Raw genomic sequence first — 109,149 nt, forward strand, 5'->3', positions numbered from 1 at the left:
CTCCGCCTCAACGAGCCGCGCTACGCCTCGCTGCCCAACATCATGAAGGCGAAGTCCAAGCCGCTCGCGCAGAAGACGCCCGAGGATTATGGCGTCGATACGACGCCGCGGCTCAAGACGCTGCACGTCGCCGAGCCGCCGAAGCGGAGCGCGGGCGTGAAGGTGGCCGATGTCGACGAACTGGTCGGCAAGCTCAAGGCGATGGGAGTTGCGGCATGAAGACGCTGGTTTGGGTCGAGCATGAAGGCGGCGCGGTCAAGGACGCGACGCTTTCCACCGTCACCGCCGCGGCGAAGCTGGGCGAAGTCCATCTGCTGGTCGCCGGCGAAGGCGTCGGCGGCGTCGCGGAAGCCGCGGCGCAGATCGCCGGCGTCGGCAAGGTCCATGTCGCCGACGATGCGGCCTATGCGCATGCGCTGGCCGAGAATGTCGCGCCGTTGATCGTCCAGTTGATGGCCGATCATGACGCGTTCGTGGCCCCCGCCACCTCGATCGGCAAGAATGTCGCGCCGCGCGTGGCAGCTTTGCTCGACGTGATGCAGATCTCGGACATCCTCTCGGTCGAGAGCGAGGACACCTTCACCCGGCCGATCTACGCCGGCAACGCGATCGCCAAGGTGCAGTCGTCGGATGCCAAGAAGGTGATCACCGTGCGTGGCACAGCCTTCGAGAAGGCGTCGCGCGAGGGTGGCAGCGGTGCGATCGAGGCGGTTTCGGGGGCGGGCGATGCCGGTCTCTCGAGCTTCGTCGGCGCCGAGATCTCCAAGTCGGAGCGTCCGGAACTGACCTCGGCGAAGATCATCGTCTCGGGTGGCCGTGCGCTGCAGAACAGCGAGAACTTCCACGAGATCATCGAGCCGCTCGCCGACAAGCTCGGCGCCGCGGTCGGTGCCAGCCGCGCCGCGGTCGACGCGGGCTATGTGCCCAACGACTATCAGGTCGGCCAGACCGGCAAGATCGTCGCCCCGGAAGTCTATATCGCCGTCGGCATCTCCGGCGCGATCCAGCATCTCGCCGGCATGAAGGACAGCAAGACGATCATCGCGATCAACAAGGATGAGGACGCGCCGATCTTCCAGGTCGCCGACATCGGCCTCGTCGGTGACCTCTTCAAGGTCGTGCCCGAACTGACCTCCAAGCTCTGATCCGGGAACCGGCGCGGTGGCCAAAAGCAAGGTGCAACGCAAGAAGCAGCCTGCGGCCCCCACCGCGCCGGCCGGTGACGATTCTCTGCGGATCGCGATCGCGACCGCATTGCTGGACGGCGAGGGCCCCGCGGCGCTCGCCGACCGGCTGATCGCCGAGGGGCATCCCGCCTCCGCCGCCCGCTATGAGGTAGAGCGTGCGGTCAAGAGCCCCTATCTCAAGGCCGCGACCCGGCTGAACGCCCGCCTCGCCAAGCGCGACTGGACGTTGGGCGTCTTCTCCCGCCTCGCGCAGCTCGACCCCGATCGGGCGAGCATTCCGACGATCGACAAGATCGATCCGGATCGTTTCTACCGCGATTTCTACCTGACCAACCGGCCGGTGAAGCTCACCGGGCTGGTCGATCATTGGCCCGCGCTTGAGCGCTGGTCGCTCGACCACTTCGATGCGACCCTCGGCGACACGATCGTCGAGCTGCAGGGCAATCGCGAGGCCGACCCCGATTTCGAGATCGCCAAGGATCCGCACCAGATGCGCGCACGGCTGCGCGACGTCACCCAGCGGCTGCGCACCGAGACCGGCAATGATTTCTATCTGACCGCCTATAACAGCGGCATCAACAAGCAGGCGCTGGCGCCGCTGTGGGCGGACGTCGCCCCGATCTCGATCCTCGCGCAGCGTGAGCCGCGCGACGGTTTCTTCTGGATGGGGCCGAAGGGCACGATCACGCCCTATCATCATGATCTCACCAACAATTTGCTGCTGCAGATCGCCGGCCGCAAACGGATCAGGATGGTCGCCGCGCATGACGGTCCGTTGATGCGCAATATATTGCACTGCTTCTCAGGCTGGGACGGCGCGGATCTCGATGCCGGCGATGCGGCGCCGGGACGTCCGCGGGTGCTGGACTGCACGATCGGGCCGGGCGAGGCCTTGTTCCTGCCGATCGGCTGGTGGCACCATGTCGAAGGGCTGGACATGACGATCGGCATGTCCTTCACCAACTTCCGCCTCTTCAACGATTTCCAGACCGGCTACACCAGCTACGGCGCGATGTAATTTTCCTCCCCGAGCTTGCCCGGGGAGGAAAAGAGAAATCGTCACCGCACCTTGCGGTCGAGGAAGTCGCGGATCAGCGGCGCCATCTCGTCCAGCTTGTCCTCCAGCGCGAAGTGGCCGGTGTCGAGGATGTGGATCTCGGCGTCGGGCAGGTCGCGCAGATAGGGGTGGGCGCCGGGCTCGGGGAAGATCTTGTCGTTCTTGCCCCACACGATCAGCGTCGGCGGCTTGCGTTCCCGGAAGAAGCTCTGGAACTGCGGATAAAGCGGCACATTGGTGCGATAGTCGTAGAGCATGTCGAGCTGGATATCCTTGTTGCCCGGCCGGTCGAGCAAAGCCTGGTCATGCACCCAATTGTCAGGGCTGATCCGCGACACATCCTTCACGCCATCGGTGTATTGGAACTTGGTTATATCGAGCGTGACCAGGTTCGATAGCGCGGCACGATCCTTGGCGGCGCCGCTTTTCCAATAGGTCTTGATCGGATCCCAGAACGCGGCGAGCCCCTCTTCATAGGCATTGCCGTTCTGGACGATCAGCCCGCTCACCCGCTCCGGATGCTTGAGCGCGAGCCGGTAGCCGACGGGCGCGCCATAATCCATGACGTACATCGTGTAGCGCTGCGCGCCGAGCTGGCCGAGCAGCGTATCGACCATGTCGGTGAAGTGGGCGAAGCTGTAGTTGAACTTGGTGTGATCGGGCGCGCCGCTCTGGCCATAGCCGGGATAGTCCGGCGCGATGACATGATATTTGTCGGCGAGCTGGGGGATCAGGTTGCGGAACATGTGCGACGATGTCGGGAAGCCGTGCAGAAGCAGCACGACGGGGGCATCGGCGGGGCCGGCCTCGCGATAGAACATCGGCACGCCGTCGATCATCTTCTGCCGGTAGTGGACGGTGACGGGCGCGGCTGCGGTGACCGCAGGGGCCTGAGCCGCGGCCGGGGTGAGCGGGGCGAGTGCGGCGGTAGCGAGCAACGCTGACAGTACCAGATGCTTCATGATTTCCTCCATCCCTTAAGGCCACTTAGCGTCGCGCTTCGGCCTTGGGATCGGAAGTAATTTGTCCGTGAAGAATGGTTAATTGCGGTAGTGTTGAACTCATTGTTCCACATGAAGAAACAATAGGCGGCAACCGTCAGTTGAACAGCCGGTTGGCGCGGAGCAGGTCCGCTGCCAGATCGACGAAGGCGCGCACCTTGGCGGCTGCGCGTCGTCCCTCGGCATGGACGACGTGGATCGGCATCGGCGCTTCCTCATGCTCGGTGAGCACGGTCTGCAGCCGTCCATCCAGCAAAGCGGGGCCGATCTGGTAGGAGAGGGCGCGGGTGAGGCCCCAGCCTTGCTCGGCAGCGGCGATCGCTGCGTCGATGGTGTTGCACTGCAGGCGCGGCCGCACGGTGACACTGGTCTTTTTCGTCGTGCCGAACTGCCATTCAGGGGAGGTCCAGGCGCCGGTGGGGGCGATGATGCGATGCCGGGCGAGATCGGCGGGCGTCTGCGGGATGCCGTGGGTTTCGAGATAGGCTGGCGCCGCGCAGATCACGCGCCGGATCGTGCCGACCTTGATCGCGCTGAGCCCGGAGGCGGGCAGATGGCCGATGCGCACCGCGACATCGATGCCTTCCTCGACGATGTTGACGATGCGATCGACGAACAGGCTGCGTCCCGTCACCGCCGGGTGGCGATCGAGATAGTCGAGCAGCACCGGCAGCACATAGATGCGCCCGAACATCGTCGATGCGGTGACGGTCAAGGTGCCGGTGGGGTTGGCGTGCGAACCCGCCGCCGAGGCCTCGGCATCGACGATATCGGCGAGGATGCGGCGGCAATCCTCGAAATAGCGGGCGCCGGCCTCGGTCATCTTGACCGATCGCGTGGTGCGGGTGAGCAGGCGGACCCCGATCAGATCCTCAAGGGTCGCGATCGCGCGGGTCACGGCGGGCGGGCTCATGTGCAACTGGCGCCCGGCTTCGGCGAAACTGCCGGTTTCGGCCACCTTCACATAGACCCGCATGGCCTGCCAGCGATCCATCCAACCTCCACCATCCGCGCGGCCCGGCGGTCAGCGCCGGGCGGTCCGGATCGGGGTTGCCGGTTCGGCGGCCGCGGCGCAAGTCGTGGGGACGGTAGGCCCGCTCGCCGCGTCGCGGATCGTGCGCTGCGCGACCGGGCCGAGCCCGGCCTGCGCGGCACGGCGGGTGGCGGCCCCGATCACCCCATCGTCACCGGAGCGGCAGGCGAGCGCCAGCGCAATCGCCGCCGCTGCGCGGGCATCGAAGCTGCGCCCGGCGCGCGCCGCATCAACCTCGGCGCCGGTCAGCCCACGGCGCGCCGCCTCCGCCTCCTGCCGGCGGCGGCACACGGGATCCGTCTCGCTGGCCGTGAGCGCGAGTTCGACCTCGCACATCAGCCGCCGGCAGGGCGGGGCGTCATCGTCCATGGCGTCAGAAACCGAAATCGCTAAGCCCCGGATGATCGTCGGGACGGCGGCCGAGCGGCCAGTGGAACTTGCGGTCGGCCGCGGCGATCGGATGCTCGTTGATGCTGGCATGGCGGTGACGCATCAGCCCGTCCTCGCCGAATTCCCAATTCTCATTGCCATAGGCGCGGAACCAGGTGCCGCTGTCGTCGCGATATTCATAGGCGAAGCGCACCGCGATGCGGTTGCCGTCATGCGCCCACAACTCCTTGATCAGGCGATAGTCGAGTTCCTTCGCCCATTTGCGCGCGAGGAAGGCCTCGATCGCCTCGCGGCCGGTGACGAATTCCGCGCGGTTCCGCCACCGGCTATCGACCGTATAGGCCTGCGCCACCTGCTGCGGGTTGCGGCTGTTCCAGCCATCCTCGGCCAGTCGGACCTTCTGGATGGCGCTGTCATGCGAAAACGGGGGCAGGGGTGGACGGGACATGATCGATCTCCTTCTCTGATGTCAGGCTTCGGGGGCGGGGGGTGCCGACCCCGACAAGCGGGCGACTTCGGCTTCCAGCGCGCGGATCCGCGCGTCGCGTTCGCCGACGAGCGCGGCGACCTCCTCGGCGTCGAAGCGGATCGGGATGTGCTGCGGGCAATTGGCATCCCAGGCGTGGACGGTGAACAACAGCACCTGCTCGGGCCGCGCGCGATAGTCCGCGGGCATCAGTGATTCGACCAGCGCGTCATCGCCCTCGACGATCCGCGCCTCGCCCCAGATCTTCACGCGGCGGCGATGGCGATAATCCATCAGGAACATGTGCGCCTTGGCATTGTCCGCCAGATTGCCCTGGCTGACGAACTGCCGGTTGCCCGTGAAATCGACGAAAGCGATGGTCTTTTCATCGACCACGCGCAGGAAGCCCGGCGGGCCGCCGCGATGCTGAATATAGGGCTGGCCGTCGGCGGTGGCGGTCGCGAGGAAGATGCTGCGCTGTTCGCCGATGAACTGCGCGAGATCGGGAGTGATTTCGGTCTCCCAGCCACCGCGCCGCTCCATTTGCGCATAGCCCGCGCGCGATCCCTTGCGCGCCTGGATCGCCTTCACCGTCGGCGTGAAAGCGACATCGCTGGAAAATTGATGGCACATATCCATGGCATCCGCCCTTCGTGGTGCGCGGCGGTCGACGACCGCTGCCGCCTGAGGGATTTACGTGGTCGCGTGATCCGGCGGTATCGGGCGGATCCGGCATTCACTGTTGCACCGGGCGGAACAATATCTGCTCGACAAGTCGAAATGGCGATGGACACTTAAGGTCTAGCATGCATATGCATCATGCATATGCATCACGACTCTCGATCGGCAACCGGCTTGCCCTGCATGTGCACCGCGCTGCGCCAGGCATCGCGCGCGGTGACCCGCGCCTATGACGAGGCGATGGAGGGCACGGGCATGACGATCGTGCAATTCTCGGTTCTCCGGCAGCTTGCCCGTCATGGCGACACGCCGCTCAGCCGCCTCGCCGACCTGCTGGTGATGGACCGCACCACGCTCTACCGCGCGCTGGGGCCGATCGAGCGCCATGGCTGGGTGACGATCGGGCAGGGCGCAGGCCGCGCCAAGATCGCGGCGCTCGCCGCGGCCGGGCGGCAGGCCATGGCCGATGCCACCGGCGCCTGGGAACGCGCGCAGACCGCGCTGGTCGAGCGCTTCGGCGTGCCGCAATGGCAGGCGATGGAGCAGGAGTTGCGGGGGCTGGTCGCTGCCAGCCGGGAGGATGCGGCGTGAGCCGGATGCTCCACCGCACCGGTCTGGTCCCGCCACGCATCCACATCCTGCTGGTGGTGGCCGCCACCTTCGTGGCGCTGCTCGTCTCCGCAGGGCTGCGCGCGACGCCGGGCGTGATCATGCAGCCGCTAGAACTGCATTTCGGCTGGGACCGCGCGACCATCTCGCTCGCCGCCGCGATTGGGATCTTTCTCTACGGGCTGGTCGGGCCGTTCGCGGCGGCGCTGATGGTGTCGTTCGGTATCCGCCGCACGATGCTGGCGGGGCTCGCGCTGATGGCCGGCGCCACCTTCGCCAGCCTGTGGATGACCGAACCCTGGCATTATGTGCTGAGCTGGGGCGTGCTTTCGGGCATTGGCAGCGGCGCGGTCGCCTCGGTGCTGGGCGCCGCGATCGTCAATCGCTGGTTCGCGACGCGGCAGGGGCTGGTGATGGGGCTGCTGAGCGCCAGCACCGCGACCGGTGCGCTCATTTTCCTGCCCTTGCTTGCCTGGCTGTCGAGCACGGGTGCGTGGCGGCCGGTGGTGCTCGCGGTCAGCCTCGCCTGCATGGCGCTGATCCCGATCGTGGCGCTGCTGGTGCCCGAACGGCCGGGCGACATCGGCACCCGGCGCTTCGGCGAGGCGGAGGATGCCGCGCCCGCGCCGGCGATGAAGCAGGCGGGCACCGCCGGGCTCGCCATCCAGGTGCTGCTGCGTGCCGGCCGCCGGCCCATCTTCTGGGTGCTGTTCGGCACCTTCTTCGTCTGCGGCCTGACCACCAATGGCCTTGTTGGCACGCACATGATCGCCTTTTGCGGCGATCATGGCATCGCTCCCGTCGCCGCGGCCGGCCTGCTCTCGATGATGGGGCTGTTCGATCTGGTCGGCACCACCGCCTCCGGCTGGCTCACCGACCGCTATGATCCGCGCAAGCTGCTGGTCGTCTATTATGGTCTGCGCGGGCTCTCGCTGATCGCGCTGCCCTTCATCAGCTTCGATGCAACCAGCCTCGCGATCTTCGCCATCTTCTATGGGCTGGACTGGATCGCGACGGTGCCGCCGACGGTAAAGCTCGCCAACGAGGCGTTCGGCCAGCAGGAGGCGCCGATTGTGTTCGGCTGGATCCAGACCGGCCACCAGATCGGTGCTGCGGTCGCGGCGCTCGGCGCCGGCGTGCTGCGCGAGACGACCGGAAGTTACACCCCCGCCTTCATGATGGCAGGGATGACCGGGGTGCTGGCGGCGGTGCTGCTGGTCGGCTGGATGGCACGCGGCGCGGCGGCGGCGGCGGGCCGGCCGGCCTGACTTCCCGGCGGGGCCGCGCCTCGATAAGGGGCGGGTCATGAGGATGAGGATCGATATCCGGCCCTCGCGCCCCGGCGAGGGGGCGCGTGCCATCGAGATCTGGCGCGGCGCGGTGGATGCTACGCATGATTTCCTGTCGCCCGAAGATCGTATCGCGATCGACGAGATGTTGTGCGATTTCCTGCCGCAGGCGCCGCTGTGGTTCGCGGTAGACGGCGACGATCGGCCGCTGGCCTTCATGCTGATCGACGACGGCCATATGGAGGCGCTGTTCGTCGATCCGGCCTGTCGCGGAACCGGCATCGGCGCCGCGCTCGTCCGCCATGGCCTCGCGCTTCATCCGGGCATGACGACCGACGTCAACGAGCAGAATGAACAGGCCGTCGGCTTCTATAAGCGGATGGGCTTCGAACGCACCGGGCGCTCGCCGCTCGATGGGCAGGGCAGGCCCTATCCGCTGATCCATCTGGCGTATCCGGAAGGTGCGAAGAGGGGCTGATCACGGGACGGCACGGGCGGCTTGCGAATGGATTCAGAAGAGCCACCTGCTATCGCCCGGCCATCGCTTCGAAGGATATGGGCCGATGACCATGGACGTCCTGCTGTTTTCTTACGGTACGCTGCGCCAGCCCGAGGTTCAGCAGGCGCTGTTCGGCCGCCTGCTGGATGGCGAGCCGGATGCGATGATCGGATGGCGCAGCCGCATGATCGAGATCAGCGATGCCGACGTGATCGCCAAGAGCGGTTCGCGTTGGCACCCGATGGTGGAACAGACCGGCCACGCCGGGGATGAGGTGGAAGGCATGGTATTCCGGATCACGACCGTCGAGCTCGCCAGCGCCGATGCCTATGAGGTGGACTATGTCCGGCGCGAGGTCGCGCTGCGTTCGGGGCGGATCGCCTTCGTTTATGGTGATCCCACGGAATGACTGTCCGCCCCGGGCCCATTCAGTAGCGCGCGCGCAGCGTCAGCAGGGCGCTGCGCGGCTCGCCGTAGAAGTTGTAGGTGTTGATCGAGCCGACCCGCTGATAATAGATTTTGTCGAACAGGTTGTTCACGCTGACGAAGGCACGCAGCCGGTCACTGAAGCGCCAGCCCAATTGGGCGCTGGCCACGACGAATGCGTCCTGCTCACGGATGCCGGCCACACCACCGCCGACAACCCCGCTTTGCCCGTTGAGACTGACCGAGGCGAAAGCGCCGGCCAGTGCTTCGGGTTCATAGCGGGCATAGGCCTTGTACTGGTGCCGCGGCGTAAAGACGTCGAAGATCGCACCCGTCTGGCTGTCGGTGCCGACCTCATATTCGGTTTTGACGTTGGTATAGCTCGCCACCAGATCGAGCCCGGGAAGGGGGCTGCCGGTGACCTCGAACTCGAAGCCTTCGATCGTCACCACGCCGGCTGCAACGAAGAACCCCGGCGCCGCCGTGTCGGCCAGCGCCCGGTTCTTGTCCTTGCTGCGGAAGGCGGCGGCGCTGGCATTGAGCCTGCCATCGAGGAAGCGGCCCTTGAGACCCGCCTCATATTGCGCGCCGATGCGCGGATCGAGCACGGTGCCGTCGCTCCGCTGCGCGGTCTGCGGATTGAAGATGTCCGAATAGCTTCCGTACAGCGTCACGTTCTCGGCAAGGTGCAGCACCGCGCCGACGCTGGGTGTGAACTGCCCGCGTTCACGCGCGGTGACGCGGAATGCGCTGGGCGCTGACGGCGGGATGTTGCGGCTCTTGTTGGTATAATCGCTGATCCGTCCGCCGACGATGATGGTCAGCGGGTCCAACGGACGCAGCCGGAGCTGGGCATGAAAGCCGCTCTGCCTCAGATCGGTTTCCGAGCCGGACGTATATTGCACCGGCGGCAGCGGGATCGCATCCGCATCTTGGATCGAGAAGCGCCCCACCGAGGTCTGCGTGCGCGCGAGGAACGAGGTGGTCCGCTTGTCGAAGCTGTAGCCGATCGCAAGTTCATGCTCGCGCCCGAACAGCGTGAACGGGCCGGTCGCATAGGCGTCGACAGCGCTCTTGCCATTCTCGCCGCGGCTGCGCCGGTTCACATATTCGGCGGTGAGCGTGGCAGGGTCGACGCCGGTTCCCGGCCGAACGAACGCATCTTCCCATGCCCGCGGAATGTCGCGGTGGAGCGCACGAACGACCAGCGACCAGTCGCCGATCTTCTGCTGCACCTCGCCCGCATATTCGGTGGTCGATTCGGTGAACCGGTTCCAGTCGGGGAGATGCTGGAAGCTGCGGCGGAAGTTCAGGAAGCTCTGGTCGGTGAAGGCCGGCTGCCCGTTCATCGGCGTGTCGGCATCGGTATCCTGATAGCTCAGCGATGCGCCGACCGTCGTCGTCGGCGTTAGATCGTAGTCAAGCGCCGCATAGGAGGTCAGCTTGCGGGTGTGCGACTTGTCCTGGAAGAAGTCGCGGTCGTGAAGCGCCGCCACGGCGCGGACGCGCAGCCTGCCCGCCCGGTCTACGGGGCCGCCAATGTCGAACTCGCCGCGATAATTGTTCCAGGAACCGGCGGAAAGCGCGGTCGAGACGGCGAATTGCGCCAAGCCGCGCTTGCGGATCAGGTTGATCGTGCCGCCCGGCGAGCCTGACCCGCGAAACAGGCCGGTCGGCCCGCGTTGCACCTCCAGTCGCTCGTAGATGACCAGATCGAATTCGGGAACACCGGACGAGAATGTCGACGGTATGCCGTCATAGGCATAGTCCAGCACGAAGCCCCGGGCGCGATAGTCGGGATTGGTGCCATCGAACGGCATAACAGTGACGCCCGCCACCGTTTGCACCGCTTCGCCGATCGTGAAGAGGTTGCGATCCTCGATCTGCTGCCGCGTCACGACGCTTACGGATTGCGGCGTCTCGAGCAGCGGCGCGGGGCTCTTGCCCGCCACGGCCGCAGCCTCCGGCGCATAGCTATCATCCTGCGCCAGCCCCGTCACGACGATATCGGAACGGCGCGACCGCTCCTCATCTTCTGCGGATTCCGCCAGCGCGGGCATGGCAAAGAGCGGCAGGCCGAGCGCAAGCGCGGCCCGTAACGAGATCATGGATGTCACTGGTCCCCCATCTTTTCGATGTGATATGCTATATCATATCTATCCGCTGCGACGGCAAAAGATGCAAGGGGGAACGCAAGGGACTGTGGGATAATGGAACGATGGGGTGGGCGAGCACAGTGAACGCGTGCCAGATAGGCCGCCAACGTCGGAATTGCCGCGCGCAATCAGCGCTGAACATCTGCTGATACGGGGCAGTGCGCTGGCGGAGACGGAGAGCGTCGAAGGCATGACCCTGAACCTTGATTTTATTGGGGGTTTGTTGAGGGGGTAGGGGGCAGTGCCCCCTTGAGTGCCCCCTAATTGTCGGGGTGTGAGAGGGGGCGGTCGTTTAGCCAGGCGTCGATGTCGGCTTCGCGCCAGCCGACGCAGCGGGTGGAGAGGCGGCGCTGGGGTGGGAAGTCGCCCGATTCGATCTTGCGGTAGATGGTTGCCCGGCTGAGGCCCGTCTTGTTCCGGACCTCGGGCATGCGGAGGATGCGCATGCTCATGTTCTGGATCCTTTCCGGCTGATGGTTCGGCGTGGTGGGGGTGGTGGTGCTCATTCAGGCCTCCTTTGCCGTGGCGATGACGAGCAGGCCGGCGGCGGGGATGATGGGGAGATCGTTGGCGCAGGCGTGGGCGAGCGAGATCTCTGCGACGAGATCGCGGCGGCGATCGTGGGTGGCGGTGAAGGTGACCGGTTCGGCCCTGACCGCGACGGCCTGGGAACCGCGGAAGCCAACTTCGTGCAGCGCGATGTGGCTGCCGTGGTCGACGAGCGAGTAGTTGAAGCGGAGATCGGACATGTCAGGCGCCTTCGGTTGGGGCGGCGGCCGCGATCGTGGTGGCGATGGTGGGGCCGGTGCCGGGGTGGCGGCGGGTGCGGCGCAGGCCGATGTCGCGGGCGCGGCGCATGATCTGGTGGGTGGAGAGGTGGGGCAGGAGGGCGGCGCAGGCCGCGGAGCCGCCGGCGGGGAAGTGGGTGCGCAGGATCTGATGCTCCCGATTCGTCCAGCGCCGGTTGGGGCGGCTAACCGCGAGCTGATGCGCCTTGATCTTGATCGCGGTGATGCTGCGGCCGGGGAGCAGGGCGGCGAGCCCGCTGGCGCCGAGGCGGGCATATTCGCGGCGGACCAGCGCCAGCTCCGCGCCGCGCCACTGGGGGCGGGTGGGCGCGCTCATTCGCTTTCCTCCAGGCCGGCATCCCCAAGGCTGGCATCGATCGCCTGCAGGTCGCGGATAAGCGCCTGCAGGCCCTGCCGCGAGAGATTGCAGAGCAGGCCATCGGTTTCGTACCGGGGATCATCCTCGATGCCGCCGAGGACGTGGATCGCGACGCCGCACGCTTCGGGCATCACCCAGTGGGCGAGGCGGAGGCCCTGATAGAAGTTCCAGCCGTGCGCGGTGGCGCCGTCTGCGGTCGCGACCCAGCCGAGATTGTCCTTGTCCACCAGGAGAGGCGGATCGCCGGCGGCGATCGCGACATAGTCGCGCAGGGGATTGGGAGCGGACATCACGCCAGACCCAGCGCGGTCTTGTAGGTTTCGAGCAGCGCCTCCGCCTCGTCGCGGGCGTTCTTCTCCATCTTCCGGAGGCGGACGATGGCGCGCATCGTCTTGACGTCGAATCCGGTGGACTTGGCCTCGGCGTAGACGTCACGGACATCGTCGGCGATGCCCTTCTTCTCTTCCTCAAGGCGCTCGATGCGTTCGATGAACAGCTGGAGCTGCTCGGCGGCGACGATATCGGACATAGGTGATGGTCTCCCGGTTCAGCCCTGAAGGCCGAGGAAAGTGAGGATCGGGCGCCACCAGGTGGCGACGATGAGGACGACGCAGATCAGCGTGCCGAGGGCGCCGCCGAGGATCAGCGCGGCGACATCGCCCCGGACCTCCTCACGCCAGAGCGCATCGCAGCGACCGCAGCGGCAACTGATAGTGTGGATGGAATCATGCATCATGCCGCGGGCGCCTCCGCGCGGGCCGCGGCGCAGGTGGTGCAGAGATCGGGCTCCGCCCAGGCGCAGGTGGCGCCGTGAACGTCGACGCACGGATCCGTCCAGCTGCAGGCGCAGACGCGGCAGAGCTGGGGCACGGGTAGGTCCGGATTGGCGGGATCGCGCTCCGCCAGCTGGCGGGCGACCTCCAGATCGAAAGGGAAGGCGCCGCGGAGGCCGTGGATCCACGTGTGATAGTTTTGGGGCGGGGCCGCCGCTTCCTCCAGCGAGCGGAGCTGTTCGGCGCACCATTCGCGCGCGCTGGTGAGCAGCGTGAACATGGTGGCGATATCCTCGATCGAGAGGCCCGCGCTTTCGCGCCGGCGCTTGAGATAGGCGCCCAGGGTGGCCGGCGATTGCGGCTCAACGGGGCGGCAGCACGCATCAGTCATCTCAGTTCCTCAGACAAAGAGAGGGCGTTCCCGCCGGGAGGCTCGGCGGGGGCGGCGTCGTGAAAGCGGGGAGGTTGCCGGCGGGCGGGGCGATCAGCCCGTCTGCTTCAGATCCTCATCGTTGGCGGGCTTGGCCGTGGGGCAGGGCGGGGCGCCCGGCCCGCAGGCGAGCCGCCTGTCCGTATCATTAGCGGGGACCGGCGGAGCCGGCCGGCGGCGGGTAGCCGCCTGGCGCAGGTGGACGGTGGGATCCGGCCGTGCGCTGGGCGAAAGGGCATGGGTGATGGTGATCTCGGCGCCGAAGGTGGCGCCGCAGGTCTCATCCGAGCAGACGAGGTGCATCTGCCGATAGGTTGGCGTGATCGGCCGGCTGGACCGCACGCGAACCGTGGAGCGGCAGTGCGGGCAGGTGAGTCCGTAATGCATCAGCTAGGGTTCCCCCCCGGGACGGACGCTTCCCCGCCCTGCCGCAATGCCCGCAGCTGGGAGAGGGTTCGCGTCAAGGCGGCGATCGATTCTTCCGTCTCGCGCTCGGCGAGGATCAGGTCTGCCTGGCTGGCGCCGGCGGATGCGGCGGCGAGGCTGGCGGCGGTTGCCTCCCCGGTTTCCTTTGCGGCGCGGCCGATGGCTTGCAGCAGTTGCTGCCGGCAGGCTTCGGCGCCGGCACGTTCGACCTGCAGCTTGAGCGCATACCATTCGAAGAGCGGGAAGCCCTCGCCGCCGGCGGCGTGATATTCGAGATCGAGAAGGATGGCGGCATCGAGCGAGGTGCCGGCGCTGGTATCGGGATCGCTCCAGTCCAACACGGTGCGAGCGGATCTGCCGGTGACTTCACCACAGCGTTCCCAGGAGAGGGCGCCGGCGATACGGGTGAGAGCCAGTTGGGCGGTGAGCGGGGCGCGCAGCTTCGTCATGCTGCAAGCGCCTGAATTTCCGCTCTCCGGGCTCGGTCGCCATTAGACCCGGAGAGCGCGGCCGTGTGGGGGGCGGCCGTCGACCGGCGGAGGGCAACCGCCAGCGCGATACGAAATTGCGGAAAGGTTGCGGGATCGCAAAGGACGACAACACCCCGGCGGCGTAGACCGATGGGGGTAGTGGATTTGGCGATGGGCGGATCAATCATTGTCGGCGATCACATTCAGCGGCGCGGTTTTCAGTCCCAGCTTCGTCGCGATCGCATGCGATTTTCCACGTAGGCATGCGCGTCTACCGGTCAGGATATCCCGCAATAGGCTCTCGTCGCCGACATGACCGATTTCCCTTGCCAGATCAGCATACGACATGCCCGTCCTAACCATCCGTTGCCGCTGGGCGGTCACTGCTCGCGGATCGAGCGTGCGTCGCATGCGACCACTTCCATTTTGGAGGCTTATCGACTCGCTTGGCATATGCGATTGACCAGAATTGCGACAAAGTGCGACTTGAATGATCGGAATTGTGCTCAGTGTCAAGCCAAGTGATCGGAATACCGGTCATGCCTTCGCCGTGGGCTGACCGCATCCGCTCTGAAAGGGCGCGTTGTGGCCTGAATCAGGCGGATTTCGCTCGCGCTGGCGGTGTGGCGCGCACAAGCCAAGTCGCCTATGAAAACGGCGGAACGCCACCGACGATCGCATATCTCCTGAAGTTAGGAGAGATTGGTGTGGACCCGGTATATATCCTTACCGGCCGCCGCATGGATTTCGCTTCGGATCGCTTGGACGGAGAGTTGGCGGCATCATTCAACGCTCTCGATGAAGAGCAGAAGGCAATCCTGCTTCGGCTTGCCCAAATGTTAGCAGCGGCAGGCCACGCCGCCTCTGAGCCAGACACGCGCCTCTCTGATCAGGAAGGCCAGCAGATAAAGCGTCGTTAAGACTGCGCGCCGGCGTTGGCAGCCGCCGGCGTGGCGCACGCACCCGCAGTTCTCCGCCCAACCACCCAGTCGGGACGGTTGACCGCGCGTGAACCACAGGGGAAACGCGCCCCGCGTATTCCCTTTCGGTATTTTATTCAGCAGGCCGCCCGACCTGATTAGGCCGAGATGCCTATGGTTCACCGCGCGATTGCGGGCCGAGCCTCACGGTCAAGATCGGGTCGGCGAGACGGGTGTAAGCGGAGCGCCGTAGCTTGTCCACCGGAGAGCGGTTTAATCCAAATCGGATCGGAATGGTGCTGGTGCGACGGCAGCGGACGCGCGAAGTCGACTTCGGGTAGAAGCTGCGCAGGCGGCCTACAAAGATCTGGGGGGATCATGACTGACCAATCCGACGCGGACGCTCGCGGCTCACTTTGGCGCAAATGGGACTTTCAGGTTCATACGCCCGCGTCTCACCTGAATAACCAGTTCGGGTCAGATTGGGACGGCTATGTGCAGAAGCTGTTCCGAACGGCAATCGCCAAGGACATCTCGGCGATCGCGCTGACCGACTACTTCACCATCGACGGCTATAAGCGCGTGCGCCTAGATTACCTCGACAAGCCGGACAAGCTCGCGGATCTGTTCACTCCCGAAGAGATCGTCGCGATCCGCAATATCCGCGTCTTCCCGAACGTAGAGTTCCGGCTCAACAAGATCATCGACAACAGCAATCGCGTGAACGCTCACGTCCTGCTTTCGGACCAGTTGGCGATCCGCGACATCGAGGAGCATTTCCTCCACGACCTCGAATTTACCAATGAGGCCGAGCCTCAAGCCACCGCTCAGAAGCGCAAACTCAAGATCGACAATCTGACGGCGCTCGGCTCCCGTCTAATGGAGGAGCATACGAGCTTTCGTACGGACGGCGACGCCCTGTTCGTCGGAATGAAGAACGCTGTGGTGGACGACGACGCCATTCTCAAGGCGCTCGCTGACCGCCGGTTCAAGGATAAGTTCCTATTTTGCGTCGTCTCAGACGAAGATCTGCCCAAGCTCAAGTGGGACTCGCAGTCGCATCACACTCGAAAGGTACTGATACAGAGGTCGGACGCCCTCTTCTCGGGCAATCCAAAGACGCGATCGTGGGCGCTTGCCCAATCTCCGTATGCGGAAAGCGAAACGCACTTCATCAAGGAGTTCATGAGCCTCAAGGCCTGCCTGCACGGCTCAGATGCTCATGGGCCCGACGAGATCGGTCATCCGTGCGCCCAGCGCGGCAAGCAGACCCACACCTGCGACCCTCAGGTTCCCGAGGCATGCGAGCTTCGCTATTGCTGGATTAAGGCGGACGCGACGTTCGAGGGCCTTCGGCAGATCCTCCACGAACCCGCAGCCCGCGCCTTCATCGGCCCGAGCACGCCCGACTATCACGATGAAGCTAGGACGCTGTCGTCGGTCAGCCTATCGAATGGCCAAGGCTGGTTCGCCGACGCGGAGATACCGCTCAATCCCGGGATGGTTTCGATCATCGGTCAGAAGGGATCGGGGAAGTCCGCGCTGGCAGACCTGATCGCCTATGCCGCCGGGTCTTGGATCAATGACGACGACGGTTGCTTCCTGCGGCGGGCCGATCCGCATCTCGACGGGCTGACCGTCACACTCAACTGGGCGGACGGAGCGACGACGACGGAGACTGTCGGTGAACCGCCGTCAGATGCGAAATTGGTCCGCTACTTGTCCCAGAACTACGTCGAACGGATCTGTGCCCGCGACGGAGTGACCCGCGAGCTCGTGCGAGAGATCGAACAGGTCATCTTCAGCTATCTCGATCCCGTCGACACGCTGAACGCCTCAAACTTCGCAGAACTGCGGGCGCTAAAGACCATGACCGTCGCCGCCGAAAGCGAGCGACTTAAAACCGAAATCGACACCATCATTCGCGACGAGTTTATCATCCGCGACCTGCAGGCCAAGCTCCCGGAAAAACGCACGCGTTTGCAGACGCTCAAAACCGAGCGGGACGGCCTGACCAAGCAGATTCCGGCTCCCGCCTCGGAGGCCGAGCGAAAACTGTTGGCCGACCTGCAAGCTAAGCGGGAAGCGCTCACCGCTGTCCAGCAGAAGGCCGGCGCCGAGAAGCAGGCGATCCAGCGGTTGGCCGATTTGGAGACCCGTGTGGACGCATTCGGTCTTGTCATGGAACGGTTCTACGATGAGCTAAAGGTGGCGTTGAAGGAGGCCGGCATCCCTGAAGCGGAGTGGGCGGCGTTCAAACCCGGCTTCGCCCACGACTATCGCAAGCCGCTGCGCGAACGAGATGCGGTGATCCGGCACAACCTTTTGGCGCTCGAGGGCGGCGATCCGCCGGCCGACGGTACGATCCGGAAGATCACGGCCGAGATAGCGGACCTTTCCAAGCAAGAGCTGACGGACAAGGCGCGGCAAGAGCGAACACGCCAGATCCAGGTCCGGATCGCCAATATCAATCTGGAGATCGGCCGGCTCGAAGCCGAGATCGCAACGACAGAAACCGAAGAAGCGCCGCGACTTGAGGGCGTCCAGACACGCCGTCTGGATGCCTACCAAGCCTACTTCAGCAACCTAGCTAAGGAACAGGCCGTTCTGCAGGCGCTCTACGAGCCAATACGCGACCAGCTCGACGAACGCGCCCTGCTCAAGGGCAAGGATCTGGAGTTCGCGATCCGGTGGACGGCTAATGTCGACGGCTGGCTGTCCCGCGGTGAGGTCCTATTCGACCAGCGTAAGACCATTCCATATGGGTCCATCGACGCTTTGGCGAAGGCCGCTCGCAAGGTGCTCCTGCCCGCTTGGACCTCAGGCGATGACAAGAAGGTCCGCGACGCTCTAGACAGTTTCCTCCAGCCTTTTCGCGACGGTCGCGCGCCGCAGACTTACCTGCGGACCAACGTCACGACAAAGGATCTGATGTCTTGGATCTTCGAGGTAGACCATATCACGCTCGACTACGGTCTAAAGTTCAACAATTCCGAGCTCGAAAGCCTTTCGCCCGGTACCAAAGGCATCGTGTTGCTGATCCTTTATCTCGGCTTGGACGTGAACGACACGCGGCCACTGATTGTCGATCAGCCGGACGAGAACCTCGACAACGAGTCGATCTATGCATTGCTAACGCCATATTTCCGGACGGCGAAGATCCGGCGCCAGATCATCGTAATCACGCATAATCCGAACCTGGTCGTGAACTCGGACACCGAGCAGGTGGTGATCGCGACGGGCGAGAAGCAGGAATCGGGCTTCCCCTTAATTCACTACGTAAGCGGGGCGTTGGAGAACCCGGCAGTACGGCAGCAGGTCTGTAACATCCTCGAGGGCGGCAACGAGGCCTTCCTTAAGCGCGATCGGCGCTACGCCATCCCGCGGCGCTGAACGTGCGAACGTCCGACGAACAGAAGTCGGGTTTCAGTGCCATCGCGATAAGACCTCGCTCGCTTCGGGCGGCCTTGCAGCCGCTATGCCAGACGTCATCTACAATTCAGGAGAAAATCTTCGCGTGCCCTGCTCCCTTGCCAGGCCATAGGCGTCCAGGATCGGAAGGGCCGGAGGTCTGCAATGAGTCAGGTTGAGAATAGACCCACGGAACCGGATTTATGGCTTCTTCGCTCCGTCTCGCCCAGAGCAGCCATGCCGGTTTCGGCCCAATCCTCATCATTCCCCGATCAACGTCTGACGCAACTCTCTTGTCCGCTTCAGCCGAAAGCCGACGTTCGCCGCCGGACCTGCGAACGACGGCTTCGCCTCATTGCAAGACGTTCCGGCCTTATCGTTTCTCGCGAGTTACTTAACCAGCAGTTTCCAATCTCAGCTCGGAGGTGAAGCCGCCTTGTCCATCGAGCCGGTGCGTCACTTCACTGATGAGCCATTTCGTGCCGTCGATCTCCGGCTTGAAGCCGGCGACGGCGACACCGCGATCGGGGTAAAGATCGGCTTGGCCAAGCGCCAGTTTGAGCGACAGCTCGGCGCCCTTGCGGGCGATGCGCTTATTCTCCGCCTCGGCCGCGGCTTTCGCATCGGCCTCGTTGGCATAGACCTTCTTCAGCCGCTTGCGCTTGCCTTCGCCGCCGGCGCCCACCGTCTTGCGCTCGGCCGCGTCCTGGTCGTGATAGCGCGCTTCCGCGCCGTCATATTTGTCGCGCTCGGCGAGGCGCCAGGAATAGCCGTCGCCCAGGCTGCGACGGATGGTGGCAGTTGGGATTGGCTTGCCGGTGCTGGTGGTGGCCTTGCCGGTGGGCGAGAAGATCAATTTACCGTTTTTAACCGTGGCGATCGCGTCATGCTTGCGGCCGAGGGCGCGGACGAGCGCCATGTCGCTGCGGCCGTCCTGGGCGAGCACCGGCACGGCGATCGACGCCAGTTCGGGCGCGATCATCGGCTGCAGGTCGTTGCGGCCGGCGATCTCGGTGACGATCGCGCCGACGGTGGTGTCCTTCCAGCTCTTCTCCTTGCGGATCCGATAGTCCGAGGTGAAGTCGGCCGAGCGCGCGCGGATGGTGATGATGTCGGGCGGGCCCGACCATTCGGCCTCGTCGACCTTGAAGCTGCCCTTGTTGACGACGCCGACGCGGACATCGCGGCCCTGCGCCCAGCCGATCGCCACCGAGATTCGCGCGCCGGTCTTCGGGATCGCCATGGCGCCGTCATGGTCATGAACGACCAGCTCGAGCGTGTCGGCCTCGCCGCCGCGCTTCTCCGATAGCGAGAGCGACAGCAGGCGCGGGGCGATGCGATCGGTGAGATCGCGGCCATCAAGCGTCACGCTGAAGGCGGCGATGTTGTTGATCGCCTCGGGCGGCGGCGCACTGGCCATCAGTCGACGCGCCGCAGGGAGATGGTGAAGTCGAGCAGCTTGGGCACGCCGCCGGCGATGAAATGGCTTTTGCGCTCGTCGATGTCCTCAATGATGAAATCGCCATGCACCACGCCGACGCCGTCGACCAGCGGCCAGGCTTCGCCGGTGGCGGCCATGTCCTTCAGCTCGACGACCGAATCGAGGTTGCCGGCGACCTCCATCGGGATCGTGCCGGAAAGCGTGATGGTCTCGTCACCGGGGCCGAGGAACTGGTTGGCATCGCGCGCGCCGAAGCGCGGCGATCGGCCGTGGCGATAGGAGGTGCGCTGCTGCTGCTCGTTGAAGGGAAGGGTCGGCAGCTCGAAAACGAACATGCCCAGGCTCATCAGCATCGATCAATCCTCATCGTCATAGCGCGACCGCTGCGCAGCCGCCTGCTGCGCCATCAGCTTTTCGAACTCGGCACGCACTGCGGCGGCGAAGCTGTTCGGATCCTGCCCGGGCTGGGTGGCAATACTGATCGCCACGGTGCCGATGGTCACGCCAGCACCACCGCCACCGCCCGCGCCGGCGCCGGCGCCGCCGGCGGCTGCAGCCCCGCCGGCGGCGAACGGCTTCGATCCGGCGGCCACCGCGGACTGCAGCTCGCCGGACAGCCTGGTCATGCGCTGGACGGGCGCGACGGCGCCGCGATCGAGGCCGATCGCCAGGCCATCGGTGATATGGCCGCCATGCGCCATGAAGACGCGGCTGGGCGACTTGATGCCAAGCGAGGCCGCAAAGCTGGCCCCGACCTTCTCGGCGACGCCGGCGACGGTTTTCAGCAGCGTGCCGACCATCGAGAAGATGCCCCGGATCAGCCCGCCGACGATGTCCACGCCGAACTGGAAGAATTTGCCGACCAGGCCGGCGAGGAACGCCTGCACCGCCAGCCAGGGCTGGATGATCGGCTGCAGGATGCCCGACATGTAGGTGACCACTGACATGACGGCGCCCTTGATGCGCCCCCAATTGTCGATGATCTTCTTCACCACCCACATGATCACCGCCACGAACGGCATGAAGATGACCACGGCGCCGAGCAGGATGTTGCGGATCCGCTCCCAGTTCGACGTGATCGCCAGTTTGATCTGGTCCCAATATTTCCAGATGAAATAGGCGGCGACCGCGATCGCGGCGACGATCGCCACGATGATCAGGATGACGGGGTTGGCGAGCATCATCGCGCCGGCGGACATCAGCGACCGGCCGAGCAGGAGGAAGCCGTTGCCGAGCAGCGGCAGCAGCCTGGTCGCCAGCGTCCGAATGGCGGGCCCCAGCTTGCGAAGCTGCGGCCCCAGCCAGGTCAGGAAGGCCTGAAATCGAGGGCTGTTGCGAAGGAAGGTGGAAACCGCGCTGAAGCCCTTGCCGAGGCTTCCCAACGCGCTGATCGCGGGGCCGAGCACGGTGCCGATCGCACCAGCGGCGATAGCAAAGGCGACGAAGCCGGCGACGACGTGCATGATCGTCGAAGCCAGCTCGGGATTGGCATCCATCCAGGCGGCAAGCGACGTCGTCCAGCGTTCCGCCGCATCGAGCAGGTCGTTGAGCGTGGGCAGCAGCACGGTGCCGGCGATAACCTGCAGGCGCTCGAAGGTTGCCGCCCATTTCGCGGTGGCCAGTTCCCCGGATCCAGCGCGGCGCGCGAAGTCCTGGTCGACGGTGCCGCTCGCCTGCTCGGCCGCCGCGCGGATCTTCCGATACTCGTTCAGGTTGGCGATCAGCGGGCGAAGCGCGGCCTGGACCTGGGCGTCGCCGAACAGATAGCTCAGCTTCGACATGTCGCCCTTGGTGGCCTGGTTGGTCAGCTCGGTGATCGCCTCGAGCGGCGTCTTGCCTTCCTTGTAGGCCTTCTTCAGCTGCTTCGGCAGGTCGATGCCGAACTTCTTGAAGTTGTCGACGGTGTCCTTCGCGTTGATCTTGTTCAGCAGGTTCTGGACGTTGTTCGCCGCGGTCGCGGAATCGCCGGCGCCCTTGCGCGCAATCTGCAGCGCGGCCGCCAGATCCGCGACCGCGGGCACGCCCTTTTGCCCCAGGCTCGCCGCGGAGGCGGTCAGCGCCGGGAAGTATTGCGCCATGTCCTTCAGCTCGAACGCGCCCGACTTTCCGGCGGCCGTCATGACATCGAGCATGCGGGCGGTCTCGCCGACCGGCACCTTCAGATTGTCGATGCCGGCATAGCTGGCGTTGGCGAGATCCTCGATCGAGGCGCGGGTCGCGGTGGCCGCCTTGCCGATCGGCTCGATGATCTTCACCGCGGCCTGCGGGTCCAGGCCGGCGCCGGCGAGCTGGTCGACGCCCTGGCGAAGATCCGAGGGCAGCTGCGCGACCTTGGGCCCGATCGCGGCGATCGCCTTGCCCAGGCGCACCGTCTCATGCTCCGACAGGTTCGTCTTGAGCGCGATATCGGTCATCGTCGCGCGATACTCGGCCGCCTTGTCGACGGCGTCCTTCAGCGGAACGCCCACCGCCAGGCCGGCGCCGAGGGCGCCGACACCGAGGCCGGTCACGGTGCTGCCGGCGTTCTGGACGTTGGAGAGGGTCTGCTGCGTGCGCTGGTTGCGCGCCATCTCCTCGCGCTGGCGCTGCAGCGAACGGGTGGTGTCGGTGATGCGGCGCTCGAGCAGCTGCTCGCTGCGGCCGAGATCCGTGACATCTACGCCCGTCGCTTCAAGGCGACGCGAGAGCTGCTGCAGTGCTCGGCCTTCCTCCTCGAATTGGCGCTCGAGCGCGACCGCCGTCTTGCGGGCATTCTCCATTGCCCGCGCCAGCTTCTTGCTACCGGCGTCGGCGCCCTCCTCGGCCGCAGTCAGCCGCTCGAGGCGCTTGCGGACATCCTCGAGCTTGGCGCCCGTCGAGCGCAGCTTCGCTTCCTGGTCGCGGAAGCCCTTGAGGTTGGATTGGGCGCGCTGGAGCTGCTGCAGCTCCTGGCGGGTGCCGGCGATATCCTTGCCGGTGCGGCGGGCGCCGGCACCCATGGCGCGCATCGGCGCCGTCAGCTTGTCGAGCGCCGCAAACTTGACCAGGAGGGCGAGGCGGCGATCCATGTCACTTCTTCTCCGCTCGCGCCCTCGCGCGTTCGTGCCACGCCATCAGCTCGGCGAGCCCCATGGCGTTCATTTCGGTCAGGCTGAGTCCGGGAAGGATGGCGAAGATGTTCGCCATCGCATCCTCTATTGAAGCTGGGAGCTTGCCTCCGTTCTGCGCCGCTTCGTCAGCAAAAAATCCGCCATCTCGCCGGCGATCTCGAAAAGGTCGGCGGGGCTCAGCTTGTCGACATCGGCGACGGTGAGGGTCGGCATGGTGATGCGCGGCAGCAGCTTGCGGATCTCGTCCACGTCGAGCTGGCCGAGGCGGGCGAGCGACAGGCCGCGCAGCTCGCCGGCACCGGGCTTGCGCAGCTGCAGGAGGCCGATGACGGTCTCGCCCTGCTTGATCGGTTCGTCCAGCTCGACGGTGCGGATGCCGGGGGTATCGTTGGGAGTGTCCATGTGGCTTTCCTTCGAAGGGTCGTGCTTTTGGGTGCGCCGGCGTCGGCTCAGATTCCGAGCGCCTCACGCTGCAGGGCGAGGATGTCGACGCCGTCGACGATGAAGATCATGTTGAGGAGATCGATCTCGATCTCGACCACGCCGTTGACGCGCAGCGCGTAATAGACGCAGCGGGTGGTGACGTTGAACTCGGTATCCTCGCCCCCGGTGGCCTCGCCGGGCTCGATCTCGCTATGACGGCCGCGGATGACGATCTCGACCGCGTCGACGGCGCCAGTGTCGTCGCGCTGGTAGGCGCCGGCGAAGCGCAGGCCGACCGTGCCGACACCGACCGCGCCATATTGGCGCAGGATCGGCAGCATGAAGCCGCCATAGGTGTGTTCCAGCTCGATCGGCTCCTGGCCGAGATCGACGCCGACCGCGCCGTCCATGCCGCCGCCGCGCCAATCCTCCATGGTGCGCGACAATGTGGGCAGGGTGACGGTCTTCACTTCGCCCAGGAAGCTGGTGCCGTTCTGGAAGACGTTGAGGTTCTTGAGCTTGCGGGGAAGCGCCATGGCTTAGGCTCCGGACGATGGAAGGGGGGAAGGGGGCGGGGCTTGGGGGAGGGCGGGGCGCTCAGACCTCAGTGAGGCTGGAATAATAGCGGTCGGTGATGCGCTGGTTCAGGCCGATGTCTTCCGCCGGCGCGCAGGGCGTGAAGTCGTAGTCGATCACGATCTTGCCCGCGGCCAGGTTGCCGGCCGGGTTGAGCGTCGGATCCAGCCAGGCCTTCGCGCCGATCAGGCGGCCCTGCGCCTGCAGGCTGCGGAACTCGGCGTTGATCGTGTCGAGCATGTCGGTCGCCAGGCCCTTGGTGATCGGCTTGTCGACCGCCCAGATCAGCCCGCTCGCGATCGAGTCGCGCAGCACCTGCGACGTGCGCACCGCGGATTCGAAGGCGAACTTGGGCTCGTCGCTGCAGGTGCGGTTGCCCCAGAAGCGATAGCCGTTGTGGCGGATCATCGTGGTGACCGGGGCATTGTTGAGGACGCCGGCGTCGGTGGTGGCATCCTGCAGATCGAAGAAGACATCCTTCGACATGCCGCTGACGCCCTTCACCGCGACATTGGAGAGCGTCTTGTGCCAGCCGGTCTCCTCATCGATACGCGCGCGGGTGCCGAGCGCGACGGCGACGGCCTGGCCGGCGAAGCCGCTGAAGTCGGGATAGAGCAGCATCAGCTCGCGATCGCCGAACTCGCCGCGATAGGTCACCGCCTCGGTGACGGTGTCGGCATCGTCGCAGCCGGCATAGACGAAGCCGCGCAGGCGCTTGGCCGCGATCGTCATCGCTTCGGTCACCGCCTGGACGTCGAGCCCGGGGGCACCGAGGATCCGCGGGCGCACGCCGATCTGCGCCTCGGCCGCCAGCAGCGCCTGGATGCCGGTGTAATCGCCGCCGGTGGTGGCGCCGATCACGTTGGTGGTGGTGGCGGCGGCATCCACGCCCTCGGCCACGCGGATCACGACGATGATCGGGCTCGCCTGGTTGGCGATCGCCTCGAGCGCATCGCCGAGGGTGCCGGCAGCGCCGGCCTCGCCCAGCGCCGCGCGCACGTCGGTGATCAGCACCGGCTTGTTGAGCGGGAAGAGGGTGGCATCGGCATCGCTGCCGGTTGCGACCAGGCCGATGACGCCGCTCGCCACCTGGACGATCTCGCGGGCGCCCTCGACGGGCTCATTGACGAAAATGCCGTGACGGACGGGCATGAGGCAAACTCCTAGAAGCGCAGCGGGACGGTGAGGGTGGCGAAGCGGTTGGGGGCGGCGACGTCGGTGCGCTCGCCCTCGAGGGTGAGCTTGATCTGCCCGGGCGCGACCTGGTCGACCGCAACCCGGGTGAGGCGCAGCCGCGGCTCCCAGCGCTTCAGCGCGATCGCGGTGGCCGCGTACATCCGCAGCCTGGTCGCGGCGTTGAAGGGCGCGTCGATCAGCTCGAACAGCAGCGAGCCATAGTCGCGACGCATGACGCGCGTGCCGATCGGCGTGGTGAGGATGTCCCTGATCGACTGGACCAGGTGCTCGATGCCGTCGAGGGCTGCGCCGGTGGCGGCGTTCATGCCGCGCATCAGACCGCGGCTCCCGTCTGCGCGGCGCCGGCGGTGACGCCGCTATGCCTGTGCTGCTTGAGGCTGGTGCCGTCCGCGACGACGTCGCCGGTGGCGGTGATGTCGCCCTCGACCGACAGGTTGCCCTTGATCGTGACATCGGCCTCGATGGTGACGCCACCCGGGGCGACGATCTTCACCGTCGCGCCGGCGGGCAGCACCGCCTCGAGCGCGTGCGCCTCCGGATCATAGGCGATCACGGCACCGTCGCCGAACTGGATCAGCTCGCGCAGGCTATTGCCCGCCTCGGGATAGGCGGCGCAGCTCACGCCGAGCAGCGCGACGCCGGCGGCGACCTCGCCCTCGGGGCAGAGCAGCATGACCTGCTCGCCGGCAGTCGGAGGCGACCAGGTCTTGGTTGCGCCGGCGCGACCCGCCGCCCAGCGAATGGGGCCGGTGGTGACGTCGCCGGCTTCGACGGTGATACGGCCGGCCGCAAGATCGACGGAGGCGACGCGGCCGAACCGGATCATTTCACCGGTTTCGCGATCGTTGCTGTCGGGATCCTCGCGGCCGCGCATGGTGCCTGATGTCACTCCTCATCGTCCGCCCACCGCGGGCGTAGGGATGGAGCATCGTGGCGAGATGAGAGCAGGAAGGCGCGGGGATGATGTTGTTTCGATTAGCGATACAACAGCGTGTCTGCGGCCGCCGTTTCCGGCGCCGGCCTCTTGGCTAGATACTGGATGGGATTTTAGGCGATGGGTTGGGAATTCGAAATCCTGAAAGTCTGCGTACAGGGCGGCGTTGGGGTGCTCGTCGCCTGGTTCACAGTTCGAATCGCTCTTTCCCGATACAAAAGGGAGAGAACTTGGGATCGCCAATTAACGGTCTTTGCGGACGCAATATCCGCTCTTAACGATATGCAGACTGTAACCAATCTCTGGATCGAGAACATAGAAAATGGTCACCAATTTTCTGATGAATATATGAGGTTGCAAGGGGAGAGGTACATGGCGGCGAAACGACGGCTCAGCGAGTCGTTCGGAATCGCCTCTGTTATGCTTTCTAATGATGTTGGAGAAATGCTTCGAAAAGTATATATAGATATTGAAAGAATTAATTGTCCCGATGCGTACCATGCTCACAGGATGGAATACGATATCGTTCAACCTGTTCTTGATCAGATGATTGTGAAGGCCCGCGTGTCGCTGAAATGAGCAGGGCTGGCATATCTTTGCCGTCGAAAAGCAATCAACCCGCGACCGGATAGGCCGTCATCGACGGCTGCACGCAGATCCCCGGCGCACCGGTGATCGCCTCGGGGAGATCCTCGTAGAGCATCTTGTTGAGGCAGGCGTCGTTGGCGGCCGCCCAGTCGGCGCCCGACCAGGCAAAGGGGCCGCCGGCGAGCACGCGCGCCTTGAGGCCGGCAACCCGCCACGCCGGATCGGTGATCGTCACCTCGACCATGTCTGCCGGCAATGCGCCGCCGCCCGTTGGATTGACGATAGCGCTGTGCTTGCTGCGCGACCAGGTCACCCCGTCGCGTGACAGCTCGATACAGGGGGTGACGTTGCCGGTGCCGTCGCCCGAGCGCAGCCGGCCCATGTTGGGCAGGCTGACGCTGAAGCGGAACTTCGCGCGCGTGCCATCCGTGAAGGCGAAGTCGTTGCGCACTGCGGGTTCGCCGAAGGACGCCAGGCCCTGGCACTTGGCGAGCGACAGCGCGATCTGGCGACCGAAGCGGACCTTGCCCTGCAGGCTCTCATCGGGGTGGTAGGTGTCCGGCAGCGCCAGGTCGATCGCATCGACGCCGATCGGATAGCCGCGATCGCGTGCCCACTTCTTGCCGCTCTCGCGCGCGGCGCCGACGCCGCCCTGCTTCACGCCCTCGACATAGCCGGCGCCGACGGTGCCGTCATAGTCGAACGGCCCGCCGGCGCTGGTGGAGTTGTGGCGGGTCGGCGGCATGTAGAAGATCGGGGTGCCGCCGCCGAAGATGCTCATCAGGCTGCCGATCGTTTTGGTGGCGCCGCGGATCGCCTTCATCGCAACCGGCGCGCCGGCGGTGCCGACGCCGGCGGCGGTCTTCGACAGGATGTAGGTGCCGGTGCCGCCGGTACCGGTGCCGAGGATCTTCACATACATGCTGGCATCGCCCTGGGCGCCGCCGGTAATGATGATGCGATCGCCGATCTGCAGCTGCCCCTGGCTGATCGCGGTGACGGTGAGCGTCGCGGCACTGCCGGCGCTGATATAGCCGGTGAAGACGGGATCCACGCCCGGCTGCTCGACCATGCCGATGACCGAGACCTCGCCGGTCGGGTCGCTCGGCGCCACGCCGGCGGAAAGAGTGTAGGTGCCGGCGCCGCCGGCGCCGGAGCCAAGCGCGGTGATCTTCGTGTCGAGAGGCGTCTGCCGGCCGCCATTCTCGTAGAGGATCCGGATCGTCGAGCCGAGCTGCAACGTGCCGCGGACAACATCCGTCACCGTCATCGTCGTGCCGGCGAAGGTGGCACGGCCGAAGAAGTGCTGTGGCACCGCATAGGCATAGGGACCGCGGCCGAGGAACATGCCCTCGAGCATGGTCGCACCGAAGCGGCCGCCCTCGTCGGTCAGATCGGTGTGCCAGCCCATCAGCACGCCGGAATAGTCCGGTGTGCCGCCCATCTCGATCAGCGCCTTGTACTGCGCCCACATGCCGGTGGCGTAGTTGTTGGGATAGAAATCCTCGAGCAGGTCGACGGGGCCGGTGCCGCCCTGGGCGGCGACCACAAGCTCGAAGGGCGCGTCCACCCATTTGTTAAGCTCGTTGGCGAGCGCCTTGTACTGGTCGGCACCGAGGCGCTGGCCGAGCGGCTCGACCGTGACATAGGGTGCCAGGTTGAAGCTGTAGTAGGAGGTGCCGTTGACGACGAGGTTGGCGGGCAGGCCGGTATATTGCACCTTCTGCGCGACCGCGCTGATGCCGTTGGCAATCTGCGACTGGCCAAGGATCGCCCATTTATAGCCGGCGGCCCAAAGCCCAGCCTCGAGGAAGCTGGTGCTCGTCTCGCCCTGCTTCGTGCGCAGGCGCACCTCGGCGAGCGTCCAGTCGGTATGCTTGGGGGCGGTGATCCAACCCGCCCAGCTCGTATTGTCGAGCGGCATCAGCACCGGCACAGCGCTGGCGCCGGTTAGGCCGGGGCAGTTGGAGAAATCGAGGTTGATCGCCGAATAGCCCGAGCCCGGCGCATCGACATAGATCGCGGACACCGCGCCATTGTTGACGACGAAGCGGCCCGCGGCGCCGGTGCCGTTGCCGGTGATGATCAGGTTGTAGGTGCCGGTGGCGCCGCCGGTGCCGCCGACGCGCGAGGAATAGCCCTGCCAGGATCCGCTGACCTCGACCGAGGTGACCGGCGTCCAGTCCTTCACGATCGTGCCGTTGCGATCGATCAGGCGGACATCGACGAAGCTCGCCTCGGTCGGCCAGCACCGCCCCGAGATCGGCCGGCGATAGACGCGCTGGCCGGGGCGCAGGCCGTAGATGTAGCGGGCGCGCGGCGCCGGATTGATCGTGGCGGTGCCGCTGCCCTTGCTGAAGAGATCGCCGCCGGGGCTGTAATGACCATGCGGCACGCAGGGCTGCGAGGTGTCGGCGGTGCACAGCGGATCCTTCGCGAAGGACGCGGCCGAGGTGGTGAGCTTGCGCAGCCATTTGATCGCGGCCACGCTGATGACGGTGGTCGGGTGCGCGCCGGTCTCGATCGCCTGCAGATCGGCGTTGGTGACCGCCTCCTCGGCATAGAAGGTCAGGCCATGGCTCATCATGGAATAGCTCATGGTGAGCGGCTGGGCGACATTGGCGGCGGTGGCGTCGTTGACGATCAGCGCGCCGATGCCGAACATGCTGGGCGTGGTGCCGCTGGTCGCATGCTGGGTGATCGAGGCGTCGGCGTTGGTGACGCTCAACTCAGACGAGAAAGCGGCATTGTCGGTGCCGGTGCCGACGAGGATCTCGCCGGTGACCAGGTTGCGGACATCCAGCCGCCACACGCCCGCGACCTTGTGGAGCGCGACGCCGATGCGGCGCCAGGTGATCGGCACCTGCCGGCTCCAGACGTCGACAACCTTGCCGCTGCCGCCGTTCAGATACCAGCGGAAGCGGCGCTGCTGGCGCCGAAGCGCCTCGTTGGAGCCGGAGGTTGCGGTGTAGTAGCGCAGGCTCCAGCCGAGGCCGGTGGTGGCGCAGCCCTCAAGATACATCTCGACCGGCGGATAGAGGCGATCGTCCTTTTCAAGCGCGCGATACATGCAGCCATCGCCGATGAAGCGGATGATCGGCGTCGAGCGGTTTCCGAAGCTCTGGGTCAGGAAGCCGCGCGCGCCGACGTCGGTGACGTTGATGTCGCCTTCCTGCTGCGGGAATTGCGACGCGTTGTCATAGGGCCAACGGATGCTGCCGCCGGTGACGCGGGTGGCGGAGAGCACCTGCTGCGCGGCGGCGGCCGCGGCTTCCGCCCACGCCTGGCTGGCGCTGACCTTGCCGTCGAGCGTGACATTGGCCGCGGCGATCGCGCCGTCGAGGACGCCGACCGAGGCACCGAGCAGCAGCGCCCAGGGCGCCTTTTTCAGCAGGCCGTCCTGCAGGATGGTGAGCAGGTCGCCGGCGCCGATCGCCTCGGCGGAAAGCAGTTCGGAAATTTTCGCCATGGTGTCAGCCCTTCGGCCAGTGGTGGTCTGCCGCGATCTCCAGCGCAGAGATCTGGCGCGCGCTCATGACGGCGATCGCCGCCTCGAGGCGGTTGGAAGCGGCGCGGATCGCGTCGATCTGCAGCCGGCGGACGAGCGCCTCCTGGACGTCGACCGCGTCGCTATCGCCACCGGTCAGGACGGTGACGGCCATCAACGCATTGTCGTTGCTCTGGCGCTCGAGCGAGGCGACGGCGAGGATCCGCTTGCTGGCCTCGGTCGCAATCGCGCGGCTGGCCGCGGTGCGGCGCTCCTCGAGCGTCGGCGCCCTGGGCGCGATCGCATAGGGGCGACCGTCGCGCGCAGCCGCGATCGTGCGGCCGCCGGCCTGCAGCTCGAGCAGCTGGGCATGGCGGCGCGCGCTGACCGTCACCGCATCGCCGGGGAGGCTGGCCGGCGGATGCAAGGCGGCGTCGTAAAAGAGGCCAGTGGAGGGGCTGAAGCGGATCGTCATCGTCACATCCCCAGCGCGATGAAGTAGCAGGAATCGGGCGAGTTGTTGGCGCTCTGCACCTGGAACTGCCCGTTGTTGGGCGGCGGCATGACCGGCGCTGGCCAATTGTCCTGCGCGTTGGTGTTGTTGTCGCTGGTGCCGTTCGCCACCACGGCGAAGAAGGCGTTGGGAAAGGTGATCGGCAGGTTGACGGTGGTGCGGCCGTTCGCCTGGGCGGTGAAGCGCCCCCACTGGATGATAAGCCCGCCGCCGCCGGGGATCCGGTGATAGCCGTTCTGCGACATCTGGCGCGAAAAGGAGGCGAGGCTGACAGGGGTCACCGCACGATCATCACCCCAACCATTCTCGGTATCCCAGCCGCTCGCCTTGTTGACATTGATGGCGCGATGGTTGGTCAGGTCGCCGCCGCCGGTCGCGAGGCCGCTGCCGGTGATCGTGATGTGCCGATAGGCGCGCGCGACGATCTCGTTGAGCACCGACGACAGCGCGGCCGGCGTCACCGCGCGATCGTCGAACTGGCCGGCAAGCGCCTCGGCCGCGCTCGCCTTCAGCACCTGCAGCTGGCGATCGGCCGCGAGGTTGCCGCCGCCGGTGACCAGGCCGCCGCCGGTAATGTTGCGCGTCGTCGGTACCGCGCCGAGATCCGCGGGCGTGAGGGTGACGGCGCCCGTCTTGTTGTTGACGGAGAGCACCGGCGCGCCTGGCGACAGGAACTCCACCCAATTCGCCAGCGTCGTCGCCGGCAGCGCGGTCAGGATGTAGGTTTTCGAGATGTCCGTCCGAATCGCGAAGTCGGCGACCGAGGCGGCCAGGCCGAGCATCGCCGCCTGGTCGGCGACGACGAAGACATCGATCGCATCGAAGGCGGGGAGCTGCGACGGCGACACCTTGCCGTCACCGCCGAGCGTGGCAACGCCATTGGCCACCGCGCGCTGGGCGAGGGGGATGAACTGGGCGAGCAGGGGCGCGAGCTGTGCCGGCGTGATGATGGACTCGTCATCGGTACCGGCGGCCGCCTCGGCGGGTGTCGCCAGGCGCGCGACGCCGGCGCGAATCCGCGTCGCCGGCGGGTTGAGGAAATTGGCATTGCCGAACTGGATCAGCTCGGCCTGCCCGGGAAGCAGCTTGATATCGGTGGCGAGCAGGAAGGTGGCGACCGCGGCCTTTTCGAAGATCGGCTCCGCCTGGGCGTAGGTCGCGAACAGCGTGCCATCGGCCAGGTAGAGGCCGAAGCCGCGCACGGTGTAGGTTCCGGCGCTGCCGTCGCGGGTGACGATGTGCACCGTCGAATCGTCGACCGCTTCGCCCGACACCGAATCGAGCCGGCCGAACTCGCCGGGCAGCTCGGTCAGCGTCGGCGACGCGATGAACGCCTCGGCGGTGAGGCCGACCTCGGCGATGGTGATGGCGGCGGTACCGCCATTCTCGGCGTCGACGATCGCCGACAAGCCGTCCTGGGTGAGGGTGAGGGTCAGCGGCATCAGGTGTCGTTCTCGATGAAGGAGCCATCGTCGAGCTGCAGGGGCTCGCCGGTCTCGGTCTGCAGGAGATCTTCCCAGGGGACGGCCGGGTCACCGGTGAAGAGGTTGGCGCGGATCCGCGTCTCGCCGGCGACGCGGCCGGCGCCGACCAGGAACATGCTGGCCTCGGCGCGCAGCTCCTGGACGAACTCCATGTGCGAGCGCAGCGGCTTGATGCGGTTGATGTCGCGCACGATCGCCGAGGCGAAGGCCGCGGTCGCGCGATCGCCGCCGGCGGCATCGAGCGGCAAGGTGACGTTGAAGCTGTGGATCGGCGCCGGCGGCGACTGCTCGAACCATTCGGTGAGGGTCAGCAGCGCGTCGAAACTCTCGAGCACCTGGTCAATCGAGCGCGGCGTGCCCTTGTGGCGCTGCATCTCGATCGAGCGCGCGACTTCGTGCCGTTTCTCGGCCGTCGTCCAGTCGGGCGACCAGCGATCGATGGAAAGCGCCCAGGCAAGCCAGGGCAGCAGCTCGGGCGGGCAGGTGGCGGGGTTCCACAGCGTCTGCAGCGGGATCGGCACGTCGCCGGCGCGCGCGATCGCGGCGTCGACGGCGCGCTCGTAGCGCGTGGCATTGGGTGGCAGGAGATCAGGCAAGGATCGCCACCGTGAGCGCGATGTTGGTGCACCAGGCCGCCTGCGTTTCGTCGGCGACGACGTCGGCCGCCGGCTGCAGGATCTCGACGCGCTGGACGCCCTCGACATGGAGCGCCGCGTAGATGCCGCTCAGCGTCGGCGGGCGGCCGAGGAAATGGCAGAAGTCGACATAGGCCTGCAGCTTCACCGCCGCGGCGTCCTGGACGATCGTTGGATCGGGCCCGGCGAAAATGTGGATCGTCGCGTCGATCTCGTAATCGACGATCGTCGCCGACTGGACCTTCACATAGTCGGTCAGCGGGCGGACGGGGCGGCCGTTGACGACGGCTTCGACGGTTTCGAGCAGCTCGGGCGCCGCCGTGCCGTCCTCGTCGCGCGAAAGGACGGTGATGATGACCTCGCCAGGCCAGGTCGCGGCCGACATCGCCGCATCGATCGCGGCGATCTGCTCAGGCGTTCCGCCGGCGCCGGCGAGCGCATCGATCGCGATCGCCTTGATATCGTCGGGCTTGGGGCTGGTGGCGGTGGCGTCCAGGACGTCGCCGGATGCCGACTTGGCGTGGAAGACATAGGCCAGCTCGGGGCCGGCGACGCTGAAGCTTTCCGGCGCCAGCACAACCCGGGCGCGCAGCGCATCGTCCGATTCCATCACCGCCGCGGCGCCCGTTAGCGGATCCGCTTCCTCGAGGACCAGGCGCGTGACGCCAACCAGGACGGCGAGCTGATCGAGATCCGCGCCGCGCGCGAAGGCAAGCATCAGGCCGCGCGCGCGATCGTTGAAATTCTGGCGGACCAGCAGCTCGCGATAGGCGGCCACCTGCAGCAGCTTGTAGACTGGGTCCGATTCGACGTTGGCGGAAAAGGTGATGTCGCGCGCGCCGAGCTCCGCGATCATCGCGGACAGGATCTCCTCATAGCTCAGCTGCTCCACCACCGTGGGCGGTGGCAGGCGAGAGAGATCTACCGCGGTCGAACTGGTGGACATGGGGCGGCATGTCGCCGCGTGATGCAGGAGCTAGCTATGACGCGCTGTTGTGTCGGCGCACGATACAACAGCCGCCGGCCGCGCAGGCGTTAAGTGCGTGCGCACGTTCCATACGACAGCAGCGATCGGGTGCCGACTAAAGGCCCGCTGCTGGATGCGACATCGAAGTTAGATCGTCCTTCCGAGGAGTGTGTTAGAAGGCGCGGATGACAGGGGATGAGTTTGTTGCGCGGGAACGTCCCGAGCCCGAGTATCATGGTCGGTGGGGGCTGATCTCACTCAAGGATGGGACTTGGGTGCCGATAATATATCGCAACGAGCGGGACGCGTTGCGCGCTGCGGCAATAATGAACGGGCGTGCCGCCCCCGATTTCCCGTCCTAAGCCGCCGGGGATTTCATTCATCGTCTCGTTTGGTCGCGGCAGCGCGCAATTCGGTTGCACCCGTAGTCATGCCGGCGCGGGAATTGGGGTGGCAGAATTACCAGGCCGCTGACCGTATTACCCTTTTGTCATTTGACATGAATGTGAGCAGCGTTACGGGTCGGGGCTCATCGGAGATGGGGGTCGCCGAGTGTCGCTCAGATGCAAGCTTTTCGGCCACAAGGCCGACCGTGGCGGTGCGCGCCATGACAATCAGGATTATTGGACCAGGTGCGTCCGATGCAATGCCCGGCTGATCCGGGATATCGACGACTGGCGAGAGCCCACCAACCGCGAGGTACTCGATCACGAGTTCAACATCGCGTCGCAAAGGGCCGACCGCGGGCAGCGTGACGCTGAAACAACCTGACGTTGCCCGGCGGGCATCTGTCACCCGCCGGGCACCGCTTGCTGCCCCACGCAGCATAATGATGTTGCGACTGTAACTACCGTTTCACCATTCCGGATTTCTTGTGGAGTTTGTTCGATGGCTTCCGGTGTCAATCCGCAAGTGTTGGACCCGCTTGATCCGCTTCCCGATGGGCCGCTATCTCATCGGGAGCTGCTGTTGTTGGCGAGCGCGGTGGTGCAGCGGCGCGACTGCAACCAGTTTATCGAGCAGCGAGTGCGTTTCCTTGTCGTGACCGGCGATCCTGCAGGGGTAATGGCCTGGAAAGCGATCGCCGCCAAAGTGGTTGAGATCCGGAACGCGCCCGCGGCGTGACCTCTTGCGGGCACTTCGCGCCGTGCCGCTGGCGGCGCTAGGCTGTTTCGAGCTGATCCAGGATGAGCTTCATTACCGCATCGATATCCTCCTGCGGCAGGCCGAGCACCCGGCGTTCCGGGTAGGTTACCTCGGGCGCACCGGCTTCAGGCGAGACGCGGCCGCGCAGGCCGTAATGATGCACGGCCATGATCCGGCCGGCCGATCCGAGGAAGCCAATCTCGACCTGGTCGGCGCCGACCTTCACCTTCAGGTGCTTGGTGCCGGCGGCGCGCAGGAACATCTTGCGCCGGCGCGACGCGGCCTTGCGGACGCCCTTGCCCTGCAGCTGGCGCAGCTTCCGCGGCTCGAAAGGCTTGCCGTCCGGATCGACCTGGTCGCGGATCCGCTGGGCGTTGCGCTTGCGCAGCTCGGTGCCGACGCGGCGGGCGAGCTGGCGGCGCTGAGCGGGGGCGAGCTGCTCGGTGAGGTTGGCGATCAGCTCCTCGAGCTTGGCGAGATCCTCGGCCATGGTCAGGCCGACGGCGGATCGAGCGGCACCGGCGGCAGCACCTGCTCATCCTGGACGAAGATCTGCGATAGCGGGACCGGGGGCTCGACGCCGAGGAAGCCGGGATCCTGGACGGGTGGCTCGGCCGACACGACCAGGTCGTAGCCGCCGGCCTGCCGCGGCGTGCAGCGGATCGCCTCGGTCAACTCCAGCTCGAGGAGGATATCGACGCAATCGGCGTCCAGGACGTCGACGCGAAACTTCACCGCCTCATTGCCGGTATCGTGGTTCTGCAGCAGCTCGGGCTGCTCGACGCGCAGCCAATTGACGATCGCCAGCATCAGCCGGTTGGGATCGTCGGCGAAGTCGAGCAGCAGGACGCTCAGTTGATAGCGATATTCCCAGCTTGGCAGCACCGCGAAGCGCGCCGCGATCGAGCCATTGTCGATCCACACGCGCAGCTTGTCGGGATCCCGCCCGAGTTTGGGAAAGGCCGCGGCGATCGCCGCGCGCAGCAGGGCAGGCTTGCGCATCAGTTCGCCGGCGAGCAGCTGCCCGGGGCGTGCCAGTCAGCCAGGCGATCGAGGCGCGCGGCATTGGCGGCGAAGGCGGTGGCGAAGCGGATCATCGCGGCGCGGATCGGCGCCGGCACGACCGCCCAGGCCGCCTCGTCGGCGGGAAAGCCTTCGGGGCGTTCGGCGCAGGCGAGCAGCTCCGCCGGCGGCCGATTTTCGACCTTCACCGCGACGACGGGCGCGGGGCCGGCATCAAGGGTTGTTGCGGCGCAGCCCGGCAAGATCATTGAGAGCGTCAAACCAATCAGCCCCAACGCGATCATCCGCGGAAATCTGTGCATCGGCCTTCTCCATTCGTTCGGTGGCAGCGCGCGCGGCCGCGGCGTCTCGGCGCGCGGCGGCGGCATCGGTGGCGAGCTTGGCGTCACGCGACTGCATCGCCTCGGCGAGGGTGGCCGCGGTGGCGGCGTCGCTGTCGCGTCGGAAGGCGGCGAGCGCGCCGATCGCGCGGTTGCATTCCGCCCCCGGGGCAACCTTCACCGTCACCGGCTCGCCGTTGCGGACGCCGGCGGCGAGGACGTCGTCATAGCCCTTGCCGGCGCTGGCGCAGGCAACATCGATCCAGCGGCGATAAGCATCGCGCTCGCCGGCGACGTGCTGCCAGGCGACGTACATGGCGCCGCCGATCGAGGCGAGCAGCAGCAAGGTGATCAGCCCGCGATGGACGCCGAGCCAGCGGGCGACGGTGGAGATGACGGTCATGGACGTGCCTCGCGCGCGGGAGCCGGCTCAGGCTTCGTTGGTGGACACCACGCCCTTGGGCATGGTCGGCAAGGGCTGGTTGAGCTGCGGCACGCCGGCGGGCCAGCGGATCGCAAACGCATCGGACTTCGCGATATCCATGATGTTCACCGCGTTCGACTGATTGCCGCCGAGCGCCTTGTAGAAGCGCTTGCATGGCGTCTCGCCGACGATGAAGAACACATGGTTGCCGCCCTTGCGCTTCTTCACGCCGATCGCGCCCACCTGCGCCTTGCATTCGACGCCATAGTCCGCCCAGGCCGCGGCCGAGGCGAAGCGGCCGCCCTTGGGATAGGGCAGGCCGGCGGCGTCCATGCAGTGCGCCACGAAGAAGCCGCACCACGGCGTCTCATCGTTATTGTACCAGCCGGCGCCGAGACGGGCCCAGCCCTTGGCGATCCAGCTGTTATGCTTCGGCCCGGGGATCTCGCGCTGCCCGACCAGCGAAAGCGCGACGACGATCCATGCTGATTGGGTGGCGAGGGTGGCCTTGCTGGTCATTCGGGATCTCCCTTGCGGCGAAACCAGCGGTCGCGGAGATCCGCCGGCAGGTTGCCCACGACGCCGGATGCGCCCTGGATGAATTTGGGGGTGGCCTCGAAAGCGATCATGCCGAGGACGAAGCCCACGGCCTGGATGACGAACGGATCGAAGCGGAACAGCGCGGCGAGCGCGGCCGTCACATAGTGGCTGACGCAGATGCCGATGCCCCACTGCATGAGGCGCTGGCTCCACGACAGGCCGGTTTTCCACGCCTGGGCGACCGCGGCGCCGAACGCCGCCGGCGCCAGCGCCTGCAGGAAGGATCCGACGGCCGTGGCCGCGTCGCGCGCGAGATGGTCAAGGTCCATGTCAGTCCCAGAGCTGGATGAGCGCCGTTTCGGGCGCCGGGTTGTCGATTGCCGGGATCGCGACCAGGTGCCCTTCGGGCAGGGCCTGGGCGAGCGGCGCGAGATCTCGGTTTGCCTCGAGCACGCGCTCGACCGCGTCGGCGCCCATGCCGATCGCGCGCCAGACCAGCGCGTCGAGCGATTCGCCGGCGAAGGCGGCAACGGTGGTGGCAGGCGTGGCGGCCGCCATCAGATCAGCTCGACGGACGTGCGGCCGACCGAGAGGATGTCGCGGATCGCATGGGTGGCGTTGCGGCGGTGTTCGTCGGCGGGGACGGCGCGCTCTTCATTGCGCTCACGGCCCTCGTTGGTGGCGGAGATGTCGCCATGCGTTTCGGCCAGGTCGGCCGCGGCATAGGCGCAGACGGCGCGGCGGTAGAGCAGCTCAAGCGCGCTTTCGCCGTCGATGGTTTCGTCGTCAACGTCGACCAGGCCGGCGACGCCGGCGGCGATCCAGCGGCGCTTCCACGCGGCCAGCTCGCGGCGCACCGAGATCATCGCCCCGCGCACGCTGTCGCGCAGGCGCTGGTCGGTAACGGTGGTGGGGATCCGCACCGCGTCGCGGACAACGGTCAGGGTGATTCCGGGATACCAGTCATCGCCGGCGACCAGGTCGAACGGCGGTTGCTCGGGCGCTTGCGGATCCGCCTCGGTGGGCGGCGGGGAGGCGACGAAGCCGGTCACGCGATGTCACTCCCTTGGTTGGTTCGCCCCGCGGCTAGCGGGGGGTGGAGAGCGAGCCGGGAAAGCCGCCGTTGGCGTGAGGCTTCCCGCTCGTTCTGCCCCCCGAGCGCCGCGGGGCGAGCTTGGACAGCCGGCGAACCGGCTGAATTCAGCAGAGGCCCGCGCGACGGGTCTCGAAGATCGAGCGCGGCGTCACCTGGCGCCACAGCACGCGATCGGCGGCAGGGGCGATGACGAACAGCGCGAGGGCAGCGAAGGCGACCACGCCGAGCGCGGCCTCCTGGGTGGCGATCGCCACGGAAACCGCTGCGGCGGCAAGGCATGCGAATGCGAAGATGAGGTGACGTCGGATCATTGAGCTTCTCCCTGTTGTTCAGCGGCCTGGGCGGTGGTGAGCTTGCGCAGCTCGCGCTCGAGGCGATCGATGTCCTTCTTCACGCCGGCGGTGCTGCTCAGCCCGTAGCCGCGGCGCAGATATTCCAGCGCGCGCTCCACGCCGGCGCGGCGGCCGCCGGCGGGCAGCTGCTCCTCGGGCCGGCCTTCGACGATGCGAACGATCTGCAGGCCGATCGCCTTGAACAGCTTCGCCTTCACCTGGTCGGGCATGTCATGCTCGGCCGCGATCCATTCGATCCGCTGCAGCGCTTCGATGTCTGCGTCCTGGTGGGCGCCGAGCTTCTTGAGGGCGGCATCGGCAATTTCCTCGACGATAAGCGTCGCGGCGGTGCGGTTGAATCGCTCGGGCAGCTTCAGGTCGTGGCGCAGGACATAGTCGGCCAGCGGCATCGCCCGCGCGAAGGCGCCGATATCGATCAACCAGATCATCACCTGGACGAGGATGTCATCATGGCCGCCGGTGTCGGCCTGCAGCACGCCGGCGATCCACGGTTCGTACTTCTCGACCAGCTCCGGCTTCAGCTCGATCTTGCGCTCGACCGACTGGATGTCGCGCAGGCGGCGGACATCGAGGCCCAGTGCCGCGCGAAGCAGCTCATACTCGGTGGCCTCGGCGCCGGCGGGCACCTCGACCCCCGCCGCCGCCGCGACCGCGTGAGCGGCCGAGACGACGACGGCGGACTTCCTCCGAAATGCGCGCTTCGCGGGCGACATCAGGCGTCTTCTTCGATCAGGACGATGTCCTCGATCAGGCAGGCCAGGTCGTAATCCTCGACGACATAGCCTTCGTTCGAAGACTGGAAGTCCTCGACCCGATCGGCGTCGGGCGCCTCGCGGATGTGGCGGCGGCGCTTGCCGTCCTGGTAGTAGATCGAGAGGTTGCGCAGCGGCGTGATCAGGATCGCGCCATCCGGGAAATAGGCCGGCTGCGCGCCCTGCAGGCCGCCAATGCGGCGTGACGACATCAGGATGTCCAGCGCCACCTTCTCGGTCGGCTTCTCGTCCTGGTTGACGAGCTGGAAATATTTGTCGTGGATCAGGTCAGCGGCGCAGAGCGCAACCAGGTCGTTGCGGTTGCGCGCCCAGGTCGGCAGCAACTCGTGCTTTGCGTCCATCACCAGCGCATCGAGATTGCGATAGTCGCCACCGGGACCGACGCGGATCTGCGTGCCGTTCGCGCCGTCCGTGCCGTCCATGACGCGCGCAGCGCTATCAACGCGGATATGCTCGAGCCAGCCGATGTTGACGTCCTGCAGCAGCGGGTTGGCGACCGGATCGGTGGTGGCCGCGGCCGACGTGCCGTTGAAGCCGATCATGATGCGATCAAGCGCGCAGCGCTCCATGATCGCGGCCTGGATGCGCGTCTGGAAATCCGGGAACTTCGCCCAGGCGTCGAGCTTGGCATAGCGCAGGTGGGTGTCGAAGTTGGTCTGCTTCAACTCATAGCCGCGGTTGACCAGGCCGGTCGGATCGCGCGTGGTGCGACGTCCTGCACCGCTGGTGTCGGTACGGCGGGCGACGGTGCCGCCGACCTCGATGCCAACCGTCTCGCCCTTCAGCTCGGGCACGCCGATCAGGTTGATCTGGCCGAGGAAGGCGCTCGATTCCTGCACCTTGGTTTCCAGCACCTGCTGGACGGAAGGATCGACGGCGAAGGTCTTCTCGACGTCGCGCGTGCCGTTCAGCTCGGCAATGCGCTGGGTGTAAAGCTCCCAGGCTTCGCGGGTGTTTCTCAGCATGGTCGGGTGGGCTCCTGGGTGAGGGGGCGGTTGCGAGGATCAGAAGTCGGCGAGTGCGTAGCTGGTGCCGCCGGCGGCGGGCTTGCGCGTCTGCGAGCCGCCACGTTCCGGAGTGTCGTCGATCGACGACTCGAGCGCCGTCAGCTTGGTGGAAAGCCCGTCGAACTTGCCGGCGATCTCGATGCTGAAGGCGTTGAAGCCCTCAACCACCTTTTCCATGGCCTGGCCGAGCGCGGCGAAGCGCGCGTCGTTGTCGTTGGCCGGCACCTGCGGAGCGACCGGCACCGGCGGCGTGACCACCTCCGGCGCCTTTCCGCCGGTGAACTGCTTGAAGAACTCGGTCGCGGCCGCGAACAGGCCTGCGCTCTCCGAAGGCGTGACCGCAGGCGCATCCTCGAACACCAGCTCGATCTCCTCGGCGACCGAGAAGTGATTGCCGGGGTTCTGCTTGCGCGCGGCGAGCGGGGACTTGTCGCCCTGGCTGGCAGCGAATTCCAGCATCTCGGTGCCGAGCGAGGCGGGGCTGTCGGTGATCGCGAGGCCGACCAGGCCGGCCTTGCCGGTGCCGGCGAAGTCGGGCTGGATCTCGATCGACGTGTAGAGCTTCTGTTTCTTGCCGTTGAGCTGGACGAGCGCATCGGTCGGCTCGATCTGCGCGAACAGCGCCAGCTTCTTTTCCTTCTTGCCGGCCAGCTCCAGCTCGATCTCCTCGGCCTTCACGGCCAGGACGTCGCCATAGGCGTTGAACGGCGGATCCGCGCTGAAGCCGCGGATATGCTCCATGTTTACGCGGGCGGCATAGGTGGCGCGGTTGTAGGTCGCGGCCATGTCGGAGATCCAGCTGCGCTCGATCTTGCGGCCATCGACGGTCGCACCTTCAACGGCGACGCGGAAGAACTTGGACTGCTTTGCCATGGTCGGGCGGGCTCCGGTTGCTTCTGTGGCGCGCGGGCGCCGATCGCCGGGCAGAAGGGACCGAGAGGGGGCAAAGTCGCAACGCGGGCTTGTTGTGTCGGCGGCGGATACAACAGCGACGGGGGATGGCTGTTAGCGGCGCGGTTTCAGCTCGATGATGTCTGCGCTCTCGGGAGGCCACTCGGAAGGCGGGGGCGGTGGCTCGCCCTTCGACCATTCGGCCAAGTCCCTTTGGACCCATTCGCTGACAGCACGAACGTGGGCCGCGTCAGCGAAGATGGCCAGCTCAGACAGCACCGCCTCGGCGCCTTCAATAAAGGCCTGTCGTTCATGTTCAGACCAAGACGGCATTGATGAAAGCTATTCGGGTACGCGAAGCGCTCCCATCACATAGGTGGGATTTTTTGCGAAACTCAGCACGATAGGAGACAACAGCGGCTTGTTGTGTGCCAGCTTGATACAACAGCGGAATCCGCCGCACAGGGCGAAGCAGACTAGCGTCAGCTCCTATGCTCCGGAGCCCCGACGACAATGTGACCTTCTTCGACGCGCGCCGCGAGGCGCGCAGTCTCTATTGGCGCGGCTGGGCGATCACGCAGATCGCGGAGGAGCTGAAGCTCAAGCGCGCCACCGTCGAATCCTGGAAGCAGCGCGACAAATGGGACCAGGCGCCATCGGTGCGCCGGTGCGAGGATATCGTTGAGGTTCGCTACCAGATGCTGGTGGCGAAAGAGAAGAAGACGCCGCACGACTTCAAGGAGATCGACCTCCTCGGCCGCCAGCTCGAGCGGCTGCACCGGTGCCAGAAATATCGCGAGACCGGCAACGAGGCCGACCTCAACCCCAATATCGAGGCGCGCAATTCGGGGCCGAAGAAGAAGCCACGCAAGAACCACCTGACGCCAGAACAGATCGACGCGCTGCGCGAAGATTTCGAGGCCGGCATGTTCGGCTATCAGCGCACCTGGTGGGGGGCGCGCGACGAGCGGACGCGCTTCATCCTCAAGAGCCGGCAGATCGGCGCGACCTATTATTTCGCCCGCGAAGCCCTGCTCGACGCGCTCGAGACCGGGCGCAACCAGATCTTCCTCTCGGCGTCGCGCAACCAGGCGAACCTGTTCCGCGGCTATATCGTCGAGTGGGTCTACAAGATCACCGGCGTGCAGCTGACCGGCGAGAGCCTGGTGCTCGACCGCGGGGAGGGCGAGGAACAGCCGACGATCTATTTCCTCGGCACCAACTATCGCACCGCCCAGGGCTATCACGGCAATTTCTATTTCGACGAGTGCTTCTGGGTCCACGGCTTCAGGAAGATCGACAGCGTCGCCAGCGCCGTCGCCAGCCAGAAGCGGTACCGCGAAACCTATTTCTCGACACCGTCGACCGTGGCGCACGAGGCGCACAAGAAATGGTCGGGCGAGGAATTCAACGAAGGCCGGCCGAAGGCGGACTGGACGAAGATCGAGACCTATCACGCCGCGCTGAAGGATGGTCGGCGGGGCGGGGACGGGATCTGGCGGCAGATCGTCACGATCGAGGATGCGCTGGCGAGCGGATGCGACCTGTTTGACCTTGAGCAGCTGCGCCGGCGCAACGCGCCCGCCGTGTTCGACAATCTCTACATGTGCAATTTCGTCGACGACGCCACGTCGATGTTTCCCTTCTCGATCATGCGCCCCTGCGCGGTCGACGCCTTCGACAAATGGCGGGATTATGACGGGTTCGCACTGCGGCCGTTCGGCGAGCGCGAGGTGTGGATCGGTTATGATCCGGACGAGAGCGCCGCCGGCGACAGCGCGGCGCTGGCGATCCTCGCGCCGCCGGCGAAAGCGGGCGATCCGTTCCGGGTGCTCGAGAAGATCCGGATCAAGGGGCTCGGCTTCGACGGCCAGGCCGCGCTGATCCTGAAACAGCTCGAGCGCTACAACGTCACCTTCATCGGCATCGACACCACCGGCGTCGGCAAGGCGGTGTGGGATATCGTGGTGAAGCGGTTCCCGACCGCGAAGCGCATCGACTACAACGTCCACGTCAAGACGCGCATGGTGCTGAAGGCCAAGCAGGTCATCATGGCGCGGCGCTTCCAGTTCGACGCCGGCGACAAGGATATCCTTGCCAGCTTCATGAGCATCCGCGCCGAGCTGACGCCCAGCCAGCGCCAGCTGACCTATACCGCCAGCCGTGCCGGCGACACCGGCCATGCCGACGTGGCCTGGGCGATCATGCACGCGATCGACAACGAGCCGCTCGAGGGCGGCGATCCTTCCGACAACCGCGCCACCGTGGAGATGTATTGATGTCCGTCCGCCTCATGTCGGCCGCGCCAGAGGCGCCGAGCAGTGCGATCCAGGCCTTCGCCTTCGGTGACGCGGAGCCGGTGATCAACCGGCGGGAAATGCTCTACCACATCGAGTGCCACCACAACGGGCGCTGGTATGAGCCGCCGATCGCGCCGGTGAACCTCGCCAGAGCCTATCGGGTGTCGCCGCATCATTCGAGCGCGATCATCTACAAACGCAACCAGCTGCTGCGCCACTTCCGGCCCAGCCGGTGGCTCGATCGTCGCAATTTCGGCGAATGGGTGCTGAACTTCCTCACCATGGGCAACGGCTATCTCGAGCGCCGCGACAACCTGGCGCAGCGGCCGTTGAACCTGGTCAACGCGCCGGCGCTGTACGTGCGCCGCGGCATCGAGGCGGGGCGCTACTGGTGGGTGCCTGGCTATAAGCAGGAGCAGGAATTCAAGCCCGACCGCGTGTTCCACCTGTGGGAGCCGGATCTCGCCCAGGAGATCTATGGCCTGCCGGAATATCTGGCCTGCCTGCAGAGCGCCTTCCTCAACGAGAATGCCACGCTGTTCCGGCGCCGCTATTATCTCAACGGCAGCCATGCCGGTTTTGTGTTCTACCTCAACGAACCGACGATGAATAACGAGGATGCGGACGCGATCCGGCAGGCGCTGAAGGACAGCAAGGGGCCGGGCAATTTCCGCAACCTCTTCATCCATGCGCCCAACGGGAAGGCCGAGGGCGTGAAGATCATCCCGATCGCCGAGGTGGCGGCCAAGGACGAATTCCTCGGCATCAAGAATGTGACGCGCGATGACATCCTCGCCGCCCACCGCGTGCCGCCCCAGCTGCTCGGCGTGGTGCCGCAGAACAGCGGCGGCTTCGGCGACGTCGGCAAGGCGGCGGACGTGTTCTTCGTGAGCGAGATCGCGCCGTTGATGGCGCGTTGCCTTGAACTCAATGATTGGCTGGGCGTGGAGGCGGTGGCCTTCGATCCGTATCAGCCGATCGCCAGCCCTTCACCCGCCCGCGGATAGCGGAGCGGGGGAAGCCGGGCGGCCACCCGGCAAACCGACGAGCTGCCACTCGCCACGACCTAGCCCGGCCGCATCGGCCGCCCCGCTCCCGCAACCGGGCGGGGCTCATCGTGAGTGAGATCGAAACATGATTACGTCAACCGTTCCCGTCGCGCCGGTGGCGCCTGCTGCCGGCTATCAGGGCGGCAAGCGCAACCTCGCGCGCCGGATTTGCGCGATCATCGACGGGTTGGAGCATGACGGCTATGCCGAACCGTTCGTCGGCATGGGCGGAATTTTCTTCCGCCGGCGCCGGCGGCCGCGGGTGGAGGTGATCAACGATATCTCCGGAGACGTCGCCACCTTCTTCCGCGTGCTGCAGGAGCATTATCCCTACCTGCTCGACATGCTGCGGTTTCGGGTGGCGAGCCGGGCGGAATTCCAGCGGCTGCTCGGACAGGATCCGACGCGGCTCACTGACCTGCAGCGCGCGGCGCGGTTCCTCTACCTGCAGCGCCTCGCGTTCGGGGGGCGCATCGAGGGGCGCACCTATGGCGTCGATAACTCGTCGCCGGCGAGGTTCAATGTGACGAAGCTCGAGCCTGTGCTGGCTGACATCCATGATCGCCTCGCCGGCGTGACGATCGAGCAGCTTCCCTTCGACAGCTTCATCGCCCGGTACGATCGCGCCGGCATGCTGTTCTACCTCGATCCGCCCTATTGGGGGTGCGAGACCGATTACGGCCAGGACGTCTTTAGCCGTGACGACTTCGAACGGATGGCCGGGCAGCTGGCGGGGATCCGCGGCCGCTTCCTGCTGTCACTGAACGACGTCGCCGGCGTGCGGGAGACGTTCGAACGGTTTCACATGCGGGAGCTGGAGACGAGCTACAGCATTGCCACGGTGAACGGGGCCGGCGCGAAGCGGGTGGGCGAGTTGCTAATTTCGAACTTTGCTTTGTGAAGTTGGGAGGGGGCTGTGCGGCCCCCTTCCATCTGCAGGCGGTGTGGAGAAATCGCGCTCTGCGGATGGCGGAGCATCAATCTGCATTTGGCGGCTTTATCTCAAGGGTGGAAATGGATTCGTCCTGCGCTGGCGCGATCAGCGAATTCAGGTAGCCCGTGATCAGCAACTCGCAATGCGCGGCGATGTGGGCGTAGCCGCCGGACAGGGCAGGATCATCACAATCGGCGGTCAGTTGCCGAATGAGGGCGAGCTCGGCACTGACCTCGTCAATCACCTGCCGAATGCTGCTAATCGCTTCCTCATCCGCGACGGTTTCGTCGTGTGGGGAATCTGGCACCAATATCCTAGCTGGTCGCGCCCCAGCATGAGTGACGCCAAAAGGGGCATAAGGCCGAACCCGTGCAGCGCCAATGCCTTTGTCGGTGTGTCGCGCGGCGATCGTCCACCTGCTCCGCGCGCGGCCGGCCCAAATCCCTGGTGGCCTGCTGCACAAATTGTCCTAAAAGCGGGCATTGTCGGCGCGTATCCAGCAAGCTGCTGACGACTGAGAGACTGACTGGTGCTCCCGCTTGCAACGGGAGCATCGCGCAATGAGTACCCCATACGACGTCTCAGATCATATTTTGCGTACATGGCATGAGTGGGAGATCAACGGTCGGGACCGCACCGTGATCCTGGTGATCGAGACCGACGCCGAAATGTGCGCGGGCGAGCCGGGATTTGATCCGCTGCTGTTGGAAAGGTTGCGCAGTTCCGCAGTCGCGCGACTGAATGCAAGTGCCACCGCGATCGACCGGATTCGCATCGTGCCGGTGCGATATTGACTTGATCAGACAGGAGGGTCGGCGCGCGCCGCCTGCCGGACCTCGTAAAGTCCCAGCGTGTTCCTATATGTCAGCTATCGCGCCCCTCCTGTCAGCGTAGGCGCGGCTGAGAGATGCGTTGTGCTCCCGCTGAAAGTAGGAGACGTCCATTGATCAGCCTTCTGAAAACCAGCGACGATAGATCGGCGAAAGTGATCGAGGCGTCAGATCCGGATCTCAATCGGCTGCTGTTCGAGGAGCAGAGCGCGATAATGAGGGCGGAAGCAGCCGGCGACAGCATTTTGAGACACGCTCATGAGGACGAGGCGCGTGATGTTCGCTCCCTCATTGACGAAACGGAGTTTCCGAAACGTGCGGCGCACGACTTCGAAGCCCGGAGGCGGGTACGAGGGCGCGAGCAGGACGTTTCACATCGAAGCACATCACTGTCAGGGGATGCCCGTGCCGAGTGCACCGATGCTGACCTTGCCTTGCTCCAAGCGCACTGTTTGCGCATGGAATTGGAACTCAGCGATCTGGTCGCCAGCGGCCGGATTGGCCGGCATCATAACACCTATGAGCACAGATCCCGGATCGTGCGACAGCAGAGGCAGCGGATCAGAGCCCTTTGCGATGATGGTCCAAGCGATGACCTCAACGCGACTTAGCAGCGAGCGCTGTAAACTCCTGGCGCGGTGAGCAACAGGCGTTGCGCCTCTGGCCTACGAGTTGCTCATCAGCGGAGTGAGGATGAGGTCGCGTGCGGAGCCTTGCGCCATTTCATCCTGAGCGCCGCGCTTGCCCCCGCGCCTCGCCAGCCCGCTTTTCGTGTCGGTTTTGATGCAGATAGCCGAGGCTTCACGCAGCTGAGAGCGATAAGCCCGCATGCATTTTGATGCACGTTGATGCGCCAACGTTGCACCGCTGATGGATTGATCGTGCAGCGACCACTGCGTTGGGAAAAGCTATCGATCACGTGCTCCAGTTGCGGACATTGGCTGGCGGATGCACTGTCTCACCATGAGCGACGCACGATTTGAAAAATGGTTCAAGCGACATGCCAGCCTGACGATCTGGCTGACAGTCATCGGCGCCAGCATAATGTTTGCAGCGACACTCGTCGACGTAGCGTTCGGCTTAGGTTGGGGCTGGGATCGGGAAATTCTCTTAGGAGCACCACTTATCGTAGTTGGCGCGTTGATAATCCGGCTTTGGCACCGTGCCATGGAGCGCCTTGTGAATTGGCTCTCTGGTTAAGCCATCGGATGCCGAGGCGAGCTGACTGCCTCATAACTGCGGTTACGGATTACCAAGCGGTGCTGAAGGTTGACGTTTCGCGCTTCGGCAACCCGCATGCTCCCGCCGGGGAGCACTCGCGCCGCGTGAGCGGCGTGCCCCTGGGGCCACCATCCAAGCTTTGGATGATGTTGCGGCCTGTGAGCGAGGCTCTGTCGATCAGATCTGCGCCGGCCGTAGGCCGTCCTTTTATGTTTTAGACTTCAGGCAGGATTCTGACCGTTTAGTGAACTCGCGTTCGTGCCAAGTGATTGGCCCAGGCGGATAAGGGCCTCCGCGAGGGACGGATCAGAGATGGTCGCGCGCAGCCGCTCCGCCTCGGGTAGCCTGGCGATCATCTCTGCCAGCTCGGCCGCCTCCGATTCGCGGCGATGTGCAAAGTCGTCAGGCACGGGACCGCGGTGGACCAGCCGGGCGACCAGCTGCGCGGCCACCTTCGGCAGACCGAATCGATAGGCGTTGGAGATCTGGCGGACCTGCGGCCCGCGACCTTCATTGTCGGTCGGCTCGGTTCGTCGGATCCACTCGAGGAAGCCATGCTCCTTCAACGCGGCCAGCGCGCGTACGACAGCGGCGCGCGATCGTTTGATCCGCGTCATCAACGTCTCAATCGACGGGTCCAGGCGCCCGGTCTTGTAACAGACCAGCCGATAGAGCTCCCGCAGCACCTCAAGGCCGATGTGGCCTAACGGCCCGTTGCGCTTGCCGGCCTTCTTGCCGCTCAGGTTGAACTGCTCGGCCGCGCGCATGCGCGCGGCGATCTCGCGCGGGTTGACCGGCCGCCAGAAGCGTCCTTCGCGTTCGCCGACATTATAGCTGTTGCGCCGAACCGGTTGATGGGTTCGGCGCTGTTTCTGCAACCTGCCGGTCAGGATCTCGCCGAAGGAGCGGGCGCCGTCGCGCATGGTGGAGGCGTCGGTCACGACCGAGCCTCCTGCACAGCGGCGCGCCCTAGCGGCGCGGCCCTTCCAACAGGTCGCTCGCCGGCGGAAAGCCGTCGAGCAGCATGTCCGCCCATTCCTGGGCGAGCTCGCGCCGGCGCGGCAGATAGGCGGCGCGATTGTACAGGCCCTCGACGCCAGGCGGCACGTGCGCGAGCATCAGATCGATGACGGCGCGATCGCCGGCGTTCTGCTGCTCGATCGCCCGTTCGTTCATGATCGTGGAGAAAGTCGCGCGCCACCCATGGGGCACGTGCCTGCCGCGGACGTCGGGCAGGCGGTTGTACATGTAGCCGATGGCATTCTCGCTCATCGGTCGATGGGCATGCCGCGTGTTCGGGAAGACATAGGGGCAGCGACCGTTGAGATCGCGCGCCGCCTCGATCACCTCCAGTGCCTGTCGCGACAGCGGGACGAGGAAATCGAAAGCCGCGTCCGACTTCCGTTCGACCACCAGCTTCATCCGTTCGGCAGGGATCTGCCAGACCGGCTCCGAGGCTTTCGGATTCGGCATTTCGTGCCAGGGGGTGCTGCGGAGCACGCCCGGCCGAACGGCGGTCAGCGCCAGAAGGCGCGAAGCAAGTTTGGTCGTTGGATGTGCCGGGGCCGATTCGACGGCCTCGAGCAATGCCCTCGCCTGATCCAGGCTGCGGAGCGCCGGTTGTCGCCGCTTGATTAGCGGAGCCATCGCCCCGCGGATCGGCGCCGCGGGATCCGCCACAGCAATCCCGTTGGCGATCGCGAACGAAAAGATGGCCGAAATCCGTTGGCGAACGCGTCGCGCTGTCTCGATCGCGGGCCGCGCCTCGATAGTCCGCACGATCTTGAGCACCATTGGCGCGGTGATCGCGGTGATGGGCAACCGCCCGATCTCCGGGAAGACGTGCTGCTCGAGGCTCTCGATCACGTCGGCCGCATGCACCGGAACCCAGCGCGGCAACTGCGTGGAATGCCAGCGCCGCGCGATCAACTCGAAGGAGTTCGCCTCGGCCAGCACCGAAGCTGCCGCCCGCTGCTTCCGCACAAGGCCCGGATCCAGCCCGTCGCGAAGTTGCGCCCGCGCCTCGTCCCGCCGGCGCCGAGCCTCGGCCAGCGAAACCTCTGGATATGGTCCGAAGACCAGTCTGCGCTCCTTGAGCGCAAAACGGTACTTCATGCGCCAGGAACGATAGCCTTGCGCGGTCACGAAGAGGTATAGCCCTCCACCGTCCGAGAGCTTGTAATCCCGGTCCTGCGAGCGGGCCTTTCGGCACTGTGCATCGGTTAACATCGAATGCCCCCAAATGCCCGAAATGATGCCCCGGAAATGCCCCCTGATGGGGGGCGCTTCCGTGAGATTCCGGGCGACGTTGTGGCCCATTCGATCGCCAGAAAATGGCGGTAAAACAAGGGTTAGGGAGACCGCGTGAGACCAGAAGCGATGTGGTGCTGGCGGAGACGGAGGGATTCGAACCCTCGGTAGGAGTAATCCCCCTACGGCGGTTTAGCAAACCGCTGGTTTCAGCCACTCACCCACGTCTCCGGATGCGGCGCGAAGGGGGCCTATAGCGGGGGTGTTCGCGCTGATCAATCCGCTGTGAGCGTCTTTTGCGGATTCGCTCCGGCGCGATGCGGACTCGGCTGGTCGCGCCGTTCATTGTCAGCTAAGGTTTACGCGTGTTAACCAGTTCCGCCCGAATTGTCGGAGCCAGATTTTTGGGGGTTGCCATGCTGTCGCGCATATCGGGGATGACTGCGGTCGTGGCGGCCGCTTCGCTGCTGGTTGGCGCGGTACCGGCCGCAGCACAGATTCGCGAAGTCGATCCCGATGCCGGCATCGACGCGGACCTTGTGCCCGGCGCCCCGGCATCGCGCGCGGCGGAGCCGGATACGCGGGTGTCGCGCGCGCCGGCCAGTTCTTCCTATCCGCAAAGCAGCGCCGACGGCGCCGATATCGATGGCGATCTCGCGGACGGCAGCGCCGATAGCGCGCCGGTCGACGATAGTGGACTGCCGCCGGCGGATGGCCAGCGCGCGCCGGTCTCCACCGCGTCCACCGGGCCGCAGACCAATGCGCCGACCTACAAGAAGGACGATCTGATCGGCGCCGCCGAGGGCGTTTTCGGCAAGGGCGCCAAGGGCCTCGCCGAACTGATCGAAAAGGTGCTGAAGGATCAGGGCGAACCCAACGCCTATATCGCCGGCCGCGAGGCTTCGGGCGCGTTCGTCGTCGGACTGCGCTATGGTTCGGGCACGCTGTTCCACAAGGTCGAGGGCGAGCGCGCGGCCTATTGGACCGGCCCGTCACTGGGCTTCGACGTCGGTGGCAACGCCTCGAAGACCTTCGTGCTGGTCTACAACCTCTATGACAGCCAGGAACTCTACAAGCGCTTCCCGGCGGGTGAGGGTAATGCCTATTTCGTCGGCGGCTTCACCGCATCCTATCTGCGTTCGGGCGATACCGTGCTGATCCCGATCCGCCTCGGCGTCGGCTATCGGCTGGGGGTCAGCGCCGGTTACATGAAGTTCAGCGAAAAGCAGAAGTGGCTGCCCTTCTGAGCCGTTCCCACCGATTCGGTTATCCGTTGCATAGGCCTTAGGGGGCTTGCTTTTCCCGGCGCTTCGGCGCCAGGGCAGACGGCCATTTGGTTGCATCGGAAACATCATGGTCGCCAGCACATTCGACCTGTTCAAGATCGGCGTCGGCCCTTCCAGTTCACATACGATGGGGCCGATGACCGCCGCCGCCGACTTCGCGCGGCGGCTGGGGGAGGATCTGCCGCGCGTCGCGCGCGTCGATGCGGCGCTATTCGGGTCGCTGGCGCTGACCGGCAAGGGCCATGCCAGCGATCGCGCGGTGCTGCTCGGCCTGTCCGGCCAGACCCCCGATGGCATCGATCCCGACGCGGCGGATGCGATCGTCGCGCATGTGCGAACCACCGCCAGCCTCGACCTCAACGGCACCCACCGCATCGCGTTCGACGAGGCGCGCGACCTGCGGCTGCTTCAGCGTGAACGACTGCCCTTCCACAGCAATGCGATGACCTTTACCGCCTTCGATGCCGATGGCGGGGCGCTGCTCACTCGTACCTACTATTCGATCGGCGGCGGCGCGATCCTCGATGAGGATCAGGCGACGGCGCGCGAAGCGACGACGACTGCGTCACTCGGCACCAATCAGGGGCCGCCGCTGGCGCGCGACGACGCCAATGTTCCCTATCCTTTCTCGTCGGGTGCCGAACTGGTGGCGCATGCCCATGAATCCGGGCTGACGATCGCGCAGATGATGCGCGCCAATGAGGAAGCGGCGATGAGCGCGGAGGATGTCTCCGCCCGGCTCGCCGCGATCCGCGCGGCGATGAGCGCGTGCATCGATCGCGGCATCGCCGCGGGCGGCATCCTTCCCGGCGGCCTCAGCGTGAAACGCCGCGCCCCCGGTATCTATGCGCAGCTCATCGCCCGGCAGGAACGCGCGCTGGTCGATCCGCTCTCGGTGATCGACTGGATCAACCTGTGGGCGCTCGCGGTGAACGAGGAGAATGCGGCGGGCGGCCGCGTCGTCACTGCACCGACCAACGGCGCTGCCGGCATCGTCCCCGCGGTGCTGCGCTATTATGAGCGCTTTGCGCCGCGGCCGACGGTGGAGGGCGCCGAGGATTTTCTGCTCACCGCCGCGGCGGTGGGATCGTTGTTCAAGGAAAACGCCTCGATCTCGGGCGCCGAGGTCGGCTGTCAGGGCGAGGTCGGCGTGGCCTGCTCGATGGCCGCGGCCGGGCTTGCCGCGGCGCTGGGCGCCACCCCCGGTCAGGTCGAGAACGCAGCCGAGATCGGCATGGAGCATAATCTCGGGCTCACCTGCGATCCGGTCGGCGGGCTTGTGCAGGTGCCCTGCATCGAGCGCAACGCGGTCGGCTCGGTCAAGGCGGTGGAGGCGGCGCGGCTGGCGATGCTGGGCGACGGTACCCATCGCGTCAGCCTGGACCAGGTGATCGAAACGATGCGCCGCACCGGGCTCGACATGTCCGAACGCTACAAGGAAACCTCGCTCGGCGGACTCGCGGTCAACGTGGTCGAGTGCTGAGCCGCGCTTGCAACCGCGCCGGTCAGCGGCCATTTGCGGCGGCATGACCGAATCCCAGCCGCCGATGCGCCTTGCGCTGTTGCCCGTTTCGCGCTTGCAGCAGAACTGCACGCTTCTGTGGTGCACCAAGACGATGCGCGGCGCCTTTACCGACCCGGGCGACGAACTGCCCAAGCTGAAGGCCGCGGCGGAAAAGCTGGGGGTGACGGTGGAGAAGATCCTCCTCACCCATGGTCATATCGACCATTGTGGGCGCGCCGGCGTGCTGGCGAAGGAACTCGGTGTGCCGATCGAAGGCCCGCATGAGGATGATCGCTACTGGATTGCTCGGCTTGAGGATGATGGCCGCGCCTATGGCATCGATGGCCACAGCTTCGAACCTGATCGCTGGTTGCAGGATGGCGATACGGTCACGGTAGGCGAACTGGTGCTCGACGTGATCCACTGCCCCGGCCACACGCCTGGCCACGTCGTGTTCCACCATGCGCCGTCGAAGGCGGCGATCGTCGGCGATGTGCTGTTCCAGGGCTCCATCGGCCGCACCGATTTCCCGCTCGGCAACCATCAGGATCTGCTGGACGCGATCACGCAGAAGCTGTGGCCGCTGGGGGACGAGACCGCGTTCGTGCCGGGTCATGGCCCGACCTCGACCTTCGGTTATGAGCGACAGACCAATCCGTTCGTGGCGGATCGCGTGCTCGCCGGAAACTGATCGCAGCGGTTGCAATCCCCGCATCTTAGCGCTTCCACCCGGCCGGCTTCAGTCCTAACAGGAACGATCCATGTGGTTGATGTTCCAATTTCCGCTGTGCCCGTTTTCGCGCAAGGTCCGCCTGCTTCTCGGTGAGAAGGGGGTGGGTTACGAACTCGTGCGCGAGTCGCCATGGCAGCGCCGCGACGAGTTCGTCGACATGAACCCGGCCGGGCAGACCCCCGTGATGGCGGACGATGCCCGCAACCTCGTGCTGATCGACAGCCAGGCGATCTGCGAATATTTCGAGGAGACCGAGGAAAAGTCGCCGATGATCAGCGGCACCGCGCAGAATCGCGCGGAAATCCGCCGGCTGACCACCTGGTTCGATCAGCAATTCTATGGCGATGTCGTGGCGCCGCTGATGCATGAGAAGATGCGCAAGCGCCTCGTCGATCGCACCTCGCCCGACGCGAAGATGTTGCGTGAGGCGATGAAGAACGCGGTCAGCCATCTCGACTATACCGATTATCTGCTCGATCATCGCAACTGGCTGGCGGGCGCGACACTGAGTCTCGCGGACCTGACCGCGGCGGCGCACATCTCGGTCGCGGATTATCTCGGCGGCATCGACTGGCGCGGTCATGATCTCACCAGCCGCTGGTATGCGGGGCTTAAATCCCGGCCCAGCTTCCGCCCCCTGCTGGGCGAACGGATGGAAGTGATCGTGCCGCCTGCGCACTACGACAAGGTCGACTTCCTCTAATCCCTGGCCTCGCGGCGTTTCAGTCTGCGAGCGACAGGTCGGCCGGTTCGTGCAGTACGCTGCCGAAATGATGCTGCCACAGCCGGGCGCCCAGATCGGCGGAGGGATCGAGCGAGGAGCCGACGCTGAGCCATTTGAGCAAGGTCGGGTGCAGCCCCGCATCAAAAAGCATGAAGCCGGCGGCAAGGCAGCATGTATCGGCCTGGATGCCGCAGACGAGGACGCGCTCCACCGCGCGGGATCGCAGATGGTCGATCAGCGCGGCCGGCGGCAGATAGCCATGCTTGATGAACAGCCGGTCCGTCGGAACGAGGCTGTCATCGTCGGGCGCGGGCTTCCAGCCGAGTTGCCGTTCGAACGGTGTCACCGCCTCGTCATGGCGCTCGATCGTCGCGACGGTGTAAAGCTGCCGGCTCAGCGCGCGGATGCCGTTGACGATCGGCTCGGGCAGCGCGAAGCTGGGCTGGACGTCAATGACGAGCAGCGCCAGCGAGCGCGCGGACAGGCCCGTGGCCATCAGGCGCCGATGGCAGCCAGGAAATAATCCATGCTGAGGTCGTCGGAGAGGATGAAGCCCCGGGTCGGCGCCAGCGAGAGACCGCGGCGGTCGATCTCGGTCAGCCCTGCCGCCGCAACATGCGCGGCAAGTTCGTCCGGCGTCAGGAACTTGCTCCAGTCGTGCGTGCCCCTGGGGATCTTGCCCAGTCCTTCGCCGATCGTGATCAGCGCCAGCCGCGACAGCGCGGTGCGGTTGGGGGTGGAAAGGATCATCAGCCCGCCGGGCGCGAGCCGCGCGGCGAGGCCGGCGACGAACACCGCCGGATCGGTCACATGCTCCACCACCTCCATCGAGACGACGAGGTCGAAGGCCGCATCGTCCAGCTGGTCGAGCTCGCCCGCACGATAGTCGATCGCCAGCCCCTGGCCGGCGGCATGCGCGCGCGCTGCGCCGATATTTTCCGCGGCGGCATCGATGCCGGTCACCGCCGCGCCCAGCCGCGCGAGCGGCTCGCTGAGCAGCCCCGCGCCGCAGCCGACATCCAGCGCACGCTTGCCGGCGAGCGGCTTGAGCCCGGCCGAATCGAGATCCCAGTGGCGGTTCACCTGCTCGCGCAGATAGGCGAGGCGGACGGGGTTGAGGCGGTGGAGCATCGCGGAAGAACCCTTTGGATTCCACCAGTCTGCCGCCATGGCCCCGAAGTGCGCGGCCTCGCGCGGGTCGATCGTCGCAGTTGCGTTCATGATGATGCCTCCCTATCAGGGCGCCGCCGTCACCGGAACGGCCAATATTTGAAGGAAAAGCGTCTTTCCGATGGCCCGTATCGTCATGAAGTTCGGCGGCACCTCGATGGCCGGCATCGAGCGGATCCGCAACGTTGCCCAGCGCGTCAAGCGCGAGGTGGAAGAAGGCAACCAGGTCGCAGTGGTGGTTTCGGCCATGGCGGGCGAGACCGACCGGCTGGTCGGCTTCTGCCGCGAGGCCTCAGCGCTCTATGATCCGCGCGAATATGATGTCGTCGTCGCCTCGGGCGAGCAGGTGACGAGCGGTCTGCTCGCCATCGCGCTGCAGGCGATCGGTGTGCCCGGGCGCAGCTGGCTCGGCTGGCAGTTGCCGATCCACACCAACGATGCCCACGCCTCCGCGCGCATCGGCACGATCGACACGCAGGCGCTGGACGCCGCGCTGGCGACCGGCGAGGTCGCGGTGATCCCGGGCTTCCAGGGCGTGGCTGACGATGGTCGGGTGACGACGCTTGGCCGCGGCGGCTCCGATACGTCGGCGGTCGCGGTGGCGGCGGCGATGAAGGCGGATCGCTGCGATATCTATACCGACGTCGACGGCGTCTATACCACCGACCCGCGCATCGTGCCGCGCGCGCGCAAGCTCAGCCGGGTCACCTATGAGGAAATGCTGGAACTGGCGAGCGTCGGGGCGAAGGTGCTCCAGACCCGCTCGGTGGGTCTGGCGATGAAGGAGAAGGTGCGCGTGCGCGTGCTTTCCTCCTTCGACGATAGCAAGGACGATGGCGGCCACCGCGGCACGCTGATCGTCGGCGAAGAAGAGATCGGGGATACCAACGTGGAACGCCAGCTCATCACCGGCATCGCGCACGACAAGAATGAAGCGAAGATCACGCTGACCAGCGTGCCGGATCGCCCCGGCGCGGTCGCGAACATCTTCAGCCCGCTCGCCGACGCGAACATCAATGTCGACATGATCATCCAGAACATCGCGCATGATACCGGCTCGACCGACGTCACCTTCACGGTGCCGGGTGCCGAGCTGGCGCGCACGCTGGACACGCTCAACAAGTCGCAGGACGCGATCGGCTTCCAGAAGCTGATCCACGACACCAAGGTCTGCAAGATCTCGGTCGTCGGCGTCGGCATGCGCAGCCATGCCGGTGTCGCCTCGATGATGTTCAAGGCGCTGGCCGATCGCGGCATCAACATCCTCGCGATCACCACCTCGGAGATCAAGGTCAGCGTGCTGATCGAGGAGGATTATACCGAACTCGCGGTGCGCGTGCTGCACACCGCCTACGGCCTCGACGCCGAAGAGGAGCCGGCCGCTTGAGCGGATCCGCCCGGCTCTCTGCGCTGATGGCGCGGGGGGCGGCGTTCCTCGGCTCCGAGGTTGCGATCATGGCGGGTGCCATGTCGTGGATCAGCGAGCGCAACCTCGTTTCGGCGATGTCCAATGCGGGCGGCTTTGGTGTGATCGCGTGCGGCGCGATGACGCCGGCGCTGCTCGATGCCGAGATTGCGGCGACGAAGGCGCTGACGGACAAGCCGTTCGGCGTGAATCTGATCACGATGCATCCAGACCTGATGGAACTGATCGCGGTCTGCGCAAAGCATCAGCTCGGCCACGTCGTGCTCGCCGGCGGGCTGCCGCCGGCCGGCAGCCTCGATGCGATCAAGGCGTCGGGTGCGAAGCTGATCTGCTTCGCACCGGCGCTCGCGCTCGCCAAGAAGCTGATCCGTTCGGGCGTCGATGCGCTGGTGATCGAGGGTATGGAAGCCGGCGGCCATATCGGCCCGGTCTCCACCAGCGTGCTCGCGCAGGAAATGCTGCCGGAGATCGCGGAACAGCTTCCGGTCTTCGTCGCCGGCGGCATCGGCCGCGGCGAGGCGATCGCAGGCTATCTCGAAATGGGCGCCGCCGGCGTCCAGCTCGGCACCCGCTTCGTCTGCGCCAACGAGTGCATCGCCCACCCCGCGTTCAAGAAGGCGTTCATCCGGGCATCTGCGCGCGAGGCGATCGCCAGCGTGCAGATCGATCCGCGCCTGCCGGTGATCCCGGTGCGCGCGCTGAAGAATGCCGGCACCGAAAGCTTCACCGCCAAGCAGCGCGAGGTCGCCAACCTGCTCGACGCCGGCACGATCGAGATGGGCGAGGCGCAGCTCCAGATCGAGCATTACTGGGCCGGTGCGCTGCGCCGCGCGGTGATCGACGGCGATGTCGAGGGCGGCTCGCTTATGGCCGGCCAGTCGGTCGGCATGGTCCGCAAGGAAGAGCCGCTTGCGGATATCATCGCGACCCTGATCGACGAGGCTTCGACCGCGCTGGAGCGTCGTTCCGCGGCGCACTGATCGCTTATATGCCAACGTGGACGGTTCCACATTGGCAGCGGCGCTTGCAATCTGTTAGCGCCGGTTCATGCCCGTCAGTTCGTCCTCCGTCGCTGCCCGCGAGATCCTGACCCGCCTACACGACGTGATGGCGGCACGCACCAACGCGCAGACCAAGCTCAATCAGGTCGTCAACATCATCGGTGAGGCGCTGACCAGCGAGGTCTGCTCGATCTACCTGCTGCGTGACGGCGTGCTCGAACTGTTCGCGACGCGCGGGCTCAACCAGGCGGCGGTGCACGTCACCAAGCTGGCGCTGGGCGAGGGGCTGGTCGGCACGATCGCCGAGGATGTCGCGACGCTGAACCTCGACGAGGCGACCAGCCATCCGGATTTCGCCTATCGGCCCGAAACCGGCGAGGAACTGTATCACAGCTTCGCCGGGGTCCCGATCGTGCGGCGCGAGGAGGCGGTGGGCGTGCTCGCCGTGCAGCATGCCGATCCCCGGCCCTATGACGATCTCGAGATCGAGGCGCTGCAGACTGTGGCGATGGTGCTCGCCGAACTGATCCACAATTCCGGGCTGATCGACGAGACCGTCACGCAGCGCGGCGCCACCCACAGCACCGCGGCGGTGCGGCTGAGCGGGCAGAAGCTGGTCGAGGGCATGGCGCGCGGCAACGCGGTCTACCACCAGCCGCGGGTCACCATCGAACATACCGTGGCGGACGATACCGAGGCGGAGCGGCATCGCGTCTATGCCGCGTTCGACAAGATGCGCGAACAGATCGAGCGCATGACCTCTCAGTCGGAATTCGGCAAGGGCGGGGAGCATGAGGAGGTCCTCGAGACCTACAAGATGTTTGCCTATGACGAGGGCTGGGCGCGGCGGATCAACGAGGCGATCGACAGTGGGCTGACCGCGGAAGCGGCGATCGAGCGCGTGCAGCAGCGCACCCGCATGCGGATGCGGCAGATCGACGATCCGCTGCTCGCGGATCGCATGCACGATCTGGAGGATCTGGCAAACCGGCTGCTCCGCATCGTTTCCGGCCAGCTTGGCACCGCGGCGCAGATGGGCCTGCGGCACGACACGATCCTGATCGCCCGTAACCTTGGGCCGGCCGAGCTGCTCGAATATGATCGCCGCCGTCTGAAGGGCGTGGTGCTGGAGGAAGGATCGCTCACCGCGCACGTCACCATCGTCGCGCGCGCAATGGGCGTACCGGTGCTGGGGCGCGTCCGCGACGTTCGTCGAATGATCGCCGAAGGCGACAAGCTGCTGCTCGACGTGTCCGAGGGGGCGGCGTTCGTGCGTCCGACCGGGGCGATGGAGGAAGCGTTCGAGGCGAAGCTGGAAACCACGCAGAAGCGCCGCGCCGCGTTCGCGGCGGCGAAGCAGGATCCCGCCATGACGCAGGATGGCGTGCGGATCGCGCTGATGATCAATGCGGGCCTGCGGGACGATCTCGCCGCGCTCGACATGACCGGGGCGGACGGGATTGGCCTGTTCCGCACCGAGTTTCAGTTCCTCGTCTCCGCCACCTTGCCGCAGCGTGAGCGCCAGCAGCGCCTGTATCGCGAGGTGCTGGAAGGTGCGGGCAATCGGCCGGTGGTGTTCCGCACCGTCGACATCGGTGGCGACAAGGCGTTGCCCTATATGCGCCCGCATGATGCCGAGGAGGAAAATCCAGCGATGGGCTGGCGCGCGATCCGTGTCGCGCTGGAGCGTGACGGGCTGATGAAGGCGCAGGCGCGCGCGCTGATCGAGGCGGCGGCGGGCCGCACGCTCAACGTGATGTTCCCGATGGTCTCGGAACCATGGGAGTTCGACGAGGCCAAGGCCCTGTTCGAGGCGCAGCGCGGCTGGATCGCCTCGCGCGGGCGGCAGCTTCCGCATGCGATCCGCTATGGTACGATGCTGGAGGTGCCGGCGCTGGCGGAAATGCTCGACCTGCTGCTGCCCCGACTCGATTTCCTGTCGATCGGCACCAATGATCTGACGCAATTTCTGTTTGCCGCCGACCGCGCCAATCCCAAGCTGGCGGAGCGCTACGATTGGCTGAGCCCGGCGATCCTGCGCTTCCTGAAACGCGTCACCGCACAGTCGCACGCCGCCGACGTGCCGGTTGCGGTGTGTGGCGAAATGGGTGGGCGGACGCTGGAGGCTATGGCGCTGATCGGGCTCGGAATCGAGCGGTTGTCGATCACGCCGGCTGCGGTCGGCCCGGTCAAGGCGATGATCCGCTCGCTTGATGTGAACAAGCTCAGGACGGACATGGCGGCACTGCTCGCCGCCCCGCCACACCCCTTCCGCGACGCGCTTTCCGACTGGGCCGCCGCGCATGGAGTCGAATTGGTCTGAAGCGGGCGAAAAGCCGAGATTTCCGAGTGTTGCGCGATTGACACAGAGCAAGGCGATAGGCGAGAAGGCCGCGCATCGGGCACCGCACAAATCCAAGCCCAGAGACGGGGCGCAGCAGCATGACTGATCGCGAGAATGAGGACGGTAACCTCTTCCCGAGGCGCGTGGGCGAAAGGCTCCGCGCGGCGCGTGAGGCAGCGGGGCTGGAACTGACGGACATCGCGTCGCGCACCCGCGTCCAGCTTCGTCATCTCGAGGCGATGGAGACCGGCGATTTCTCGGCGTTGCCGTCGATCACCTACACGCTGGGGTTCGGCAAGGCCTATGCACGCGCGGTCGGCGTCGACGAGGTCGAGACCGCGCGGTCGCTGCGGCAGGAAATGGAAGTCGCCGGTACCTCTGTGCCCAAGCGCGTCGAACTGCAGCCCTATGAACCCGCTGATCCCGCGCGCGTGCCGACCCGCCTGCTGACTTGGACGGCGGTGGCGATCGCGCTTCTCGTTCTCGTCGGTTATGGCATCTGGCGGTCGGAAGTGTTCGTCGGTGGATCGGGGCGCAGCGAAGCGGAGCAGGCCGCCGATGCCGTGATATCAGGCCAGGAAACGCCGGCACCCGCGCCGGCCGCGACTCCGGCGGCGCCCCCCGTGCCGACCGGTCCGGTGGTGCTGACCGCGGTCGATACGGTGTGGCTGCGCATCACCGATGGTGAGGGCAAGCGGCTGCTCGAAAAGGAATTGGCGACCGGCGAGCGCTATGAAGTGCCCCCCGACGCGATCACCCCGACATTGACGACCGGCCGCGCCGAGGCGCTGACCGTCAGCGTCGGCGGGGTGGCCGTGCCCGGTCTGGGCGAAGGCCGTGTCGAGGGCATTGGCATCGGTGCCGCGGCACTGGCCGCGCGCGGTGCGGCGCCTCCGGCGGCGGCCACGCCGGCGGGCGGCGCGCAACCATCGCCCACGCCATCGTCCGCCACCGCCCGCCCGCGGCCCACGGCGACGCCAACGACCGAACCCGCGCTGGACCCGGCGGCGCCGGGCGCCGTGCCGTCCGCCGAGCCCGGTACGCCTTAAGCTGGGCGACAGGGTGGATCGGCCATATTAGGAAGGCATGATCCACCATCTTCAGACCGTAGGGGCCTAACTGCATGCGCAAGACGCTGATCGCCACCTTGTTGCTCGTCGCCGGCACCGCGATGCCGGCCTTCGCGCAGAGCGATGCGCTGCCGCGCCGGGTCGACAAGCTGGAGCGCGAGATGCGCGCCGTCCAGCGCAAGGTGTTTCCCGGGGGCTCCGGGCAGACCGTCGAACCGGACATCGTCGTTCCGCAGGCGCCACCGCCGGAGATCGGCAGCCCCGCGACCGCGCCGCTTGCCGACCTGACCGCGCGGGTCGACGCGCTTGAATCGCAGCTGGCCTCGCTGACCGGCCAGGCCGAACAGAATGCCAACGAAATCCGGCTGCTTCAGGAGGCCTTCACCAAGGCGCAGGCCGATTTCGATGCGCGGATCAAGGCGCTGGAGCCGACCGCGCCGCCTGTAGCGCCGACGCTGGATGAAGGCGGCGGTGCCGTCCCGCCTCCGGCGGCGGACGCCGCGCCGGTTGCGGGCGATACCGCAGTGCAGATCGCGCGCCCCTCTACCGGCGATGCCGGGGAAGATGCCTATCTCTATGGCTATCGACTGTGGGAAGCGAAGCGCTATGCCGAGGCGCAGGCGCAGTTGAAGACGGCAGCCAGCAAATATCCCTCGCACAAGCGGATCAGCTTCACCCGCAACCTGCTGGGCCGCGCCTATCTGGATGGTGGCAAGCCCGAATTGGCCGCCAGCGCCTTCCTGCAGAATTATCAGCAGAACCCGCGCGGCGAGCGCGCGCCCGACAGCCTCTATTATCTGGGGCAGAGCTTCATCCAGCTCAAGCAGCCCGCCAAGGCCTGCCAGGTGTATGACGAGTTCAACGAGGTCTATGGCGGCACGGCGACCGCGGCGCTGAAGGCGCAGGTTGCCAAGGGTCGCACCAGCGCCAAGTGCCGGGCGGCCTAAGCCGCCGCTTCGCCGAGGATCTCGGCCGGCTGATCGGCACCGTTGCGAAGGCGCGGATCGGTATCGCGGTTTCGGGTGGAGCCGACAGCCTCGCGCTGCTGCTGCTGGCGCGCGACGTGGGGGCGGACGAGGTCGCGGCGGCAACCGTCGATCATGGCTTGCGCCCCGCTGCCGCGATCGAGGCGGCGATGGTCGCGACCGTCGCGGCGCAGCTCCGCATCCCCCACGCGACACTGCGCCCATCAGCGCCGATCGCCGGATCTGTCCAGGCTAACGCACGCGCGGCGCGCTACGAATTGCTGGAAGAGTGGCGCCGACATGAGGCGCTCGACTGGGTGCTGACCGCGCACCATGCCGACGATCAGGCCGAAACCTTGCTGATGCGGCTCAACCGCGGATCGGGGGTCGGCGGCCTCGCGGGCATCCGCGCGGTCAACGGCCATGTGGTTCGGCCACTGCTCGGCTGGCGGCGTGACGAACTGGCGGCGGTGGTCGCGGCGGCGGGCGTCGAGCCGGTCGACGACCCCTCCAACCGCGATCCGCGCTTCGACCGCACGCGGATGCGCGCCGCGCTTGCCGAGGCCGACTGGATCGACGTGCCTGCGGTCGCCGCCAGCGCATCGCATCTCGCCGATGCCGAGGTCGCGCTCGACTGGAGCGTTGTGCAGCTCGAACCTGCGCGGCTTCGCGCCGAGGGGGACGGGGTGCTGCTCGATGCCGCCGGCCTGCCTGCGGAGTTGCTGCGCAGGCTGCTGCGCCGCGCGTTGGCGCGGCTGCAACCGGGGCTCGAGCCGAGTGGACCCGAGATCGACCGGCTCGTCACTGCGCTGGCAGCGGGCGGCAAGGCGAGCATCGGCGCGCTGCTCGCCGCGGGCAATGGCGGGCAATGGCGGATCAGCCCGGCACCGCCGCGCCGCGCGGGCTGATCCGTCTCATACCACCGGCGGGTTGAGTCGCCGAAAGCCCTCCTGCGTTCGATAAGGATAATAGGGATAGGCCGGCATCACATCGCTGGCCGCGTCGAGCCGGGCGATCTGTTCGGGCGTCAAGGTCCAGCCAACCGCGCCGAGATTGTCGCGCAATTGCGCCTCGTTGCGCGCGCCGATGATCACCGACGAGACGGTGGGGCGGGCGAGCAGCCAGGCGATCGCGACCTGCGGCACGCTGCGACCAGTCTCGTGCGCCACCACATCGAGCGCGTCGACCACGGCATAGAGCCGTTCCGCATCGACCGGCGGACCCCATTGCGCGGTGTCGTGCAGGCGGCTGCCTTCGGGGAGCGGCTGGCCGCGGCGGATCCTGCCGGTCAGCCTGCCCCAGCCGAGCGGGCTCCACACCAGCGCGCCGACCTTCTGGTCGATCCCCAGCGGCATCAGTTCCCACTCATAGTCGCGGCCGACGAGCGAGTAATAGACCTGGTGCGCCACATAACGCGGCCAGCCATGGCGATCGGCGGCGGCGAGCGCCTTCATCAGTTGCCAGCCGGCGAAGTTGGAGGCGCCAATGAAGCGGATCTTGCCCGCCCGGATCAGCGTGTCGAGCGTGTGCAGCACTTCCTCGACCGGCGTCGCGGCATCGAAGGCGTGGAGCTGGAGCAGGTCGATATGGTCGGTGCCAAGCCGCTTGAGCGCGGCATCCACCGCAGTGACCAGCCGGTGGCGGCCGGTGCCGGCATCATCGGGGCCATCGCCCATCGGCAGGCCGGTCTTGGTGGAGATCAGCAGCCTGTCCCGCTTGCCCTTGATCGCCGCGCCGAGCACTTCCTCGGACGCGCCCGCGGAATAGACGTCGGCCGTGTCGAACAGCGTGACCCCGGCATCCAGGCAGATGTCGATCAGCCGCCGTGCTTCGGCGACGTCGCTATTGCCCCAGGCGGAGAAGAGGGGGCCTTGTCCGCCGAAGGTACCGGTGCCGAAGCTGAGCGCGGGCACCTTGAGCCCTGAGGCGCCGAGCGTGCGATAATCCATGGGCGATCTCCCTTGCCGTTCGTCGGCAATATGGCGGGAGGATCGCGTGAAAATTAGCAGGGTGTTTGGCGGAGCAGCTGTGAGTGGCGGGCAAAGGTAGTGTGGCCCCCCTTTGCGCCTTGATCACCATGTCCCACAGCGGCTCGAACTTCTTCCAGCGGGCGGCGTAGAAGAAATGCTTCAAGCTGGGCTTCAGGCTGTCATGCGCGCGGTGCATGGCTGCCCAAAGCTCAGCGCAGCTTGGCGATGGAGAGCCCGTCGAGCTTGGCGCGGTCTTTGGTCGATTCCTCGCTGCGGGTGAGGGCCTTGGCGATAGCTTTCAATGCCATGCCTTTCTTGGCGAGGGTGTGGAGCTTCTGGATTTCGTCCGGGGTCCAGGGCTGGCGATGGCGTTCGAAACGGTCTGACATGCGCATAGTCTAGCCGATCGGCGCCGCGCCGTCATGCACCGCTGCGCAATTGTGCGGGGGATCACAAACAGGCCAGGATCAACGGCTTAGGAGGAGAGCGATGAAGATACGCAACCTGACCCGTCGCTCGCTCGCCCTGCTTGTCGCCCTTGGTGCGCTGGCGCTCGGCCCCGCCTTGCCCGCGGAGGTCCGCACGATCGACGACGATCGGCCCGGCGGGTTCGAGCCGCTGATCGCTGCTGCGAAGGATGCGCGCTTCTGCACCGCCGATCATGCGTGGTGCATCGCCGGCGCAGCCGAGGACGGCGAGGCGCTGGTGGTCACCGCGAAGGGTAGTGAGCTGGCGCGGCTTGTCGCCGAGGCGGAAGCAGATCGTGAGACGCCCAAGTTGGCGCCGATGCCGGCGCTGCTGCGGTTGAAGGACGGCAGCGTGCTGATCGGCGTTCTCGCCACCTGGACGGCAGGCTATTCGGGCGGTGGCGGTGCCTATACCGAGCAGCGGTTGGTGCATCTCGTGCCCGGCCGTGCGCCGGTGACGGTGCTTGAGGCGCCGCTGCGTGGCGACCTGCTGATCCGCGCCTGCTTCAGCGAAGCGGATGTCGAGAAGCGCCGCGCCGCCTGTCATGATGAATATCGCCTCGAGGCCCGCCTCGAAACGGCAGGCGCCGGAGACGCGCCGCCGCCACTGCGGCTGACCGTCAAGGCCGGCAATTTTCCGCGCGGGGTGGGGCGTGACAAGGATTCGTCCGAAAACCCGCCGCTGACGAACGCGGATCTGGTGTGGGAGCAGGATGCGGGCTGCAGCTATGAGCGCCGCTTCCGTTTCGATGCCGCCGCCGGCCGCTATGTGGCCGACGCCGCGCTGCCGCCCTGCGAGCAATACACAGTGCCCTGATCGCTATCGCTATCCGAAGGTCGCCGCGTTGCCGCCGCGCGCCTTGGCGGCATAGAGCGCGGCATCCGCCTTGTTGAGCAGCGCCCCGGTATCCCAGCCAACTGCGCTGGCGATCGAGATGCCGATACTCATGCCGACGACGATCGGCTCGGCAAGGCCGGGAACGAGAATCGGTTCGTGCACCGATCGCGTCAGCCGGTCGGCGATGATGTCCGGCGTTTCCTCGGCGCCGAAGCGGATGATGATGACGAATTCGTCGCCGGCCCAGCGCGCGACGACGTCGCCATGACGGGTGCCGCGCAGCAGCCGCGCCGCGACCTCCTTCAGCACTTGGTCGCCGGTGCTGTGACCATAGGTGTCGTTGATCGGCTTGAACCCGTCGAGGTCGCAGAACAGCAGCGCAAGTTCCTGCCGGTCGGCGCTCGCGCGCACCATCATCGCGGCCAGCCGCTCGTCGAACCCGGCACGGTTGAGCAACCCCGTCAGCGCGTCGTTGCGCGCCTGGGCGAGCAACTGGATCCGTCGTGCGCGCTCCGCCGACGCATCTTGGAACACCAGCACGCCGCCGATGATCGCGCCGGCCTGGTTGCGGATCGGTGCCGCCGAATCGGAAACCGGGATTCGACTACCATCGGCGCGCTTCAGCATCACAATCGTGTCGATGAACTGCGCCTCGCCGGTGCCGATCGCGCGGGCAAGGGGATCGGGCACCGGTGCGCCGTCCTCAGTCTCGATCTGGAAGACCTCCGCGGCCGGCAACCCCTTCACCTCCGTGCTCGATCGGCCGGTCAGCCGCTCCGCCGCGGGATTGAGCCAAGCGATCCGCGCCGCCTGGTCCGCCGTCATCACGCCGTCGCCGATCGATCGCAGCGTCACCTGTGAGAGTTCATGCTCGTTGAACAACAGCTCCTCGGCCTGGCGGCGCGCGGTGATGTCCTGGATCTGCGAGATGAAGTGCAGCGGCGCGCCATGCTCGTCGCGCACCAGCGAGACCGCGAGGATCGCATGGACGGTCGCGCCGTCCTTGCGGAAATAGCGCTTCTCCAACTGGTAGGATCGGATGTTGCCCGCGACGAGATCGTCGAGGAGGTCAAGGTCGGCGGCGAGATCGTCGGGGTGGGTGATATCCTGGAAGGTCAGCGCCAGAAACTCCTGCTCGCCGAAGCCGAGCATCGCGATCAGCGCAGGATTGACGTCGCACCAGCTCCCGTCGAGCGCGACCAGCGCCATGCCGATCGCCGCGTGGCGGAAGGCGTCGTTGAACTGCCGCTCGCTCCGAATCAGCCGATCTTCCAGGGCGCGGCGGTCGCTGATGTCGGTAACGAGCACGTGGAAGCCGGCTATGCTGCCATCGGCGGCGCGATCGGGTGTATAATTGCCATGGACGAAACGGCGCCGATCACCGTCAAACAGCTCCATCTCGTAAGTCACGGGCTCGCCGCCCAGCGCAGCGCGCGCTTTCGCCTCAAGCATCGCATAGCTGCGCTCGCCCACGATCTCGCGCATCGACTTGCCGACCACTTCGTCCGGCGCCATCCCGCGCCACAGGCGATAAGTCTCATTCGCGTACCGATAGGTCAGCGTTTGATCGATATAGGCGATCAGGGCCGGAGCGGTGTTTGCGAAATCGCGCAGCATTCAGAACATGATGCTGCGAACTATGGTGCGATGCAACGCGGCCGGATAGCGGCGGGGCGTTTCATGTTGCCGAAACGCCCCGCAAGCCGCTCAGCGGCGGGTTTCGGTGTCGGGAATCGGCACGACCTTGATCTCGACGCGACGGTTGGCGGCCTTGCCTTCGGGCGTCGCATTGTCCGCGATGGGCTGCGATTCGCCGAAGCCCTGTGTCGCGAGCCGGGCCGAGGAAACGCCATGGCTGGAAAGATAGTCCGCGACAGACTTGGCGCGCCGTTCCGAAAGCCCCTGGTTGTAGCTGTCGCTGCCATCCGAATCGGTATGGCCATAGACGTCGACATAGGTCTTTTCGTAGCTGGAAAGCGTCGCGGCGACATCGTCCAGCGTCTTGCGGAACTGCGGCTGGATCGCCGCGCTGTCATAGCCGAAGGTGATGCCCGAGGGCATGTTGAGGATCAGATTGTCGCCATCGCGCGTCACCTCCACATCCGTGCCGGCGGTCTTGCGGCGCAGTTCCTGTTCCTGCTTGTCCATATAGGTTCCGACTGCAGCACCGGCGATGCCGCCGATGCCGGCCCCCAGGATCTTCTCGGTGCGGTCACGCCGGCCGCCGATCAGGTCGCCCAGGAAATAGCCGCCGACGACGCCCGCTGCGCCACCGATCGCCGCCTTCGAAACGCGCTGCTCGCCGGTCACCGGATCGGTGATGCAGCCCGATGTGCCAAGCAGTGCGGCCAGTGCCGCGGCGGTGGTGAGGATCCTACCCGAGTATTGCATGTTCTTCCTTTCCTGCTTCCCGGGGACGTTCCGTCGCCGATTGGCGCGAACAATCATATTGGCCTGTTCGCGGCAAGAACGTCCTCGGCGCCGGGCTTGTTCCGCATCCGGTTTGAACGATCGATGATCGAGCGGTTGTAGAAACGACAGAAATCGCGCAAGAGCAGTGGTGACGACATTTATGCCGCCGCTCGCCCCCTTTCCCTGGTTCGACGTCGCGATCATCATCGTGCTGGTCGCCCTCAACGGCGTTTTCGCCATGTCGGAGCTTGCCGTCGTTTCCGCGCGCAAGCCGCGGCTGGAGGCGATGGCGCGTGCGGACCGGTTCGGCGCGCGTGCGGCGATCGATCTCGCCGCCGATCCGGGCAAATTCCTGTCGACGGTTCAGATCGGCATTACGTTGATCGGCATCCTCGCCGGCGCCTATTCGGGCGCCAGCCTGGGCATGCCCACCGCGGAACGGCTGCAGTATCTGGGCGTGCCGGCGAAGATTGCGGGGGAGGCGGGCTTCGCGGTCGTCATCGCGATCACCACCTACCTCTCGCTGATCGTCGGCGAACTGGTGCCCAAGCAGTTCGCGCTGCGCAATCCGGAGCCGATCGCGGCGGCGGTGGCGGTGCCGATGCTGTGGCTGTCGCGGGTGACGGCACCGATCGTATGGGTGCTCGACCGCTCAAGCAGCGCGATCTTCCGCCTGTTCGGGATGAGCCGCGAATCGGAACAGCATGTCACGGTGGAGGAGTTGCACCTGATCGTGGCGGAAGCGAGCAAGTCTGGCCTGATCGAGGAAAGCGAGCGCGCGTTCATCTCGGGCGTCGTCCGGCTGGCGGACCGCCCGGTGCGGGAGGTGATGACGCCGCGCACCGAGGTCGACTGGATCGATGTCACCGCGGATCGTGCCGCGGTGCGCGAAACGCTGGCGGAATTGCAGCACAGCCGCCTGCCGGTGGCGTCGGGCTCGGTCGACAACATCATCGGCGTCGTGCAGTCGCGGGATATCGTCAAGGCGCTGATCGCGGGCGAGGCGCTCGATCTGTCCGTGCTGATGCGCCATGCACCGGTGATCCCCGACCAGCTCGATGCGATGGACGCGCTCGACCGGTTGCGCGCTGCCGATGTGCCGATGGGGCTGATCCATGATGAATATGGGCATTTCGAAGGGCTGGTGACGCCGCTCGACCTGCTTCGCGCGATTGTGGGCACCTTCGTTTCCGATCAGGACGCGGATACCGATCCCGACCTTGTCGAGCGCGAGGATGGCAGCCTGCTCGTGGCCGGTTCGATGTCGGCGGACCTGCTGGCGGAACGGCTGGAGATCGCGCTGCCCGAGGATCGCGATTATGCGACTGCGGCGGGCTATGTGCTCTCGGTGCTCAGGCATCTGCCGACGACCGGCGAGCATTTCACGGCACAGGGGTGGCGTATCGAGGTGGTGGATATGGATGGACGCAAGATCGATCGGCTGCTGATTTCGCGCGCGCGCAAGCCGCGCGGCCGTGGGGTCGGTGCATGAGCGGTGCGACGATGCCGTTCGAAGCGCGCACCTCGCGCCTGCGTACCGGGCTGCTGATGCTGCTCGCGCTGGGAATGACGGCGCTTTCGGCCGCGGTGTTCTTCATCGACAAGCTCATGGCAAAGATCATCGCGCCGATCGGCGTCATCTTTTTTCTCGGCGCGACCTTCGCGATCGCGCGCATTCTGTTCGACGGCGCGGTGCAGGTGCGGATCGACGCCCGCGGCGTCTATTGGCGGCGCTGGGCGGAAAAGCCGATCGCCTTCTCGGCGATCCGCGAGGCCCGCGAGACCGACATGATGGGGCAGCGCTTCCTGAGCCTGTGGCTGTGGCGGCCGGAGGAACATCCGGCGACATCGCTGATGGGTCGGCTTGCCAATGCCAACAAGACCTTGGGCTTCGGGCATGTCAATCTGACGATGCAGGGGCTGGATCGATCGCATGCCGATCTGGTGGCGGCCTATTTCGAATGGCGCGGCACCAAGGTGCGCGGCGGTGGCCCGGCCCATCCACCCATAGCACGAGGCTGACGCCGCAGCATCCCGCGCTTGACGATTCCGCACGTGACAACATCCAGAATGGATGTGATGCTGCACTGCAGAAAAAATCGAGCGGGTACACGAAGATGCGGTTTGTCAGTCGATTATCGTGCATGCTCGGGCGGCACACGCCCGATCGCGGGCAGGCGCGGCATGACCTCGACTATTGGTGGTCGACCTGCAAATCGTGCGGCACCGTGCTGGTGCGCGATCCGATCGATGGCTGGCGCGTGCCGACCGCGCAGGAAGTGGAAGCGCATGACCGCAAGATGGCGGGCCGCGCCGGATAGTCGCCCGCGCTGGCGCGCGGACTGACCGTTCAGCCTTCGAGTTCGGGATCGCCGCGATATTTGAGCTGCAGGAATTTCTCCTGCACTGCCAGCTTGTCGAGATCGCCCGCGGCGATCTGCTCGCTGATCCGCTTCAGCTCTCCGTCGACGACCTGTAGCCCTTCCACCAGCTGCCGGTCGGGCGTCATGCCGTTGCGTTCCTCGCGGCGCATCGATTCGGGTACGCGTTGCCAGCCCTTGACCAGCTCGGGCAGGTCATCCCCCACCAGCTTGCGGATCTGCAGCGCGGCAGGTTCGCGCTCGTCGAGCGCATGAAGCTGCGTGCTCAGCGTTTCGAGCTTCAGCCCGATGCCGTCGACGAGGTTGATCGCAGGCGCGGGGAGGGCGGGGCGCTGGCGGGCCAGCCAATCCTCGGTCTGCAGCGGCAGCCGGGCAAGCTCGGTGGTCGCGGTCGGCGGAGCGCCGTCCGCGCCTGACGGCCAGGCGACGATCACGCCCGCGGCGACGACCATCAGCAGCAGCGAGAGGAACAGCCCGCCGAGCCCGATCGGTCCGACGATAAGTCCCCAGCCGATCGTGCCGACCGCGATCAGCAATATGGCGAAGATGGTGCGGCCCAGCCGCGCGCGCGCGCGCTCACGCCGGCGTTGCTGGCTGCGCTTGGTAAGGCGCGCGTTGCCGCGCGTGCGGTGGAGATAATCCCCCGCACGTGCGACCGCCCGATCGACATCGGTCATGGCCTCAACTCGCCTCGATCGTGAAGGGGCTGGCCGCCGGCGCGCTCGCCGCCTGCGCCGCACCCTCGGCCCGCGCGATATAGCCCTTCGACTTCTCGACCTCGTTCGACAGCGTCGTCACCGTCGTCTTCATCGAATCGAGCGCCTTCAGTTTGAAGCTGTCGATCGAATCCATCGTGTCGTAGATGTTCTGGAACGCGCGCTGCAGCGTCTCGACCGGGATGGTGGAGGACGCCGCCTGCTCGTGGATCGCCGCGGACTGCGTCTTCAGCATCTCGCCCGTGCCGTCGATGATGCCCGCCGTGGTCGTGTTGAGCGCGGTGATCTGCTCCAGCACCAGCCGCTGGTTGGTCAGCGCCTGCGCGACCGTGATCGCGGTGCGCAGCGCCGACACGGTGGTGGTGGAGGCGCGATCGACGCCCTTGATCAGTTCGACATTGTTCTTCTTGACGAGATCGAGCGCCAGATAGCCCTGCACCGTCACCGCCATCTGCGTCAGCAGATCCTGCGTGCGCTGGCGCACATAGAACAATGCGGTTTCCTTGACCGCCTTGGACTTCGCCGGGTCGGTCGCCTCTAGCTCGGCCGCGCGTTCTTCCAGCTTCGTATCCATCGCCTTGGCGACATGGATCATCTGCTCCAGCCGGCCCATCGCGGCCCACAGGTTCTGCCGCTCGACCGCGATCGCCGCATTGTCCTTGAGCAGCTCGTCCTTGCCGGATGCGAGCGCGCCGAGAATGCCGCTGATGTGCGACTGGGCCGACTTGTACTGGTCGAAATAGTTGCTGACCGTCGATCCCATCAACCGGCTGAGGAAGCCGCGCTTGGCGAAGAACTTGCCGTTCGCTGCCGGATCGAGCTTCTCGACCGTGCGGCGCAGTTCGATGAGGTCGGCGCCGATCCCGGTCTCGGTATCGATTGCCTTCACCGGGCGATCGAGGAAGCGGTTGGACTGTCCCGCCGCGTCCGCAATTTCCTTGCGGCCCATATTGGTGATCGCGTCGACCCGCTTGCCGAACTCGGGCGAATTGACGTCCTGCGCGATCAGATCCTCGACGAAGCTGTCGACCTTGGCGTCGAGCTTCGACTTCTTCTCATCCTCCAGCGGCACCAGCCCAGCCGCCTTCGCGGTCGACACGACCGGAACCGGATCGGGGGCGCTCAGGACGAGGTCGGGTTCCGCGACCTTTGCCGTGCTTGCCATCAGTAATCGTCCTCCAACCCCTTGCCCGGCCAAAATGGCGCGGAATGGCAGAGGGTTCAAGCGCTGTCGGTCGAACGATCGCGCCCCTCCTACCGCCCCGACGCCGCAATCGGCGCATCATCATTCGCATCGCCGCCATCGAACACCTCTCCCAACGGGTCGAGGATCGGCGCGACACCACCCGATTGCCGGTCGAACAGCCGCCGATAGATGCCGTCGGCATTCTCCAGCAGCGCCGCATGATCGCCATCCTCGACGATGCGGCCGCGGTCGAACACGAGGATGCGGTCTAGCGCGCGCACCGTCGACAGGCGGTGCGCGATGACGATCGCGGTGCGGCCCTGCATAAGCCGGTCCATCGCCTGCTGGATCAGCGCCTCGCTCTCCGAATCGAGGCTGGACGTCGCTTCGTCGAGAATCAGGATCGGCGCATCCGCCAGGAAGGCGCGGGCGAGCGCGACGCGCTGGCGTTCGCCGCCCGACAGCTTGACGCCGCGTTCGCCGACCAACGTCGCATAGCCGCGCGGTAGCCGCTCGATGAAGTCGTGCGCATTGGCCAGCCGCGCCGCCCGCTCGATCTCGGCGCGGGTGGCGCCGGGGCGGGCATAGGCGATGTTGTCCGCCAGGCTGCGATGGAACAGGATCGGTTCCTGCTGCACCATCGCGATCTGGCGGCGCAGCGACTGCTGCGTCGCATCGCGCACATCCTGCCCGTCGATCCGCACGGCGCCTTCCGTCACGTCATAGAGTCGCTGGATCAGCTTGACGAAGCTGGTCTTGCCCGATCCCGAATGGCCGACCAACCCCACCCGCTGTCCGGCGCCGATGGTGACATGAAGATTGTCGTAGAGCGGCGTTTCATGCCCGCCGTAGCGGAAGCCGACATGATCGAAGCGGATCTCGCCCGCGCTCACGGTGATGGGCTGCGCGTCGGCGGCATCGTCGATGCCCAGCGGCTCGTCGTGCAGCGCGACCAGTTCCTCCATCTCGTTCACCGCGCGCTGCAGGTGATGGACGTGCTGGCCGATGTCGACGAGATAGCCGTGGACGACGAAATAGCTGGTCAGCACATAGGCGATGTCACCCGGCGTCGCCTTGCCCTCGGCCCACAGCCACAGCGCGCCGCCGACCAGCCCTGTGCGGACCGTCCACAGCACCATCAGCTGCGCGGTGCCCGACCAGGTCGCGCGGGTCCAGGTGCGCCGTGCGCGCTTGCGCCATTTGCCCACCAAAATGCCGAAGCGCTGTTCCTCGCGATCTTCCGCGCCGAACGCCTTGACGACGGCATTGGCGCCGATCGCGTCGGAGAGCAGCCCGCCCATCTTCGTGTCCCACGCGTTGGACAGGGTCGAGGCGGGCGCCACCCACCGCGTCGCCAGCAACACGGTCAGCCCGACATAGAGCAGCGCGCCCACGCCCATGATCGCGCCGAGCAACGGCGCCTGGATCCCCAGCATCGCCATCGTGCCGAGCAGCACCACCAGCGAGGGCAGCAACGCCAGCAGCAGCACGTCATTCATGATGTCGAGCGCCCAGATGCCGCGCGTGATCTTGCGCACGGTCGAGCCCGCGAAGCTGTTGGCATGCCAGTCGGTCGAGAAACGCTGGACACGATGGAACGCCTGCTCGGCAATATTGCCCATCAACCGCAACGTGAACGGGATCGTGCCCATCCAGGCGAGATGGCGCAGCGCCACCATCGCGAGGCCGAGCGCGACCATCGCGCCGAACGCGCTCATCGCTGCGCGGATGTCGGCAGCCGACAACGCATCGACCAGCCGGCCGGCGAACAGCGGCACCGCAACCTCGGTGGCTGTCGCGATGCTGATCGCCAGCGCGATCAGCGCGGCGCGGCGACGCTCGGTGCGCCAGTGGCGGAAGGTGAAGCCCAGGACGGCGCCGATCCGGCCGCCTGGCGGTTTCTTGCGTGGTTCGGACATGATGTGCGTTCACGGCGCGCAGGCGCCGGCTCCAGAAAATGGCGATATTCAGATCGGGACGTTCGGGCCGCTCCTGGCGACCGCAGGGACTCAGGCTCGGGCTTTGCCGAACGCCGAAGTGAGTCCGGGAAGGCGCTGCATGCCGGTCGAAACTGCCATCTATGCCCTCCCTCGTCGCGTGTGGAACCGCTGCCGCACATAGCAGCGGCGGGCCGATGCGGCAACGCCGGTCAGCGTGCAGACAGGCGCGCCATGCTATGACGCTGTCATGCTACGCTCGATCCAGTTCGATCTGCCCTCGCGCCTGCCCGATTTCACCGAGATCGCGGCGAACCTGCCCGTCTATCTGCTACTGCTCGTACCGGTGGTGATCCTGTCGGCGCTGCTGCGGCGCGTGCCGGTGATCGGCACCTTGCTGTCGATCGCGACCTGGCTGGCAATCGCCGGCCTGTTGTTCGTCGCGGTCAGCCAGCATCAGCGCTTCAACCCGGCCTTCGCCGATTTCGCTGACGCGCTGAAGCTCGATCGGCAGACGGTGGTCGGCAAGGAAGTGCGCATCGCGATGGCGAAGGACGGACATTTCTGGGCGAATGTAAAGATCGACGGCGTCGAGCGGCGCATGCTGATCGACAGCGGCGCCACCATCACTGCGCTCTCGGCGGATACCGCGGCCGCCGCCGGCCTGCGCCCGGTCGACGAGGCGATGCCGGTGCTGATCCGCACCGCCAACGGCACCGTGCGCGCGCAGACTGCCGAGATCGCCGACCTCAAGCTCGGCAACATCGCCGCGCGCGAACTGCCTGTGGTCGTCTCACCCAGCTTCGGCGATCTCGATGTGCTGGGGATGAATTTCCTCAGCCGCCTTCAATCGTGGCGGGTCGAGGGACGAACGCTGATCCTGGTCCCGCACCACCCGCAGCCGGTGCGGGAGGGCTGAGACCAAGCGGGACGGTCAAGGTCCGCTTATTCGACGACGGCGACCAGCGAGACGCCGACCGGCAGCGGTACCCGGCCGACCAGATGCCGTTCCACCCCGAAGATGCCGGTGAACAGCCGGTTGAGCGTGCGGGAGGGCATCGCGTCGTCGGCTTCCTGCTTGTTGGTCGCCTTGCCCAGCAGCCGCACCGCCGCTGCCAGCGGGAACAGCAATGTGTTGAAATGGCTGAGCATGCGGATCTTCAGCCCTGCGTCGCCGAACACCCGCTTCAGCGTCGCGCTCGAATAGCGGCGATGATGATGGTGGACCACGTCGTGCGCGCTCCACATCCACGGGTTGGCGGGCACCGTCACCAGCAGCTTGCCGCCGGGCTTGAGCTTGCGGCGGATGCTGGCAAGCGCGGCGCGATCGCCGTCGATATGCTCCAGCACGTCGAGCAGCGCGATCAGGTCGTAATGGCCGTCGGGCACGCCGGTCAGTTCGGGCAGCGGCGCGTTGCCGACCGGGCGGCCGAGGCGCTCGCTGGCGATGGCGCGGGCGGGGGCGTCGATCTCGATACCGTCGACCGCGCCGAATTCGCCCAGCATGCCGAAATTGTGGCCGGTGCCGCAGCCGATCTCCAGCACGCGCGCGCCGGCGGGCGGCGCGACATGGCGGCGGATGATCGCGGAAAGGATCGCGCGGCGCGCGACATACCACCAGTGGACGGCATCCTGCTCGGCCATCCGCTCATAGACTGCACGCTCCATCAGCGTGCCGCCCGCACCGGCGGCCCGGGCAGCACCGCGGGGTCGGGTTGCGCCGCGCCATGGTCGGGCGCTACCGCGGCATCACCCTCCATGCCGATGGTCTGGCGCACGACGTAGAGCGGTCGCGCCTTCGCCTCCACGAGGATGCGGCCGACATATTCGCCGAGCACGCCCAGCGAAATGAGCTGCAGCCCGCCAAGGAACAGGATCGCCGTCATCATCGAGGCATAGCCGGGCACGTCGGCGCCGAACAGCAGGGTGCGTACCATCAGGAATATTGCATAGACGATCGAGAACAGCGCGATGACCACGCCGACATAGCTCCACACGCGCAGCGGCAATGTGGAGCCGGACGTGATGCCGTCGAGCGCGAGCGTCCACAGCTTCCAGTAATTGAACTTTGTGGTGCCCACCGCGCGCGGCGCGCGATCATAATAGACCGCCGCCTGGCGAAAGCCCGACCAGGCGAACATGCCCTTCATGAAGCGGTTGCGCTCGGGCATGCGCTTGATGACCTCGACGACCTGGCGGTCGAGCAGGCGGAAATCGCCGGCATGTTCGGGGATCTTGTCCGAAGAAAGCCAGTTGTGCGCGCGGTAATAGAGGTCGGCAGTCAGCCGCTTGGGCAGGCTGTCGGTCTCGCGATTGCTGCGCACGCCATAGACGACCTCATGGCCTTCCCGCCACTTGTCGAGCATCGCACCGATCACTTCGGGCGGATCCTGCAGGTCGACGTCCATCGGGATGATCGCATGGCCGCAGGCATGGTCGAGCCCCGCCGAAAGCGCTGCTTCCTTGCCGAAGTTGCGCGAGAGGGAGACGGCGCGAACGCGGCGATCGGCGCGGTTGGCGGCGAGGATCGCGGCCAATGTCGCGTCGGACGATCCGTCGTCGACGAACAGGATTTCCCACGCCGGCTGGCGCGCACCGGGAAACAGCGCCTCGAGGATCGCCGAAACCCGCGTGACGAACGGGAAGATTGCCTCTTCCTCATCCTTCACCGGGACGATGATCGATAGCTGGATGTCGGCCGTCACCATGGTTCCGCGGTTCATGCCACAAGTCCCGGGGAAGGATAAGGGAAATGCATCCACGTCAGCCGAACACGAAGCGGCGGTTGAGCGCGAAGGTGACGACGGGGGTAACGAACAGCATCGGCACCACCGGCCACCAGGTGGGGCCGTGCAGTGGGCCGGTGAGCCCCCAGACGAACAGCGAGTTCAGCGCGAAGCTGATCAGCGAGACGATGAAGAAGCGTGATGTGGTGCGCACCACATTGTCGCGGTTGCCATGGCCGCGGAAACTCCAGCGGCTGTGCAGCACATAGCCGAGCCCCATCGCCACCAGATAGGCAACGACATTGGCGAGCAGCGGCGCGATGTGCGCGAAGGTGGCGAGCAGCCAATAGGCACCGGCGCCCACCGCGGTGACGAAGCCGCCGGTGACGCCATAGCGGATGAGCTGCCCGATCAGCCCGCCGCCGCCATTGAGCAGATGAAGGACGCCCGCAGGCGCGCGTTCGGTCGAATCCATCGGCGCCCTCTAGGCTTGGCGCTTCATCTTCTCAATCACCCCGTTTAAAGGCGCCTTCTCTCTGTCGGGAAACGGGGAGCAAAGGTTTAAGGGCGTTGCATGATCGACAAGGCGGATGCGGTGATCACATGGCTGGGCCGGCACTGGCGGCTGGGCGTGCTGCTGGTCTGGGCCCTCACCGCGATCTGGATGGTCAATGAGCGGTGGAATTCGATCCATTGGCTCGTGCTCAACGACACCGACGACAATATGCGGCTCGTCCAGGTCCGTGCCTGGCTGCACGGGCAGGGCTGGTTCGATCTGCGCCAGTACAAGCTCAACCCGCCGGGCGGCTTCGACATCCACTGGTCGCGGCTCGTCGACCTGCCGATCGCCGGCCTCTATCTGCTGTTCCAGCCCTTCGTCGGGGCGGTGTGGGCGGAGCGCTGGGCGGCGGGGCTCGCGCCGCTGCTGCCGATGGGGGTCGCGATGGCGGCCGCCGCGCTGACTGTCCGCCGGCTGATCAATCCCCGGGCCTTTTTCCTCGGCGCGGTGCTGCTGCTGTTCGGCCAGTCCGCGCTGATGATGTTCATGCCGATGCGCATCGACCATCATGGCTGGCAGCTCGCCTTGCTGATGGTCACCGTCGCCGGCCTTTCCGATCCCGATCGTACCCGCGGCGGCGCCACGGTCGGCATCGGCACCGCGCTGTCGATGGTGATCGGCCTCGAACTCTTCCTCTATCTCGCCGTTGCGGGCGCCACCGTCGCGCTGCGCTGGGTGTGGGATGGCGAGGAGCGCCAGCGGATGCAGGCCTATGCGCTCACGCTCGCGGGCGGCACCGCGGCGGGCTATCTGGTCTTCACGTCGGAGGCGAACCGTGTCGCCCGCTGCGACGCGCTGACCCCGGTGTGGCTCTCGACCATGCTCGTCGCGGGTGCACTGCTGTTCCTGCTGTCGCGGCTGCGCATCGAAAGCCGCGCCGGCCGGCTCGCCTTGGCAGTTGCCGCCGGCGGCGTGCTGGCGGGCGCCTTCGCGCTGGCGTGGCCCACCTGCCTCGGCCGGCCTGAACAGGTCTCGCCCGAGCTCGAAAAGCTTTGGCTGGCCAATGTACGGGAGGCCAAGCCGCTCTACAGCCATCCGATGCGCACGATCCTGCCGGTGATCGCGCTGCCGGTGGCGGGGATCATCGGCACCCTGTGGGCAGCGTGGCGCTCGCGGGGGACGCCGGCATTCGGCACCTGGCTGCCGATGGTGGTGCTGACCCTGTTCTCCTCGCTGATGCTGCTTTGGCAAACGCGCGCCGGCCCCAGCGCGCAGCTGCTCGCCATCCCCGGTGCGGCGGCGATCGGCTGGACGTTCGTGCCCTGGGCGGCGATGCACCGCTCGCTCGCTGTCCGCTTCATCGGCACCGGCGCGGCGCTGCTGGTGCTGATCCTGGCGCTCGCCACTCCGTGGATCACCCGCAACCTGCCGGCGACCGTCGCGCCGATCAGCGAATATCGCAAGACGGTGAACCGCGCCAATGGGCGCTGTCCGCAGCTCCGCTCGCTCGCGCCGATCGGGCGGATGCCCGCGGCGACGGTCATGACCTTCGTCGATCTCGGCCCGCGGTTGATCGCGGTGACACACCACAAGGCGATCGCCGGCCCCTATCACCGCAACGGCGATGCGATTCTCGATATCCACCACGCGTTCGACGGCACGCCGGAAAATGCCCGCGCCACCGCGATCCGCCACGGCGCGACGCTGCTGCTGGTCTGCCCCAACATGTCCGAATCGACGATCTATCGCTCGCGCAGCCCCAAGGGCTTCTATGCGCGCCTTAGCCGCGACGAAAAGTTCGACTGGCTGGAGCCGGTGCCGCTGCCCGCGGATTCGCCTTATCGGCTGTGGCGGATAAGATAGCGCCATGCCGCTGAGCATGACCAAGATCGCCTATGGCTGCGAAAGCCTCGAGATTCTCGCGGAGCGCATCGCGATGCGCGCCGGCGCGGGCGAGATGCAGATGACGACGCGCTATTTGCCCAAGCGCCATGCGGAGATGCTCGGCGGATCGCTCTATTGGATCATCCGCCACAATCTCGTCGCGCGCTGCCCTCTGATCGGCTTTGCCGAGGCGGAGGACGGCAAGCACACGATCATCCGGCTGGAACCGGTGCTGATCCCCGTCCGCCCGCGCCCGAAGCGCGCGCATCAGGGCTGGCGCTATCTGGAGGAAAAGGACGCGCCGCCCGATCTGGGCACCGGCGCCGGCGACGTCGCCGCACTCCCCGCCGGGCTGGCTGGCGATCTGGAGGCGCTGGGGCTGATCTGACGCTTTTCTCCCTCTCCCTCAAGAGGGGCTTTGGTCACGCCTTACACTTTACTGTCCCCGACCCCATCGTCCGCGACTTGCAGGTCGCCGGGCCATGGACGATCGCATTTCCCGATCCCAGCACAGAGACATCCGCCGAGGTTTCCGCCGTCGCTTCGACATTGCCCGATCCGGCGACCGACGCGTCCAGCGTACCCACCTTGAGCCCTGCCACCTTGGCGTTGCCCGATCCGGTGAGCGACACCTTCAGACGGTCCGCGGTGCCGGCCAGTTCGGCGTCGCCGGATCCGGTCAGCCCCAGCCGCACCTCGGGCGCGGAAATGGCGGCGACCTTCAAGGTGCCCGATCCCACGACATCGCCGGAGAAGGCGCCATCGACACGATCGATCGCCATGTCGCCCGATCCGGCGATGGTCGCACCCGAAAGCCTGGGCAGCGTCACCAGCACCTTGATGCTGTTGCGCGCGCCATCGCCGATGCGCACGCCGCGCTTGCGGCCGATCTCCAGCACCTTGCCGTCCACCTTGATGTCCAGCGTGTCGAGCACGCCGGTGTCGCCGCGGGCGCTGACCGCGAAGGCGGGGCCCACGCGCACGGTCACATCGTCCGGCCCGGTCAGCGACACCGCCTCGAACCCGCTGAGATCGAAGCGGCGATCACCGTCGACACCGCTCGCCTTCGCCGATCCGATGGTCTCGCCGCCGACGCCGCAGGCACCGAGCGCGAACATGAGGGCGGTTGCCAGAACCGGGCGCATCGGACGTCTCCTCGCTGTGTTGGTATTACAATACACTCAGGTCTGCTGACGTCAAATGCCGCATGCCACCGTCACAGAACCGTCATGCCTAGGTGATTCCAATTGTAACATCATGTCGCCAGAGGTCGCCCATCTCCATGCGGGGAGTTACGGGCCATGGATGCGATAGCGCGACTGCCATTCGAAGGAGACATCGGCGACTTCGTGTCGTCCCAGCCGGCGCATCCGGAGCGCGAGGGGCGGCGCCGCCGCTACCGCACGATCTGGGTGTCCGACATCCATCTCGGCACGCGGGGCTGCAACGCGCGCATGCTGATCGATTTCCTCGATTCCACCGACAGCGAGACGATGTACCTCGTGGGGGACATCATCGACGGCTGGCGCATGAAGAAGCGCTTCTACTGGCCGGCCTCGCACAACGACATCCTCTGGCGGATCATGAAGCGCGCCAAGCGCGGCACGCGGATGGTCTACATCCCGGGCAATCATGACGAGATGTTCCGCCAGTTCACCGGGCTGAACTTCGGCGGCGTCGAAATCCGCCGCAAGGCGATCCACACCACCGCCGACGGTCGCAAGCTGCTGGTGCTGCATGGCGACGAGTTCGACACGATCATGCTCGCGCACCGCTGGCTCGCCCATATCGGCGACTTCGCCTATGAATGGCTGATGCGCGCCAATGTCGTGGTCAACGCGGTGCGCAGCCGGCTGGGCCTGCCCTATTGGTCGCTGTCGAAGCACGCCAAGCACAAGGTGAAGAACGCGGTCGAATTCATCAGCCGCTTCGAGGAAGTGGTGGCGCATGAAGCGGGCACGCGCGGCGTCGACGGCGTGGTCTGCGGCCACATCCACAATGCCGAGATCCGCGAGATCGCCGGCGTCGAATATTATAACGATGGCGATTGGGTGGAGGGCTGCACCGCGCTGGTCGAGCATTTCGACGGCCGGATGGAGGTGCTCCACTGGGCCGACGAGATGAAGGCCCGGGACGCCGAAGAGGCGGCGTCCATCCGATTGGCGGCCTGATGCTCGCGGAGGACGATCGAGAGATGCGCATCGCGATCGTCACCGACGCCTGGAGCCCGCAGGTCAACGGCGTCGTTCGCACCTTGCAGTCGGTCAGCGCGGAACTGCGCGGGCAGGGGCATATCGTCGAGGTGATCTCGCCCGACCTCTATTACTCGCTGCCGTGCCCCACCTATCCGGAGATCCGGCTGGCGATGGCCCGCGCGCGTTCGGTCGGCGCGCGGATCGCGGCGTTTCAGCCCGATGCGATCCATCTCGCGACCGAAGGCCCGCTGTGCCTCGCCGCGCGCCGGTGGTGCCTGCGCAACGACATTCCCTTCACCACCGCCTACCACACCCACTTCCCGGACTATGTCGAGAAGCGCACCGGCGTGCCCGCGCGCTGGGTGTGGCGCTATATCCGCTGGTTCCATGGCCCGGCCCAGTCGGTGCTGGTCTCCACCGAAAGCGTGCGCCGCGCGCTGCGCACGCATGGCGTCGCCCAGCTTCGCCATTGGGGCCGCGGCGTTGATCTCGCCAATTTCACGCCCGATGCGCCGCCGCCGGCTGCCTTCGCCGATCTGCCGCGCCCGATCATGCTCTCCGTCGGCCGTGTCGCGATCGAGAAGAATCTCGAGGCCTTCCTGGCCGCCGACGTGCCGGGCACCAAGGTGGTGGTGGGCGACGGACCGGCGCGTGCCGACCTCGCGGCGCGCTATCCGGATGCGCTGTTCCTGGGCCCGCTGTTCGGCCAGGACCTCGCCGGCGCCTATGTCGGGGCGGACGTGTTCGTCTTCCCCAGCCGCACCGACACGTTCGGATTGGTGATGATCGAGGCGCTGGCCTGTGGCACGCCGGTGGCCGGCTATCCGGTGACGGGGCCGATCGACGTGCTCAACACCCGCGTCGGCGCGATCGGCGAACGGATCGAGGATGCCATCGCCCAGGCGCTGACGCGCGATCGCGGCGAATGCGCAGCCTATGGCCAGGGGTTCAGCTGGACCGCCAGCGCCAGGCAGTTTCTCGCCGGACTGGCGCCGTTTCCGCCGCAGCGGTTCAGCGCCGCGGCCTGAGCCGGTGCCCTGTCACGGCAGTCCGACGACGGGGCTGCCGCGCATGCCGCTTGCCCTCGAGGCGAAGCGCGATTAAATCGGCGTGGATATTGCGGCCGCTCCGTGACGGGGCGGCCCTTCTTTTATCTGGAGTGTTCCGTCGTGGCCCAGCCGCTCATGCCCCATGCGACCGCGTCCTGGCTGGTCGACAATACTGCGCTCAGCTTTGAACAGATCGCCGCTTTCTGTGGCCTGCACATCCTCGAAGTGCAGGCGATTGCTGACGATACCGCCGCGACCAAGCTTACCGGCCGCGATCCCGTCCGCGCGCACGAGCTGACGATGGACGAGATCGAAAAGGGTCAGAAGAACCCGAACTATCGCATGCAGATGACCAAGGGCCCCGAGCAGGTCCGCCGCACCAAGGGTCCGCGCTACACGCCGGTTTCCAAGCGGCAGGACAAGCCTGACGGCATCGCCTGGATCATCCGCAACCACCCTGAAATCTCCGACGGCGCGATCAGCAAGCTGATCGGCACCACGCGCACCACGATCGCGGCGATCCGCGATCGGTCGCACTGGAACATCGCCAACATCGTCCCCAAAGATCCGGTGACGCTGGGGCTCTGCTCGCAGCGCGAACTCGACGCGCTGGTTGCCAAGGCCGCCAAGGCGGCGGGCATCGAGGCGCCGGTCGACGAGCGGCTTGAGGGTGACCGCGAGGCGCTGATCGAACAGCTCCGCGCCGAGCGCGATGCGGCATCGCGCGATGCCGATGCGGTCCATTCCGGCGAGAGCGAGCGCCCGGTCGACTATACCCGCGACACGCTCTTCAAGAGCTGACGCCTTGGAAACGCTCTCGCCCGACGCGTCGCTGACGCAGGACGAGAGCTTCGTGCCGACCAGCCGCAAGGGGCTGGTCTATCCGTTCGGTGAATTCGCCCCCGCGTCCGGTGCCCTGCACCGGCTGTCGGGCGGGGTGCGCTGGGCGCGGATCAGCCTGCCGGGTTCGCTCGGCCACATCAATTGCTGGGTGCTCGACGATGAGGGCGGGGTCGCGATCTGCGACACCGGCATGATGCTGCCGCCCTCGATCGCCGATTGGGAAGCGATCTTCGCCGGTGCGCTCGCAGGGCAGCGCGTGACGCGCGTGTTCGGCACCCATTTCCACCCCGATCATGTCGGCCTCGCCGGCTGGCTCGCGAACCGGTTCGGCGCGCCGGTCTGGATGACGCGCGGCGAGTGGATGACCGCGCAGCTCGCCTGGACCGACGCGCGCGAGACCGTGCCGGACGAGGTGATCGCGCTGCGCCGCGCCGCCGGATGGGATGATGCCCAGATCGATGCGGCGCGCGCCGAGGGCTGGGGCCGGCTGCGTCGTTACATGGCGCAACTCCCGCTCGGCCACCGCCGCATTCGCGATGGCGATCGGCTGACGATCGGCGCGCATGTATGGGATGTCGTCACCGGCTGCGGCCACAGCCCCGAACATGCCTGCCTGATGAATGAGGCGGATGGCCTGCTGATCGCCGGCGATCAGGTGCTGCCGCGGATCAGCTCCAACGTGTCGCTCGGCGTCACCGAGCCCGAGGGGGATCCGCTGGGCGACTGGCTGGGCTCAATCGCCAAATTGCTGGGGCTTCCCGCCGACCTGCTCGTGCTACCCGCGCATGGCGAGCCGTTTCGCGGCCTTCATGTCCGGCTGAAGGCGTTGCATGATGAACATCATGCGCGGCTCGATGAACTCGTGGCACTGCTTGCCGAGCCGCGGCGTGCGATCGACTGTTTCGGCCTGCTGTTCACGCGCCGCATCGGTGCCGAACAAATGGGGCTGGCGAGCGGCGAGGCGCTGGCGCACCTCCGCCACCTCGAAGTCACCGGCCGTGCGGTGCGCGAGGTGACGGACGGCGTCTGGTGGTATCGCGCCGCCTGATCAACGCTTGCGCTCTTAGCGCTTGCCCGATCAGCGCTTGAAAGTGTCGATCGACTCGCGGCCGAACCGAGCGATCAACTCGCCGATCTCCTTGACCTGCGCCATCGATCGGCTGCCCTGTTCCTGGATGTAGCGGCTCTGCAATTCCAGTACCTCGGGCAGGCTGCTTGCCTGCGCGGCGGCGCGCAGCGCGGCGAACGCCTCGCGCGTGTTCGCCTCGGCATGGTCGATCACGGCGGTAGCAATAGCGGCGCTGTTCTCCGCGGCCTTCTGGCCGCCCGCCTTCATTGCCTCACCTGCCGCCTTCAGCGGTTCGGCCATCCCATCGATACCGCCCTTGCCGGGATCCTTAGCCATTTGCGGGCTCCTTGTTCCTGTGCGTTGTCATGCCCGCCGTCGTCGCGGGCCCCCCTGTCGCCGCGGGAACATCCCGCGTCGCATCCGTTGCACGCCGTGCGGGCGCCGCCATCGTCACCGCGCGCGCCAGCCGTTCCGCGCTTGCCGCCAGCGCTGCCGTATAGGTCGCGGGATCGGGCAGCTTGGCGCGGTCGGCGGTGAAGCCGATGACCAGCGAGCCACCCTGCGCGGTCGCGGTGTGCGCCAGCCCGAGATCGTCGGCCAGCGGCACCAGCGCATGCACCGCCAGCAACCGCGCGCCGCCGAAATAGACGTCGCCATCGACGCCGGGAAAGCTGGCCACTGCGGTCGCCACGGGCGGCGCGTCGACATCCGCCAGCCGGCGAAGCTGCTGACGCGCACGCTGCCCGGCCAACGCCGGGCCGAACAGGGTCGTCGCGGTGGACGGCGGCTCGGCCGGCTCGCGATCCAGCTTGCGCGTGATCAGCCGCAGCCGCATGCCATCCTCATCCGCATCGGTCGCCAGCGGCAGCGCGATCGCGCTGTCGCCCGCGGGCAGCAGTGCGGCCAGCGGCGCATGGGGCAGTTCGCCGCGCGCATCGAGATAATGGGCGATGGCACCGCCGACGATCGCGCCGATCACTGCATCGCGCGTCGCGCCGGACGCCGCCTCGATCCGCGCGATCTCCGCCAGCGGCAGCGTCACCGCATCATAGACGCGGTGGGGGCCGACCGCGCCGGCAAACGGGGTGGGGGGCGCCTCCACCGGCGCCGGCACGGGCTCTCCGCGCCGCGCGATGCGCTGCGCGCCGCGGCGGGCGAGGTCAGGCAGCGCGCGGGCCAGCGTCTCGGCGAACTGGAAGGGTTTGCGCAGCGTGTTGAAATAGCTGCTGACGAGAAGGTCGCGAATGCCAGGCCGGCTGTCCGGCTGCCAGTCGTCGATGCTGCCATCATCGTCGAAGCCGGCGGGCAGCGGATCATGCACGGCGGCGAGCATGCGGTCCCCGGCCACCGGATCGATCGCGGCGAGGTGCGTTTTGGCGAACAGCGCGAAGGCGCCCGGCGGCAGCCCGGCCACGCCATCCAGCCCCTCGATGATCGTGAAGTCCCACAGCGGCCGGTTGAGGTCCATCGGCCGCGCATGCAGCCGCGACACGAGGATGCAGAGCTGCCGCCAGTCACCGGGCTGCGGCAGCGCGATGTGGCGTACATGATGCTCTACGTCGAAATCGGGATCCTCGATCCAGTAGGGCGCGTCGAGATCCAGCGGCACGCGCACCAGCCGGCGGCGAAAGGCGGCGGCGCGGCGCAGCCGCGCGGAGACATGGCGCAGGATATGCTTGAAGCGCACCCGGCCATCGGGCGCCGTCGCAGGATCGTAGAGGCACAGCAGCCCTACATGCATCGGCGTCGCCGGCGCATCATGATAAACGAAACGCGCGTCTTCGACGCCCAGTTGCTGCATCCTGCTCTCCCGAGCCCGTTCTGACGGGCTTCGTTCGGCCCGCACACAATCGGAAAGCAGCCCGGCTTGCAAGCCATGCGCGGGAATTCACCTCGAATAAGGCGGAGAATCAGGCCGGACTGCCGCAATCCTGCCATTTGTCTCGATTACCCGAGCAGGGATAAGGCCTTTTCCCGTACCAGGACCCGGACATTCGTCGATGCTGTCGCAGAAGACCCGTTACGCTCTTAGATCGTTGCTCTATCTCGCTGAACGCCATGACGGTTCGCCGATCCAGCTGACCGAGATCGCCGAGACCCAGCAGGTGCCGCGCAAATATCTCGAACTGATCATGCTCGATCTGAAGAAGGCCGGCATGGTGAAGAGCCGGCGGGGCCCAGGCGGCGGCTATGTGCTTGCGCGCCCGGCAAGCGACATTTCTTTCGGCGAGGTCGTCCGCACGCTGGATGGTCCGCTGGCGCTTGTCCCCTGCGCTTCGCTGACAGGCTATCGCCGCTGCGAGGATTGCCATGACGAAGCGACCTGCGCGATCCGCCACGTGATGGCGATGGTGCGGCAGGATACCGCCAAGGTGCTCGACGGCACCTCGCTGGCACAGGCGGCGATGCTGGAAGGCGCGCTCGAAGCGGCTTGAGCGCAGGAGTCTCGCCCCTCCCTTTCAGGGGAGGGGAACAGGACACCTCATTATATCTCGAAGAACCAGGGCGGGCAGGCATGCTCCGTCCGCAACCGCTCCACGACATCCAGCAGCGCCGGTCCATCGATCCGGTAGCGCGGCGGCCATAGCCCCGGCTCGGGCGTAAGTGGCCCCATCACCCGTTCGATCGACTCCCAGCTCCGCGCGATCGTCTTGTCGCCGCTGCTCGATCCGATCAGCACCACATCCGCGCGCGGCAGCAGCGAGAGAGCGTCGGTGGTCCATGTCGCGGCGGTGCGCAGCCAGCCCTCATGTTCGATCAGCATCAGGCTGGCGACGAAGATGTCGGTACCGTCCTTCTCATGCTGGGCGTCGAGCAATTCCTTCTGGCCGCTATAGACCCAGCCCCATTGTTGCCCGCGCAACGCATGGAGTGCGGGCTGGCCGGCGGCCTCCGCGTCGAAGGGCGCCCATGTGCCGTGGGTCAGCCGGATCGGCAGGCAGGAGATCAGGCGATCCGCCTCGGCCAGCCATTGCGTCGCGGCAGCGCCCATATGCTCCAGCGCCGCAGCGTCGTCGGCCCCCGCGACCAGGATCGAACGGCGTTCGAAGACGATCGCCACCGGATCGCCCCTCAGGCCGAGCTGATCGAACAGGTGCGGCAGCAATACGCGCGATGAGTCGTAATGGTCCTGATAGTCGGAGATGTAGAAGCCACCCTCGCCCTGGGTGAACTTGCAGGGGCTTGCCGCCCGCAGATTGTCGAGCGCCTGCGCGGTCGCCGCCGCAAAATCGAACCCGCTGTCACGCAGAGCGTCGGCGGTGAGCAGGCGGATGCCATGTTCCGAATCCGACGCGATCAGCATCGCCATCACGTCGCACAGCGGCTGCATCGCGCCTTCATAGCTGTTCGCCGGCAGCCCGAGTTGGTCGGCTGCGATCGGCTCGAAATCGAGCCGTGCGCGGATGATCGGCATCAGGCTTTCGCCCGGCACCTGATCGGGCACGCCCGCCGCGGTTTCCAGCAGGAAGCCGGTGATCTTGGCGAATTCCGCCTCGCGCCCGGTGGCACCATCGGCCTCCTGCCAGCCGCGAAACATATTGCCCAGATAGACGCGGCCGGTGACGCCGGCGGTATCGATCTCGAACCGATCCTTGTCGTAGTTCAGTGCGCCTTCCCAGCCTGCCTTGCGCAGGCGGGACATCACCTCACGGGCGAAGCGATCCTGCTCGGTGCCGCCGCGGAAGAAATCGAGGAGGGCCATGCATGCTCCCGATGTTTGGGCGATGCCGGCCGATGCCGGCGCCATCCGCTTGATATGCCGGAAAAAATGGCGGACGACGTGGCGCTGGTGGAACGGTTCGTGGGAGGGGCTGAACGGTTCGACCGATTTCCGCACCGCTCCTTTCGCGCAGCAGTCTACTCCCGCGCCAGATCCTGCCGCTCGAAGATCACCACCGCCGCCACCACCAGCGCGATCACCCACAGGGCGAGCACGCCGGCCCCCGCCAGCGCGACATCGCCGGGGATGCCGCCCACCGCCCAGCCGCGCACCGCATCGCCCGCCTGCGCTGGCGCCAGCAAATAGCGATCGAGCGCCGGCCCTCGCGTCACGAACCCCAGCGCCATGGTCTGCGCCAGCGCGAGCAGGAAGGCAGGGAGGGCGCCGCCGAGCAGCGAACGGCTCGCGACCGCGCCGAGGCCGGCCATCGCAGCCACCACCAGCATCTCCAGCAGCGATCCGGCAAAGCCGGCGGCCAGCGCGCCGATCCAGCCGGCGCCGGCGGGCCAGGCCAGCGGCGCACCATGAAGCAGTGGCTGGTAAAGCCCGGACAGCACGTCCGCCAGCATCGACAGCAGCAGGCTGACCGCCGCGAAGATGGCGAACACCGTCACCTTGCCGAGGATCAGATTGGCACGGCGGTTGCGCGGGGTGGCGAGGCGCCAGCTTTCGTAGCGGTAATCGCCCGCGAACAATGATGCCGCGCCGATCGCGTAGAACAAGGCCGCAATCGGATTGCCTGCGGCATTCAACCCGCGCAGCGCCAGCGCCACCGGATTGGTCGCGCTGAGCAGTTGGGCATCCGTCACCCGCATCACATTTTCGAGCGCGACGCCGAGCAGCAGCGCGAACAGCGGCACGAAGCCATAAGCCCAGAACAGCATCACGCGGTTGCGCCGCGCGCGGAACAGTTCGGCGCGGATCGCGTCGGCAATCATCGGGCGCCTCCGGTCTGCTGGAAGAACAGGCTTTCCAGATTGGCGCCCTCCCAGCGCGCCTCCTCGATCGCCACGCCGGCCGCGACCAGCGCTGCGATCAGCGCGGGCGCTTCGCTGCGCTCGATGTCCGCCAGCACGGCATCGCCATCGCGCTGGCCGCGCTCGCCCAATGTCGCGAGCACCGCGTCGGCGGGCGTGGCGCTGATCCGCAGCCGCGCGCGGGCGGCCAGCATGTCGTCGATCGCGCCGGTCGCGACGAGGCGGCCATGGTCGAGGATGGCGACGCGATCGCAGATGCGCTGCACCTCGTCGAGCAGATGGCTGGAAAGCAGCACGGTGACGCCGTCGACGTCGGCAAGGTTGCGCACCAAGGCGCGGATCTCGCTGATGCCGGCCGGATCCATGCCGTTGGTCGGCTCGTCGAGGATGATGAGGTCAGGCGTGCCGACCAGCGCGGCGGCGATACCCAGCCGCTGCTTCATGCCGAGCGAGAAGGTATCGACCCGGCGATCTGCGGCATCGGTCAGCCCGACGCGGTCGAGCAGCTGATCGGGATCGAAGCGCCTGAGGCCGCCGACCAGCGCGACATGGGTCAGCGCCTCGCGCGCGGAGAGATAGGCGTGGAAGCGCGGCGTCTCGATGAAGCTGCCGACTCGGCGCAGAACGGCGGGGCTGGGCGGGGCGCCGAACAGTTCGACCGAGCCGGCGCTCGGCCGCACGAGGTCGATCGCGATGCGCAGCAGGGTCGATTTGCCGGCACCGTTGGGGCCGAGCAGCCCGAACACGCCGCCGGCGGGCACATCGAGATCGAGACCGGCCAGCGCCTGGACCGCCCCGTAACGCTTCACCAGCGATCGGGCGGCCAGCGCCGGCACGGCCATGATCAGTCGGCCTTGTCCGGGGTTTCGCCCGCTTCGGCGTCACCGGCTTCTGGCTCGGCCTCCGCCTCGTCGCCAGCGGTCAGGAAATAGGGCTCAACCGGGCCGGAAAGCTTGATCGTCAGCGGGCGACCGCGGCGATCGACCTTCTTGCCCAGCGCCACGCGCACCCAGCCTTCGGACACGGAATATTCTTCCACGTCGGTCCGCTCATTGCCCTTGAAGCGGATGCCGATGCCGCGCGCGAGCACATCCGCGTCATAATGCGGGCTGCGGGGATCGTTGCAGAGGTGATCGGGCGGTGTGTCGGCCATGTCTTTACGCTTTCCGATGAACAGATTGGGCGCGCTGATAGCGGCGGCGCCCGCGCGCGTCACCCCTCGATTGCGTCGCCGGTGTCGGTGATCGACGGGCTGGTCTTGTGCAGCCGCGCGAATTCAACGACCTGGCGGCCGACGAGCGCCAGCTGCGCCGCCACGGCCTCGTCCGTGCAGCCTTCGGCGGTAAACAATCCGCCGACAGTGCGGATCGCGGCACCCAGCGGCGTCGGCCAGCCGCGCAGCGCGTGGACGATCGAACGCATCGTCGCCAGCGTGCTGCCTGTCGCCTGCCAGCCATAAGCGGTGGCGATCAGCCCCACCGGCAGCCCGTCCAGATAGACGCGGGCGTCGCGCGCGGTTTCTTCCAGATAGTCGATCGCATTCTTCACGCCGCCGGAGATCGAGCCGTGATAGCCCGGGCTCGCCAGGATCACGCCGTCGGCCTCGCGCACCGCGGCGACCAGCGCCTTGCCGGCTTCCGAGTTTTCGGATCCGGGCACGCCATAGATCGGCAGTGCGCTCAGGAACGGCCCATCGAACAGTCGCACGTCGGCGCCTGCCGCGGTGGCGGCGTCCAGCGCGACCTTCAGCGCCAGTTCGGTGGACGATGATGGTTTGGCGGTGCCGCCCAGGCCGACGATCTTGACCACTTCATTCTCCCGGATGTTGCAGTTGCGGTAGCGCGCCGGCGGGAGCGATCAAGCCGTGGCGACCGACTTTTCTCCGCAGACGGCGATCAGCCACCTGCGGAGACGCGATCGACGAGCAGCGGCTGGACGGTGCGGATGGCATCGCCGCCGGGCGGATCGCACAGCATAGCCACCGCCATCGCGACCATCTCGTCGACGCGCTGGTCGAAGGTTGCGAGCGCATAGCCGGGCCAGGAGGCGGCCTCGATATTGTCATAGCCGATGATGCGGAAATCGGCCGGGCAGCTGCGCCCGCCGGCGCGTAACGCATCGATCACGCCCAGTGCGGTCAGGTCGTTGGCGCAGAAGATCGCATCGGGCGGACTCCCCTGCGACAACAGCGCACGGCCCGCCGCGAGGCCGCCGGCATGGTGATAGTCACCGGGCAGTTCGAGCGGCGCGGGCAGGCCGAGCGCCGCGAGCGCCTCGCGAAAGCCGATGCCGCGCTCAACCTGCGAGATGCTGTCGAGGGGGCCCGCGACATAGGCGAAGCGGGTGCCGCCGCGGGCGTGGAGCAATCGCGCCGCCTGCATGCCGGCGGCGCGATTGTCCGATCGCACGCTGCGCACCCACTCGGTTTCCACCGCGGAATTGAGCGTGACGATCGGCACGCGATAGGCCGAGAGCGCCTCCGCCACCGGCTGCGACTGCACCGAAAGCGCGCTGACGACGCCGTCGACGCGATAGCCGGCAAGCCGGCCCACCGCATCGTCGAGCGCGCGGTCGCTCTCGATCTGGATCAGCATGATCTGGCGGCCTGCCGCGGTCAGCGCGCGGGTGAAGGCCTCCAATGTCATCGCGTAGAAGGGATTGTAGAAGCCGCCGACGACCACCGCGATAATGCCGGTGCGTCCCTTCAGCATCATGCCGGGCAGCAGGTTGGGGCGGTAATTGAGGTCGGCGGCGGCGCACTCGATCCGCTCGCGCATCTCCGGTGAGATGCTGGCACCGGGCGTGAACGCGCGCGATACCGCCGATTGCGAGACGCCCGCCCGCCGCGCGACATCGCGCGAGGTGGGCGGGCGATCGTTCATGCGAGGTGTGAGCCGATCAGCACATGGTCGGCGGCCGAAAGCCGATCCGACGCGGTCGCCTTCTGGTGCCAATAGGGATAGAGCAGCGGCGGCCGGCTGGCTGCCTCCAGCTTCGCGACATCCTCGGCGCTCAACACCAGTTCGGCCGCCTTCAGATTGTCGGCGAGCTGCGCATCGGTGCGCGCGCCGACGACGAGGCTGGCGACGCCCGGCCGTGCCAGCAGCCAGGCAAGCGCCACCTGCGCCGGCGTGGCGCCCTCATAGCCCTTGGCGACTTCGACCAGCACCTCGACGATATCGTACAGTGCCTCGACGTCGCGCACCGGCGGCTCGTCCCAGTTGGCGGCCTTGCGCGTTCCTTCGGGCTCGGGCTGGTTGCGGCGATACTTGCCCGAGAGCAGCCCGCCGGCGAGCGGCGACCAGATCACTGCGTCGACGCCCTGGTCGACCGCGATCGGCAGCAGCTCATATTCGGCTTCGCGCGCCTGCAAGGTGTAATGGATCTGCTGGCCGACCGGTCGGACGAGCCCTTCCTTCGCGGCGGCGGCGAGCATCTTCATGATGTGCCAGCCGGAGAAGTTGGAGACGCCGACATAGCCGATCTTGCCGGCGCGGGTGAGGTCGTCGAGCGCGCGCAGCGTCTCTTCCACCGGCGTCTGCCCATCCCACTGGTGGCACCAGTAAAGCTCGATATGGTCGGTGCCGAGCCGCTTGAGGCTCGCCTCGCAGGCGCGCACGATGTGGTGGCGCGAAAGGCCGCGCTCGTTGGGGCCCTTGCTACCGGTTGGGAAGCGCACCTTGGTGGCGAGCATGAGCCGGTCACGCCGCCCGGCGATCGCCTCGCGGATGATCTCTTCGGACATGCCGGCTGAATATATATCCGCCGTGTCGAGCATGTTGACGCCGGCATCCAGCGCCATGTCGATCTGCCGCCGGGCGCCTTCGATGTCGGTATTGCCGGTCTTGGCGAACGCGCCCTGGCCGCCGAAGGTCATCGTGCCCAGGATGAGCGTCGAAACCTTGAGGCCCGAGGCGCCGAGGGTGCGGTATTGCATCGAAACGTCCTTTCGTCTGGATGGAACGCTGTTTCGTCACCCCGGCTCGACCTGGGGTGAAGAGGAGTTTGGGAATTCGGCGAGTCACCCTCGAGATTTAGCGCCGCCCCTCCCGGTCCGCGAGCATCGACAGCATCCAGAACAGCAGCCCCCCCGCCGCCAGCGCGGCGCCGACCCAGCCGGTCGAGGGCAGCCCCCAGCCGGCGGCGATCGCCATGCCGGCAAGCCACGGCCCCAGCGCGTTGGCGGTGTTGAACGCGCTGTGGTTGAGCGCCGCAGCCAGGGTCTGCGCCTCACCCGCCACGTCCATCAGCCGTGTCTGCAGCGCGGTACCCAGGCCGCCGCCGCAACCGATCAGCACCACCATCGGCGCCAGCGTCCAGAGGCTGCCGGTGGCGAAGGGATAGATGGCAAGCGCGACGAAGCTCCAGATCAAGACGCCCGCCACCGTCGGCATCAGCTTGCGATCGGCCGCCCAGGCGACGGCGAAATTGCCGCCGGTCAGGCCGATGCCGAACAGCACCAGCAGCACCGGGATCATAGCGGGCGAAGCCTGCGTCACGGTCAGCACGGTCGAGGCAAGATAGGTGTAGACCGCGAACATGCCGCCGAAGCCGATCGCGCCGATCGCCAGCGTCAGCCACACCTGCTTGCGCTTGAGCGCGGAAAGCTCGGTCAGCGGGCTGGCGTCCTTCGCGGGCGCGGTCCGTGGCGCGAAGGCGGCGATCAACCCCGCAGTCGCCAGCGCCAGCCCGCTGACGAGGATAAAGCCCCAGCGCCAGCCGACGAGCTGGCCGATCGCATTGGCGAGCGGCACGCCGATGATCGTAGAGACGGTCAGCCCGGTCATCACCAGTGCGAACGCCTGCGCGCGCTTGGCGGGATCGACCAGCGAGGCGGCGACCAGCGCCGCGACGCCGAAATAGGCGCCATGCGGCAGCCCGGCAACGAAGCGGGCGGCGAGCATCAGATGATAAGAGGCGGCGACCGCGGAAAGGCCGTTGCCCAGCGCGAACATCAGCATCAGCGCGATCAGCAGCGACCGTCGCGGCAGCCGCGCGGCCAGCACCGCGATCAAGGGTGCCCCGACGACCACGCCCAGCGCGTAGGCGCTGATCACATGCCCGGCGGTCGGCGCGTCGATGCCGAGGTCGGGCGCGAAGAAAGGCAGCAGGCTCATCGTCGCGAATTCGGTGGTGCCGATCGCAAACCCGCCCATCGCAAGCGCGAACAGGATGAGCCCGACCGGCGCCGCGCGCGCATCCGGCGCGGGTGCGATCCGCGACAAGGCGGCAGCGGACATCGACTCACTCATCATTCGGGCTCCGGAAGGGGGCTGCATCACAGCGCGGTGCCTCTAGCACCAACGGCTTTGCATCGCGATGCAAATCGCAGATGCAGTGGATGCAATCGCAACGGGCGTCGCCAATGGCGCTTCGCAGCGAGGCGGCGGCATTGGTGATTGTCCGGCGGTTGCGCGCACAGTTTCCCGCCTCAACCCAACCGGAAATCCTCCCCCCGATAAGTCCGCACCGCATTGCCCCGTTCCAGACCCTGATTGCGGCTCCATTCCTCCCGCCGCCCGGCCGCTGCCGCCGCGTGCCGCCGCTCCTCCAACAGCAGCGACAGCTTCAGCCGCGCGATGCGGCGGTTGGCGAACTGGGATCGCTGGTCCTGCGAGAAGCTGGTCAGCCCGGTCGGCAGATGGGTGGCGCGCACCGCGCTGTCAGTCTTGTTGACATGCTGGCCACCGGGGCCGGAGGCGCGCAGCGTCTGGTAGCGGATGTCGGCGTCTTCAAGGTCGAGCCCGTCCTCCGCCTGTGCCACGCGCGCAGCACCGACGAACCAGTTGCGCCGCCGGTGGAGCGGGCGGAACGGGCTGCTGCCGATCCAGCGGATTGTGCCGGAGCGCGCCGCCGCGAACGCCTCGGCACCATCGCCTTCGATGCTGAGCAGCAGCGAAGCCGCCGGCCCCGCGACCGGCTCGACGGGCGTGCAGGCGAGCCCCGCAGCGCGCGCCTCCGCCGCCCAGACGCGCGCGAGCTGGGCGACGACCCACTCGCACTCCCTCGGCCCTTGTCCGGAGGAGAGGTGCAGGATGATCGCGGTCATGCGCGGCGCACCTTGTAGGTCAGCAGCGGGCAGAGCATCGCGACCGGATCGACCAGCCCCGCCTGCTGCAGGTCGCGCACGACCTGGTGGATATCCTTGTACGCCTGCGGCGCCTCCTCGAAGATCAGGTCGCGATCCTCGCAGATCACGCGGCTGCCCAGCCGGGTGCGTTCCAGATCGGCGATCCGGAAGCGGCGGGAAAGCTTGCCGCGCGCCTCGCCGCGGCTCCACTTGCGTCCCGCGCCATGCGCCAGCGACTGGAGCGCCTCCTCCGCCCGGTCCGGCCGCGGGCGCACGACATAGGTCATGTCGCCGCGGGAGCCGGGGATGACGACCAGTCCGCCATCCGCCGGCGCCGCGCCCTTGCGATGCAGCCAGCCGTCGCGGTGGCGGGTCACGCTGTTGTGGCACAGGTCGAGCAGCCGCTCGCCACGCGTCGCCAGCCGGTCGAGGAAGCGCTCCGCGATCACCGCACGGTTGAGCACCGCCCAGCGGGTTGCGGCGTCGTGCTCGGCCAGATAATCGGCGCAGGCGGGATCTTCCGCGGTCAGCCCCGCGACGTTGAACCGGCTGCGGTGCCGGTCGAGGATCGCCTGGCCCAGCCCGCGCGAACCGCTGTGCACCATCAGATGCACTGCCCCCGCGTCGAGCCCGGCTTCGGCGAACAGCGCCGCGTCGATCACCGTGTCGACCCGCAGCAGTTCGGTGAAATGGTTGCCGCCGCCGATGGTGCCCAGCGCTTCGCCGGCATCCGGCGGCAATCCGGCCGCGACGAGGCGCCCGGCGCGGTCGCCCGGCCAGGTCTCGTCCAGCCCGTGCAGCCGCCGCTCGGCGGCGTCGGCGCGGAACTTGCGCAGCGCGATGTCGGTGCGCCACAGCCCCATGCCGCAGCCGATGTCGCTGCCCGCGAGATGCGGATAGACATGGCTGCGCGACCAGAACGCAGCTCCCACGGCGATGCCGCGCCCGGCATGAAGATCCGGCATGCCGACGACGGCGTCGATGCCGGGCAGCGCCGCGGTCTGGCGCAGCTGGTCGACCGCGAGTTGGTCGATCCAACTTTCGGACGAGGCGATGATGCGAATATCGGCCCCGTTCATTGCACGGCCGCCTGACGGAGGGTGAAGAGATTATGTGCCGCGGCGTCATCGTTGCCGCGGAGAAGGATCAGGCGAAGACGATCGCCTGCAGGGGGCTTGCCCATGTCGAAAAGTCCCGAACCCGGAAAATGGAAGTGGCGATGGGTGCGGTTGCGGTCTGCATCTGCTCACTCCTTTCCTGAGCCGGGTGGACGATCGCGGCGCGCCTAGCCGAAAAGGCGCGGCGAAGCAACGCTTTGCGGCGCGACCGAGGATGAACCTTGGTGCGGTGACGCGCACCCGGCGGTGACGCCCTCGGCTGCGCGTCACCCCAACATCAGGCCGCCACAGTCTCCGGTTCCGGGGCCCAGGCGACGCCGTTGATGTGGCCGCCGCCATCGGCATAGAGCGTGTTGCCGGTGATGTAGCGGCTGTCTTCGCTGGCGAGGAACAGCGCGACCGGTGCGATATCCGTGTCGACGTCGCCGGTGCGGCCCATCGGGTTCATCGCGTCGATCGCCGCGGCATTCTCGGGATAGGTGGCCTTGAAGCGCAGATAGGCGGCGCTGGCGGCGCCGGGGCAGATGATGTTGGCGGTGATGCCATGCCGGGCCCATTCGCGTGCGGCAGAGCGGGTGAGGGTGCGCAGCCCCTCCTTTCCCGCATTGTAATCGGCCGAATAGAGATGCGCGTTGACCCCGTTCAGCGAGCAGATGCTGATGATCCGCCCCCAGCCGGCGCGCGTCATCGCCGGGAAGCAGGCGCGCATCCCCCAGAACGCCGCCTTCACCGACATCGTATAGCTGTGGTCGAACTCATCGTCGGTCTTGTCCTCCAGCCGGCGGATATGGCCGCCGCCCCAGGCATTGTTGACGAGGATGTCGACGCCGCCGAAGTCGCGCTCCGCCAGGTCGACGGCAGCGAGCAACTGCGCCTTGTCGTTGACGTCGGTGCGGATGAAGCGGGCGGTGCCGCCGGCGGCAGTGATCGCATCGGCCGCCGCTTCGCCGGTTTCCGGGTTGAACTCCGCGATCACCAGCTTCGCGCCTTCCTTGGCGAACAAGGTCGCGATCGCGCGCCCGATGCCTTCGCCGCCGCCGGTTACCAGCGCGGTCTTTCCTGCCAGCCTTACCATAGTCTCTCTCCCTCGTTGGTTTGATCAGGATTTTGGGGTCAGTTGCCGAAGCGGTAGCGCAGCGAGAGGCCGTAGGTGCGCGGCTCGCCATAGAGCACGGTGTCGAAGCCGAGCGCGGAGGCGAGCGGATAGCCGCCGACGATATAATCCTCGTTCGCGATGTTGTTGGCGAACAGGCTGATGTCGACGCCGCGCGCCAGCGCGTCGGACCAGTCGAGCCGCGCGTTCCACACGCCATAGGCCGGATAGGTGTCGATCGGCGCGTCGGGGTCCGACGTGTTGACCTTGTCCGTATGGCTATAGTCGCTGGCCAGGGTCACCGTGCCGGCATCGCTCTCGACGATGACGAACTGGCCGTTGATCCCCCACTTCCAGCGCGGCTGAAACGCGATCTGTCGGCCGACCCGGCAGGCGGTGCCGACATCGGTCGCGCATTTGGCATCGAGATAGGAGGCAAAGGCGCCGATCGTCAGCCGGCTCGATGGCTTGAGCGAGACTTCGAGTTCGCCGCCCTTATTGGTCGCCTTGCCGGCATTCTGGACGAGCGAGATGAAGGTACCGTTGGTCAGCACCGGCAGCGAGATCTGGATGCCTTCATATTTGTCGCGGAACAGCGAGATGTTGGTGCGCAGCGGCACGCCGATGTCCCAGTCCGCCTTCAGCCCCACCTCGAAATCGTCGACCGTCTCCTTGTCGAAGGTCGCGAAGTCCGCCGAGGGGGAGGGGAGGTTGAACCCGCCGCTCTTGTAGCCGCGCCGATAGGCGCCATAGGCCAGCACATTGGGCGAGAATTCATATTGCAACGTCACATCATAGGTCGGCGCGCTGAACTTCGCGTTGCCGGCGAGCGGGCATTCGATCAGCCCGTTGGCGGTGTTGATCTGCACGCACGCGCCGGCATCGTCCGTCACCGAAGAGGTCAGATAGCGCTTGTCCCACGTATAACGGAACCCGCCGGAGATCTGGAAGGCATCGGTCACCTGCCATTCGAGATGCGCGAACAGCGCATCGCTCTGGTCGCGGAAATCATTGGCGGTGTTGGTCGCCTGCCCGAACACGACCGAGCGATAGGATTGGTCGATCCCCGGCGTGACCTTCTCATGATAGAAGCCCAGCACATAGCTCAGGCGCGCGTCGAACAGCTTGCCCTGAAGCTGCAATTCCTCGGTGAACTGGTTGACGCCGCGGATATAGGGCGGGCGATCGCCGGTGCCGGGATAGTCGCCGCCGGCATAGTTGAGCCCGCCGGTGATGTCGGTCGCGTCCGCGGTGCGGTTGCGCCGGATCGAGAGGATATTCTTGATGCTGAACGCGTCGCTGAACTCGATCTGGGTGCGGTTGGTGACGCCATAGGCCTTGTTGCGCGTGTAGAGCCGTCGCGGCGTCAGCGCGCGGCGAATGCCGACATCGCGCTGGCGCGCGAGCACCTCTTCGAACTGTTGCGGTGTCAGCCCGGAGAGGCTGAAGCCGCCATTGGCGGCCCCCAGGAACGCCGCCACCGCGCCGCCGAACGGCCCGGTCGGGCATCCCGGCAGCGCCACCGACAGGCAGGCGATCGGCGTCGGCGCGCCGGCGCGCAGCGGCAAGGTAGCGGGAAGGCCGAACCCGGCCTGCAACGCATCCGGCACCGGCAGCACGCCAAGCTGCGCGGCAGGATTGATATCGCGCAGGATCAGACCGCTGCCGCTATTGTCGCGGAAATTATAGTCGACGATCGTAACATTCTCGATCGCGTCGCCCGGCGTGAACAGCAGCGAGACGCGGAACGCATCATGGTTGCGGCTGTCGAGCCGCTGCCCGGTCTCGATCGACCGGGTATAGCCGTCGCGCCGTGACAGCGACCCGGCGAGGCGCAGCGCGAGCAGATCGTCGACCAGCGGCAGGTTGAGGATCGCCTCCACCTCGTGGAAATCATAATTGCCGATGCTCGCCTTGATCGAGCCGCCGAGGTCGAAGGTCGGCCGGTTGGGCTCGAACAGCACTGCCCCGCCGGTGGTGTTACGCCCGAACAAGGTGCCCTGCGCGCCCTTCAGCACCTGCACATTGGCCAGGTCGTAGAACACGCCGGATCCCGCGATCGTCGTCGGCACCTCGGCGAAATAGGTGGCGACGCTGGTGAAGTTGCGGGCGCCGCCACCGACGATGCCGGGCCCCTGGCCGCGGATGTAGAAACCGGCCTCGTCCCGGTTGTTCTGGTAGATGTTGAGCGCCGGCGCGGTCTGGCGCAGCGCTTCGGTGGAGATGATGCCGCGCTCCGCGAGCGTGTCGCCCGACAGGGCGGTGATCGCGACGGGAACGTCCTGTAGCGCCTCTTCGCGCCTGCGCGCGGTGACGACGATGTCATCGAGTCCGCCGGTCGTCACTGTCGTTTCCGGATCCGTCGCCTGCGCTGCAACCGGTATCGGTGCCAGTGCGGCGCAAACGGCCAGCAGCGCGGCGGCCTGCCGCGGATCGATCGTCATATCCCCTCCTCCCGGCTCGTTGGCCGGTTCGCTTGTTGCTCAGGATTGCCGCGAAAACCGGGCTGGCCGGCCTTCTCGGGAAGCGAGCCAAAAGGCTCGCCATGACGCCATCGAATCACGCATTATTATTTTTCAGGCTGAATGCTCTTGCCTGATGCGTATTTCAAGATGCAATTTGATGCGCGAATGATCGGTGTCTATGATGTACGCCGCGTGGGTGCTCGAACGGGAAGGGCAGTGATGATGCAGCAGCCAAGCCATCGCTTCGACGCGCTGGACTGGCAGATCGTGGCGCTGCTGAAGGAGAATGGCCGCGTCACCAATCGTGATATCGCGCGCCAGATCGGGGTGCCGCGCGCGACGGTCGGCGCGCGCATCCAGCGCATGACTGACGCGGGTGCGCTCCGGATCGTCGCAGCGGTGGATTTCGATGCCTATGGCCATGCGGTGCTGCTCGCACTGGCGATCCGCGTGGCCGGCCGCGCGGCGGAAGACGTCGGGCGCGATCTTGCCGAACTGCCGGACGTGTTCGCCGTCCACCTCGTCACCGGTGCGCACCAGGTGGAGGCGCTGATCGCGCTTCAGGCCTTCGAGGATCTTTCGGCGCGGGTCATGCCGCGCCTCGGCGAGATTGCCGGGATAGCGCAGGTGGATGTCTGCATCGCGACCGAGATCGTCTCCTATAATTTCGATGTCGGGATCACCCGATGACCGCGCCCGATCTCGACGAAACCGATCGCCATATCCTCGATCTGCTCGGCGACGACGCCCGGCTGAGCAACCGGGCGCTGGCGCGGCGGCTGGGGCTCGTGGAAGGAACCATTCGTACCCGGGTGAAGCGGCTCACCGAGCGCAGCCTGTTGCGGTTCACGGCGATTACGGATCACCGCCAGCACGGCAGCCCGCGGCTCACCTTCCTGCGCATTCGCACGGACCTCGCCTCAGGCGCCGAAATCGCGCGGGCCGTGTCTGCCCTTCCGGATGTCCGCAGCACCATCATGATGCTGGGTCCGTTCAACATTCTCGCGATCGCATTGTTCGAGGACGAAAATCGTCATGCCGAGGTCGCGATGGCCAGCATCGGCGCGATGCCCGGCGTGCTTGCGGTCGAAAGCGCGGTGGTGATCAAGTCGCTGAAATATAATGAGCGCGTGGCCAAGTTGAATCTGCCGCACGACGGCTGAGCAGCTAATCTATTCCCGCGCCAGCACCCCATTGCCCACCAGCCGCATCAGCGCCGCCGCCGCATCCGCTGGCGCCTCGGCTTTCTACAAGGGGAAGGAGAAGCCGGACCTCAGCGACCAGGCCTTCATCGGCGAGGAACAGTTCGATCTGCCGCTGGCCGGCTTCGCCGAACGGTTCGCGAAAGCGAAGGTGAAGTAAGCCTCTTCCTTTCCTCCCCGACGTTTGGCGCCGGGGAGGAAAAGTGGATGCTTGACCCGGCCCCTGGGGCAGGCCCGATAAGCCTTGCATGAGCCCCCGCAACCTCACCGCCGCGCAGGCCGCGGCGCAGCTTGGCGTGTCTGCCAAGGCGCTCCGGATCTACGAACGGCATGGCCTGATCCGGCCCGGCCGCTCGGCGGCGGGGTGGCGGCTCTATGATGCCGACGCGATGGCGCGGGCGGGGGAGGTGGTCGCGTTGCGGCGACTGGGACTTGGGCTCGCGCGGATCGCGGCGGTGCTGGCGGGCGCGCCAAATGCGCTCGATGCGGCGCTGGCCGCGCAGGCGGCGCGGCTGGGGGCGGAGGCCGGGGCGGTCGATGCCGCGCTGCGCCGACTGCGCGCAGACGATGGCGCGGTGGCCTCCTCCGGAATGGGGTTCGCCTTGCCCTGGCCGTGGGATGGCGAATGTTTCGATCCCGGCACCCCGCCCGCGCTCGGCTTCATCACCGGGCCGCTCGGCAGCGGCAAGACCCGGCTGGCAATGCGACTGGCGGAGGCGCTGCCCGATGCCGCCTTCCTCGGGCTCGATCGCCTCGCCGATCCGGATGCGGCAAGGCGGCTGGCGGCGGATCCGGTGCTCGCCGGCAAGGTCGAGTACGCACTGACCCGGCTGGAAGCGGATGGCGCGCGCCGGTCACCGGCGCTGCGCACGCTCATGGTCGCGCTGGAGGCGGCGGCGCCCGCCGCGCTCGTCGTCGATCTCGTCGAGGAAGGGCTCGATGCCGACACCCAGCGCGCCTTGATCGCGCATCTACGGCGGCGGCCGCAGCCCGCGCGGCGGCTGTGGCTGATGACGCGATCAACCGCCATCCTCAACCTCGCCGAAGTCGGCGCGGATGAGCCCATCCTCTACTGCCCGGCGAACCATGCGCCGCCCTTTCGCGCTGCGGCGTGCTCCGGCGGGCATGGCCATGAAGCCTTGGCCACCTGCCTTGCCGCCCCGGAGGTGCGCATGCGAACTGCGGGCGTCATTGCGGTGCGGCAAGCCTGCATTAGCTGAAAACAGCGACCCTCGGCTCATTCGGGCCGATGCTCGCTGCACTGCACGAAATGCTTATCCGAATCGGTAGCGCAATCATTGCCGATTCGGCTCGGGATCGCGGCAAAGATGGTAGCGATTCGCACCAGCAATATGTTTCTGCGCTGCGATAAGCTCTTTTCGCGTGATTACTCATCCGTTTTCGCGCGCAACTCGTCGTAAATCCATGTCTTAACGTTGCTGGAGCGCGTTTGGATATCCCGCGCTAGTGGACATTAACCTTCTGTCCATGATCGAAGTGCAGCAGGTGAAGATGTGGGGGATTCAGCTCGTGGGAAGGCTGGCCTCTCGCAGCGAGCCGAAGAACTGACCAGAGAGGTTCGACAATGGAGTCAGCGTTTTCGATATCCCTTGTGTTTCGAAATCATATCTTTCGCGAGGGACTACAGCGTCTTTTTACGGAAAACGGGTATCATGTCGTCGCTTCGGTGGACGACCCCCAGCAACTCGGGCGTGGGGCCGGAGAAGCAAATGAGATCGTCGTCGTCGAGGGCATTCTGCTCGAGGGTGACGGCCACGGCGTATTGAGCGGCATTGCCGAGCGGATGGGCGATCCCCGGATCGTCGTCACCGGCCGGGGCTTCAGCCTCGAGCGGATCGCGGCGGTGATGGCGGCGGGCGCCTATGGCTTCGTCGATGCCGACCTCGCCTTTCCGGCGTTTCGCATCCACATCGATCTTGTCGCCAGCGGCGAACGGGTCATCCCCTCCAACCTGATCGACACGCTGTTCACCGTGGCCGACCGGGGAAACAACGACACGCCGCAGTTCGATCTCAACGACCGCGAATGCGATGTGCTCGACGGGCTGGTCATGGGCCTACCCAACAAGGCGATCGCCCGTCGCATCGGGATGAGCGAGCCCTCGGTCAAGCTCGCCGTCAAATCGATCTTCCGCAAACTGGAAGTCCAGAACCGGACCCAGGCTGCGCTGCTCGCCCGCGAAAGCGGCTGGGTAGAAGTTCGCATGAACGGCAACGCTTACCAGCCGCACTGAGACCTGTCCTTGCCGGCCAGGCTTCTATGCGCCACAAGGTCATGCGGGAGCGGGGGCTCGCATGACCGATGGGGGACGAATGAGACGCTCGCTGCTGTTTCCCATGCTGGTGCTGGCCGCCACTGTGGGGCATGCGGAAGATGCCAGGCCTGTTCCGTCCAAACATATTGCCAAGATCATGGAACGCGGCAACGGCCTGTCGCCCGAGACCGCCTACAAGGTCTCCAGCGTCCGCGACGAATATCAGATCATGGCGCAGCTTGGGTTTGAGGTCTCCAGCCAGTCGCTGGTCGTTCAACGCAAGCCCTATGACGTGCTGGAGGGCAAGGATGCCGACGGACAGACTCGCAAGATCTGGTTCGACATCAGCAAATTTTACGGCCGGTTCTAAACCTGCTGCGGCGGGATCACGCTGACGCCGCCTGCGTCGACATTCGCGCTTCGACGAAGGGCAATCATCGGCTGTCGACCGACCCGGCTCCTCAGTTCGGTCGGCCGGATTCCATCCCTAGCCGATAGTCCGCGCCCGCGACCACCGGATCGGGCAGCGGCGGCGGGGTGAGCAAATCCGCGCCCTCCAGCCCGCGGCCGCTGACATTGGCGGTGGCGAGCTTGGCGCCCTCCGCAATCTTCACGTCGATTCGTTGCAGCACCGCGCCGCGAATGTTGGCGAGGCGCATGCCCTTGTCGGCGGTACCGGTCACGTCGCTCAGCACGAAGCCATCGAGCGGCTTGTCGGGGTGGATGTTCACCGCCTCCACCAGCACCGGCACATCCGTTACCCGGATCCGTTCGAAACGGAAGTTGCGCACGGTGGGGATGCCGTCGCGACCGGGCACCGGGAACTGGTCCTGCTTGCCGCTGTCGAGGAAGTTCAGCCGCAGGAAGCCGTTGCCAGCACCCGACACCTCGAGGTCGCGCATCGCGATATCCTCGATGAAGGCGCCGCGGCCCGGCCGGCTCTTGATGTAGACGCTGAACGTATGGGCCTTGAGGAAGCGGCAGCGCTGCACCGTCACGCGGCGGATCCCGCCCGATGTCTCGCTGCCGATGCCGATGCACGCCCAGCGATGGTCGCGGAAGGTGCAGTCGGCGATCGAGACATCCTCGGTCGGCCGCGCGATGCGATTGCCTTCCATCCCGCGCCCCGACTTCAGCGAGATGCAATCGTCGACCGTGTCGAAGTCGCAGCGCTCGATCGCGACGCGGCGGCAGGAATCGACATCGATGCCGTCGGCGCGGCCCTTCACCACCAGGTCGCGGAACAGCGCATCCTCGCAATAGACCGGATGGATCGACCACATGTCGTTCTGCCGGGTGGTGAGTTCGGTGACGCTGAGCCCGGCCACATCGACGAACTCCAGCAGCGCCGGATGGCGCAGCCCGTCGGCGGCGACGCGGCCGGGGATCGCGTCCGACGCGATGATGCTACCCTTGCCGGTCAGGCCGATGTTGCGCGCGCTCCGCGCATGGATCAGCCCGATATGGCCAGGCACCCAGCGCCCCTCCCACCGGATCTCGGTGACCGGATAGTCGGCGAGGTCGGGTGAGCCGAGCAGCGCCGCGCCCGCCTCTATCCGCAGCACGGTGTTGGAGCCGATCTCGAGCGCGCCGGTGAGATAGCGCCCGCCGGCGACCGCCACCGTGCCGCCGCCCAGCACAGCGCAGCGATCGAGCGCACGTTGCAGCGCCATGGTGTCCTTGGTCGTGCCATCGCCCTTCGCGCCGAAGCTGCGCGGATCGAGTTGCACGCCGCTCGTCGGTGCCGCGAAGGGGGCAGGGCGCGCCGGCTTGACCGCGGCACCGGCCGTCGCGGTGGCGGAGACGGCTTTGGGCAGTGCGACGGTGGCCGCTGCGGCGACGAGGATTGTGCGGCGATCGATGCTCATGCCGGGCATTCTCCTGATGCGGTCCGGCGCTGCGGCCGGTCGCGCATGAGCACTGCCGGGTGCGCTGGCGTCAAGCGCAACAAAGATTTTTCAAGGGCTTGGCTCAGGCGAAACGGCGCGCGCCGCCCACGCACGCCAGCAGGCACAGGGCCGCGGCGACGATGGGCCAGCCGATCTGTTCGCCCAGCAGCACTGCGCTGACCGCGAAGCCCATGATCGGCTGGAGCAACTGCAACTGGCCCACGGTGGCGGCACCGCCCAGCGCCAGCCCGCGATACCAGAAGACGAAGCCGATCAGCATCGAGAAGAGCGAGACATAGGCGAGGCCGACCCAGGCGGAAGGGGTGACGTGGGTGAGCGTCGCCGGCCACAGCCACCAGGCGAGCAGCGCCATCGCCGGGGCGGCCAGCAGCAGCGCCCAGCAGATCACCTGCCAGCCGCCCATCCGGCGGGTGAGCACAGCGCCTTCGGCATAGCCGAGCCCGCATAATATGATCGAGGCGAGCATCAGTGCATCGCCGAGCAGCCCGGAACTGGTCGCCGCGCCATTGAACAGCGCATAGCCGATCAGCAGCGCGGCACCGGCGAAGGCGAACAGCCAGAAGCCGATGCGCGGCCGTTCGCCGCCGCGCAATACCGACCAGGTCGCGGTGACGACCGGCAGCAGCCCGGTGAACAGGATCGCGCGCGGCGAGGAGATATGGGTCAGCGCCATCGCCGACAGCAGCGGGAAGGCGAGGACGACGCACAGCGAGACCAAGGCCAGCGACCGAATATCCTCGCGCGCCGGGCGGCAGCGCAGCAGCAGGATCGGCACAGCGCCCGCTGCCGCCGCGATCAGCGCGCGCGCGGCGGTGAGGAAGGCGGGGTCGAACGCCGCCACCGCGGCGCGGGTCGCGGGCATCGAGCCGCTGAACACCAGGACGCCGAGAAGGCCGAGGATCATGCCCCGCCGCTGATCATGTATGTGCTGGTCCATGCGTTGGGCGTTGACAGAGGCAGCGCTCCATGACCACGGACGGATCGGTACAATTCAGGCGAACTGTCATGGCCAACCAGCCGATACACTCCTCCACCAAGGTCGCGCAGATCATGGACCTCGTGCAGCGGCGCATCGACACCCGCCAGCTCACGCCGGGCATGCGCCTGCCCTCGGTTCGGGCGATGGCGGACACCCTGTCGGTCTCCAAATCGACCGTGGTCGACGCCTATGACCGGCTGACGGCGCAGGGGCTGGTGCAGCCGCGCGCGGGATCGGGCTTCTATGTTGCCGCCCCGCTCGCCCCGCTCAACGTCGCCGAGCCGCGGGGCGAAACCGATCCCACCGTCGATCCGCTGTGGATCATGCGGCAGGCGCTGCGCCCGGGTCCGTCCGCCCCGGCGCCGGGCTGCGGCTGGCTGCCGGCGGACTGGATGCCGGACGAGGCGCTGCGCAAGGCGCTGCGATCGCTGGCGCGCGATGGCGACGCGGAGACGCTGTTCCTTTACGGCACGCCGCAGGGCGATGCGCGGCTGCGCGCGGTGATCGCGCGGCGGCTGGGCGATCAGGGCATCGACGCCGCGCCCGATCAGGTGATGCTGGCAGAATCGGGGACGCATGCGATCGACCTCGTCTGCCGCTTCCTGCTCGAACCCGGCGACACGGTGGTGGTCGACGATCCCTGCTATTTCAACTTCCACACCTTGCTGCGCGCGCATCGCGCCAATGTGGTGAGCGTGCCCTACACACCGGCGGGCCCCGATCTCGCCGCCTTCGCCGCTACGCTCGTCGAGCATCGGCCGCGGCTCTACATCACAAACGCAGCGCTCCATAACCCGACCGGCGCCAGCATGTCCGCCCCCGTCGCGCACCGGCTGCTCAAGCTGGCCGAGGCGCATGACCTCGTCATCGTCGAGGATGATATCTTCGCCGATTTCGAGGCAGAGCCCTCGACCCGCCTCGCCGCGTTTGACGGGCTCGATCGGGTAATCAGCATCGGCAGTTTCTCCAAAACGCTATCCGCCGCCATCCGCTGCGGCCATATCGCTGCGCGGCCGGACTGGATCGCGGGGCTGGCGGACCTGCGCCTCGCCACAGGCCTCGGCTCCAACCCGGTGAATGCCGAACTGCTCGCCGCGGTGCTGACCGATGGCAGCTATCGCCGCCATGTCGAGCGGCTGCGCATCCGACTGGCGCGTCGCCGCGAGCCAGTGATCGAGCGGCTGGAGGCCCTCGGCCTCGTGCCGTGGCATCGGCCGCACGCCGGCATGTTCCTGTGGTGCGCGTTGCCGGGCGGCATCGACTCGGCCTGGCTGGCGCGGCGGGCGCTGCGCGATGATGTGGTGCTGGCGCCGGGCAACGCCTTCAGCCACAGCGGCAGCGCGGGCCATTTCCTGCGCTTCAACATCGCGCAGATGGACGATCCCCGCATCGATGCGGTGCTGCGCGCGGCGATCGTCGACGCCGGCTGATCCGGCTTGCCCGTCGCCATGCGCCCGGCGCATGGTTCGATGCAGCCCGGACCATCGACATAAGGCGGCCGGCGTCGCGTAGGAGCAACCGGGCAGGCATGACGATTTCCAGCGCCATAGTGCCCGACGATGATGGCTGGTTCGGCGAATTGCCGGAGGCGGCGCGCGCCTTCTTCCGAGCGCGCGGGCGGCTGAAGACCTATCGCGCGGGCAACCGCGTCTACGCCACCGACGATCCGCCGGACGCGCTCTACCGCGTCGTCGCCGGCGAGGTGCGGCTGGTCAATTATCCGGTGCCGGGGCGCGAACTGCTCAACCTCGTCGCACGCGCGGGCGACTGGTTCGGCGAATTGTCGATCATCGACCGCAAGCCGCGCCCGCATGACGCGATCTGTGCCGGCGCCGTGACCTTGTTCGTGGTGCCGCTGGCGGTGATCGAGGACTATGCGCGCACGGATGCGGCGATCTACGGCCGCATCGCGCTGATCGCCTGCGCGCACCAGCGCGCGGCGCTGGCGTTCATCGCCAACAGCCTGTCGAAAGGCCGCCGCGCGCGGCTCGCCGAACGGCTGCTCGCCTGGCAATGCGATGCCGATGGCACGCTGCACGTCCGCCAGGACGAACTGGCGGCGCAAGTGGGATCGTCGCGGCAAAGGCTGAACGCCATGCTCGCCGAGCTGCGCCGGGCGGGAATCATCGCGACCGCCTATGGCCGGATCGCGGTGCTTGATGCGGCGCGGCTGGCGGCAATGGCGGAAGGGGATGAGGGGTAGGGGGAAGCGGAAGGAGCGGCTGTTCCCACCCCGCTTTGGGGCACCGCGACTGAGGTCCGGCGCCCGCTTCTTCCAGCGCTGTCGGCTGGCAGGAGATATTTCAGGCCGTGCGTGAAGCCGCGCGGTGCGACGGTGACATGATCCTCGTCGTTGAGGACATCGAGTTCGAGATCGAGCGACCGGTATTGGCGTGACCGCAGCGCCCCGGCCATCGCCCGTGCATCCGTGACCATGTCGGCCGATGTGGAAAAGCGCGGGTCGCCCGCTCGCCTGCCTTCATATTCGCCGACATAGATGAAGACGCGCGCGGGCAGATCGTCATGGTCGGCGGCATAAGCGCGTTCCCGCCGCGCCATATGGTGGCGATCGTACCACAAGGATGGGCTGCCGAGGATGTAGCCGGCGAACAGGCCGGGATCGCTCAGCAGGATCTGCGTGCCGAGCAGCGCGCCATAGGAATGGCCGAGGAAAAGGCGGCGGTTCTCGTCGGTGCGATAGCGCTGCGCCACGAACGGCAACACCCGATCGCGGATATAGGCCTGATAGGCGGCGCCCTCGCCGTGAACCGCGTCCGCCGGTGCGCCATCCGGACCGACCGGCGTGGGCGTATAATCCCGCCGCCGGCTCTGCATGCCGCCTTCGCCCTTCGCGTAGGAGAGCCCGACGAGGATGAATTCCTCGACCGTCGGCTTCTCGACGTTGAGACGCCGGGCGATCTGCTTGATCAGCGGGAAAGCATAATCGGCATCCGTTACATAGAGCACCGGATAGCGGCGCTGCGGTTCCGCGCCATAGGATGGCGGCAGCGCCACGAAGACCTGGTAGTCGCGCCCCGACACGGCGTCGGGGACGTCCCAA

Annotated in this window: 120 protein-coding genes, 1 tRNA gene and 1 pseudogene (1 of these 122 only partly in view); 46 read left to right on the forward strand and 76 right to left on the reverse strand. The window is 66.7% G+C overall.

Annotation, left to right across the window (positions count from 1 at the left end):
* The 3 genes and pseudogenes from FHS96_RS15150 to FHS96_RS15160 form a co-directional block, all read left to right on the forward strand.
* Positions 1-219 (forward strand): annotated as a pseudogene (locus tag FHS96_RS15150) (electron transfer flavoprotein subunit beta/FixA family protein); the annotation flags it as partial.
* Positions 216-1,145, forward strand: coding sequence for an electron transfer flavoprotein subunit alpha/FixB family protein (locus FHS96_RS15155; RefSeq protein ID WP_429593090.1), 930 nt, complete (start codon positions 216-218; stop codon positions 1,143-1,145). The pseudogene FHS96_RS15150 and the gene FHS96_RS15155, both read left to right, overlap by 4 nt.
* Positions 1,146-1,161: 16 nt before the next feature.
* Positions 1,162-2,205: a cupin-like domain-containing protein gene (locus FHS96_RS15160; RefSeq protein WP_429593093.1), complete on the forward strand. Its 1,044-nt coding sequence runs from the start codon at positions 1,162-1,164 to the stop codon at positions 2,203-2,205.
* A gap of 41 nt (positions 2,206-2,246) precedes the next feature.
* Here FHS96_RS15160 and FHS96_RS15165 read toward each other — a convergent pair whose 3' ends face one another.
* From FHS96_RS15165 to FHS96_RS15185, 5 genes are all read right to left on the reverse strand, one after another.
* A complete protein-coding gene (locus tag FHS96_RS15165; RefSeq protein ID WP_429593096.1) occupies positions 2,247-3,206 on the reverse strand; it encodes an alpha/beta fold hydrolase in 960 nt (319 codons plus the stop codon).
* A gap of 136 nt (positions 3,207-3,342) precedes the next feature.
* Positions 3,343-4,239, reverse strand: coding sequence for a LysR family transcriptional regulator (locus tag FHS96_RS15170; protein ID WP_429593099.1), 897 nt, complete (start codon positions 4,237-4,239; stop codon positions 3,343-3,345).
* A gap of 30 nt (positions 4,240-4,269) precedes the next feature.
* On the reverse strand, positions 4,270-4,647 hold the full coding sequence (locus FHS96_RS15175) for a hypothetical protein (RefSeq protein WP_429593101.1): 378 nt from the start codon (positions 4,645-4,647) through the stop codon (positions 4,270-4,272).
* A gap of 4 nt (positions 4,648-4,651) precedes the next feature.
* Positions 4,652-5,116 carry a nuclear transport factor 2 family protein gene (locus tag FHS96_RS15180; protein ID WP_429593104.1) on the reverse strand — a complete coding sequence of 155 codons (465 nt, stop codon included), beginning with the start codon at positions 5,114-5,116 and terminating at the stop codon, positions 4,652-4,654.
* A gap of 21 nt (positions 5,117-5,137) precedes the next feature.
* The gene (locus FHS96_RS15185) at positions 5,138-5,773 is read right to left on the reverse strand and encodes a pyridoxamine 5'-phosphate oxidase family protein (RefSeq protein WP_429593107.1); all 636 of its coding nucleotides are present in this window, start codon (positions 5,771-5,773) and stop codon (positions 5,138-5,140) included.
* A 186-nt stretch (positions 5,774-5,959) separates the two neighbouring features.
* Between FHS96_RS15185 and FHS96_RS15190 the strand changes: the two genes are divergently transcribed.
* From FHS96_RS15190 to FHS96_RS15205, 4 genes are all read left to right on the forward strand, one after another.
* Positions 5,960-6,406 carry a MarR family winged helix-turn-helix transcriptional regulator gene (locus FHS96_RS15190; RefSeq protein WP_429593110.1) on the forward strand — a complete coding sequence of 149 codons (447 nt, stop codon included), beginning with the start codon at positions 5,960-5,962 and terminating at the stop codon, positions 6,404-6,406.
* A 5-nt stretch (positions 6,407-6,411) separates the two neighbouring features.
* Positions 6,412-7,692, forward strand: coding sequence for an MFS transporter (locus tag FHS96_RS15195; protein WP_429594090.1), 1,281 nt, complete (start codon positions 6,412-6,414; stop codon positions 7,690-7,692).
* Between the two features lie 37 nt (positions 7,693-7,729).
* Complete coding sequence (locus tag FHS96_RS15200) at positions 7,730-8,191, forward strand: acetyltransferase (protein WP_429593113.1); 462 nt, start codon at positions 7,730-7,732, stop codon at positions 8,189-8,191.
* 85 nt (positions 8,192-8,276) lie between these two features.
* Complete coding sequence (locus FHS96_RS15205; RefSeq protein ID WP_429593115.1) at positions 8,277-8,621, forward strand: gamma-glutamylcyclotransferase family protein; 345 nt, start codon at positions 8,277-8,279, stop codon at positions 8,619-8,621.
* A 19-nt stretch (positions 8,622-8,640) separates the two neighbouring features.
* On the opposite strand, the gene FHS96_RS15210 is transcribed toward FHS96_RS15205, so the two are convergent.
* The 11 genes from FHS96_RS15210 to FHS96_RS15260 form a co-directional block, all read right to left on the reverse strand.
* On the reverse strand, positions 8,641-10,746 hold the full coding sequence (locus tag FHS96_RS15210; protein WP_429594093.1) for a TonB-dependent siderophore receptor: 2,106 nt from the start codon (positions 10,744-10,746) through the stop codon (positions 8,641-8,643).
* Positions 10,747-11,054: 308 nt separating this feature from the next.
* The gene (locus tag FHS96_RS15215; RefSeq protein ID WP_429593118.1) at positions 11,055-11,300 is read right to left on the reverse strand and encodes a helix-turn-helix transcriptional regulator; all 246 of its coding nucleotides are present in this window, start codon (positions 11,298-11,300) and stop codon (positions 11,055-11,057) included.
* Complete coding sequence (locus FHS96_RS15220; RefSeq protein WP_429593121.1) at positions 11,301-11,543, reverse strand: hypothetical protein; 243 nt, start codon at positions 11,541-11,543, stop codon at positions 11,301-11,303.
* Position 11,544: 1 nt separating this feature from the next.
* The gene (locus FHS96_RS15225; protein WP_429593124.1) at positions 11,545-11,919 is read right to left on the reverse strand and encodes a hypothetical protein; all 375 of its coding nucleotides are present in this window, start codon (positions 11,917-11,919) and stop codon (positions 11,545-11,547) included.
* Positions 11,916-12,251, reverse strand: coding sequence for a hypothetical protein (locus FHS96_RS15230; protein WP_429593127.1), 336 nt, complete (start codon positions 12,249-12,251; stop codon positions 11,916-11,918). Before FHS96_RS15230 ends, FHS96_RS15225 begins: the two co-directional genes overlap by 4 nt.
* Positions 12,251-12,490 (reverse strand): DUF2312 domain-containing protein, encoded by a 240-nt coding sequence (locus FHS96_RS15235; protein WP_429593130.1) that lies wholly within the window; start codon positions 12,488-12,490, stop codon positions 12,251-12,253. Before FHS96_RS15235 ends, FHS96_RS15230 begins: the two co-directional genes overlap by 1 nt.
* 18 nt (positions 12,491-12,508) lie before the next feature.
* Positions 12,509-12,697 carry a hypothetical protein gene (locus FHS96_RS15240; protein WP_429593133.1) on the reverse strand — a complete coding sequence of 63 codons (189 nt, stop codon included), beginning with the start codon at positions 12,695-12,697 and terminating at the stop codon, positions 12,509-12,511.
* On the reverse strand, positions 12,694-13,125 hold the full coding sequence (locus FHS96_RS15245) for a helix-turn-helix domain-containing protein (RefSeq protein WP_429593136.1): 432 nt from the start codon (positions 13,123-13,125) through the stop codon (positions 12,694-12,696). The genes FHS96_RS15240 and FHS96_RS15245 overlap by 4 nt, the downstream gene beginning before the upstream one ends.
* A gap of 93 nt (positions 13,126-13,218) precedes the next feature.
* Positions 13,219-13,551 (reverse strand): ogr/Delta-like zinc finger family protein, encoded by a 333-nt coding sequence (locus FHS96_RS15250; RefSeq protein ID WP_429593139.1) that lies wholly within the window; start codon positions 13,549-13,551, stop codon positions 13,219-13,221.
* A complete protein-coding gene (locus tag FHS96_RS15255) occupies positions 13,551-14,039 on the reverse strand; it encodes a hypothetical protein (RefSeq protein ID WP_429593142.1) in 489 nt (162 codons plus the stop codon). Before FHS96_RS15255 ends, FHS96_RS15250 begins: the two co-directional genes overlap by 1 nt.
* 201 nt (positions 14,040-14,240) lie before the next feature.
* A complete protein-coding gene (locus FHS96_RS15260; protein WP_429593144.1) occupies positions 14,241-14,471 on the reverse strand; it encodes a helix-turn-helix domain-containing protein in 231 nt (76 codons plus the stop codon).
* A 128-nt stretch (positions 14,472-14,599) separates the two neighbouring features.
* Between FHS96_RS15260 and FHS96_RS15265 the strand changes: the two genes are divergently transcribed.
* A complete protein-coding gene (locus tag FHS96_RS15265; protein ID WP_429593147.1) occupies positions 14,600-14,980 on the forward strand; it encodes a helix-turn-helix domain-containing protein in 381 nt (126 codons plus the stop codon).
* A 378-nt stretch (positions 14,981-15,358) separates the two neighbouring features.
* Positions 15,359-18,373 carry a TrlF family AAA-like ATPase gene (locus tag FHS96_RS15270; RefSeq protein ID WP_429593149.1) on the forward strand — a complete coding sequence of 1,005 codons (3,015 nt, stop codon included), beginning with the start codon at positions 15,359-15,361 and terminating at the stop codon, positions 18,371-18,373.
* A 412-nt stretch (positions 18,374-18,785) separates the two neighbouring features.
* Here the strand turns inward: FHS96_RS15270 and FHS96_RS15275 are convergent, their stop codons facing one another.
* From FHS96_RS15275 to FHS96_RS15315, 9 genes are all read right to left on the reverse strand, one after another.
* The gene (locus tag FHS96_RS15275; RefSeq protein WP_429593152.1) at positions 18,786-19,811 is read right to left on the reverse strand and encodes a contractile injection system protein, VgrG/Pvc8 family; all 1,026 of its coding nucleotides are present in this window, start codon (positions 19,809-19,811) and stop codon (positions 18,786-18,788) included.
* A complete protein-coding gene (locus FHS96_RS15280; protein ID WP_429593155.1) occupies positions 19,811-20,185 on the reverse strand; it encodes a phage tail protein in 375 nt (124 codons plus the stop codon). Before FHS96_RS15280 ends, FHS96_RS15275 begins: the two co-directional genes overlap by 1 nt.
* A 3-nt stretch (positions 20,186-20,188) precedes the next feature.
* The gene (locus FHS96_RS15285; protein ID WP_429593158.1) at positions 20,189-22,879 is read right to left on the reverse strand and encodes a phage tail tape measure protein; all 2,691 of its coding nucleotides are present in this window, start codon (positions 22,877-22,879) and stop codon (positions 20,189-20,191) included.
* A gap of 1 nt (position 22,880) precedes the next feature.
* The gene (locus FHS96_RS15290) at positions 22,881-22,997 is read right to left on the reverse strand and encodes a GpE family phage tail protein (protein ID WP_429593161.1); all 117 of its coding nucleotides are present in this window, start codon (positions 22,995-22,997) and stop codon (positions 22,881-22,883) included.
* Positions 22,998-23,005: 8 nt separating this feature from the next.
* A complete protein-coding gene (locus tag FHS96_RS15295; RefSeq protein ID WP_429593164.1) occupies positions 23,006-23,323 on the reverse strand; it encodes a phage tail assembly protein in 318 nt (105 codons plus the stop codon).
* Between the two features lie 47 nt (positions 23,324-23,370).
* Positions 23,371-23,880 carry a phage major tail tube protein gene (locus tag FHS96_RS15300; RefSeq protein WP_429593167.1) on the reverse strand — a complete coding sequence of 170 codons (510 nt, stop codon included), beginning with the start codon at positions 23,878-23,880 and terminating at the stop codon, positions 23,371-23,373.
* 61 nt (positions 23,881-23,941) lie between these two features.
* Positions 23,942-25,072, reverse strand: coding sequence for a phage tail sheath subtilisin-like domain-containing protein (locus tag FHS96_RS15305; RefSeq protein ID WP_429593170.1), 1,131 nt, complete (start codon positions 25,070-25,072; stop codon positions 23,942-23,944).
* A gap of 11 nt (positions 25,073-25,083) precedes the next feature.
* Entirely contained in the window at positions 25,084-25,431 is a 348-nt protein-coding gene (locus tag FHS96_RS15310) for a GPW/gp25 family protein (protein WP_429593173.1), read from the reverse strand.
* The gene (locus FHS96_RS15315; RefSeq protein ID WP_429593176.1) at positions 25,431-26,006 is read right to left on the reverse strand and encodes a phage baseplate assembly protein V; all 576 of its coding nucleotides are present in this window, start codon (positions 26,004-26,006) and stop codon (positions 25,431-25,433) included. The genes FHS96_RS15310 and FHS96_RS15315 overlap by 1 nt, the downstream gene beginning before the upstream one ends.
* A gap of 165 nt (positions 26,007-26,171) precedes the next feature.
* Between FHS96_RS15315 and FHS96_RS15320 the strand changes: the two genes are divergently transcribed.
* The gene (locus tag FHS96_RS15320; RefSeq protein ID WP_429593179.1) at positions 26,172-26,630 is read left to right on the forward strand and encodes a hypothetical protein; all 459 of its coding nucleotides are present in this window, start codon (positions 26,172-26,174) and stop codon (positions 26,628-26,630) included.
* A 34-nt stretch (positions 26,631-26,664) separates the two neighbouring features.
* Here FHS96_RS15320 and FHS96_RS15325 read toward each other — a convergent pair whose 3' ends face one another.
* The 5 genes from FHS96_RS15325 to FHS96_RS15345 are packed head-to-tail and all read right to left on the reverse strand — an operon-like array spanning position 26,665 to position 33,705.
* Positions 26,665-30,108, reverse strand: coding sequence for a hypothetical protein (locus FHS96_RS15325; protein WP_429593181.1), 3,444 nt, complete (start codon positions 30,106-30,108; stop codon positions 26,665-26,667).
* Positions 30,109-30,112: 4 nt separating this feature from the next.
* Entirely contained in the window at positions 30,113-30,601 is a 489-nt protein-coding gene (locus FHS96_RS15330) for a hypothetical protein (RefSeq protein ID WP_429593184.1), read from the reverse strand.
* Between the two features lie 2 nt (positions 30,602-30,603).
* Entirely contained in the window at positions 30,604-32,082 is a 1,479-nt protein-coding gene (locus tag FHS96_RS15335; protein ID WP_429593187.1) for a gp53-like domain-containing protein, read from the reverse strand.
* The gene (locus tag FHS96_RS15340) at positions 32,082-32,720 is read right to left on the reverse strand and encodes a phage tail protein I (RefSeq protein ID WP_429593190.1); all 639 of its coding nucleotides are present in this window, start codon (positions 32,718-32,720) and stop codon (positions 32,082-32,084) included. The genes FHS96_RS15335 and FHS96_RS15340 overlap by 1 nt, the downstream gene beginning before the upstream one ends.
* A complete protein-coding gene (locus tag FHS96_RS15345; RefSeq protein WP_429593193.1) occupies positions 32,713-33,705 on the reverse strand; it encodes a baseplate assembly protein in 993 nt (330 codons plus the stop codon). Before FHS96_RS15345 ends, FHS96_RS15340 begins: the two co-directional genes overlap by 8 nt.
* Positions 33,706-34,614: 909 nt before the next feature.
* On the opposite strand from FHS96_RS15345, the gene FHS96_RS15355 reads away from it, so the two are divergent.
* Complete coding sequence (locus FHS96_RS15355) at positions 34,615-34,851, forward strand: hypothetical protein (RefSeq protein WP_429593199.1); 237 nt, start codon at positions 34,615-34,617, stop codon at positions 34,849-34,851.
* 37 nt (positions 34,852-34,888) lie between these two features.
* On the opposite strand, the gene FHS96_RS15360 is transcribed toward FHS96_RS15355, so the two are convergent.
* From FHS96_RS15360 to FHS96_RS15415, 12 genes are all read right to left on the reverse strand, one after another.
* Entirely contained in the window at positions 34,889-35,362 is a 474-nt protein-coding gene (locus tag FHS96_RS15360; protein ID WP_429593202.1) for a phage virion morphogenesis protein, read from the reverse strand.
* A gap of 2 nt (positions 35,363-35,364) precedes the next feature.
* Positions 35,365-35,874 (reverse strand): phage tail protein, encoded by a 510-nt coding sequence (locus FHS96_RS15365; RefSeq protein ID WP_429593205.1) that lies wholly within the window; start codon positions 35,872-35,874, stop codon positions 35,365-35,367.
* A complete protein-coding gene (locus tag FHS96_RS15370; protein ID WP_429593207.1) occupies positions 35,874-36,083 on the reverse strand; it encodes a hypothetical protein in 210 nt (69 codons plus the stop codon). Before FHS96_RS15370 ends, FHS96_RS15365 begins: the two co-directional genes overlap by 1 nt.
* 25 nt (positions 36,084-36,108) lie before the next feature.
* Positions 36,109-36,618 carry a hypothetical protein gene (locus FHS96_RS15375; protein WP_429593210.1) on the reverse strand — a complete coding sequence of 170 codons (510 nt, stop codon included), beginning with the start codon at positions 36,616-36,618 and terminating at the stop codon, positions 36,109-36,111.
* Between the two features lie 27 nt (positions 36,619-36,645).
* On the reverse strand, positions 36,646-37,158 hold the full coding sequence (locus tag FHS96_RS15380) for a TIGR02594 family protein (RefSeq protein WP_429593213.1): 513 nt from the start codon (positions 37,156-37,158) through the stop codon (positions 36,646-36,648).
* Positions 37,155-37,508, reverse strand: a complete 354-nt coding sequence (locus FHS96_RS15385) for a hypothetical protein (protein ID WP_429593216.1) — start codon at positions 37,506-37,508, stop codon at positions 37,155-37,157. The genes FHS96_RS15380 and FHS96_RS15385 overlap by 4 nt, the downstream gene beginning before the upstream one ends.
* Before the next feature lies 1 nt (position 37,509).
* Positions 37,510-37,737 carry a tail protein X gene (locus FHS96_RS15390; RefSeq protein WP_429593219.1) on the reverse strand — a complete coding sequence of 76 codons (228 nt, stop codon included), beginning with the start codon at positions 37,735-37,737 and terminating at the stop codon, positions 37,510-37,512.
* On the reverse strand, positions 37,737-38,231 hold the full coding sequence (locus FHS96_RS15395) for a head completion/stabilization protein (protein ID WP_429593222.1): 495 nt from the start codon (positions 38,229-38,231) through the stop codon (positions 37,737-37,739). The genes FHS96_RS15390 and FHS96_RS15395 overlap by 1 nt, the downstream gene beginning before the upstream one ends.
* A 148-nt stretch (positions 38,232-38,379) precedes the next feature.
* Complete coding sequence (locus FHS96_RS15400) at positions 38,380-38,586, reverse strand: hypothetical protein (protein WP_429593225.1); 207 nt, start codon at positions 38,584-38,586, stop codon at positions 38,380-38,382.
* A complete protein-coding gene (gpM, locus tag FHS96_RS15405; RefSeq protein WP_429593228.1) occupies positions 38,583-39,341 on the reverse strand; it encodes a phage terminase small subunit in 759 nt (252 codons plus the stop codon). The genes FHS96_RS15400 and gpM overlap by 4 nt, the downstream gene beginning before the upstream one ends.
* Positions 39,341-40,366, reverse strand: a complete 1,026-nt coding sequence (locus FHS96_RS15410; protein WP_429593231.1) for a phage major capsid protein, P2 family — start codon at positions 40,364-40,366, stop codon at positions 39,341-39,343. Before FHS96_RS15410 ends, gpM begins: the two co-directional genes overlap by 1 nt.
* 39 nt (positions 40,367-40,405) lie before the next feature.
* Complete coding sequence (locus FHS96_RS15415; RefSeq protein WP_429593234.1) at positions 40,406-41,281, reverse strand: GPO family capsid scaffolding protein; 876 nt, start codon at positions 41,279-41,281, stop codon at positions 40,406-40,408.
* Between the two features lie 509 nt (positions 41,282-41,790).
* Between FHS96_RS15415 and FHS96_RS15420 the strand changes: the two genes are divergently transcribed.
* From FHS96_RS15420 to FHS96_RS15430, 3 genes are all read left to right on the forward strand, one after another.
* Entirely contained in the window at positions 41,791-43,578 is a 1,788-nt protein-coding gene (locus FHS96_RS15420; protein WP_429593237.1) for a terminase large subunit domain-containing protein, read from the forward strand.
* Positions 43,578-44,606 (forward strand): phage portal protein, encoded by a 1,029-nt coding sequence (locus FHS96_RS15425; RefSeq protein WP_429593240.1) that lies wholly within the window; start codon positions 43,578-43,580, stop codon positions 44,604-44,606. The genes FHS96_RS15420 and FHS96_RS15425 overlap by 1 nt, the downstream gene beginning before the upstream one ends.
* Positions 44,607-44,733: 127 nt before the next feature.
* A complete protein-coding gene (locus FHS96_RS15430; RefSeq protein ID WP_429593243.1) occupies positions 44,734-45,549 on the forward strand; it encodes a DNA adenine methylase in 816 nt (271 codons plus the stop codon).
* 76 nt (positions 45,550-45,625) lie between these two features.
* On the opposite strand, the gene FHS96_RS15435 is transcribed toward FHS96_RS15430, so the two are convergent.
* Complete coding sequence (locus FHS96_RS15435; RefSeq protein ID WP_429593246.1) at positions 45,626-45,889, reverse strand: hypothetical protein; 264 nt, start codon at positions 45,887-45,889, stop codon at positions 45,626-45,628.
* 331 nt (positions 45,890-46,220) lie between these two features.
* Here FHS96_RS15435 and FHS96_RS15440 point away from each other — a divergent pair, with 331 nt between their 5' ends.
* Both FHS96_RS15440 and FHS96_RS15445 read left to right on the forward strand, forming a co-directional pair.
* Positions 46,221-46,376 (forward strand): hypothetical protein, encoded by a 156-nt coding sequence (locus FHS96_RS15440; RefSeq protein WP_429593249.1) that lies wholly within the window; start codon positions 46,221-46,223, stop codon positions 46,374-46,376.
* A gap of 149 nt (positions 46,377-46,525) precedes the next feature.
* A complete protein-coding gene (locus FHS96_RS15445; RefSeq protein ID WP_429593252.1) occupies positions 46,526-47,023 on the forward strand; it encodes a hypothetical protein in 498 nt (165 codons plus the stop codon).
* Between the two features lie 831 nt (positions 47,024-47,854).
* Here the strand turns inward: FHS96_RS15445 and FHS96_RS15450 are convergent.
* The 3 genes from FHS96_RS15450 to FHS96_RS15460 form a co-directional block, all read right to left on the reverse strand.
* Complete coding sequence (locus FHS96_RS15450; protein ID WP_429593255.1) at positions 47,855-48,574, reverse strand: replication protein A; 720 nt, start codon at positions 48,572-48,574, stop codon at positions 47,855-47,857.
* Positions 48,575-48,602: 28 nt separating this feature from the next.
* Positions 48,603-49,862 carry a tyrosine-type recombinase/integrase gene (locus tag FHS96_RS15455; protein WP_429593258.1) on the reverse strand — a complete coding sequence of 420 codons (1,260 nt, stop codon included), beginning with the start codon at positions 49,860-49,862 and terminating at the stop codon, positions 48,603-48,605.
* Positions 49,863-50,021: 159 nt separating this feature from the next.
* Positions 50,022-50,114: transfer RNA gene (locus FHS96_RS15460), tRNA-Ser, on the reverse strand.
* Positions 50,115-50,299: 185 nt separating this feature from the next.
* Here FHS96_RS15460 and FHS96_RS15465 point away from each other — a divergent pair.
* From FHS96_RS15465 to FHS96_RS15480, 4 genes are all read left to right on the forward strand, one after another.
* Positions 50,300-51,130 carry a DUF1134 domain-containing protein gene (locus tag FHS96_RS15465; RefSeq protein WP_429593261.1) on the forward strand — a complete coding sequence of 277 codons (831 nt, stop codon included), beginning with the start codon at positions 50,300-50,302 and terminating at the stop codon, positions 51,128-51,130.
* Between the two features lie 106 nt (positions 51,131-51,236).
* The gene (locus FHS96_RS15470; protein ID WP_429593265.1) at positions 51,237-52,652 is read left to right on the forward strand and encodes an L-serine ammonia-lyase; all 1,416 of its coding nucleotides are present in this window, start codon (positions 51,237-51,239) and stop codon (positions 52,650-52,652) included.
* A 43-nt stretch (positions 52,653-52,695) separates the two neighbouring features.
* Positions 52,696-53,364: an MBL fold metallo-hydrolase gene (locus FHS96_RS15475; RefSeq protein ID WP_429593268.1), complete on the forward strand. Its 669-nt coding sequence runs from the start codon at positions 52,696-52,698 to the stop codon at positions 53,362-53,364.
* A 70-nt stretch (positions 53,365-53,434) separates the two neighbouring features.
* Positions 53,435-54,109: a glutathione S-transferase family protein gene (locus FHS96_RS15480; protein ID WP_429593271.1), complete on the forward strand. Its 675-nt coding sequence runs from the start codon at positions 53,435-53,437 to the stop codon at positions 54,107-54,109.
* Between the two features lie 19 nt (positions 54,110-54,128).
* Here FHS96_RS15480 and FHS96_RS15485 read toward each other — a convergent pair whose 3' ends face one another.
* Both FHS96_RS15485 and ubiG read right to left on the reverse strand, forming a co-directional pair.
* A complete protein-coding gene (locus FHS96_RS15485; protein ID WP_429593274.1) occupies positions 54,129-54,626 on the reverse strand; it encodes a cysteine hydrolase family protein in 498 nt (165 codons plus the stop codon).
* Positions 54,626-55,351: a bifunctional 2-polyprenyl-6-hydroxyphenol methylase/3-demethylubiquinol 3-O-methyltransferase UbiG gene (ubiG, locus tag FHS96_RS15490; RefSeq protein WP_429593277.1), complete on the reverse strand. Its 726-nt coding sequence runs from the start codon at positions 55,349-55,351 to the stop codon at positions 54,626-54,628. The genes FHS96_RS15485 and ubiG overlap by 1 nt, the downstream gene beginning before the upstream one ends.
* A 70-nt stretch (positions 55,352-55,421) precedes the next feature.
* Between ubiG and FHS96_RS15495 the strand changes: the two genes are divergently transcribed.
* From FHS96_RS15495 to tilS, 6 genes are all read left to right on the forward strand, one after another.
* The gene (locus tag FHS96_RS15495; protein WP_429593280.1) at positions 55,422-56,687 is read left to right on the forward strand and encodes an aspartate kinase; all 1,266 of its coding nucleotides are present in this window, start codon (positions 55,422-55,424) and stop codon (positions 56,685-56,687) included.
* A 26-nt stretch (positions 56,688-56,713) separates the two neighbouring features.
* On the forward strand, positions 56,714-57,706 hold the full coding sequence (locus tag FHS96_RS15500; protein ID WP_429594095.1) for an NAD(P)H-dependent flavin oxidoreductase: 993 nt from the start codon (positions 56,714-56,716) through the stop codon (positions 57,704-57,706).
* Positions 57,707-57,773: 67 nt separating this feature from the next.
* Positions 57,774-60,050 carry a phosphoenolpyruvate--protein phosphotransferase gene (ptsP, locus tag FHS96_RS15505; protein WP_429593283.1) on the forward strand — a complete coding sequence of 759 codons (2,277 nt, stop codon included), beginning with the start codon at positions 57,774-57,776 and terminating at the stop codon, positions 60,048-60,050.
* A 119-nt stretch (positions 60,051-60,169) separates the two neighbouring features.
* Positions 60,170-61,120: a helix-turn-helix domain-containing protein gene (locus FHS96_RS15510; protein WP_429593286.1), complete on the forward strand. Its 951-nt coding sequence runs from the start codon at positions 60,170-60,172 to the stop codon at positions 61,118-61,120.
* A 74-nt stretch (positions 61,121-61,194) separates the two neighbouring features.
* Complete coding sequence (locus tag FHS96_RS15515) at positions 61,195-62,088, forward strand: tetratricopeptide repeat protein (RefSeq protein ID WP_429593289.1); 894 nt, start codon at positions 61,195-61,197, stop codon at positions 62,086-62,088.
* Positions 62,073-63,014, forward strand: a complete 942-nt coding sequence (tilS, locus tag FHS96_RS15520; RefSeq protein WP_429593292.1) for a tRNA lysidine(34) synthetase TilS — start codon at positions 62,073-62,075, stop codon at positions 63,012-63,014. Before FHS96_RS15515 ends, tilS begins: the two co-directional genes overlap by 16 nt.
* Before the next feature lie 6 nt (positions 63,015-63,020).
* On the opposite strand, the gene FHS96_RS15525 is transcribed toward tilS, so the two are convergent.
* Together FHS96_RS15525 and FHS96_RS15530 are read right to left on the reverse strand one after the other, a co-directional pair.
* Positions 63,021-64,055, reverse strand: a complete 1,035-nt coding sequence (locus FHS96_RS15525; protein ID WP_429593295.1) for an aldo/keto reductase — start codon at positions 64,053-64,055, stop codon at positions 63,021-63,023.
* A gap of 230 nt (positions 64,056-64,285) precedes the next feature.
* On the reverse strand, positions 64,286-64,465 hold the full coding sequence (locus tag FHS96_RS15530) for a hypothetical protein (protein WP_429593298.1): 180 nt from the start codon (positions 64,463-64,465) through the stop codon (positions 64,286-64,288).
* A gap of 100 nt (positions 64,466-64,565) precedes the next feature.
* Here FHS96_RS15530 and FHS96_RS15535 point away from each other — a divergent pair, with 100 nt between their 5' ends.
* The gene (locus tag FHS96_RS15535; protein ID WP_429593301.1) at positions 64,566-65,360 is read left to right on the forward strand and encodes a hypothetical protein; all 795 of its coding nucleotides are present in this window, start codon (positions 64,566-64,568) and stop codon (positions 65,358-65,360) included.
* Positions 65,361-65,369: 9 nt separating this feature from the next.
* Here the strand turns inward: FHS96_RS15535 and FHS96_RS15540 are convergent, their stop codons facing one another.
* Together FHS96_RS15540 and FHS96_RS15545 are read right to left on the reverse strand one after the other, a co-directional pair.
* A complete protein-coding gene (locus tag FHS96_RS15540) occupies positions 65,370-66,998 on the reverse strand; it encodes a GGDEF and EAL domain-containing protein (RefSeq protein ID WP_429593304.1) in 1,629 nt (542 codons plus the stop codon).
* Positions 66,999-67,088: 90 nt separating this feature from the next.
* On the reverse strand, positions 67,089-67,772 hold the full coding sequence (locus FHS96_RS15545; RefSeq protein WP_429593307.1) for a YiaD family glycine zipper/OmpA-like lipoprotein: 684 nt from the start codon (positions 67,770-67,772) through the stop codon (positions 67,089-67,091).
* A 181-nt stretch (positions 67,773-67,953) separates the two neighbouring features.
* Between FHS96_RS15545 and FHS96_RS15550 the strand changes: the two genes are divergently transcribed.
* From FHS96_RS15550 to FHS96_RS15560, 3 genes are all read left to right on the forward strand, one after another.
* Positions 67,954-69,285, forward strand: a complete 1,332-nt coding sequence (locus FHS96_RS15550) for a hemolysin family protein (protein ID WP_429594098.1) — start codon at positions 67,954-67,956, stop codon at positions 69,283-69,285.
* The gene (locus FHS96_RS15555) at positions 69,282-69,815 is read left to right on the forward strand and encodes an STM3941 family protein (RefSeq protein ID WP_429593310.1); all 534 of its coding nucleotides are present in this window, start codon (positions 69,282-69,284) and stop codon (positions 69,813-69,815) included. The genes FHS96_RS15550 and FHS96_RS15555 overlap by 4 nt, the downstream gene beginning before the upstream one ends.
* Positions 69,816-69,937: 122 nt before the next feature.
* On the forward strand, positions 69,938-70,114 hold the full coding sequence (locus tag FHS96_RS15560; RefSeq protein ID WP_429593313.1) for a hypothetical protein: 177 nt from the start codon (positions 69,938-69,940) through the stop codon (positions 70,112-70,114).
* Between the two features lie 29 nt (positions 70,115-70,143).
* Here FHS96_RS15560 and FHS96_RS15565 read toward each other — a convergent pair whose 3' ends face one another.
* From FHS96_RS15565 to FHS96_RS15575, 3 genes are all read right to left on the reverse strand, one after another.
* The gene (locus FHS96_RS15565; protein ID WP_429593316.1) at positions 70,144-70,851 is read right to left on the reverse strand and encodes a hypothetical protein; all 708 of its coding nucleotides are present in this window, start codon (positions 70,849-70,851) and stop codon (positions 70,144-70,146) included.
* Between the two features lie 4 nt (positions 70,852-70,855).
* Complete coding sequence (locus FHS96_RS15570; protein ID WP_429593319.1) at positions 70,856-72,055, reverse strand: toxic anion resistance protein; 1,200 nt, start codon at positions 72,053-72,055, stop codon at positions 70,856-70,858.
* 89 nt (positions 72,056-72,144) lie between these two features.
* Positions 72,145-73,995: an ABC transporter ATP-binding protein gene (locus tag FHS96_RS15575; protein WP_429593322.1), complete on the reverse strand. Its 1,851-nt coding sequence runs from the start codon at positions 73,993-73,995 to the stop codon at positions 72,145-72,147.
* Positions 73,996-74,263: 268 nt separating this feature from the next.
* On the opposite strand from FHS96_RS15575, the gene FHS96_RS15580 reads away from it, so the two are divergent.
* Positions 74,264-74,932, forward strand: a complete 669-nt coding sequence (locus tag FHS96_RS15580; protein WP_429593325.1) for a retropepsin-like aspartic protease family protein — start codon at positions 74,264-74,266, stop codon at positions 74,930-74,932.
* A 26-nt stretch (positions 74,933-74,958) separates the two neighbouring features.
* Here FHS96_RS15580 and FHS96_RS15585 read toward each other — a convergent pair whose 3' ends face one another.
* The 3 genes from FHS96_RS15585 to FHS96_RS15595 are packed head-to-tail and all read right to left on the reverse strand — an operon-like array spanning position 74,959 to position 77,214.
* The gene (locus FHS96_RS15585) at positions 74,959-75,681 is read right to left on the reverse strand and encodes a class I SAM-dependent methyltransferase (RefSeq protein ID WP_429593328.1); all 723 of its coding nucleotides are present in this window, start codon (positions 75,679-75,681) and stop codon (positions 74,959-74,961) included.
* Positions 75,681-76,736 carry a glycosyltransferase family 2 protein gene (locus FHS96_RS15590; RefSeq protein WP_429593331.1) on the reverse strand — a complete coding sequence of 352 codons (1,056 nt, stop codon included), beginning with the start codon at positions 76,734-76,736 and terminating at the stop codon, positions 75,681-75,683. The genes FHS96_RS15585 and FHS96_RS15590 overlap by 1 nt, the downstream gene beginning before the upstream one ends.
* 40 nt (positions 76,737-76,776) lie before the next feature.
* The gene (locus tag FHS96_RS15595; protein ID WP_429593334.1) at positions 76,777-77,214 is read right to left on the reverse strand and encodes a GtrA family protein; all 438 of its coding nucleotides are present in this window, start codon (positions 77,212-77,214) and stop codon (positions 76,777-76,779) included.
* 99 nt (positions 77,215-77,313) lie between these two features.
* On the opposite strand from FHS96_RS15595, the gene FHS96_RS15600 reads away from it, so the two are divergent.
* Together FHS96_RS15600 and FHS96_RS15605 are read left to right on the forward strand one after the other, a co-directional pair.
* Positions 77,314-79,101 carry an AcrB/AcrD/AcrF family protein gene (locus FHS96_RS15600; protein WP_429593337.1) on the forward strand — a complete coding sequence of 596 codons (1,788 nt, stop codon included), beginning with the start codon at positions 77,314-77,316 and terminating at the stop codon, positions 79,099-79,101.
* A gap of 4 nt (positions 79,102-79,105) precedes the next feature.
* Positions 79,106-79,510, forward strand: coding sequence for a DUF1489 domain-containing protein (locus FHS96_RS15605; protein ID WP_429593340.1), 405 nt, complete (start codon positions 79,106-79,108; stop codon positions 79,508-79,510).
* A gap of 34 nt (positions 79,511-79,544) precedes the next feature.
* Here the strand turns inward: FHS96_RS15605 and FHS96_RS15610 are convergent, their stop codons facing one another.
* Entirely contained in the window at positions 79,545-80,267 is a 723-nt protein-coding gene (locus tag FHS96_RS15610; RefSeq protein ID WP_429593343.1) for a head GIN domain-containing protein, read from the reverse strand.
* Between the two features lie 156 nt (positions 80,268-80,423).
* On the opposite strand from FHS96_RS15610, the gene FHS96_RS15615 reads away from it, so the two are divergent.
* From FHS96_RS15615 to FHS96_RS15630, 4 genes are all read left to right on the forward strand, one after another.
* A complete protein-coding gene (locus FHS96_RS15615; protein ID WP_429593346.1) occupies positions 80,424-81,293 on the forward strand; it encodes a UDP-2,3-diacylglucosamine diphosphatase in 870 nt (289 codons plus the stop codon).
* A 23-nt stretch (positions 81,294-81,316) separates the two neighbouring features.
* Positions 81,317-82,345 (forward strand): glycosyltransferase family 4 protein, encoded by a 1,029-nt coding sequence (locus FHS96_RS15620; RefSeq protein ID WP_429594101.1) that lies wholly within the window; start codon positions 81,317-81,319, stop codon positions 82,343-82,345.
* Between the two features lie 141 nt (positions 82,346-82,486).
* Positions 82,487-83,167: a DUF1013 domain-containing protein gene (locus FHS96_RS15625; protein ID WP_429593349.1), complete on the forward strand. Its 681-nt coding sequence runs from the start codon at positions 82,487-82,489 to the stop codon at positions 83,165-83,167.
* A 4-nt stretch (positions 83,168-83,171) separates the two neighbouring features.
* On the forward strand, positions 83,172-84,257 hold the full coding sequence (locus tag FHS96_RS15630; RefSeq protein WP_429593352.1) for an MBL fold metallo-hydrolase: 1,086 nt from the start codon (positions 83,172-83,174) through the stop codon (positions 84,255-84,257).
* A 30-nt stretch (positions 84,258-84,287) separates the two neighbouring features.
* Here FHS96_RS15630 and FHS96_RS15635 read toward each other — a convergent pair whose 3' ends face one another.
* Both FHS96_RS15635 and FHS96_RS15640 read right to left on the reverse strand, forming a co-directional pair.
* Positions 84,288-84,614, reverse strand: coding sequence for a phasin family protein (locus FHS96_RS15635; protein WP_429593355.1), 327 nt, complete (start codon positions 84,612-84,614; stop codon positions 84,288-84,290).
* Positions 84,607-86,079, reverse strand: a complete 1,473-nt coding sequence (locus tag FHS96_RS15640; protein ID WP_429593358.1) for a wax ester/triacylglycerol synthase domain-containing protein — start codon at positions 86,077-86,079, stop codon at positions 84,607-84,609. Before FHS96_RS15640 ends, FHS96_RS15635 begins: the two co-directional genes overlap by 8 nt.
* A 199-nt stretch (positions 86,080-86,278) precedes the next feature.
* Between FHS96_RS15640 and FHS96_RS15645 the strand changes: the two genes are divergently transcribed.
* Positions 86,279-86,713 carry an RrF2 family transcriptional regulator gene (locus FHS96_RS15645; protein ID WP_429593361.1) on the forward strand — a complete coding sequence of 145 codons (435 nt, stop codon included), beginning with the start codon at positions 86,279-86,281 and terminating at the stop codon, positions 86,711-86,713.
* A 50-nt stretch (positions 86,714-86,763) separates the two neighbouring features.
* Here the strand turns inward: FHS96_RS15645 and FHS96_RS15650 are convergent, their stop codons facing one another.
* The 12 genes from FHS96_RS15650 to FHS96_RS15705 form a co-directional block, all read right to left on the reverse strand.
* Positions 86,764-87,981, reverse strand: coding sequence for a DUF1444 domain-containing protein (locus tag FHS96_RS15650; protein ID WP_429593364.1), 1,218 nt, complete (start codon positions 87,979-87,981; stop codon positions 86,764-86,766).
* Between the two features lie 155 nt (positions 87,982-88,136).
* Positions 88,137-88,937 carry a hypothetical protein gene (locus FHS96_RS15655; protein WP_429593367.1) on the reverse strand — a complete coding sequence of 267 codons (801 nt, stop codon included), beginning with the start codon at positions 88,935-88,937 and terminating at the stop codon, positions 88,137-88,139.
* A complete protein-coding gene (locus FHS96_RS15660; protein WP_429593370.1) occupies positions 88,934-89,818 on the reverse strand; it encodes an ABC transporter ATP-binding protein in 885 nt (294 codons plus the stop codon). Before FHS96_RS15660 ends, FHS96_RS15655 begins: the two co-directional genes overlap by 4 nt.
* Positions 89,819-89,820: 2 nt before the next feature.
* Entirely contained in the window at positions 89,821-90,129 is a 309-nt protein-coding gene (locus FHS96_RS15665; RefSeq protein ID WP_429593373.1) for a DUF3297 family protein, read from the reverse strand.
* A gap of 59 nt (positions 90,130-90,188) precedes the next feature.
* The gene (locus FHS96_RS15670) at positions 90,189-90,785 is read right to left on the reverse strand and encodes an NADPH-dependent FMN reductase (protein ID WP_429593375.1); all 597 of its coding nucleotides are present in this window, start codon (positions 90,783-90,785) and stop codon (positions 90,189-90,191) included.
* An 86-nt stretch (positions 90,786-90,871) separates the two neighbouring features.
* Positions 90,872-91,858 (reverse strand): LacI family DNA-binding transcriptional regulator, encoded by a 987-nt coding sequence (locus FHS96_RS15675; RefSeq protein ID WP_429593377.1) that lies wholly within the window; start codon positions 91,856-91,858, stop codon positions 90,872-90,874.
* Positions 91,855-92,913, reverse strand: a complete 1,059-nt coding sequence (locus FHS96_RS15680; protein ID WP_429593379.1) for an aldo/keto reductase — start codon at positions 92,911-92,913, stop codon at positions 91,855-91,857. The genes FHS96_RS15675 and FHS96_RS15680 overlap by 4 nt, the downstream gene beginning before the upstream one ends.
* Positions 92,914-93,010: 97 nt before the next feature.
* Complete coding sequence (locus FHS96_RS15685; protein WP_429593382.1) at positions 93,011-94,216, reverse strand: MFS transporter; 1,206 nt, start codon at positions 94,214-94,216, stop codon at positions 93,011-93,013.
* 191 nt (positions 94,217-94,407) lie between these two features.
* Positions 94,408-95,025, reverse strand: a complete 618-nt coding sequence (prfH, locus tag FHS96_RS15690) for a peptide chain release factor H (RefSeq protein ID WP_429593384.1) — start codon at positions 95,023-95,025, stop codon at positions 94,408-94,410.
* On the reverse strand, positions 95,022-96,125 hold the full coding sequence (locus FHS96_RS15695; RefSeq protein ID WP_429593385.1) for an RNA ligase RtcB family protein: 1,104 nt from the start codon (positions 96,123-96,125) through the stop codon (positions 95,022-95,024). Before FHS96_RS15695 ends, prfH begins: the two co-directional genes overlap by 4 nt.
* Before the next feature lie 316 nt (positions 96,126-96,441).
* A complete protein-coding gene (locus tag FHS96_RS15700; RefSeq protein WP_429593387.1) occupies positions 96,442-97,239 on the reverse strand; it encodes an SDR family NAD(P)-dependent oxidoreductase in 798 nt (265 codons plus the stop codon).
* Positions 97,240-97,277: 38 nt separating this feature from the next.
* Positions 97,278-99,701: a TonB-dependent receptor gene (locus FHS96_RS15705; RefSeq protein ID WP_429593389.1), complete on the reverse strand. Its 2,424-nt coding sequence runs from the start codon at positions 99,699-99,701 to the stop codon at positions 97,278-97,280.
* Between the two features lie 240 nt (positions 99,702-99,941).
* Between FHS96_RS15705 and FHS96_RS15710 the strand changes: the two genes are divergently transcribed.
* The 6 genes from FHS96_RS15710 (at position 99,942) to FHS96_RS15735 (ending at position 103,569) form a co-directional block, all read left to right on the forward strand.
* On the forward strand, positions 99,942-100,412 hold the full coding sequence (locus tag FHS96_RS15710; RefSeq protein WP_429593391.1) for an Lrp/AsnC family transcriptional regulator: 471 nt from the start codon (positions 99,942-99,944) through the stop codon (positions 100,410-100,412).
* Positions 100,409-100,885 (forward strand): Lrp/AsnC family transcriptional regulator, encoded by a 477-nt coding sequence (locus FHS96_RS15715; protein ID WP_429593394.1) that lies wholly within the window; start codon positions 100,409-100,411, stop codon positions 100,883-100,885. Before FHS96_RS15710 ends, FHS96_RS15715 begins: the two co-directional genes overlap by 4 nt.
* A gap of 31 nt (positions 100,886-100,916) precedes the next feature.
* Positions 100,917-101,084 carry a hypothetical protein gene (locus FHS96_RS15720; RefSeq protein ID WP_429593397.1) on the forward strand — a complete coding sequence of 56 codons (168 nt, stop codon included), beginning with the start codon at positions 100,917-100,919 and terminating at the stop codon, positions 101,082-101,084.
* Between the two features lie 88 nt (positions 101,085-101,172).
* Positions 101,173-102,144, forward strand: coding sequence for a MerR family transcriptional regulator (locus FHS96_RS15725; protein WP_429593400.1), 972 nt, complete (start codon positions 101,173-101,175; stop codon positions 102,142-102,144).
* A 467-nt stretch (positions 102,145-102,611) separates the two neighbouring features.
* On the forward strand, positions 102,612-103,178 hold the full coding sequence (locus FHS96_RS15730) for a response regulator transcription factor (protein ID WP_429593403.1): 567 nt from the start codon (positions 102,612-102,614) through the stop codon (positions 103,176-103,178).
* Between the two features lie 79 nt (positions 103,179-103,257).
* Positions 103,258-103,569 (forward strand): DUF4919 domain-containing protein, encoded by a 312-nt coding sequence (locus tag FHS96_RS15735; protein ID WP_429593406.1) that lies wholly within the window; start codon positions 103,258-103,260, stop codon positions 103,567-103,569.
* Between the two features lie 91 nt (positions 103,570-103,660).
* Here FHS96_RS15735 and FHS96_RS15740 read toward each other — a convergent pair whose 3' ends face one another.
* On the reverse strand, positions 103,661-105,067 hold the full coding sequence (locus tag FHS96_RS15740; protein WP_429593409.1) for a glycoside hydrolase family 28 protein: 1,407 nt from the start codon (positions 105,065-105,067) through the stop codon (positions 103,661-103,663).
* Positions 105,068-105,170: 103 nt separating this feature from the next.
* Positions 105,171-106,013: a DMT family transporter gene (locus FHS96_RS15745; RefSeq protein WP_429593412.1), complete on the reverse strand. Its 843-nt coding sequence runs from the start codon at positions 106,011-106,013 to the stop codon at positions 105,171-105,173.
* Between the two features lie 101 nt (positions 106,014-106,114).
* Between FHS96_RS15745 and FHS96_RS15750 the strand changes: the two genes are divergently transcribed.
* Both FHS96_RS15750 and FHS96_RS15755 read left to right on the forward strand, forming a co-directional pair.
* Positions 106,115-107,518 carry an aminotransferase-like domain-containing protein gene (locus FHS96_RS15750; protein ID WP_429593415.1) on the forward strand — a complete coding sequence of 468 codons (1,404 nt, stop codon included), beginning with the start codon at positions 106,115-106,117 and terminating at the stop codon, positions 107,516-107,518.
* 98 nt (positions 107,519-107,616) lie between these two features.
* Positions 107,617-108,291, forward strand: coding sequence for a Crp/Fnr family transcriptional regulator (locus FHS96_RS15755; RefSeq protein ID WP_429593418.1), 675 nt, complete (start codon positions 107,617-107,619; stop codon positions 108,289-108,291).
* Here the strand turns inward: FHS96_RS15755 and FHS96_RS15760 are convergent.
* Positions 108,225-109,149, reverse strand: the 3' portion of a protein-coding gene (locus tag FHS96_RS15760; protein ID WP_429593421.1) for an alpha/beta hydrolase. The gene runs 107 nt beyond the window's last position; only the last 925 of its 1,032 coding nucleotides appear in the window; its start codon lies off the right edge, out of view; its stop codon occupies positions 108,225-108,227. The genes FHS96_RS15755 and FHS96_RS15760 overlap by 67 nt on opposite strands.

It is taken from the genome of Sphingomonas zeicaulis (assembly GCF_050433225.1).
Classification (GTDB): Bacteria; Pseudomonadota; Alphaproteobacteria; order Sphingomonadales; family Sphingomonadaceae; genus Sphingomonas_D; species Sphingomonas_D zeicaulis.

Excerpts from the sequence above, each read along its gene's own strand:
- FHS96_RS15710 (WP_429593391.1), top strand. The coding sequence starts at position 99,942 with ATGATGCAGCAGCCAAGCCATCGCTTCGACGCGCTGGACTGGCAGATC.
- FHS96_RS15485 (WP_429593274.1), bottom strand. The coding sequence starts at position 54,626 with ATGGCCACGGGCCTGTCCGCGCGCTCGCTGGCGCTGCTCGTCATTGAC.
- FHS96_RS15470 (WP_429593265.1), top strand. The coding sequence starts at position 51,237 with ATGGTCGCCAGCACATTCGACCTGTTCAAGATCGGCGTCGGCCCTTCC.
- FHS96_RS15245 (WP_429593136.1), bottom strand. The coding sequence starts at position 13,125 with ATGACTGATGCGTGCTGCCGCCCCGTTGAGCCGCAATCGCCGGCCACC.
- FHS96_RS15620 (WP_429594101.1), top strand. The coding sequence starts at position 81,317 with ATGCGCATCGCGATCGTCACCGACGCCTGGAGCCCGCAGGTCAACGGC.
- FHS96_RS15415 (WP_429593234.1), bottom strand. The coding sequence starts at position 41,281 with ATGGCAAAGCAGTCCAAGTTCTTCCGCGTCGCCGTTGAAGGTGCGACC.
- FHS96_RS15645 (WP_429593361.1), top strand. The coding sequence starts at position 86,279 with ATGCTGTCGCAGAAGACCCGTTACGCTCTTAGATCGTTGCTCTATCTC.
- FHS96_RS15500 (WP_429594095.1), top strand. The coding sequence starts at position 56,714 with ATGGCGCGGGGGGCGGCGTTCCTCGGCTCCGAGGTTGCGATCATGGCG.
- FHS96_RS15540 (WP_429593304.1), bottom strand. The coding sequence starts at position 66,998 with ATGCTGCGCGATTTCGCAAACACCGCTCCGGCCCTGATCGCCTATATC.
- FHS96_RS15235 (WP_429593130.1), bottom strand. The coding sequence starts at position 12,490 with ATGTCCGATATCGTCGCCGCCGAGCAGCTCCAGCTGTTCATCGAACGC.
- FHS96_RS15365 (WP_429593205.1), bottom strand. The coding sequence starts at position 35,874 with ATGCGCAAGCCTGCCCTGCTGCGCGCGGCGATCGCCGCGGCCTTTCCC.
- gpM (WP_429593228.1), bottom strand. The coding sequence starts at position 39,341 with ATGTCGCCCGCGAAGCGCGCATTTCGGAGGAAGTCCGCCGTCGTCGTC.
- FHS96_RS15250 (WP_429593139.1), bottom strand. The coding sequence starts at position 13,551 with ATGCATTACGGACTCACCTGCCCGCACTGCCGCTCCACGGTTCGCGTG.
- FHS96_RS15740 (WP_429593409.1), bottom strand. The coding sequence starts at position 105,067 with ATGAGCATCGATCGCCGCACAATCCTCGTCGCCGCAGCGGCCACCGTC.
- FHS96_RS15650 (WP_429593364.1), bottom strand. The coding sequence starts at position 87,981 with ATGGCCCTCCTCGATTTCTTCCGCGGCGGCACCGAGCAGGATCGCTTC.
- FHS96_RS15680 (WP_429593379.1), bottom strand. The coding sequence starts at position 92,913 with ATGCAATACCGCACCCTCGGCGCCTCGGGCCTCAAGGTTTCGACGCTC.
- FHS96_RS15210 (WP_429594093.1), bottom strand. The coding sequence starts at position 10,746 with ATGATCTCGTTACGGGCCGCGCTTGCGCTCGGCCTGCCGCTCTTTGCC.
- FHS96_RS15575 (WP_429593322.1), bottom strand. The coding sequence starts at position 73,995 with ATGTCCGAACCACGCAAGAAACCGCCAGGCGGCCGGATCGGCGCCGTC.
- FHS96_RS15755 (WP_429593418.1), top strand. The coding sequence starts at position 107,617 with ATGACGATTTCCAGCGCCATAGTGCCCGACGATGATGGCTGGTTCGGC.
- FHS96_RS15640 (WP_429593358.1), bottom strand. The coding sequence starts at position 86,079 with ATGCAGCAACTGGGCGTCGAAGACGCGCGTTTCGTTTATCATGATGCG.
- FHS96_RS15400 (WP_429593225.1), bottom strand. The coding sequence starts at position 38,586 with ATGATCCGACGTCACCTCATCTTCGCATTCGCATGCCTTGCCGCCGCA.
- FHS96_RS15465 (WP_429593261.1), top strand. The coding sequence starts at position 50,300 with ATGCTGTCGCGCATATCGGGGATGACTGCGGTCGTGGCGGCCGCTTCG.
- FHS96_RS15410 (WP_429593231.1), bottom strand. The coding sequence starts at position 40,366 with ATGCTGAGAAACACCCGCGAAGCCTGGGAGCTTTACACCCAGCGCATT.
- FHS96_RS15595 (WP_429593334.1), bottom strand. The coding sequence starts at position 77,214 with ATGGATTCGACCGAACGCGCGCCTGCGGGCGTCCTTCATCTGCTCAAT.
- prfH (WP_429593384.1), bottom strand. The coding sequence starts at position 95,025 with ATGACCGCGATCATCCTGCACCTCTCCTCCGGACAAGGGCCGAGGGAG.
- FHS96_RS15725 (WP_429593400.1), top strand. The coding sequence starts at position 101,173 with ATGAGCCCCCGCAACCTCACCGCCGCGCAGGCCGCGGCGCAGCTTGGC.
- FHS96_RS15600 (WP_429593337.1), top strand. The coding sequence starts at position 77,314 with ATGATCGACAAGGCGGATGCGGTGATCACATGGCTGGGCCGGCACTGG.
- FHS96_RS15220 (WP_429593121.1), bottom strand. The coding sequence starts at position 11,543 with ATGTCCGATCTCCGCTTCAACTACTCGCTCGTCGACCACGGCAGCCAC.
- FHS96_RS15295 (WP_429593164.1), bottom strand. The coding sequence starts at position 23,323 with ATGGACACTCCCAACGATACCCCCGGCATCCGCACCGTCGAGCTGGAC.
- FHS96_RS15420 (WP_429593237.1), top strand. The coding sequence starts at position 41,791 with ATGCTCCGGAGCCCCGACGACAATGTGACCTTCTTCGACGCGCGCCGC.
- FHS96_RS15185 (WP_429593107.1), bottom strand. The coding sequence starts at position 5,773 with ATGGATATGTGCCATCAATTTTCCAGCGATGTCGCTTTCACGCCGACG.
- FHS96_RS15375 (WP_429593210.1), bottom strand. The coding sequence starts at position 36,618 with ATGACCGTCATCTCCACCGTCGCCCGCTGGCTCGGCGTCCATCGCGGG.
- FHS96_RS15750 (WP_429593415.1), top strand. The coding sequence starts at position 106,115 with ATGGCCAACCAGCCGATACACTCCTCCACCAAGGTCGCGCAGATCATG.
- ubiG (WP_429593277.1), bottom strand. The coding sequence starts at position 55,351 with ATGAACGCAACTGCGACGATCGACCCGCGCGAGGCCGCGCACTTCGGG.
- FHS96_RS15380 (WP_429593213.1), bottom strand. The coding sequence starts at position 37,158 with ATGACCAGCAAGGCCACCCTCGCCACCCAATCAGCATGGATCGTCGTC.
- FHS96_RS15230 (WP_429593127.1), bottom strand. The coding sequence starts at position 12,251 with ATGTCCGCTCCCAATCCCCTGCGCGACTATGTCGCGATCGCCGCCGGC.
- FHS96_RS15240 (WP_429593133.1), bottom strand. The coding sequence starts at position 12,697 with ATGATGCATGATTCCATCCACACTATCAGTTGCCGCTGCGGTCGCTGC.
- FHS96_RS15280 (WP_429593155.1), bottom strand. The coding sequence starts at position 20,185 with ATGCTGATGAGCCTGGGCATGTTCGTTTTCGAGCTGCCGACCCTTCCC.
- FHS96_RS15535 (WP_429593301.1), top strand. The coding sequence starts at position 64,566 with ATGAAGATACGCAACCTGACCCGTCGCTCGCTCGCCCTGCTTGTCGCC.
- FHS96_RS15660 (WP_429593370.1), bottom strand. The coding sequence starts at position 89,818 with ATGGCCGTGCCGGCGCTGGCCGCCCGATCGCTGGTGAAGCGTTACGGG.
- FHS96_RS15425 (WP_429593240.1), top strand. The coding sequence starts at position 43,578 with ATGTCCGTCCGCCTCATGTCGGCCGCGCCAGAGGCGCCGAGCAGTGCG.
- FHS96_RS15320 (WP_429593179.1), top strand. The coding sequence starts at position 26,172 with ATGGGTTGGGAATTCGAAATCCTGAAAGTCTGCGTACAGGGCGGCGTT.
- FHS96_RS15325 (WP_429593181.1), bottom strand. The coding sequence starts at position 30,108 with ATGGCGAAAATTTCCGAACTGCTTTCCGCCGAGGCGATCGGCGCCGGC.
- FHS96_RS15225 (WP_429593124.1), bottom strand. The coding sequence starts at position 11,919 with ATGAGCGCGCCCACCCGCCCCCAGTGGCGCGGCGCGGAGCTGGCGCTG.
- FHS96_RS15555 (WP_429593310.1), top strand. The coding sequence starts at position 69,282 with ATGAGCGGTGCGACGATGCCGTTCGAAGCGCGCACCTCGCGCCTGCGT.
- FHS96_RS15205 (WP_429593115.1), top strand. The coding sequence starts at position 8,277 with ATGACCATGGACGTCCTGCTGTTTTCTTACGGTACGCTGCGCCAGCCC.
- FHS96_RS15685 (WP_429593382.1), bottom strand. The coding sequence starts at position 94,216 with ATGTCCGCTGCCGCCTTGTCGCGGATCGCACCCGCGCCGGATGCGCGC.
- FHS96_RS15255 (WP_429593142.1), bottom strand. The coding sequence starts at position 14,039 with ATGACGAAGCTGCGCGCCCCGCTCACCGCCCAACTGGCTCTCACCCGT.
- FHS96_RS15335 (WP_429593187.1), bottom strand. The coding sequence starts at position 32,082 with ATGCCGCTGACCCTCACCCTCACCCAGGACGGCTTGTCGGCGATCGTC.
- FHS96_RS15605 (WP_429593340.1), top strand. The coding sequence starts at position 79,106 with ATGCCGCTGAGCATGACCAAGATCGCCTATGGCTGCGAAAGCCTCGAG.
- FHS96_RS15560 (WP_429593313.1), top strand. The coding sequence starts at position 69,938 with ATGCTCGGGCGGCACACGCCCGATCGCGGGCAGGCGCGGCATGACCTC.
- FHS96_RS15215 (WP_429593118.1), bottom strand. The coding sequence starts at position 11,300 with ATGAGCACCACCACCCCCACCACGCCGAACCATCAGCCGGAAAGGATC.
- FHS96_RS15260 (WP_429593144.1), bottom strand. The coding sequence starts at position 14,471 with ATGCGACGCACGCTCGATCCGCGAGCAGTGACCGCCCAGCGGCAACGG.
- FHS96_RS15675 (WP_429593377.1), bottom strand. The coding sequence starts at position 91,858 with ATGAACGATCGCCCGCCCACCTCGCGCGATGTCGCGCGGCGGGCGGGC.
- FHS96_RS15165 (WP_429593096.1), bottom strand. The coding sequence starts at position 3,206 with ATGAAGCATCTGGTACTGTCAGCGTTGCTCGCTACCGCCGCACTCGCC.
- FHS96_RS15610 (WP_429593343.1), bottom strand. The coding sequence starts at position 80,267 with ATGCGCCCGGTTCTGGCAACCGCCCTCATGTTCGCGCTCGGTGCCTGC.
- FHS96_RS15385 (WP_429593216.1), bottom strand. The coding sequence starts at position 37,508 with ATGGACCTTGACCATCTCGCGCGCGACGCGGCCACGGCCGTCGGATCC.
- FHS96_RS15180 (WP_429593104.1), bottom strand. The coding sequence starts at position 5,116 with ATGTCCCGTCCACCCCTGCCCCCGTTTTCGCATGACAGCGCCATCCAG.
- FHS96_RS15270 (WP_429593149.1), top strand. The coding sequence starts at position 15,359 with ATGACTGACCAATCCGACGCGGACGCTCGCGGCTCACTTTGGCGCAAA.
- FHS96_RS15665 (WP_429593373.1), bottom strand. The coding sequence starts at position 90,129 with ATGGCCGACACACCGCCCGATCACCTCTGCAACGATCCCCGCAGCCCG.
- FHS96_RS15545 (WP_429593307.1), bottom strand. The coding sequence starts at position 67,772 with ATGCAATACTCGGGTAGGATCCTCACCACCGCCGCGGCACTGGCCGCA.
- FHS96_RS15515 (WP_429593289.1), top strand. The coding sequence starts at position 61,195 with ATGCGCAAGACGCTGATCGCCACCTTGTTGCTCGTCGCCGGCACCGCG.
- FHS96_RS15615 (WP_429593346.1), top strand. The coding sequence starts at position 80,424 with ATGGATGCGATAGCGCGACTGCCATTCGAAGGAGACATCGGCGACTTC.
- FHS96_RS15705 (WP_429593389.1), bottom strand. The coding sequence starts at position 99,701 with ATGACGATCGATCCGCGGCAGGCCGCCGCGCTGCTGGCCGTTTGCGCC.
- FHS96_RS15330 (WP_429593184.1), bottom strand. The coding sequence starts at position 30,601 with ATGACGATCCGCTTCAGCCCCTCCACTGGCCTCTTTTACGACGCCGCC.
- FHS96_RS15360 (WP_429593202.1), bottom strand. The coding sequence starts at position 35,362 with ATGGCCGAGGATCTCGCCAAGCTCGAGGAGCTGATCGCCAACCTCACC.
- FHS96_RS15305 (WP_429593170.1), bottom strand. The coding sequence starts at position 25,072 with ATGCCCGTCCGTCACGGCATTTTCGTCAATGAGCCCGTCGAGGGCGCC.
- ptsP (WP_429593283.1), top strand. The coding sequence starts at position 57,774 with ATGCCCGTCAGTTCGTCCTCCGTCGCTGCCCGCGAGATCCTGACCCGC.
- FHS96_RS15200 (WP_429593113.1), top strand. The coding sequence starts at position 7,730 with ATGAGGATGAGGATCGATATCCGGCCCTCGCGCCCCGGCGAGGGGGCG.
- FHS96_RS15510 (WP_429593286.1), top strand. The coding sequence starts at position 60,170 with ATGACTGATCGCGAGAATGAGGACGGTAACCTCTTCCCGAGGCGCGTG.
- FHS96_RS15585 (WP_429593328.1), bottom strand. The coding sequence starts at position 75,681 with ATGGAGCGTGCAGTCTATGAGCGGATGGCCGAGCAGGATGCCGTCCAC.
- FHS96_RS15430 (WP_429593243.1), top strand. The coding sequence starts at position 44,734 with ATGATTACGTCAACCGTTCCCGTCGCGCCGGTGGCGCCTGCTGCCGGC.
- FHS96_RS15390 (WP_429593219.1), bottom strand. The coding sequence starts at position 37,737 with ATGGCGGCCGCCACGCCTGCCACCACCGTTGCCGCCTTCGCCGGCGAA.
- FHS96_RS15590 (WP_429593331.1), bottom strand. The coding sequence starts at position 76,736 with ATGAACCGCGGAACCATGGTGACGGCCGACATCCAGCTATCGATCATC.
- FHS96_RS15495 (WP_429593280.1), top strand. The coding sequence starts at position 55,422 with ATGGCCCGTATCGTCATGAAGTTCGGCGGCACCTCGATGGCCGGCATC.
- FHS96_RS15700 (WP_429593387.1), bottom strand. The coding sequence starts at position 97,239 with ATGGTAAGGCTGGCAGGAAAGACCGCGCTGGTAACCGGCGGCGGCGAA.
- FHS96_RS15635 (WP_429593355.1), bottom strand. The coding sequence starts at position 84,614 with ATGGCTAAGGATCCCGGCAAGGGCGGTATCGATGGGATGGCCGAACCG.
- FHS96_RS15695 (WP_429593385.1), bottom strand. The coding sequence starts at position 96,125 with ATGAACGGGGCCGATATTCGCATCATCGCCTCGTCCGAAAGTTGGATC.
- FHS96_RS15345 (WP_429593193.1), bottom strand. The coding sequence starts at position 33,705 with ATGTCCACCAGTTCGACCGCGGTAGATCTCTCTCGCCTGCCACCGCCC.
- FHS96_RS15580 (WP_429593325.1), top strand. The coding sequence starts at position 74,264 with ATGCTACGCTCGATCCAGTTCGATCTGCCCTCGCGCCTGCCCGATTTC.
- FHS96_RS15530 (WP_429593298.1), bottom strand. The coding sequence starts at position 64,465 with ATGTCAGACCGTTTCGAACGCCATCGCCAGCCCTGGACCCCGGACGAA.
- FHS96_RS15175 (WP_429593101.1), bottom strand. The coding sequence starts at position 4,647 with ATGGACGATGACGCCCCGCCCTGCCGGCGGCTGATGTGCGAGGTCGAA.
- FHS96_RS15355 (WP_429593199.1), top strand. The coding sequence starts at position 34,615 with ATGGCTTCCGGTGTCAATCCGCAAGTGTTGGACCCGCTTGATCCGCTT.
- FHS96_RS15265 (WP_429593147.1), top strand. The coding sequence starts at position 14,600 with ATGCCTTCGCCGTGGGCTGACCGCATCCGCTCTGAAAGGGCGCGTTGT.
- FHS96_RS15195 (WP_429594090.1), top strand. The coding sequence starts at position 6,412 with ATGCTCCACCGCACCGGTCTGGTCCCGCCACGCATCCACATCCTGCTG.
- FHS96_RS15310 (WP_429593173.1), bottom strand. The coding sequence starts at position 25,431 with ATGCGCGGCATGAACGCCGCCACCGGCGCAGCCCTCGACGGCATCGAG.
- FHS96_RS15745 (WP_429593412.1), bottom strand. The coding sequence starts at position 106,013 with ATGATCCTCGGCCTTCTCGGCGTCCTGGTGTTCAGCGGCTCGATGCCC.
- FHS96_RS15475 (WP_429593268.1), top strand. The coding sequence starts at position 52,696 with ATGACCGAATCCCAGCCGCCGATGCGCCTTGCGCTGTTGCCCGTTTCG.
- FHS96_RS15715 (WP_429593394.1), top strand. The coding sequence starts at position 100,409 with ATGACCGCGCCCGATCTCGACGAAACCGATCGCCATATCCTCGATCTG.
- FHS96_RS15300 (WP_429593167.1), bottom strand. The coding sequence starts at position 23,880 with ATGGCGCTTCCCCGCAAGCTCAAGAACCTCAACGTCTTCCAGAACGGC.
- FHS96_RS15170 (WP_429593099.1), bottom strand. The coding sequence starts at position 4,239 with ATGGATCGCTGGCAGGCCATGCGGGTCTATGTGAAGGTGGCCGAAACC.
- FHS96_RS15190 (WP_429593110.1), top strand. The coding sequence starts at position 5,960 with ATGCATCACGACTCTCGATCGGCAACCGGCTTGCCCTGCATGTGCACC.
- FHS96_RS15455 (WP_429593258.1), bottom strand. The coding sequence starts at position 49,862 with ATGTTAACCGATGCACAGTGCCGAAAGGCCCGCTCGCAGGACCGGGAT.
- FHS96_RS15550 (WP_429594098.1), top strand. The coding sequence starts at position 67,954 with ATGCCGCCGCTCGCCCCCTTTCCCTGGTTCGACGTCGCGATCATCATC.
- FHS96_RS15525 (WP_429593295.1), bottom strand. The coding sequence starts at position 64,055 with ATGGATTATCGCACGCTCGGCGCCTCAGGGCTCAAGGTGCCCGCGCTC.
- FHS96_RS15275 (WP_429593152.1), bottom strand. The coding sequence starts at position 19,811 with ATGGCCAGTGCGCCGCCGCCCGAGGCGATCAACAACATCGCCGCCTTC.
- FHS96_RS15735 (WP_429593406.1), top strand. The coding sequence starts at position 103,258 with ATGAGACGCTCGCTGCTGTTTCCCATGCTGGTGCTGGCCGCCACTGTG.
- FHS96_RS15155 (WP_429593090.1), top strand. The coding sequence starts at position 216 with ATGAAGACGCTGGTTTGGGTCGAGCATGAAGGCGGCGCGGTCAAGGAC.
- FHS96_RS15655 (WP_429593367.1), bottom strand. The coding sequence starts at position 88,937 with ATGATTGCCGACGCGATCCGCGCCGAACTGTTCCGCGCGCGGCGCAAC.
- FHS96_RS15565 (WP_429593316.1), bottom strand. The coding sequence starts at position 70,851 with ATGACCGATGTCGATCGGGCGGTCGCACGTGCGGGGGATTATCTCCAC.
- FHS96_RS15480 (WP_429593271.1), top strand. The coding sequence starts at position 53,435 with ATGTGGTTGATGTTCCAATTTCCGCTGTGCCCGTTTTCGCGCAAGGTC.
- FHS96_RS15285 (WP_429593158.1), bottom strand. The coding sequence starts at position 22,879 with ATGGATCGCCGCCTCGCCCTCCTGGTCAAGTTTGCGGCGCTCGACAAG.
- FHS96_RS15570 (WP_429593319.1), bottom strand. The coding sequence starts at position 72,055 with ATGGCAAGCACGGCAAAGGTCGCGGAACCCGACCTCGTCCTGAGCGCC.
- FHS96_RS15290 (WP_429593161.1), bottom strand. The coding sequence starts at position 22,997 with ATGGCGAACATCTTCGCCATCCTTCCCGGACTCAGCCTGACCGAAATG.